At 75.7% G+C, this 92,323-nt stretch carries 31 protein-coding genes; 20 read left to right on the top strand and 11 right to left on the bottom strand.

What is annotated here, in order from left to right:
- The 3 genes from ACFQ6N_RS12965 to ACFQ6N_RS12955 form a co-directional block, all read right to left on the bottom strand.
- The coding region (locus ACFQ6N_RS12965) for an ALF repeat-containing protein (protein WP_380648893.1) at positions 1-1,041 on the bottom strand (1,041 nt) is incomplete at its 3' end.
- 138 nt (positions 1,042-1,179) lie between these two features.
- Positions 1,180-3,243 (bottom strand): trypsin-like serine protease, encoded by a 2,064-nt coding sequence (locus ACFQ6N_RS12960; RefSeq protein ID WP_380648892.1) that lies wholly within the window; start codon positions 3,241-3,243, stop codon positions 1,180-1,182.
- Between the two features lie 411 nt (positions 3,244-3,654).
- Positions 3,655-4,566 (bottom strand): serine/threonine-protein kinase, encoded by a 912-nt coding sequence (locus ACFQ6N_RS12955; RefSeq protein ID WP_380648891.1) that lies wholly within the window; start codon positions 4,564-4,566, stop codon positions 3,655-3,657.
- 168 nt (positions 4,567-4,734) lie between these two features.
- Between ACFQ6N_RS12955 and ACFQ6N_RS12950 the strand changes: the two genes are divergently transcribed.
- The 3 genes from ACFQ6N_RS12950 (at position 4,735) to ACFQ6N_RS12940 (ending at position 7,254) form a co-directional block, all read left to right on the top strand.
- Complete coding sequence (locus ACFQ6N_RS12950) at positions 4,735-5,073, top strand: hypothetical protein (protein WP_380648890.1); 339 nt, start codon at positions 4,735-4,737, stop codon at positions 5,071-5,073.
- A gap of 64 nt (positions 5,074-5,137) precedes the next feature.
- Positions 5,138-5,812 (top strand): hypothetical protein, encoded by a 675-nt coding sequence (locus ACFQ6N_RS12945; protein WP_380648889.1) that lies wholly within the window; start codon positions 5,138-5,140, stop codon positions 5,810-5,812.
- Between the two features lie 74 nt (positions 5,813-5,886).
- On the top strand, positions 5,887-7,254 hold the full coding sequence (locus tag ACFQ6N_RS12940; RefSeq protein ID WP_380648888.1) for a tetratricopeptide repeat protein: 1,368 nt from the start codon (positions 5,887-5,889) through the stop codon (positions 7,252-7,254).
- On the opposite strand, the gene ACFQ6N_RS12935 is transcribed toward ACFQ6N_RS12940, so the two are convergent.
- On the bottom strand, positions 7,241-7,558 hold the full coding sequence (locus tag ACFQ6N_RS12935; RefSeq protein WP_380648887.1) for a hypothetical protein: 318 nt from the start codon (positions 7,556-7,558) through the stop codon (positions 7,241-7,243). The two genes, ACFQ6N_RS12940 and ACFQ6N_RS12935, sit on opposite strands and share 14 nt — an antisense overlap.
- Before the next feature lie 28 nt (positions 7,559-7,586).
- On the opposite strand from ACFQ6N_RS12935, the gene ACFQ6N_RS12930 reads away from it, so the two are divergent.
- From ACFQ6N_RS12930 to ACFQ6N_RS12885, 10 genes are all read left to right on the top strand, one after another.
- Complete coding sequence (locus ACFQ6N_RS12930) at positions 7,587-11,024, top strand: protein kinase (RefSeq protein ID WP_380648886.1); 3,438 nt, start codon at positions 7,587-7,589, stop codon at positions 11,022-11,024.
- Positions 11,025-11,414: 390 nt separating this feature from the next.
- The gene (locus ACFQ6N_RS12925) at positions 11,415-12,263 is read left to right on the top strand and encodes a hypothetical protein (protein WP_380648885.1); all 849 of its coding nucleotides are present in this window, start codon (positions 11,415-11,417) and stop codon (positions 12,261-12,263) included.
- Entirely contained in the window at positions 12,260-15,343 is a 3,084-nt protein-coding gene (locus tag ACFQ6N_RS12920; RefSeq protein WP_380648884.1) for an amino acid adenylation domain-containing protein, read from the top strand. Before ACFQ6N_RS12925 ends, ACFQ6N_RS12920 begins: the two co-directional genes overlap by 4 nt.
- A gap of 25 nt (positions 15,344-15,368) precedes the next feature.
- Positions 15,369-16,370, top strand: a complete 1,002-nt coding sequence (locus ACFQ6N_RS12915) for a methyltransferase (protein ID WP_380648883.1) — start codon at positions 15,369-15,371, stop codon at positions 16,368-16,370.
- Positions 16,370-19,678: an ACP S-malonyltransferase gene (gene fabD / locus ACFQ6N_RS12910; RefSeq protein ID WP_380648882.1), complete on the top strand. Its 3,309-nt coding sequence runs from the start codon at positions 16,370-16,372 to the stop codon at positions 19,676-19,678. Before ACFQ6N_RS12915 ends, fabD begins: the two co-directional genes overlap by 1 nt.
- A 57-nt stretch (positions 19,679-19,735) precedes the next feature.
- Positions 19,736-21,022, top strand: coding sequence for a cytochrome P450 (locus ACFQ6N_RS12905; protein ID WP_380648881.1), 1,287 nt, complete (start codon positions 19,736-19,738; stop codon positions 21,020-21,022).
- The gene (locus ACFQ6N_RS12900; RefSeq protein WP_380648880.1) at positions 21,022-22,221 is read left to right on the top strand and encodes a cytochrome P450; all 1,200 of its coding nucleotides are present in this window, start codon (positions 21,022-21,024) and stop codon (positions 22,219-22,221) included. Before ACFQ6N_RS12905 ends, ACFQ6N_RS12900 begins: the two co-directional genes overlap by 1 nt.
- Before the next feature lie 14 nt (positions 22,222-22,235).
- Positions 22,236-22,652, top strand: coding sequence for an aspartate 1-decarboxylase (panD, locus tag ACFQ6N_RS12895; protein ID WP_380648894.1), 417 nt, complete (start codon positions 22,236-22,238; stop codon positions 22,650-22,652).
- A gap of 31 nt (positions 22,653-22,683) precedes the next feature.
- Entirely contained in the window at positions 22,684-23,640 is a 957-nt protein-coding gene (locus tag ACFQ6N_RS12890; protein ID WP_380648879.1) for a methyltransferase domain-containing protein, read from the top strand.
- Between the two features lie 56 nt (positions 23,641-23,696).
- Entirely contained in the window at positions 23,697-25,031 is a 1,335-nt protein-coding gene (locus tag ACFQ6N_RS12885) for an acyltransferase domain-containing protein (protein WP_380648878.1), read from the top strand.
- An 84-nt stretch (positions 25,032-25,115) separates the two neighbouring features.
- On the opposite strand, the gene ACFQ6N_RS12880 is transcribed toward ACFQ6N_RS12885, so the two are convergent.
- The 6 genes from ACFQ6N_RS12880 to ACFQ6N_RS12855 form a co-directional block, all read right to left on the bottom strand.
- A complete protein-coding gene (locus ACFQ6N_RS12880) occupies positions 25,116-25,664 on the bottom strand; it encodes a DUF2087 domain-containing protein (RefSeq protein WP_380648877.1) in 549 nt (182 codons plus the stop codon).
- A gap of 70 nt (positions 25,665-25,734) precedes the next feature.
- Positions 25,735-26,067 carry a DUF6204 family protein gene (locus tag ACFQ6N_RS12875; RefSeq protein ID WP_380648876.1) on the bottom strand — a complete coding sequence of 111 codons (333 nt, stop codon included), beginning with the start codon at positions 26,065-26,067 and terminating at the stop codon, positions 25,735-25,737.
- A gap of 164 nt (positions 26,068-26,231) precedes the next feature.
- Positions 26,232-27,935, bottom strand: a complete 1,704-nt coding sequence (locus ACFQ6N_RS12870; RefSeq protein WP_380648875.1) for an MFS transporter — start codon at positions 27,933-27,935, stop codon at positions 26,232-26,234.
- On the bottom strand, positions 27,932-28,720 hold the full coding sequence (locus ACFQ6N_RS12865; RefSeq protein WP_380648874.1) for a TetR/AcrR family transcriptional regulator: 789 nt from the start codon (positions 28,718-28,720) through the stop codon (positions 27,932-27,934). Before ACFQ6N_RS12865 ends, ACFQ6N_RS12870 begins: the two co-directional genes overlap by 4 nt.
- Before the next feature lie 73 nt (positions 28,721-28,793).
- Positions 28,794-29,189: a DUF3037 domain-containing protein gene (locus ACFQ6N_RS12860; RefSeq protein ID WP_380648873.1), complete on the bottom strand. Its 396-nt coding sequence runs from the start codon at positions 29,187-29,189 to the stop codon at positions 28,794-28,796.
- Entirely contained in the window at positions 29,186-29,944 is a 759-nt protein-coding gene (locus ACFQ6N_RS12855) for a HipA family kinase (RefSeq protein WP_380648872.1), read from the bottom strand. The genes ACFQ6N_RS12860 and ACFQ6N_RS12855 overlap by 4 nt, the downstream gene beginning before the upstream one ends.
- Before the next feature lie 771 nt (positions 29,945-30,715).
- Here ACFQ6N_RS12855 and ACFQ6N_RS12850 point away from each other — a divergent pair.
- The 6 genes from ACFQ6N_RS12850 to ACFQ6N_RS12825 are packed head-to-tail and all read left to right on the top strand — an operon-like array spanning position 30,716 to position 89,603.
- The gene (locus ACFQ6N_RS12850) at positions 30,716-36,724 is read left to right on the top strand and encodes a beta-ketoacyl synthase N-terminal-like domain-containing protein (protein WP_380648871.1); all 6,009 of its coding nucleotides are present in this window, start codon (positions 30,716-30,718) and stop codon (positions 36,722-36,724) included.
- A gap of 53 nt (positions 36,725-36,777) precedes the next feature.
- Positions 36,778-49,122: an SDR family NAD(P)-dependent oxidoreductase gene (locus ACFQ6N_RS12845; RefSeq protein ID WP_380648869.1), complete on the top strand. Its 12,345-nt coding sequence runs from the start codon at positions 36,778-36,780 to the stop codon at positions 49,120-49,122.
- Positions 49,119-53,804 (top strand): amino acid adenylation domain-containing protein, encoded by a 4,686-nt coding sequence (locus tag ACFQ6N_RS12840; protein WP_380648868.1) that lies wholly within the window; start codon positions 49,119-49,121, stop codon positions 53,802-53,804. The genes ACFQ6N_RS12845 and ACFQ6N_RS12840 overlap by 4 nt, the downstream gene beginning before the upstream one ends.
- Positions 53,804-73,276, top strand: a complete 19,473-nt coding sequence (locus ACFQ6N_RS12835; RefSeq protein WP_380648867.1) for an SDR family NAD(P)-dependent oxidoreductase — start codon at positions 53,804-53,806, stop codon at positions 73,274-73,276. The genes ACFQ6N_RS12840 and ACFQ6N_RS12835 overlap by 1 nt, the downstream gene beginning before the upstream one ends.
- Positions 73,273-80,232, top strand: coding sequence for an SDR family NAD(P)-dependent oxidoreductase (locus ACFQ6N_RS12830; RefSeq protein ID WP_380648865.1), 6,960 nt, complete (start codon positions 73,273-73,275; stop codon positions 80,230-80,232). The genes ACFQ6N_RS12835 and ACFQ6N_RS12830 overlap by 4 nt, the downstream gene beginning before the upstream one ends.
- Complete coding sequence (locus ACFQ6N_RS12825; protein WP_380648864.1) at positions 80,229-89,603, top strand: SDR family NAD(P)-dependent oxidoreductase; 9,375 nt, start codon at positions 80,229-80,231, stop codon at positions 89,601-89,603. Before ACFQ6N_RS12830 ends, ACFQ6N_RS12825 begins: the two co-directional genes overlap by 4 nt.
- A gap of 114 nt (positions 89,604-89,717) precedes the next feature.
- Here ACFQ6N_RS12825 and ACFQ6N_RS12820 read toward each other — a convergent pair whose 3' ends face one another.
- Positions 89,718-90,419: a CPBP family intramembrane glutamic endopeptidase gene (locus ACFQ6N_RS12820; RefSeq protein ID WP_380648863.1), complete on the bottom strand. Its 702-nt coding sequence runs from the start codon at positions 90,417-90,419 to the stop codon at positions 89,718-89,720.
- A gap of 251 nt (positions 90,420-90,670) precedes the next feature.
- Here ACFQ6N_RS12820 and ACFQ6N_RS12815 point away from each other — a divergent pair, with 251 nt between their 5' ends.
- A complete protein-coding gene (locus tag ACFQ6N_RS12815; RefSeq protein WP_380648862.1) occupies positions 90,671-92,011 on the top strand; it encodes a GH1 family beta-glucosidase in 1,341 nt (446 codons plus the stop codon).
- Positions 92,012-92,323 lie beyond the last annotated feature (312 nt).

Genomic DNA, 92,323 nt, shown 5'->3' with positions numbered 1-92,323 from the left:
GGCCTGGGCCGCGCCGGAGGCGGCGCCGGCGGCCGCGGTGGCGGCGGAGGCCGCGATGCGTGCCGCGTTGTTGGCCGCCCGGGCGGCGGAGATGGCGGCCCTGGCGGCGTCGGCGGCCCGCCGGGTGGCCTCGGCCGCGCGGTTCGCCGCGTTGGCGGCCTTGACGGCGTCGTTCTGGGCGGCGGCGGTCTCGGCCGCGGCGGTGGCCGCGGCCTCCTTGGCCAGGCGGGCGGCGCTGATCGCACGCTCGGAGGCGTCCTTGGCCGCTTCGGTTTCCTGCTTCGCCAGTGCCCCGGCCGTCTTGGCCTGGGCGGCGAGTTGTTCGATGCTCGCGTGTTCCTGGTCCCGTGCGCGGGCGATGTGCTGACCGACGTCGAGGAACTCGCGGATGTCGTCGATGGAGCCGCTGAGCGCGAGCGACGCGGCCTGCTGGGTGGCCGGTCCGCCGACGGCTTCGAGCTGGGCGACCCGGATCCGGTCGTCGGCGTCCTGCTGGGCGTACCGGTCCTGTGTCAGGAAGCGGCGCAGGTCGTCGACCGTGCCGTTGAGCGCGGTGTTGCCGGCGGTCTGGACGCCTCTGCCGCCGGCCTCGACGAGTTGGGCGGCACGGACCCGCTGGTCCTGTTCGAGGGGCGCCTTCCAGCCGTCCTTGAGGAAGGTGTGGAGGTCCTGGGGGGTGCCCGCGAGTGCCTTCTCGGTGGCCTGCCGTACGCCACGCCCGCTGATGGTGATGAGTTGCAGCGCGGTCAGCCGGTCGTCGCTCGCTTCGGCGGTGGCACGGTCGGCGGTGAGGAACGCGCGGACCTGGGCGTCGGTGCCGGTCAGGGCGGCTTCGGCGGAGGCCCGGACGGAGGGGCCGCCGGACTGCCAGGACGTCAGCACCTGGGCGCGCTCGGTCGGCGGCGGTACCGGGTTGCCGTCAGCCGCGCCCGGCGGTGCCGTGACGAGTGAGGTGATCAGGAACGCCGGGACGAGGAACTGGCAGGCGGCCCGGATTCTGGGCAGGACCGCCCGTGAGGAACGCTTTTCGTGTAATGGCATGGCCTTTTTTCCTGTGACGGGTGTGCGGATGGCGTGTCATGTCAGCGGCCCGGGTTCCCGGGGTCCGCGTCCGTGCGGGGTGCGAGGGGCCGGCCGTTCCTGGTCGGCCGGCCCCTCGGGAGGAGGGCGTGCCCTGTCTCAGGCGGTGACGGTGATGGGGGCGGTGATGGTGATGGCCGTGGCACCGGAGGCGCCGCCGGGGACCTCGGTCCACGGCGTCCACGTACCGGCGTTGTAGTCGGCGTCGCGGGTGTAGACCTTGGAGTCCTCGTTGACGGCGACGAGGTGGAGGACGTTGCCCTCGGCGACGCTGGAGATGGCCTTCAGGCGGTTGTCGCTGACCTTCTGCCACTGCGGGTCCCAGCGGCCGAGGTCGTAGTGGCCGTAGGTGGTGAACAGGTCGCCGAGGCCGCCGATGATCTGGAGGTCGACGGTGTAGCCGCGGGCGGCGGCGGTGATGCCCTTGACGCCGACGGCGCCGCCGGGGATCTCGGCCCACGGGGTCCAGGTGCCGTCGGGCAGGTTGTCGCGGGTGTAGACCCTGCTGGTGGTGCCGACCGAGTACAGGTGGACCACGTTGTCCGGGGTGGTCGTGCTGCTGAGGTACGTGGCCGTGTTGTCGCCGGTCCTCACCCAGCCCCGCCAGCGGCCGGTGCCGTAGTCGCCGAAGTTGTCGTACACCGCGTCGTCCGAGCCGATGATCTGGAGGCTGACGGTGTTGCCGCGGGCGGTGGCGGTGATGCCCTTGACACCGCCGGCGCCGCCGGGCACCTCGGTCCACGGGGTCCACGTGCCGCCGGCCTTGCCGTCCCGGGTGTAGACCTTGCCGTCGGACCCGGTCACGAAGACGTGCACGGTGTCGCCGACCGAGACGCTGTCCACACCGGTCAGCGCACCGCTGGGGATCTGCGACCAGGAGTTGAGCCAGCCGCCCGCCGTGGAGTCGGAGGCGTTGTCCCACAGCGCGCCGATGTAGTTGACGAGCTGCGCGTGCACGCCGGGCTTGACCTCGGCCGTCCGGCTGCGGACCTGCTTGACCCAGAGGCCGATGTCGTCGACGCGGGTGGCGCCGGCGCCGGTGCGGGTCTCGGCGGCGGGGGTGCCCAGGCAGCCGCCCTGCCAGGAGCGGGTGGCGACGGCGGCCAGCTCGGTCCTGCCGGCGGTGTCGCGCAGCAGCGGTGCTCCGGCGTCGCCCTGGCACAGCGGGGCCTGGCCGGTGGCGGGCGCGGTGTCGATGCCGGTCGGGTTGACGGCGCCGGTGGTGTGGGTGCTGGTGTGGAGCCTGGTGGGCACCCAGTCGGTGGCGGTGCGGCCGTAGCCGGGTATGCGCAGGTTCTGGCCCGCGACGGGTGCGGTGGTGGCGACCGTGGCCGGGGTCACGCCGTCGACGGGGGTCGCGAGGCGGGCCATGACGAGGTCGCGATCGGGGCGCGGGACTATCGCGACGACGTCGGAGACCGTGCCGGTGCCGGTGTTGGCGAGGTCGGTGCGGCCGACGGTGACGGTGGTCCTGTCCTTGGGGGCGCCGGCGGTGACGGTGGACAGGTCGTCGGGGGTGTCGGTGAAGCATCCGGCCGCTGTCAGTACCCAGTAGCGGTCGACGAGTGCGCCGGTGCAGGCCCGCTTGGTGTCGCCGACGGTGACCTTGGCGGTGAACGCCAGCGCGGGGTCGGTGGGTTGCGGGGCGGTCGGGGTGGTGCCGGTGCCGGTGACGCGCAGTTCGAGGAGGGTGGCGGGGTCTCCGGCGGGGGAGGCCTCGCCGAAGCCCTTGGCGGTGTTCCTGGGGACGTCGATGGTCTGGGACTGGTTCTTGGTGGAGAGGCTGGCCTTGACGTCGCGGTCGAAGGTCTGGACCCGGTAGGCGTCGGGGATGTTGACGGCGAGGTAGCCGGTACCGGTGGGGGCGGTGAAGCAGAGCCAGTTGTCGTGGAGGGTGATGCTGCGGGCCCACACCTTGATCTGGCTGGGTCCGGCGCAGTCGGTGACGGTGATGCCGCCGTCGCCCCGGACCACGGTCGCCCCGGTGTCGGCGAGGACCTGCGCGGCGTTGGGGTAACCGAAGCTCTCCACAACGGACTTGGGTGTGTCGGCCGGCGCGCTGCCGGTGGCCGCGGCGGTCGGCGCCGTCAGGCCGGTGACGGATGTCAGGACCACGGTGGCGGCCACGGCGGCGATGCCGCCCGTGCGTGAGTGGTTTCTCATGTCGCTTCCTCGGACAGTGGGATCGGTCGGTCGGGGGCGGTCGGTCGGGGTCGGTCCGCCGTGGGCAGGGCGCCCGCGCGCGTGCGCGCCCGCCGGGGTTCGGTGACGAAGAGGGCACCGAGGGTGACCATCGGTGCCCGTCGTCGGCTGGATGAGGGCATGGGCTTCTTTCGGCGGGCGACCGGACTTCACCGGTCGGTCGCCATGGAACGGCGGCCGGACCGGCCGCTTCGCGGGTCGGTCCGGCCGCCACGGGCCGTGCGGGAGTCAGGGCGGAGATCCGGGGGAGTCGTTCCGGATCTCCCCGCCGGGGTGCCCACTCCGCTTGGAAGCCAAGGTAGTTCAGGCGTCTTGTGGAGAACTTGGCTCAGAGTTGACGGTTCTTGGGTTTCCGTCTCCTGTCCCGGGGGGTCACCAGGCTTCGAGGGCCGTCCGGAAGGCGGCGGCCGTGGGGAAGTGGATGCGCGGGTCGTCGATCAGTGCCTCGTCCACGATCCGGGCGAGTCGTGGCGGCACCGTGGGCATGCGTGCGGCGAGGGGGACGGCGGCGGTGTTCCAGACGGTCAGCCACGGGTCGTGGCCCGCTGCGAAGTCCCTGGGCGTGCGGCCGCTCAGCATGAAGTAGAGGGAGGCCGCCGCTGCCCACACGTCCACGTCGGGTTTGGCGTACTTGAAGTTGACCACCTGCTGGCGGGGCATGAACGCGGGCGTGCCGTTCGACGAGCCGGTGTGCGTCACCCCGCTCGCCCCGGCCAGCTCGTAGGGCTTGGCCAGGCCGAAGTCGGCGATCTTGACGACCGGCGCGGCGGCGCTGCCGGTCAGGAGGAGGTTCTGCGGCTTGACGTCCCGGTGCACCACCCCCCGGACCGCGATCCGTCCGCCGTCGCCGTCCGGGACGGCCAGGGGTGCCGAGTGCGCGTACTGGAGGCCGCCGAGCACGGCCAGGGTCATCGCGACGGCCGCCTCCGGGTCCATCGGCCCGTCGCGCCGCACGAGTTGGTCCAGGCTGCCGAGTGCGCACAGCTCCATCAGCAGGAAGTACCGTCCGTGCACGTAGCCGGACGTGTGGGCACGGACCACGTGGGGGTGTACGAGGGCCTCCGCCGTGCGGAGTTCGCGCAGTACTCGCGCGTCGGCGGCCGGCGTTCCCGGCGCCGTCCCCGTGTCCGGACCCGTGTCCGGGCCCGGTCGCAGGAACTTCACGGCGTAGCGCTCGGCGCTGACCCGGTCGACGGCGAGGTGGACCGTTCCCGTTCCGCCCCGGCCCAGCCGGTCACCGATCGCCCACCGGCCGAAGTCGAGCGAGTGATGCGCGTCGTCCATCGGCGCTCCCCGTGTTCCGTATCCTGACGATACGTCAAGCCCATGATCCCCGATGTCCCGTAGCGTAGGGCGCGGGCCGGTCCGGCCGAGCCGTTCACCGGACAGGACGTGCCGGGCGGTGCGAGGCTGGACCCCGACCCGACGGCCGGCGAGAGGGAGGAGACAAGCATGTCCCAGGATCGATCGGCAGACCCGTTCAGTACCTTCCTCAACTCGACGGGCCGACAGGTCTCGGCAGGTCAGCAGCACATATCGGTGGGCGGCGGGGTATCGGACGCGTCCACCGACGCGGTACCGCCCGTCGCGGTGCGGGTGCTCGTCGAACTGCTCCGCAGGCCGCGCACGCCGCTGGCCGAACTGCGGGTCACCACCGGGCTCACCACGCTGGAGATCGCCGAGGTCGTGTCGATGCTGCTCCGGCTGGGGCTGGTCGAGGCCCGCCGGGACGGTGGCGACGACGAGGTGGAGCTGACGCCCAGGGGCAGGGCGCTGCTCGACTCACGGTGAACCGGTCCCCGGCGGACCGGCCGGGGGCGAAGGCGGAGCAGCGGCGAGACGAGGGGGGCGGAGGGTGCTGGAGTACTGTGCGGCGGGCGGGCTGGGAGGGCTCGTGGGGTCGGCGGAGCTGGCGTCGCGCTACCGCGACCGGCCCTCGGCCCTCCTCGGTGTCACGAGCGCGTGGGTCTACGTCCTCCTGAACGCGGTGGCGAGCGGTGTGGTCCTGTGGCTCGTGCACGTCTTCGACTGGAGGTTCGGGGCCGGCTCCGCCGAGCAGGTCGCGGCGCTGCAGGTGGTCGTCGCCGGGGTCGCGGCCCTGGCGCTGTTCCGCAGTTCGCTGTTCACGGTCCGGGTCGGTGACCAGGAGGTCGGTGTCGGCCCCAACCTCATCCTGACGATGCTGCTGGGGGTGGCCGACCGTGGCGTGGACAGGATGCGGGCCAAGGACCGCTCCCAGCAGGTCACCCGGATCATGCGCGGGGTGACGTTCGTCGAGGCGAGGATCGCCCTGCCGGCCTTCTGCCTGGCGCTGCTGCAGAACCTGCCGGACCAGGAGCAGCACGGGCTGGCCGTGGCCGTGGAGGCGCTGGCCGGCGCCGAGATGACGGATACCCAGAAGTCGTACGCACTCGGCCTGTTGCTGATCAACGTCGTCGGCCCCGAGGTGCTGCAGAGCGCGGTGACCGCCCTGGGCAGGGAGATCAGACGGGCCGCCGATCCCCCGGACGGCACCGGTCACGGGGTGTGAGGGAGGGCCGCCTGTCGTCCGGCGGATCGCAAGGCCGGTGAGCGGGGACCCGGAGACGGCGGAGGAGGAGGACCGTGGGGCTGTTCAAGCGCGGGAAGAAGCAGAAGCAGGGGAAGAAGCAGGAGCAGGCGACGGAGCAGGAGCCCGGGACGGAGCAGCGGAACGACGTGCCGGTACGCCTGGCCGGTGCGTCGCTGGAGGAGACGTTGCGCCAGGCGCCGGTCGGGATCGCGCACGACCAGGCGGAGCGGGCACGGGAGTCCGGTGACGGGCCAGGGGAGGCCCGGGCGCTCGTGTGGGAGGCCCGTGCGCTGCTGGAGGCCGGCCGGGCCGCCGAGGCGCTCACCACCGCGCAGCGGGCCTGCGAAGTCGCCCGCCGTACCGGTGATCCGAGCGTGCGGGCCCGGGCCTTCCTCGTCCTGGGGCAGGCGTCCGCCCGGAACGAGCGGACCCACGACGCCGTCCGCGCGACCGGGACGGCGCTGGAACTGTTCCGCCGTGTCGGGGACCGCGAGCGGGAGGGGGAGGCGCTCGGCAACCTGTCCGTGCACCTCATGGCCGCGGACCGGTACCGGGAGGCGGCCGACCGGGCCCAGGAAGGGCTGGTCCTCGTCGGGCACGATCCGGATCAGCGGTGTGTCGCCATGGCCAACCTGGGCACGGCACTGCTCGGCGCGCGGCGGCACGCCGATGCGGTGCCGGTCCTGCGGGAGGCCGCCGGGGCGTGGCGGCAGCTCCTCGACACCCATCCCGACGCGGACCGCGACGTCCTCCTGTCAGCCGAGGCCACGTCTCTCCAGCGCCTCGGCACCTGCCTCGGCGAACTGGAGCGCTTCGACGAAGCCGTCGCCGCATGGCAGCAGGCCGCGGCGCTCTTCGAGGAGTGCGGCAAGTACCGCGACAAGGCCCGGAACATGTTCGACATCGGTGCCGCCCGGCTGAGCCGGAGCCGCTACGACGAGGCCGCGGACGCCTTCCGGGCGGCCGGCTCGGAGTACGGGGACCAGGACGACCGGCCGGCGGAGCTCGCCGCGCTGCTGAACCTCGGGTACGCCCTCTCGTGCGCCGGCCGCCATCCGGAGTCCGTCGACGCCGCTCGCCGCGCCGTGGAGTCGGCGCGCCTCCTGGGCGATCGGGCCGGCGAGGCGAGGGCGCGGCTCGACGTCGGCAAGGGGTGCGCCATGATCCCCGGGCAGTCCGGGGAGGCGGCCGTCTGCCTGGAGCAGGCGCTGGTGCTCCACCGGGCGCTGGGCGATCTGTCGGGAGAGGCGATGGCCACCTACCTTCTCGGCGCCGTACTCACCGACATGGACCGGGCCGAGGAGGGGGTGGGCCACTCGGAGCGCGCCGCACGGCTCTTCCGTACGTCGGGGAAATCCGACCTTGAGGCCGGTGCCCTGCGCAACCTCGGGATCGGCCGCGCGAAGCTCAACCGCCGTTGACGCCGTGGCGGCGCAGGAAGCGTTCCTCGAAGCCCGTGATGTAGACGGACGGTGTGACGGCGGAGGTGGAGTGTTCCAGTTCGCCGTCGTCGCCGACATAGAAGATCGCCCGGTCGATGCGGATCTCGCCGGGACGGCCCGGCGAGTACACCATCCAGCCGACGTCGAACCGCTGGGCCCGCAGAGTGGAGAGCTGGTAGCCGGTGGTGTCGAACCCGTTGCGGCGGATGTGACGGCGTACCAGGTCGATGGCCTCCTGCTCGGGCAGGCGGGCGAGCGGAGCGGGGTCCTGGGGATCGTGCACTGTCCACCCCTCGTTGTGGAGCGATGAGATGAGCGTGTCCGGTTCGCACGGCCCGCCCGGGAGCGGGCCGCAATGGCGCGTCGGCGAGGTCGTGGACGGCCGCTACCACGTTACAAGCGTGCTCGGCCGCGGCGGCATGGGGGAGGTCTACCTGGTCCGGCACCTCGAATGGGGGACCGACCTCGCGGTGAAGTGCCCGCAGGCGCGGCTGTTCCGGGAGCAGCGGCAGCGCGAGCTGTTCGTCGCCGAGGCGCAGACCTGGGTCTCGCTGGGCCTGCACCCCCATGTCTGCGGGTGCCACTACGTCCAGGAGATCGACGGGGTGCTGCGGGTCTTCGCCGAGTACGTGCCGGGCGGCTCCCTGCACGACCTGATCGACGGGGGCGGCCTCTACCGGGGTGCCCCCGCCGAGGTGACCCTGCGGGTGCTGGACCTCGCGGTCCAGGCGGCGCGCGGCCTGGCGCACGCCCATCGGCGCGGGGTCGCCCATCTCGACGTCAAGCCCGCGAACATCCTGATCGAACGGGACGGGACGGCGAAGATCACCGACTTCGGCCTCGCCCGCGCGAGGGCCGCCCTGGAGGCGCCCGACCCGGGTGCCCCGGGGCGGCCCGGCGCGCAGGGGACGCGCGGCGCGCAGGGGCCGCCCGGCGACCAGGGAGCGCAGTTCACCAACCCGGGGGTGATGACGCGGGGCTACGCCTCGCCGGAGCAGTCGGGCCGGCGCCGTGTCGGTCAGCCCAGTGACGTCTACAGCCTCGCGGTGACGGTGCTGGAGATGTTCCTGCGCGGCCGGACGTGGATGCTGGGCGACGCGGCCCCGGCGGCGCTCGCCGAAGGCCGTGCGGGCGTGCCGGAGGACGTCGCGGCGCTGCTGGAGCACTGTTTCGCCGATGACCCTGGGGCGCGGCCGACGATGGAGGAAGCGGCCTCGGGGCTCGTCGCGATCTACCGGGCGCACTCCGGGAGCCCGTACCCCCGTCCGGAGCCGACACCCGCGAGCCTGCTCGCCGACGAGCTCAACAACCGCGCCCTCTCGCTGCTCGACCTCGGTCGGCAGGCGGAGGCGGACGCGGCCTTCACCCGGGCGCTCGCGGTCGACCCCCGGCACCTGGAGGCCGGCTTCAACCGGAGCGTCCAGCGCTGGCGGCGCGGCGAGATCACCGACCTCGCCGTCCTCGGAGCCGTCGAAGCGGCCCGGTCCGGAGGCGACGACCCGGGGCGCGCCGACTATCTGCTGGCCGGGGTGCACCTGGAGCGCGGCGACCTCGCCTCGGCGACCGCGCTGCTCGGGCGGACCGCCGCCGAACTGCCCGACGCCGCACGGATGCTGCGGGACCTGCCGGATCCCGACCACGCGCCGCCGGCGCCCCGGCTCGACGCACAGTTCTCCAGACTGCCGGCCCGGCTCAGCCCCGACGGGCGCCGGGTGTTGACGGGCAGCGCGGAGGGCGGGCTGCGCCTGTGGGACCTGCCCGGAGCGCGGCTCCTCGCGCGTCTCGTCGCCCCCGACGCCGGGCCGGCGCACAGCGTCGACCTCGGTGCGGACGGGCGCTTCGCCCTGAGCGCCCACGACGGCGTGCTCCGCTACTGGGACCTCGGCCGGCGGCGGTGCGTGGGCACCGTCGCGTCGAACGCGGAGGAACCACGGCTGGCCCTCGACGACAGGGTCGCGGCGTGGGCGCTGCCCGGCGGGGCGATCCGGTTCTGGGACCCGGCCGGGGGCACGCTCTCCGACACCGACGAGGGCCACGCCGAGGGCGCGGACCGCCTGGAGCCGGGCCCCGGCGGCCGGGTGGCGCTCAGCGGCGGGTGGGAGCCCGGGGGTGCGGCGGTGCGGCTGTGGGACCTCGGGACGCGCAGGTGCCTGAGGGTCTTCGCGGAGGGCGACGCGTCGGTGACCGCGCTGCGGTTCGGCCCGGCCGGCCGGCTGGTGGCGGTCGCGCGTTCCGACGCGACGATCGAACTGTGGGACCCCAGGCGGCCCGCCCGGATCCGGGTCCTGCGCAGGGCGGTCGGGGCCCACCTGGCCTTCGACCCGACCGGGCGCTTCCTGCTGTCGGGGGACGAGGCCGACACGGTCCAGCTGTGGGAGGTCGAGAGCGGCCGGCTGCTGCGGACGTTCGACGACGTCGCGCAGGTACTCAGCGGACTGCATCCCACGGCCGGCGCCCGTACGATCCGTGCGGTGACCTCCCGGCGGCGGCAGGAGATGCACGTCACCGTGCTGAGGCCGGGTCTCGGCTACCGGAGCCGGTCGGCCCTCAGCCGTCCGCGCGGCCAACAGGAGCTCACCGAGCTCCGGTCGAGGGTCCGGACGCTGGTCGGGGACGCCCGTCGTGCCGTGGAGTCGGGGGCGTACGGCGCGGCTCTGGAACTGCTCGAAGCGGCGCGCGCCGTCCCGGGGCACCTCCGCGACCCTGAGGTCCTCGACGCCTGGCGCGCGCTCGGCCGGCACACCGGCCGGACCGGGGTGCGCGGGGGCTGGCAGGCGCGGGCCATGACCGGCCATCGGGCGGCGGTCCACTCGGTGGACCTGTCTGCCGACGGCCGGTTCGCGGTCTCCGGCGACCGGGACGGCACGGTCCGGCTGTGGGACACCGCCACCGGCAGGTGCGTCCGGCGCTTCGACGCCCATTCGCCGCACCTGGTCGGCGCGGTGCGCTTCAGCCCGGACGGTTCCACGGTGGCGACCTCCGCGCGCGGCGCGGTGCGACTGTGGCGCACGGACCCGGACTTGGAGCCGGACTCGGACACAGGCACGGACCCAAACCCGGACCCGGACCCGGGCGCGCCGCTGCGCACGCTGCCGGCCTTCGGGCTGCACGACCTGGTGCCCCTCGACTTCACCCCCGACGGCAGGCGGATCCTGGTCGGCGGAGGAGACGGCACGCTCCGGGTGTGGGACCTGGCATCGGGGGAGCCCGTCGCCGACCTGGCCGGCCACCGGGGGGCGGTACTCGATGTGCGCGTCGCCGCCGACGGCCGCCGCGCGGTGTCGGCCGGCGCCGACCGGACCGTGCGGATCTGGGACCTCGACCGGGGCGTGTGCGCGGACGTGTTCGCCGGCCACGGCGGGGCGGTCTGCTCGGTCGCCCTCGGCCCGGACGGCCGCACGGCGGTCTCCCACGCGGGCCCCTTCAAGGGCGAGATCCAGGCATGGGCCCTGGCCTCCCCGTCGGGGGCACGGAGGTACGCCGAGCCCCCGGACGGCACGATCGGTGTCCGGTTCCTCGGCGACGGCCGGTTCGCCCTCTCGGCGGCCGGTACGGGCTCGCTGACGGTCTGGGACACGGCGGAGGGCACCCGGGTCCGGGCGGTCCGGGCCGGGCCGTCCGCGTCGGCCACGGCGTTCGCGGTCAGCGCGGACGGCGACTTCGCGCTGACCGGCGGGGGTGACGTCGTCCGGCTCTGGCACCTCGACTGGGAGCTTCGGGACGGGGAGCCCCGGGACGGGCTTTCGTGACACGCCCCGGCCCGCGGCGTGCCAGGAAGACTTTCGGACAGTTCTCGGTGGCGTGATGCCGCCCCGTGTGGGCTGTCAGGGCAGTGTCAGGGGTGGTGATCCACCGGGCTTTCCGCCGATTCCCGGGAATGTGCATGCATTATCGGCCGGGGAATGTTTGGCGCTCCGACCCACTGGGTAAAGGCGATCTCACCGCGCCTGTCCGAAAGCTTCCCCCCTGGCCAAAAACCGCGCCAGGCGCATCGCGATCAGCTGTGATTGGGCTTGATCGATTGATGTGGACAGGCTGATCAGGTGGGATCTAGTATCCGGGGTGGCCCGGGCCGGTGAGGTCCCGTCAGGACCGTGAAAATTCCCGGCAACCCATTGTTGACAATCGGGGGAGTCAATATGCCCAATCCTGCCGTGTGGAACGTCGTCTTCGATGCCGGAAGTGACGCCGATATCGTGCTCGCCGCCGATTTCCCGGTGACCGGCCGCAACGAGGGCGGGTTCGCCGAGCTGGCACCCGGTCTGAATCCGGACTACTCGCTCTGGCAGACGATCGCGCCGGTCCGCGCCCCCGAGGTGGGCGCCTCGCCGGACGAGTACCTGGAGGCCTGGCTCTCCGAGGTCGAGGCGTCCGGCCGTACGGTCCGGGGCGTCATGGGCTACTGCGCGGGCTCGGTGTTCGCCGGCGCCCTGGCCGAGAAGGTCGCCGAGCGCCAGTCCGTCGCCCCCGAGGTGATCGTGTTCGACCCCGAGCTGGTCGACGTGCCCACCGCCCACCTCCAGTTCGGGCGGGTGGTCGGCAACATGACGAGCATCCTGACGCCCGAGGAGATCACCAGCCTGTCCGGGACGGCGGAACTGCTCGCCGCCAAGCCCGGCATCGAGCCGGCCGAGTTCGCGGCCGAGCTGTACTCGGTGTTCAAGCCGCTCGGCACGACGGCCCTGCTGCGGGCCGGGCTGGCCGAGGACTACGCCGACGAACTGGTCGCCATGGTCGGCTCGTTCATGGCCTACCTCTGCGCCGCCGCCGGCCTGGACCCGCGGCCGGGCTGGGCGCGCGCCACGGTGGTCACCTCCGCGAGCGAGCGCAGCGGCCTGAACCGGATGCGCACCACGCCGGGCGTGGCACCCATCGTCATCGCGGACGAGCGCCGCTTCGAGGTCGAGCACCGCGACCTCCTGCGCACCCCCGCCGTCGCCGAGACCGTGGCCGGCCTGCTGACCGCCCGCCCGGAGGGCGGCGCGTGAGCCCCGAGATACCGGGCGGGGCCGTTCGCGCGTCCCGCAAGGAGACCACCCTCTGGCTGCTCGACGAGCTCGTCCCGGGCAGCGGCGCCAACAACCTGTCGCTCGGCTTACGGGTGCACGGCCGCCTCGACGCCGCCGCCGCGGCGAAGGCGGGCCGGCTCCTGCTGGAGCGCTTCGAGGTGCTGCGGACGGTCTTCCACCGCAAGGACGCCGAGCTCACCAAGTCCGTCCCCGCCTCGTTGGCCGTGGACCTGGAGGAGGCCGACCTCGGCGAGGGCGACGAACTCGCCGCCCTGACCGCCTTCGTCGCCCGCCCCTTCCTCGCGGACGGCAGCCCGCTCGTGCGGGCCCTGCTGCTGCACGGCCCGGACCACGACGTGTACTGCCTGGCCCTGCACCACGCCGTGTCGGACGTCCAGTCCACGGCGATCCTGCGGGCCGAGTTCGTCACGCTGTACGAGGCGGTGCTCGCCGGCGGGCACCCCGAGCCCGTCGAGGTTCCCGCCTGGCACGAGCCGGAGCCGACGGAGAAGAGCCGCCGGTACTGGGCCGAGAGCATGGCCGGGTTCCGCGCCTCCGGGCTGGAGCTGTGGTGCGAGCGCGCCGAGCAGCCGGTCACCACGCTGCGGGGCGACGAGGTCACCCACGAACTGTCGCCCGAGGCCCACGCGGTGGTGCGCCGCCTGCAGCGCGAGCTGCGGGCCCCGGAGTCGGTGGTCCTGCTCACCGCCTACGCCGTGCTCCTGGCCACCCACGGCGCCGGACCGGACCTGACCATCGGGTCGCCGGTGAACTCCCGCACCCGGGAGGCGATGAACGCGGTCGGCTACCACAGCAACCTCGTCACGCTGCGCCTGCTGCTCGACCGGGAGGCCGGGTTCCGCGACCTCGTCGCACTGGCCCGTCGCACCTTCCTGGAGGCGATGGCCCACCAGGACGTGTCCGCCGACGAATTGCTCGACGTCGTCGAGCGGGACGGTTCCGGCTGGCGTAATGTCTTGTTCAAGCATGTTTTCAACTACGTTCCCTACGTGGAGGACCAGCGTGCCTTCACGATTGCCGGAACCGAGGCCGAACTCGTCGTCGTCGAGAACGGTTTCAGTCAGTTCGACCTCGAATTCTTCGTCTCCTCCAACAAGGACAAGGCCACCGTCCGCGCGGCGTTCTACACCGGTGTGCTGGATCGCTCCGACGTCGAACTGATGGTCAGCCGCTATGACGCGCTGCTGGTCGCGGTGGGCGCCGAACCGGACGCGCCGATCGCCTCGCTGCCGACCTGGTCGGCGCGGGACCACGCGGTCATCGACGCCGCCAACGCGACCGACCGCGCCGTCGAACCGCCGTCGGTGCTCGCGGGCTTCGCCCGGCGCGCCGCCGCCGAGCCGAAGGCCCTGGCGGTCCGGGACGGCGACAGCGCGGTGACGTACGGGGCGCTGTGGTCGGCCGCCGTCGACACGGCCGCCCGGCTGACGGAGGCCGGCGTGCGGCGCGGGGACGTCGTCGCCCTGCTGCTGCCGCGCGGCGCGGCCCTCGCGGCCGCGGTGTTCGGCACCTGGCTCGCGGGCGCGGCCTACCTGCCGCTCGACCCGAACCACCCCCAGGAGCGGCTGGCCCACCAGCTCGACGACGCCGGTGCCCGCACCGTGATCGTCGGCGCCGGCATCACCGCGCCGGCCGGCCCCCGGGCGGTGGCCGCGCCCGACTGCGCCACCGCCCCCCAGGTCCCGGTCGACCCGGCCGCCGTGGCCGTCGGACCCGAGGACCTGGCCTACCTGATCTACACCTCCGGCTCGACCGGCCGGCCCAAGGGCATCCCGATCCCGCACCGCAGCCTGGTCAACCACATCGTCGACTACGCCGAACGGTTCGGCGTGGCCGGCTCCCCCCGGCCGACCGGCTGGCTGAGCACCTACAGCTTCGACACCTCCTCGCTCGAACTGATGATGCCGCTGCTGCACGGCGGCCACACCGTGGTGCTCCCCGACGAGGCGCGCACCGACGGCGCCCTGCTGGCGGCGGCCGTCACCGCCCACGACATCGGCTTCCTGCAAGCCACCCCGACCACCTGGCGGCTGGTCGTCCGGGAGGCCGCCGACCTGACGGCCGGCCGGACCATCCTGACCGGCGGCGAGCCGCTGCCCGCCGAGCTGGCCGACACGCTGCTCGCGGCCGGCGCCGACCTCTGGAACGTCTACGGGCCGACCGAGAGCACGATCTGGGCGACGGCCGGCCGGATGACCGCCGACCGCACCGGCCGGGTCGACGTCGGCGCGCCGATCGCCAACACCCGGGTCTTCATCGCCGACCCGCACGGCCGGCCGCTGCCGATCGGCCTGCGCGGCGAACTCTGCGTGGCCGGGACCGGCGTCGCCGAGGGCTACCACCGGCGGCCCGAGCTGACCGGCGAGCGCTTCGGCGAGAACGCCGAGTACGGCCGCTTCCACCGCTCCGGCGACGTCGCCTGCTGGCGGCCGGACGGCCGGATCGACCTGTACGGCCGGACCGACCGCCAGGTCAAGCTGCGCGGCAACCGCGTGGAGCTGGCCGAGGTGGAGGCCGTGCTGGTCGGCCACCCCGACGTCGAGGCGGCCGCCGTGGTCGTCGTCGGCGACCCCGGGGCGGACGGCTCGCTGGCCGCGTTCGTCCGGGTGCCGCACCGGCCCGAGGCCGTCGACGAGCTCTGGGACCACGCGCACAAGCTGCTCCCGCGCTCGGTGATCCCGCACCGGTTCGTCGCCGTCGACGCGTTCCCGCGCACCGGCAGCGACAAGGTCGACTACCTGACCCTCGCCGCCCTCGCGGCCAAGGAGCAGGCCCAGGGCCCGGCCGCCGCCGCCGGCCCCGCCACCGCGGCGGACGACGAGCTGACCGCGACGATCACCGGCCTCTTCGCCGAACTGCTGGAACGCCAGGACCTCCACGCCGGAGCGAACTTCTTCGCCAACGGCGGCCACTCGCTGCTGGCGGTCGTGCTCGCCCAGCGGATCCGGGACCTCACCGGCGTCCGGCTCGCCCTGACCGACATGTTCGAGAACCCGACCCCCTCCGCGCTGGTCGACCGGCTGCGCCGGACCGCCTGACCGGATTTCGAAGGAGCCACACCCCATGGAGATCCTCAAGCTGGCCGTCAGCGGCTGGTTCGCCCGCGCGCTGGCCGTCGCCGCCCGGCTGGAGATAGCGGACATCCTCGACGGCGGGTCGATGACCTCCGCCGAGCTGGCCAAGCGCACCGAGACCGACCCCGACGTGCTGTACCGCCTGCTCCAGATGCTCACCGTTCCGGGCATCCTGGAGCGGGACGGCGAGAAGTTCAGGCTCGGCGAGGAGTGGGCGTCGCTGCGCGCCGACCACCCGTTCACCCAGCGCCACTTCGCGATCCTCTCCGCCGAGCTGTACGACGACGCCTTCGGCGGCCTGATGCACACCGTCAAGACCGGCCGCTCCGGCTTCGAGAAGGTGTTCGGGGAGTCGCTGTACGGGTACCTGGAGACCCACCCCGAGACCGCCGAGCTGTTCGACCAGGGCATGGTGGACCTGGCCGCGCCGGTCGCCCACTGCCTGGTCCAGCAGCACGACTTCGCCGGCCTCTCGACCGTCGTCGACGTCGGCGGCGGCAGCGGCGGCCTGCTCCCCGGCATCCTCGCGGCCAACCCCGGGCTCAAGGGCGTCGTCGCCGACCGGGCCAGCGTCTGCAGCCGCGGCACGGCCGCCCTCGGCCGGGTCCGCGACCAGGAGGTGCTCGACCGGATCAGCTACGTGCCGAGCGACTTCTTCGCCTCCGTCCCCGCCGGGGCCGACCGCTACCTGCTGAAGAACGTGCTGCACGACTGGACCTACGACAACTGCGTGCGCATCCTGCGGACCATCGCCACCGCGATGGCCGAGAGCCCGGCCGGCGCGCGGCTGCTCGTGCTGGAGCCGCTGGTGGAGAACGACATCGACGGCTGGCGCGCGATGTTCCAGGCGGTGGCGTGCGACGAGGGCACCCTCGGCCTGGACGAGCCGGCGATGCGCCGGGCCCTGGAGGAGGGCGGCTTCACCGTCGAGTCGGTGACCCAGCTGCCCACCGGCCACAAGGTCCTCGAAGCCGCCCCGCGCGCTTCCTGATGCTCACGCCGGTCTTCCTGTTCGCGGGTCAGGGCTCCCAGTACCACGGCATGGGCAAGTGGCTCTACGGGGCCGACGCCGTGTTCCGGGACACCCTCGACTCGCTGGACGCCGTCGTCCGCGACACCCGGGGCGACTCCGTGGTCGCCGCCATCCACGGCGGCGGCCACGGGCCCGAACGGCCGATGACCCGGCTGTCGTTGACCCAGCCGGCCATCTTCATGGTCGAGTACGCCCTGGCGCGGATGCTGCGCTCGTACGGCTTCGAGCCCGGGGCGGTGCTCGGCGCCAGCCTGGGCGAGGTGGCGGCGGCCGCGGTGGCCGGCGTCCTCGACCCCGAGGAGTGCCTGGCCTCCCTGCTGCGGCAGGTCGAGCTCTTCGAGGCCGAGTGCCCCCGCGGGGGAATGCTCGCGGTGCTCGCCGACGTCGGCCTCGCCCGGCGGGACCCGGCCCTCGCCGGGACGCACGTGGCCGCGGTGAACTCGCCGGAGAACTTCGTCCTCGCCGGGACGGCCGCCGAACTCGACCGCGTCGAGCGCCACTTGCAGGCCTCCGGCACGCTCTGCCAGCGGCTGCCCGTCCTCTACCCCTTCCACTCGCCGCTCATCGACCCGATGGAGGGCGCCTTCAAGGACCTGGTCGGCTCGCTGACCACCAGTCCCGCGACGACGCCGCTGATCTCCGGCACCACCGGGACGGCCGTGCAGATGCTCGACCCGAGCCACCTGTGGCGGGTCCTGCGCGACCCGTTCGACCTGACGAAGGCGCTCGACCCGCTGCTGGCCCGCGACGACCTGCTCTTCCTGGACCTCGGGCCGTCCGGGTCGATGGCCAACCTGGTGCGCGCGGCCCTGCCGAAGGGCAGCACGTCCCGGGTCATGGCGCTGCTCTCCCCGTACGCCCGCGAGGAGGCGCTCTACCGGGCCGTGCTCGACGCGCGCCCGACCCTCGCCGCCCCCACACCACGAACCGAGGTGACACCCGTGACCGCTCCGACGGCAGTGACCGCCAGACCCGCCGTCGATCCGAGGACGCTCGACGTCTGGGTCTTCCCCGGGCAGGGAGCGCAGGCCAAGGGCATGGGCCGGGAGGTGTTCGACCGGTTCCCCGACCTGGTGGCCCGCGCCGACGCCGTGCTCGGCTACTCCGTCCGCGAACTGTGCCTGGAGGACCCGGGCCGCAACCTGCGCGACACCCGCTACACCCAGCCCGCGCTGTACGTCGTCAACGCGCTCACCTGGCTGGCGGCCGTCCAGGAGGGCGGCCGGCTGCCCGACTACGTCCTCGGCCACAGCCTCGGCGAGTTCGTCGCCCTGTTCGCCGCCGGGGTCTACGACTTCGAGACCGGGCTGCGGCTGGTCGCCGAGCGCGGCCGGCTGATGGGCGAGGTGACCGGCGGCACCATGGCCGCGGTCTCCGGCGTCGACGCCGGGCTCGTCCGGCAGGTGCTCCGGGACCACGCCCTCGACGAACTCGACCTCGCCAACGACAACGCGCCCACCCAGACGGTGATCGCCGGACCGGTGGAGGCCGTCAACCGGGCGCTGCCGCTGCTGAAGGAGGCGGGCGCCCGCTGCGCGCCCCTCAACGTCAGCGCGCCGTTCCACAGCCGCTACATGGCGCGGGCCGCCGAGGAGTTCGGGCGGCTGCTCGACGCCACCGACTTCGCCGCGCCCAAGATCCCGGTGATCGGCAACGTCGAGGCCAGGCCCTACCGGGCGGGCGAGGTGGCCGACACGCTCCGCCGGCAGATCGTCTCGCCGGTCCGCTGGACGGACAGCGTCCGGCTGCTGATGGGGCTGGGCGAGTTCACCGTGCGGGAGCTCGGCCCCGGGAAGGTGCTGACGAAGCTCGTCGACCGCATCCGGGCCGAGGCCACCCCGCTCCCGGCCGCCGAGCTCCCCGGCGCGCAGCCCCCGGCCGCCCTGGCGCCGGCCGCCCAGCCCGCAGCCGTCCAGTCCCCGGCCGCCCAGCCCGCAGCCGCCCGGCTCCCGGCCGTCCGGCACCCCGGGGACCTGGGGTCGGAGGCCTTCCGCCGCGACTACGGCGTCCGCCTCGCCTACGCGGCGGGCGGGATGCGCCTCGGCATCGGCTCGGTGGAGCTGGTCGCCCGGATGGCGAAGGCGGGCCTGCTCTCCTTCTTCGGCGCCGCCGGACTCCCCGCGGCCGAGGTGGGCACGGCGGTGGCCCGGATCCGGGCCACCGCCCCGGCCGGCGCGCCGTTCGGCGTCAACGTCACGCACGACCCGTTCGACCCGGGAGCGGAGGACGAGCTGGTCGACGTGCTGATCCGGCACGACGTCCGGTTCGTCGAGGCCGCGACGCACGTCGAGGTGACGCCCGCCCTGGTGCGGCACCGCCTCACCGGCGCCCGGGTGCTGCCCGACGGCACCGTCCACGTGCCCCGCAAGCTGCTGGCCAAGGTGACCCGCCCGGACGCGGCACGGCTGTTCCTCTCGCCGCCGCCCGCCGCGCTCGCCCGGCAGCTGGTGGCCGAGGGACTGCTCACCGCGGAGGAGGCGGCGGCCGGCGAGCGCGTCGCGCTGGCGGACGACGTCTGCGCGGTCGGCGACGCCGGCGACCACTCGGACCTGGCCGCCCTGTGGGCGCTGCTGCCCTCGCTGCGCCGGCTGCGCTCGGAGCTCGGGGGAGTCGCACAGGCGGTGCGGATCGGGGCCGGCGGCGGCATCGGCGCACCGGAGTCGGTGGCGGCGGCCTTCGTCCTCGGCGCCGACTTCGTCCTCACCGGCTCGGTCAACCTGTGCACGGCCGAGAGCGGGATCAGCCCGGCGGCCAAGGACCTGCTGCAGCAGGCCGACGTGCACGACACGGCGTTCGCGCCGTACGGCGGCCTGTTCGAACTCGGGGGCCGCGCGCGGGTGTTCCGCCGCGGCGTGCTGTTCCACGCCAGGGCGACCAAGCTCTACGACCTGTGGCGCAACCACGACTCCTGGGACGCCGTCCCCGCCGCGGTGCGCGCCAAGGTGGAGCGCGACTACCTCGGCGCCCCGTTCGACGAGGTGTACGCCCGGCTCGGCCGCGCCGCCGAACCCGGGACCGACCCCAAGCGCCGGATGGCGCTGGTCTTCCGCTGGTACTGCGCGCAGGCGAGCGCCTGGGCCATCGAGGGCGCGCCGGACCGGGTCGCCGACTACCAGATCCCCTGCGGCCCGGCCCTGGGCGCGTGCAACCGCTGGCTGGCGCACACTCCGCTGCGCGACTGGCGGGACCGCCACGCCGACGAACTGGCCGACCGCCTGATGGTCGAGGCCGCCGCCGTCGGCACCGGCGCCGACCAGGCCGCCTGACCCGTCGCGCCGCCCCGGCCCGACTGAACCATGTGAACGAGGAGCGAGGCTGACCCCATGACCGACACCGCCGTGCCCGAGCACCCGCACGACGCCGGCGAGACCGCCGGGACGCGCTGCCCCTACCCGCTCGACAGCGAGTTCGACCTGTCCGACCCGGCGTTCATCACCGACCCCGAGGCGGGCGAGCGCTGGCTCTCGGCCCCCCGGCCGGTCTGCCGCGGCAAGTTCGCCGACGGCAGCGACATCTGGGTGGTCACCGGCTTCCAGGACGTCAAGAACGTCCTGGGGGAGCCGACCTTCCGCAGCCGCCCGCCGGGCGACTCGCACCGGGAGAGCATGCTCAGCCGGGGCGTCCCCGAGGACATCGTCGACATGTTCGACTCGACGCTGCTGACCATGGACGGCGCCGACCACATGCGGGTGCGCCGGCTCGTCACCCGGGCGCTGTCCGCGCGCCGGATGCAGGCGCTGTCCCCGGCGATCACCCGCGTGGCCGAGGGCCTGCTGGACGACCTCGCGGCCACGCCCGAGCCCGACCTGATCGCGCACTACGCCCACCCGCTGGCCATCATCGTCATCTGCGAACTGCTCGGCGTGGACGAGGAGTACCGCGAGCAGTGGCGGGAGTGGAGCGAGACGCTGGCCCAGGCCCTGCGCCCCAACCCCGAGCAGTTCGCCCCGGCCGTGCGCGGCATGGCCGCGGTGACACGGAAGCTGATCGACGCCCGCCGGGCCGAGCCCAGGGACGACCTGATCTCCGAGCTCGTCGAGGCGCAGGAGGACGACAGCGAGCGGCTCAACGACGACGAGCTGGTGGCGCTGGCCATGGTCCTGGTGCAGGCCGGCCACGAGACCGTGCGCAACCTGATCGCGCTCGGCGCCCTCACCCTCCTCCAGCACCCCGACCAGCTGCGGCTGCTGAAGGAGAACCCCGCCATCGGCGACCGCGCGGTGGCCGAACTGGTGCGCCACACCGCGCCGGTGAAGCACACCTTCCGCCGCTTCGCCACCGAGCCGGTGACGATCGGCGAGGTGACGGTGCAGCCCGGCGAGGCCGTCCAGGTGGTGCTGGCGGCCGCGAACCGCGACCCGGAGGAGTTCGCGGACCCGGCGCGGCTGGACCTCACCCGCGAGCACAACCCGCACCTGGGCTTCGGCCGCGGCGCCCACTACTGCCTGGGGGGCAGCCTCGCCCTGATCGAGGGTGAGATCGCCCTGACCAGCCTGTTCAACCGGTTCCCCGACCTGCGGCCGGCCGTCGACCCGGCGGAGATCGCGCCGCGCTACCTGCTCGCCATGCAACGGTTCCCGGTGCTCCTGTCACCGGAGGAAGAGAAGTGATGAGCGACGCCATCCCCACCGTCGACGGCCTGCCGATGCGCCGAGGCCGTTGTCCCTTCGACCCGGCCGAGGGGCTCGCGGAGCTGCGCGCCGAGCACCCCGTCGCCCGGATGGTGTTCCCGGACGGGCACACCGGCTGGCTGGTCACCGGCTACGACGAGGTCCGCCGACTGCTGACGGAGCGCCGGATGAGCTCGCGCGGGGACCTCCTGCGCACGCCCATCCCGCTGCCGATGGCCGGGGCCCGGATGGAGATCCCCGCGGGCATGTTCACCGCCCTGGACCCGCCGGAGCACACCCGCTACCGGCGCCAGGTCGCCTCGTGGTTCTCGGCCCGTCGCACCCAGACGATGGAACCGTGGATGACCGAGCTGGTGGAGAGCCGCCTCGACGCGATGATCGCCCGAGGCGGGCCGGTCGACCTGGTCGAGGCGTTCGCCGAGCCGGTGGCCTCCGCCGCGATCTGCGAACTGCTCGGCGTGCCGGTCGACCAGCGCGAGGAGTTCGGCAAGGCCGTCCAGGCGCTGTTCACCGTGCACTCCAGCGCCGAGGAGGCGATCGCGGGCTGGCAGGGCATCGGCGCCCAGCTGGTGCGGCTGATCCAGACGAAGCGCGCCGAGCCGGCCGACGACCTGATCGGCACGCTCGTCGCCGGGGGCGACCTCACCGACGAGGAACTCGCCACGATCGGCAGCGTGCTGCTCGTCGCCGGCTACGACACCAGCCTCAACATGATCGGCCTGGGGACCTTCGCGCTGCTGGAGAACCCGGAGCAGTACGCCGCGCTGGCCGCGGACCGGTCGCTGGCCCCGAAGGCCGTCGAGGAACTGCTGCGCTACCTGAACATCGTCCACGGCGGCTCCATCCGCGCGGCCGGCGAGGACCTGGAGTTCGACGGCCACCGGATGGCCGCCGGCGACGCGGTCTCGCTGTCGCTCGGCGCGGCCAACCGCGACCCCGCGCTCTGCGCCGACCCGGACCGGCTCGACATCACCCGGGAGCCGGTGCCGCACCTGGCCTTCGGGTACGGCATCCACCAGTGCGTCGGGCAGCAGCTGGCCCGGCTGGAGCTGCGGGTCGCCTTCGAACGCCTGGCAGCGCGACTGCCGGAACTGCGCCTCGCCGTCCCGGCCGAGGAGATCCGCACCCGCGCCGAGATGATCATCTACGGTGTCCACGAGCTGCCGGTGACCTGGTGAACGGGGAGACCATGCTGTTCCGCGAAATGCTCAAGTCCAAGATCCACCGCGCGACGGTGCGCCAGGCGGACCTGCACTACGTCGGCTCGATCACCATCGACGCCACCCTGATGAAGGCCGCGAACCTCTGGCCCGGCGAGAAGGTCGACGTCGTCGACGTCGACAACGGCGCCCGCCTGAGCACCTACGTCATCGAGGGCGAGGCCGACAGCGGGATCATCGGCATCAACGGTGCCGCCGCCCGGCTCATCAGCCCCGGCGACACGGTCATCATCATCGCCTACGCCTCCATGAGCGAGGAGCACGCCCGCTCCTACGAGCCCAGCGTCGTCTTCGTCGACCAGGACAACCGGCCCCTCGCGACCGGCAGTGACCCGGCCGACGTGCCCGAGGGCTTCGGCCTGGTCCGCGGCGACAGCGTCAGCGCGTGACCGCCCCCAACACGTCTCCCGGAGACCGCACATGACCGCCACTCCCGAGATCATGACCGCCTTCACCAGCGGCCTCAAGGACATCAACCTCGACGAGGCCGGCGCCCCCCGGCCGGGCCAGAAGGCCGCCGGCATGAAGTCGGCCAGCGCCACCATCTACGACATGGCCGCCACCCTCTCCGGCGGGGGCGACCTGTGGAACTGGGGCATGTACGACGCCCGGCTCGTCGAGGAGATCCGGGCCCTGGTGCCCGGGTTCGGCGAGTGGACCGACGGGTTCAGCGAGCAGCTGTACTTCCTCGCCCTGCGCGACCTCCCGGGCGGGCTCGACGAGCTCGCCGGCCGGGACGTCCTGGAGGTCGGCTGCGGCATGGGGGAGGGCCTGAACTTCCTGTCCAGGATCGTCCCCGAGGCCCGGATGACCGGTCTCGACCTGTCGCCCCGGGCGATCGCCCGCGGCACCGCGACCCTCGCCCGGGGCAGCGCCCTGCGGTTCGTCCACGGCGACGCCGAGGACCTGCCGTTCGAGGACGCCTCGGTGGACGTGCTCGTCAACATCGAGAGCTCGCACACCTACCCCGACCTCGGCAAGTTCCTGCGCGAGGCCGCGCGGGTGCTGCGCCCGGGCGGACACCTCAGCCACATCGACGTGTTCACCCGCCAGCGCTACGCGGCCATGGGCAAGACGGCCGCGGAGATCGACGAGCTGGAGTGGACCACCGACCACGACATCTCCGCCGAGGTCCGGGCGGCGGTGCGGCGGCGGATGGCCCAGGGCAGCCACTTCCGCAAGAAGCTGGAGCGCCAGCGGCTCAACCCGCTGATGCGCCAGATCGTGGCGCACAGCCAGATCCTGATGTTCGGCGGGATGTTCGCCGGCTACCAGCCCAACTCCACGATCCGCGCGCTCAGCCGGATCGGCGTGGTGCCGTGGATGAGCGGCCTGCCGATGGAGAGCTACCGCCACCAGGTCGCCGTCCGCCGATGACACCCGGCGGGGCGCCGGCTCCCGGCGCCCCGCCGGCCGGAGCGAGAGAGGGAGACGTGAACGCACGACTGTTCGCCGTCGCCGCCGACACCGAGGACGGGCTCCGGGCGGCGCTGCTCGCCCACCGGGACCGGGTCCGGGCCGGGCGCGACCTGCCCCCGCTGGCCCACTACTGCCGGGACGCCGCGGCCGGCCCGGAAGGCCCGTACCGGGCCGCCTTCGCCGTGGAGTCGTACGAGGAACTCTCCTCGCAGCTGGAGGAGTCGATCGCGGCGGCCGCCGGGAGCACCTTCCCGGCGGCCGCCGTCCGGCCTCCCGGGCTGGTGTTCGTCTTCGCCGGCCAGGGCGCCCAGTGGCACGGCATGGGGCGTGAACTGCTCGCCACCGAACCGGTGTTCCGGGAGGCCCTGCACCGCTGCGACCGGGAGGTCCGCGAGTTCGCCGGGTTCTCCGTGGTGGAGCAGCTCGGCCTGGAGGACGCCACCGGGTCCAGGATGGGCGAGATCGACGTCCTTCAGCCGACCATGGTGTCCCTGCAGATCGCCCTGGTGGCGCTGTGGCGCAGCTGGGGCGTGGTGCCGGACGCGGTGGTCGGCCACAGCATGGGGGAGATCGCCGCCGCGCACACCGCCGGCGCGCTGTCCCTGCGGGACGCCCTGACGATCGCCTGCCGGCGCAGCGCGCTGCTGTGCCGGATCGTGGGCAAGGGGGCGCTCGCCATCACCGAGCTCCCGCCCGCCGAGGCCCAGGCGGTGGCCGCGGCCAGCGGCGGCCGGATCAGCGTCGCCGGGGAGAACAGCCCCCGCTCGACGGTGCTGGCCGGTGACGCGGACTCGCTCGCCGCACTGGTCGAGGACCTGGAGCGGCGGGACGTCTACTGCCGGGTGATCAAGGGCACGGTCGCCTCGCACAGCCACTACGTCGACGAGCTGCGGGAGGACCTCCGGGCGGCCCTGGGCTCGCTGCGGCCGGGCCCGACCCGGGTGCCGATGTACTCGACGGTGACGGCCGAGCCGGTGCCGGGGACGGAACTCGGCGCGGCCTACTGGATGCGCAACCTGCGGGAGCCGGTTCGGCTCGCCGCCGCGGTGGACCGCCTGCACGAGGCCGGCCACGAGGTGTTCGTCGAGGTCAGCGCCCACCCGGTGCTGCTCAGTCCGATCCGGCAGACGCTGGAGCACGGCGAGCGGACCGGCCGGCTGCTGCCCTCGGGGCGTCGGCGGGTCGAGCGCCGCTCGGTGCTCGACGCGCTGGGCGCGCTGTACTGCGCCGGGTTCCGGGTGGACCTGGCGGCGCTGCACCCCTCCCGCGCCGCGGCACCGGGGCTGACTCCGTACCAGGAGGCCGTGCTGGACGCGGTGCGCCGGCCGAGGGTGGCCGTCGGGGTCTGAGAGCGAAACCCAGGACAAGGGTCCTGGGCACGAGGAGGAGGCGGAAGGCCCCGCAGTTCCGGGTGCGGGGCCTTCCGCCGGTCTTCAGCCGGCGCTGCCCACCGGGGCGGCGAGCCGGTAGCGTCCGGACTCCCTGGCCAGGAGTCCGTCGTCGACGAGGGCGCGCCGCAGCGAGACGGCGTCCAGCACGCCGCCCTCGCACCACGGCTGCAGGCGGTCGGTCACCGTCCGCTCGTCGTAGTCGTCGTCGGCGGCGAAGGTGGCGGCGGCGATGTGACCGAGCACCGCGCGACGGGCGTCGGCGTCCTGCTCCGGCACGTTCACCAGGACCCCGCCGCGGATGTGGCCGCGCAGTTGCGGGTCGGGCTGGTCGGCCGCCGCCTCGTCCGCGACGCGCCGGGCGGCGGTCTCCGCGGCCGCGGCGAGGGAGCCCTCGTCCAGGGCCAGCGAGCCGCGCCCCTGGGCGAGCAGTCCGCTGCGGACGAGCCGCCCGATGGCCGGGGCGGCCTGCGGTGCGCTGAGTCCCGAGAGGGAGAGGATCTCCGAGGAGGTCGTCGCGCCGAGGGCGAGCGCCGAGAAGACCCGGCGCAGCACCGGATCGCCCAGGTCGATGGCGAGTTGTTCGGGTGTCATGGGAGGGAACGCATCCTTTCTGAGGCCGGCCCGGCCCGTGCGCGCGGCACGGGCCGGTTCCGTCAGGGGCTCAGCGGCCCTTTCGCTTGACCTTGATCTTGGACAGGTCGGTGGAGACCGACCGGAGGTCGCGGTACGAGCCCCCGAGCTTGTGGATGGCGGCCGCGGCCAGTTCCTCGGCCTGGCCCAGGACGAGGTCCTCGGTGTCCTGGTCGCCCGCCGGGATGAGGACCCGGAAGGTGAAGGTGAGCAGGGCCGGCTCGTACGTGACGGTGCCCTCCTCGGTGAACCGGGCCTTGAACAGGTCGTGCTCGCCGGCCTGGGCGACCAGGGACGCACGCTGTTCGTCGGTGAGCTCGGCGAACTTGCCGTGGGTGATGACCTGGTAGGTCGTACCGCTCATAACTGTGCTTCTCCAGGTGTGGATTCGGTCGTCGGCCCGCGTTCCGCGGGCGCGTGCGGTGGAGTTGACCGCACGTCAGTCGACGACAGGGCAGCAGGTCAGCCTAGCAGCCGGGGGCGAACACCCCTTCGGGCGCCGAGGTCCGGCCGGGGCTCAGCCGAGGCTCACTGCTTCTCCGGCCGGTGCGTCCGGTGCGGCAGGAGGAACAGCAGGCCGGTGACGAGCACCAGGCCGCCGGCCACCCAGTACAGCGCCTCGCTGTAGGTGGTGATGAAGGTCTTGGAGCGGATCTCGCCGAGGGTGCTGCCGACCGTCTTGGCGTCGGCCGTCCTGGCGTCGGCGGCGGAGTCCTGGCCGGCGGCCGGGGCGTTCGCGAGCAGCGTGGTGCAGCTCTCCGGCGTCTTGGTCAGGTCGGGCTGGCCGAGCGCGTCGGTCGCGCAGGTGCGGATCGCCCCGGCCTGGGCCGGTGCCACCGCGGCGGTCGGGATGACCTTGTCGGCCTGCGGGCCCGCGTTGCTCGCCAGGGCGGAGAAGAAGATGCCGCCGATGATCGCCACGCCGAGGGCCGCGCCGAGCTGGCCGGTCGCGTTGATGATGCCGGAGGCCGCGCCGGCCTCCTGCGGCTTGACCTCGCGCAGGATCAGACCGGTCAGCGGGGCCATCAGCAGGCCCATGCCGGAGCCGAGCAGGAGCATGGACGGGGCGGCGTGCCAGGAGGTGATGCCGGTTCCGGCGTGGTTGGCGACCCAGGCGTAGGAGGCGACGCCGAGCATCATCAGCACGGCGCCCGCCACCAGGGTGTACCGCCCGTACCGGGGGTACAGCGTGCGCACCGCGATCGTGCCGACGATCGGGACCCCGAGCGAGAAGGGGATCGCGGTCAGACCGGTGTGCAGCGCCGACCAGCCCAGGCCGGCCTGGAGGTAGAGCGTCCAGCTGAGGAAGAAGCCCGCCGGGACGGCGCTGAAGAGCATCTGCGCCGCGACGCCGGCGCCGAACGCGCGGACCTGGAACAGGGAGAGGATCACCAGCGGGGACCCGTCCTTGCGGGTCTTGTACCGCTCGTAGAAGACGAAGCCCACGATGACGGGCGCGGCGCCGAACAGGCAGGTGATGCTCCAGGCGGGCCAGTCGAGTTCACGGCCGAGCATGAGCGGCAGCATCAGCAGGAGCAGGCCGACGATCGCGAGCAGCATGCCGATCAGGTCCAGCCGCATCGCGTGCGGGGACTTGGACTCCTTCATCCACTTCGCGGCCCCGACCAGGGCGGCGGCGCCGACCGGCAGGTTGACCACGAAGATGCTCCGCCAGCCGAGGTCGAACAGGTTCCAGTCGACCAGGGCGCCGCCGAGGATCGGGGCGGCGACGATGGCCAGGCCGATCATGCCCGCGTACAGGCTGACGACGCGGCCGATCTCCCGGGGGTCGAAGGTCACGTGGACGATCGCCAGGACCTGCGGGACCATGATCGCGGCGGCCATGCCCTGGAGGATGCGGGAGATGACCAGCATCTCGGAGTTCTGCGCGGCCGCGCACAGGGCGGAGGCCACGACGAACCCGGCGACACCGGTCATGAACATCCGCTTGCGGCCGAAGATGTCGCCGAGCCTGCCGCCGGTGATCAGGATGGCCGCGAAGGACAGCGTGTAGCCGGCGGTGATCGCCTGGATGACGACGGCCGACGCGCCGAGGTCGCCCTGGATGGTCGGGATCGCCACGGTGACGATGTTGACGTCCAGCAGGTCCATGAAGGTGGCGACCAGCAGGACGCCCAGCGCCAGCCACCGCTTCGGGTCCGGCGCGGGGGCGTCGGGGGCGATAGGCGGCCCGGCGGTCGGCTGCTCCGCCTGCCCTGCCTTGCTGCTCATGGGTTGTTCTCCGGCTTCTCGATCGATGGCGTCCGGCCCTTGTCGGCGGGACGCCCGGGGGACGGGCGGGAGGTTTCCTCGACGGGTGCGGGGTTGCGGGTGAGCGCACCCCACGAGCGCATCAGCAGCTCGATGGCGTTCGCGACGGTGTCGATGTCGCTGTCCTCGGGGCAGAGCGCGCGCTGGATGGACAGGCCGTCGCCCAGCGAGTACACGACGAGGGCGAGGAACTCGACCGGGGCCGGGGGGGCCACCGAGCGGGCGGCGAAGCCCTGCTCCAGCGCCTGGGCGAGCGCGGCGCGCGAGCGCCGTTCGCGGTCCGCGAGCAGCGGCAGCAGCTTCGGGTCGCGCAGGCCGTAGAGCCAGAGCTCGGTGCGCAGGGCGAGCCAGCTGGCGAGGGTCTCGTCACGCTGGCGGTACCAGGACCGCAGGTTCTCCATCAGGCTGTCGAACGACCCGGCGTCGCGGCTGATCTCCTGCATCTCCTCCAGCTCGCGCTGGGTGCGCTGCTCCAGCAGCGCCAGGACGAGCTCGTGCTTGCCCTCGAAGTTGCCGTAGAACGCGCCGCGGGTGTAGCCGGCGCGCTCGACGATCTGCTCGACCGAGGTGCCGTTGACGCCGTGCTCGGCGAAGAGCTCGGCCGCGGCCTGCAGCAGCTGCTCGCGGGTGAGTTCCCGGCTCTGCTGCCGGGTGAGCCGCTTGGTGATGGTGATCGCCTCCTGATGCGCCGTCGGATACGAGACTGTATCCCAATACAGGCCTGTATCTGAAATGGGTTTCCGCACGAAGAAGGGCTGCCGCCGGCTCCGGGGGGAGGCGGCGGCAGCCCGAGGACGGCCGGTGGGACGAATCCCGAGGTCAGTGCACGTAGCGGCGCATCAGCCGGTCCAGTTCGGCGGCCGGGTCGGCGGTGATGCCGCAGTGGACCGGACTGGGCTGGACGATCGCGCTGCGCGGCGCGGTGAGCCAGCCGAAGCGGGTCCGGGCCGGGCCGGCGGCGGCGGGGCCGGCGGTCCGGTCGCCGCTGCAGATCGCGCGGATCGCGTCGAGCGCGGCCGCGACGCCCTGGACGTCCACCCCGGGGTCGAGGGCGCGCAGCCGCGCCTCGTCCAGGTGGATCGCGGCGCCGAGGAAGTCGGCCTCCCGGCTGTACAGCAGCGCGCCGACGTTGATCCGCTCGCCGCGGTCGACGCGGGGGACGGCGTACAGCAGCGCGTAGTCGAAACCGATGGACGGGCTCGTCACCGTGGTCACACCGACCACCAGCCGCGCGAGCCGGAGCAGCGGGCCAGCAGGTAGTCGCAGTAGCGCTCCCGCAGCACGTCGGCCTCCAGGCCGTTCGCCGAGTTCATGCCCAGGAGGAAGTGGTCGGGCACCAGCGCGACGACCTCCTCCAGGGTCTCCTGGGTCACCAGGGCCGCCAGTTCGGCGTCCAGGTCCCGGAGCCTCGCGTCGGACAGCTCGGCCACCGGCTCGCTCAGGACGTGCGTGTCCATCGGGTACTTGCGCTCGGCCCAGGCGTCCACGGCCGGCCACGAGTGCTGGAAGACCAGGGCGGCGCCGTGGTCGATCGCCCACAGCTCCCGGTGCCAGATCAGCAGGTTGGGATTGGACCAGGTGCGGTCCACGTTGGCCGTGAGCGCGTCCAGCCAGTAGATCCTGGCGGCCTCCTCGGCCGGCGGCTGCCACTTGATGCCGTCGTAGTTGATCGAACCGGGCAGGAAGTCCATGCCCAGGTTCTGGCCGGTGCTCGCGACCAGCAGGTCCTGGACCTCCTGGTCCGGCTCGCGGCGGGCCAGTTCGGGGTCGATGTCCAGGAGCACCAGCTCGGGGACCCGGATGCCCAGGCGCCGGCCGAGCTCGCCGCAGACGACCTCCGAGACGAGGGCCGCGCTGCCCTGCCCGGCGCCCTTGAACTTGACCACGTAGATGCCGTCGTTGTCGGCCTCGACGATGCCGGGGAGTGAACCGCCCTCGCGCAGAGCGGTCACATACTGCGTGCCTTTCACGTTCCGTAACATGCTGGGCACCCTACTCGGGGCGGCGGTGTGCTCCCAAGTTCTGGCCGAATCCGTGTTGTCGGCCCGGGAGTTCCGGGAGTTCGCGGATATCGGTGACGGATCTGCCGGCCGTTCGCCCGGTGAATTCCGGATGCGGCATTCATGGCCGGATTGTCGCCCCCGTCGATGATTTCCGGCCGATCTCCGGAAGTGCCCCGGCGGGCCCCCTCGCCGGCGGCGGTCGGACCCCCCGATCCGGCCGTCGCCGAGAGCGGCCGCAGCGGCACGCCGAGTGACGGTCCGCAGCTGGTGGAGCATCAGAACGCCCTGGTGGGAGCCGTGATGGAGAAAGATCGCCGTGATCGGAATGAAATCCGCCGCCACGGGGAAGGCCTTGTCCGGCTCATACGTCGAACGGGTGTCCGCTCGGCGTGGAGTACGGACGGACGGCCGACGGCTCGTGTCGTGAACGAACTGACACCCCTTGCGGGGCGTGGACATGATCGTTCATGATGATCGACGTCGGGGGGCGTGACCACAGGGACGTGGGAGGCGCATCAGGGCCTCTTCAGCCACCGACTGTTCTTCTTCGGCGGGCTCCATGAATCGTGCGCGGGCGGCTTGCCGTGCACTGCGGAGCCCGCGCGACGACACATCAGGGACGGGGGATGTGGTGATCCGGCGCTGCCGAGTGGTGTCATGCGCATGTCCGAAAACAGGGGTCGGCCGTACGGTGCCGAACCCCCTCCTGCTGCCCTCCCCGTCCACCGGGAGGCCGGCGTGCTGAGCCGGCCGGTCGTCCTGGGACTGCCCTCGCTGTCCGTCGGCGGACTGTCGGAGAACTGGCTGCTGCGCGAGGCCGGCGACCTCCACTGGGAGCTGATCGGCAACCACTTCGGCTGCAAGGTCGCCGACCTGACGGACGGCGACGGCACCAGGCTGTTACCCGCCTTCGTCCGCGTCCGGCTCACCGCCGCCGACTCCCTGCGGTTCTTCTCCGAGCACGACCCCGGGCAGCTCGACGGCACGCTCACCAGGCTGGACGACCAGGCCTTCGTCAGCGACGTCCGGTTCGCCACCGCGACCTCGCACGTCGAGGCCCGGCTGCTCACCGCCTTCGTCCGCAGGGGCACCGGCAACTGGCTCTCGCCCGGCGCCCCGCGCAACCCGGGCCGGGCGCCGGTGGGCCGGCCGACCGCCGAACACCTCGAGTTCCAGGCCGAATTCCGCACCAGGAGCGGGCTCGGCACCGGTGACGGCCCCGGCCTGTTCCAGGACACCTACGAGCTCAACCCGTTCGCCGACGTCAACGCGGCCGGCCTGCTCTACTTCGCCTCCTACCCGCACATCAACGACCGGGGCGAGCGCAAGTACCTGCAGTCGCTCGCACCGGGAGGGGAGTGGGCCGTCGAGGCCTGCACCCTCAGCCGGGACATCCTCTACCTGGGCAACTGCGGCCTGGAGGACTCGGTGCGCTACCGGCTGGACGACTGCCGCTTCGAGTCGGACCACCGCGCGGTGCTCACCTCGACCCTGCTGCGGGAACGCGACGGCCGGCCGCTGGCCCGGATCCGCACCGTCAAGCGCCTCGTCCACCCCGGCGTCTTCGCCGCCCTCTGGGGCGGCGGGGCGGCCCGGGCCCAGGCCGCCGCGCCGGCCCCGGCCGCGGCCCCGGCGCCCGCCCGCCCCGTCCCCGCCACACCCCCCGCCACCGTCCCCGACGGCCTGGAGGCCGGCCTCCTGCCGCTGCTGGAGGACGTGCTCGCCCGGCCCGCCGGCTCGCTGACCGCCGAGGACGACCTGCGCCCGTTCGGGCTGGACAGCCTGGCGCTGTCGGAGCTCGCCGCCCGGGCCGAGGAGGAGCTCGGGCTCGAACTCGACCCCAGCACCATGTTCCAGGCGTTCACGGCCGCCGCCATGGCCCGCGTACTGCGCGGCGAGCGCCCGGCGGCCGCGCCCGGCCCGGTGGCCGCCGCCCCCCGCGACCCGGCGGCGCCGATCGCCGTGGTCGGCATGGCCGGCCGGTTCCCCGGCGCGGAGAGCGTCACCGAGCTGTGGGACCTGCTCGGCCGGGACACCGACGCCGTCCGCGACATCCCGGCCGACCGCTGGGACACCGCCGCCCACCCCGACGTGGTCGGCAAGGCGGCCCTGCTCGACGACATCCGCCGCTTCGACCACGAGTTCTTCGGCATCAGCCCGCGCGAGGCGGCCCTGATGGACCCCCAGCAGCGACTGCTCCTGGAGGTCGCCTGGGCCACCGCCGAGGACGCCGGCTGGGACCCGACCGCGCTGGCCGGCACCCGTACCGGCGTCTACGCGGGCGTCTGCCACTCGGACTACGCCGCCGTCCTCGCCGCGCACGCCGGCCGCGACGAACCGCACCTGAGCGTCGCCGTGTCGCCGTCCCTGGTGGCCAACCGCGTCTCGTACGCCCTCGGACTGCGCGGCCCCAGCGTCGCCGTGGACACCCTCTGCTCCTCCTCCCTGGTCGCCGTCGCCCAGGCCGTCGCCGCGCTTCGCTCCGGCGAGTGCGACCAGGCCTTCGTCGGCGGCGTCAACGTGCTGTGCGACCCGGCCCGGCAGAACGCCTACCAGCGCACCGGCGTGCTCAGCCCGCGCGGCCGCTGCCACACCTTCGACGACGACGCGGACGGCTACGTCCGGGGCGAGGGCGTGGGCGCCCTGCTGCTCAAGCCGCTGGACCGGGCCCTGGCCGACGGGGACCGCGTGCACGCCGTGATCCGCGGCGTGGCCGTCAACCACGGCGGGCAGGCCCAGTCCTTCACCGCGCCCAACCCGGAGGCGCAGGCCGACCTGCTGGTCGCCGCCCACACCGAGGCGGGCGTCGATCCGGCGACCGTCGGCTACCTGGAGGCGCACGGCACCGGCACCCGCCTCGGCGACCCGATCGAGGTCTCCGGGATGGTCGCCGCGTTCGAGCGCCTCTACGCCACCTGGGGGCACCCGCGCCCGGAGCGGCCGCACTGCGGCGTCGGCTCGCTCAAGACCAACATCGGCCACCTGGAGGGCGCCGCCGGGATCGCGGGCATGATCAAGGTGATCCTGGCCATGCGTCACCGCACGATCCCGGCCACCCGCAACATCACCCGGCCGAACCGGATGATCAAGGTCGAGGGCTCCCCGCTGCGCCTCCAGCGGGAGCGCGGCCCCTGGGAGGCGCCCACCGGCGGCGGCCCCCGCCGGGCCGGCGTCAGCTCCTTCGGCATGGGCGGCACCAACGCCCACGTCGTTCTGGAGGAGGCGCCCGCGGCGGCGGCCGACCGGCCGCTCGACGGCCCGGTGGTCGTCCCCGTCTCGGCCCGCACCCCGCAGGCGCTGCGCGCCGCCGTGGCCGCGCTGCTCGCCGTGGTGCGCTCACCGGACGCCCCGCCGCTCGCCTCCATCGCCCGGACCATGCGCACCGGACGGGCGGCCCTGGCGCACCGCGTCACCGTGGAGGCCGCCGACCTCGCCGGCCTCGCCGAGGGCCTCGCCACCGTCCTCGACCGCGAGCCCGCCGAGGAGCGGGAGTCGGCCGAGGAGCGGGAGCCGGCCACCCCGGACGCCCCGCCGGTGTCGCTGCCGACCTACCCGTTCAGCCGTGACCGGCACTGGGCCGGGCCCACGGCCGGCGCCGAGTTCCTCACCACCACCTGGGAGGACGCGCCCGCCCCGCCGACCGCCCCGGCCGGCCGGTTCCTCGCGGTGACCACCGACCGGGACCTCGCCCGCCGGGTGCTCGGCGAGCAGGCCGTCGTGCACGTCCCGGGAGAGCCGCCGGCCGACCCGGCGGGCCTGGCCGGGATCGTCGACCTGGTCGACTGGACCGAGCCCGGCACCCGGGTGACCGAACGGATCGAGCTGCTCCAGCAGGTGCTCGCCGCCAACCCCCGGGCCGGACTGCGCTGCGTCCACGTCAGCGGCGCCGAGCGGTCCGTCCTCGCCGGGTTCTACCGGGCCCTGTCCGGCGAGTTCCCGACCGTCCACGCGCGCACCGTTCGGGTGGACGGCGGAGCCGACGACCTCGCCGTCGCCGTCGCCACCGAGACGGCGGCCGTCGACCGGGAGACCGAACTGCGCCACACCGGCGGCCGGCGCCGCCGCCCGGTGGCCGGGTTCGCCCCGGCCGCCACCGGAACCGACCCGCTCACCGGTCTGGACCGCGGCGCGACGGTGATCACCGGCGGCCTCGGCGGCATCGGCCTGCGCCTCGCGGCGCACCTGGCCGACCGCGGCGCCCGCCACCTCGTCCTGCTCGGCCGCTCCCGGATGCCCGCCCGCAACCAGTGGGCCGTCCTCCTCGCGGCCCCGTCCACCGACCCGGTGCTGCGCGCCCGGCTCACCGCGCTGACCGCACTGGTCGAGCGCGGGGTGACCCTCACCGTGCGCACCGACGCGCTGGACGACACGGCCCGGCTGCGCCGGCTGTTCGGCCAGGTCAGGAAGCAGTCCGGGGACATCGTCGCCGCCTTCCACTGCGCCGGTGTGATGGACCGTCCGACCTCCTTCCTGGCGCGCGGCGCCGAGGAGATCGCCCGGGTGCTGCGGCCCAAGACCGAGGGGCTGCGGGTGCTCCGGTCGGCCTTCGGCGGGCAGCCGCCGAAGCTGCTGGTGCTGTTCTCCTCGGTGGCGGCGGCCTCGCCGCGCCTGGCCGCGGGCTACCTGGACTACGCGGCGGCCAACACCGCGCTCGACGACATCGCCGAGGCCGAGGCCGAGACCGGGGCCGACGGGTCCGGCTGTGTGGTGCGCTCGCTGCGCTGGCCGCTGTGGCGCGAGGTCGGGATGGGGGTCGACCGCGACAGCGCCAGTGCCGCGCTCGGCGTCCCCGACCTGGACGGGACGGACGCGCTGCGGCTGCTCGACCTCGCCCTGCGGGTGCCCGGCCGGCCGGTGCTGCTGCCGTGCCTCGTGGAGCGCTCGTCGGTCGCCACCCAGGAGCTGTACCAGGCGCCGCGGCCGGCCGCGCTGCCGCAGCCGGCGCCCGCGCCGGCCGCCACGGCGGACCCGGTGCTGATCCCGGCGGGCCCGTTGGCCGCCCCTGCGGACCCGGCCGCCGCGCCGGACCTCGGCTGGCTGTACGCCGTCGTGGCCCGGACGACCAGGGTCGACCCCGCGCTGCTGGGGCCCGAGACGACGCTCGGCGACGTCGGCGTGGACTCGCTGCTGATGGCCGAACTGGTGCGGGCGCTCGAAGCCGAGCTCGGCGACGTGGTCGACCCGAGCCTGCTGCAGGAGCACCCGACCCTCGGCGGGCTCGCCGCCGCCCTCGGCGGCCCCGCCGTACCGTCCGTACCCGCCGCACCGTCCGTACCCACGGCGGTGCCCCCGGCGCCGGCCGCCCTGACCCCGGCCCCGGCCACGTTCACGGCCCCGGCCGCCACCGTGCCCGGCGGCCGGCCGACGCCCGTCGCCGTGATCGGCATGGCCTGCCGCCTGCCCGGCGCGAGCGACCCGGAGCAGCTCTGGCAGGCCCTGCTGGCCGGCCGCGACCTCGTCACCGACGTCCCGGCCGATCGCTGGGACACCGCCGCGCTCTACCACCCCGACGGCGGCCACGGCCGCAGCCAGAGCAAGTGGGGCGGGTTCCTCGACGATGCCGCGCTGTTCGACCCCGACTTCTTCGGCTTCGACGACGAGACCGCACGGCACCTGGACCCGCTGGTGCGCAAGACCCTGGAGGTCTCGGTCGAGGCCGTCCGGGACGCCGGGTACACCGACGCCGAGCTGCGCGGGCGTCCGGTCGGGGTGTTCGTGGGCGCCCGCACCGGCAACCACCGGCTGCACCTCCAGGCGCCGAAGCGCGAGTACATCGTCGGCGTGAACCAGAACTTCATCGCCGCGCACGTCTCGCACTTCCTCGACCTCACCGGCCCCAACCTCGTGGTCGACAGCGCCTGTTCGTCCTCGCTGCTGAGCATCCACCTGGCGGCCCAGAGCCTCGCCTCGGGCGAGTCCTCGATGGCCCTGGCCGGCGGTGCGGACCTGCTCTTCGATGAGGAGCCGTACCTCATGCTCAGCGCCGGCAAGGCGCTGTCGCCCAGCGGCCGCTGCCGCACCTTCGACGAGGCCGCGGACGGGCTGGTGCCCGGCGAGGGCGCCGGGATGGTGCTGCTGAAGCGGCTGGACGACGCGCTGCGCGACGGCGACCGGGTGCTCGCGGTGCTCGAATCGTCGGGCGTCAACAACGACGGCCGGACGATGGGGTACACCACACCCAATGGCCGCGCCCAGCGCGCCCTGGTCTCCGAGGTGCTGACCCGGGGCGGGATCGACGCCCGGACGATCGGGTACGTCGAGGCCCACGGCACCGGCACGATGATCGGCGACCCGATCGAGCTCCAGGCGCTGACCGCCGTCCACCGCGCCCACACCCAGGACCGCGGCTACTGCGGGATCGGCAGCGTCAAGAGCTCGATGGGCCACCTGCTCAGCGCCGCCGGCGTCGCCGGGTTCATCAAGGCGGTGCAGATCCTGCGGCACGGCACGCTCGTCCCCACCCTGCACTGCCACCGCCCGAACCCGCGCTTCGCCTTCGCCGAGTCGCCGTTCTTCCCGGTGACGCAGGTCGCGGAGCTGCCCGCCGGCAGCCGGGTCGCGGTGAGCGCCTTCGGCTTCGGCGGGACCAACGCCCACGCCGTCCTCGGCGCCGGCACGCCCGGGGAGCCCGGACGCCGCCCGCTGCCGCCCCCCGCCTACCGGCGGCGCCGCTTCTGGCACCGGCCCGCCGTCGTGCCCGCCCCGGCCCCGCGCAGGTCGGCCCGGCTCGACCTGACCCTCACGTAACCCGGCGCGCCCGCCCCCAGCCCGCCGAGCCGCCCATCACCAGGAGAGAACACGTGGACCGACGGTCCGTACGCTGTGCCTTAGACCTGAACAGGGACAACCCGATCGTCGACGACCACCGTGTGCACGGGGTGCGCACCCTGCCGGGCGTCACCTTCCTCGACATCGTCCAACGGATGCTCGCGGCAAGCGACTTCCCGCTGGAGCGCACCGGCCTGAGCGACGTGCTGTTCGTCGAGCCCGTGGTGACCACCGAGGCCTTCGACCGGCAGCTGACCGTCGAGGCCGAGCCCGACGGCGAGGTCTACCGGGTGACGGCGACCAGCCGGCGCACCCACGACGGCAGCCCGGTCGACGACACGGTGACCACCCACCTGCGGGCGACCCTGCGCACCGACCTGCCGCCGCTCACCGGCGCGCCCGACCCGGCGCCGGCCGGCGCCGCGCGCGACGTCGCCGAGGTGTACGCGACCGGGCGTTCGGCGGGCATCGAACACCGGGCGTTCATGCGGGTCACCGGCACCCTGCGGGCCTCGGCCGACCGGGTCTGGTCCGAGCTCGCCCTGGGCGAGGAAGCGCGCGCCACGGCCGAGGACTTCCTGCTCCACCCCGCGCTGCTCGACGGCGCCACCATGCAGGCGTACGCGCTCGCCTTCGCGGGTGAGGACGCCGACGGGCGCCCGCTGATCCCCCTGCACATCGGCGGGTTCCGCGCGGTCCGGCCGCTCGGCGAGGCCTGCACGGTGAACCTGCGGTTCACCCGGGTGGCGGCCGGCGCCGACGTGGTGAAGGCCGACATCGACCTGTTCGACGCTTCCGGCGCGCCCGCCGCCCGGTTCACCGGCCTCACCTTCAAGCGGATCCGCTCCACGGCGTCGATCACCCGGCTCACCACGGCGGGCACCGAGACCACGGCGGGCGCGGAGCCGGACGCCGCCGCGCCGCAGGCCCACGCCGTCCAGCCGGCGCCGCCGGTCCCGCCGGTCCCGCCGGTCCCGCCGGTCCCGTCCGGCCCGACGGCCGCCGACGACGGGCCGGGCGACCTCCGGGCGGAGGTCGCCGGGCTGGTCCGCGACGCCGTCGGGGACCCCGGCCTGGTGGTCGACGGCGACCTCGGCTTCTACGACCTCGGGCTGGACTCGACCCACCTGCTCTCGCTGGTCCGCGCCTTCGAGGAGCGGTGGGACATCGCCCTCTACCCGACGCTGCTGTTCGAGTACCCCACGGTCGACGCGGTCGCCGCCCACCTGCTCGGCCTGGTGCCCGCCGACCGGCGCGCCCCGGCGGCCCCCGAGGCGGCCGAGCCGCGGCCCGACACCCCCGCCCGCACGCACTGCCTGACCGGTGTCTGGCAGCCGGCGCCCCGCCCGGCCGCACCGGAGCCGGCGGGCCCGCTGCTGGTGATCGGCGACCTCGCGGTGCGCCCCGGGCAGACCACCGTCCGGCGCGGCGAGGCCTTCCGCCGCCTGGGGCCCGACACGTACGAGCTCCGCGCCGACGACGCCGGCGACCTCCGCAAGCTCCTGGCCGAACTCGGCACCGCCCCCGCCGGGGTGCTGCACCTGGCCGCGCCCGCCGCCGACCTCCCCGAGGCCGTCGAGGCGGCCTGCCGTGAGGTCCTCGCCCTGGCGCAGGTGCTCGCGCCGCACCCCGCGCCCGTCGTGCACGCCGGGCCGGCCACGGTCGCGGCCGCGGTGGCCGGGCTGGCCCGGACGGTCCGGCTGGAGAAGCCCGCGCTCACCGTGACCGCCGTCGAGTGCGACGGCGGCTTCGACCCGCGGGCCCTGCTCGCGGAGTTCGGCGACCGGGACGAGACGTGGGTGCGGCACACCCCGGGGCGCCGCGAGGTGCGCCGCTACCGGGAGGCGCGGCCCGATGCCGGGCAGCGGATCCGGCCCGGCGGCGTCTACCTGGTCACCGGCGGCGCGGGCGGCCTCGGCCGCGAGCTCGCCGCCCTGCTGGCCGAGCGCGGCGCCACGGCCGTGCTGGCCGGGCGGACGCCCCCGGCGGAGCCGACCGCGGGCCGGTTCGTCCGGGCCGACGTGACGGTGCCCGCCGAGGTGACGGCCCTGGTCGCCGACGTCCTCGACCGGCACGGCCGGCTGGACGGCGTCGTGCACGCGGCCGGGGTGCTGCGGGACGGCCTGCTGCCCGGCAAGACCGCCGCCGACCTGTCCGCGGTGCTGTCCCCCAAGGTGCGCGGCACGGTGCTGCTGCACCGGGCGACCCGCGACCTGGGCCTCGACTTCTTCGCGGTGTTCTCCTCGGTGACGGGCGTCTCCGGGAACGTCGGCCAGGCCGACTACGCCGCCGCCAACGCCTTCCTGGACGCCTACGCCCGCGAGCACGGCCTCGTCTCCTTCGCCTGGCCGCTGTGGGCCGAGGGCGGGATGCGCACGGACGACGCGACGCGGGCGCTGTTCCGCCGGCAGGGGCAGGTCCCGCTGCCGACGGCGGAGGGCCTGGCCGTGTTCGAGCGGGCGCTGTCGCTCACCGGTGCCGAACTGGTGGTGCTGCACGGCGATCCGGAGCGCGCCCGCGAGGCCCTGGCGCTGGCCCCCGTCACCGCCGCCGCCGTCACGGTGACCGAGCCGGCCTGGACCGGTGAGGGCACGCCCGACCCCGTCGGGGACATCGCGGTGATCGGCGTCGCCGGCCGCTACCCCATGGCCGGGGACCTCGACCGGTTCTGGACCAACCTGCGGACCGGCCGCGACTGCGTCACCGAGATCCCCGAGGGCCGCTGGGACGCGGCCGGCTTCTACGACCCGCAGCGCGCCCCCGGGCGCTCGACCAGCAAGTGGGGCGGATTCCTCGACGGCATCGACGAGTTCGACCCCGGCTTCTTCCGGATCACGCCGCGCGAGGCCGAGGGCATGGACCCGCAGGAGCGGCTGTTCCTGCAGGCCTCCTGGCACGCCCTGGAGGACGCCGGCCTCACCCGTGCCGACGTCGCCGGGCGCCCGGTGGGCGTCTTCGCCGGGGTGATGTTCACCCAGTACCAGATGCTCGGCCTGGGCGCGGAGGACCGGCTGCCGGTCCTGCCGACGTCCTTCGCCTCGGCCGTCGCCAACCGGGTCTCCTCCTTCCTCGACCTGCGCGGCCCCAGCCTCGCCCTCGACACCATGTGCTCCTCGTCCCTGACAGCGCTGCACCTGGCGTGCGAGAGCCTGCGCAGCGGCGACAGCGAACTGGCGCTCGCCGGCGGCGTGAACACGATCGTCCACCCGTACAAGTACCTGCACCTGAGCCAGGTCGGCTTCGTCTCCTCCGACGGCCGCTGCCGCGCCTTCGGCGAGGGCGGCGACGGGTACGTGCCCGGCGAGGGCGTCGGCGTCGTCGTGCTCAAGCCGCTGGCCCGGGCACTGGAGGACGGCGACCGGGTGCTCGGCGTGATCAAGGGCAGCGCCGTCAACCACGGCGGGCGGGCGGGCGGCTTCTTCGTGCCCAACCCGGCCGCCCAGGCCGACGTGGTGCGCCGGGCGCTGGAGCGGGCGGACGTCGACCCGGCCTCGATCGGCTACGTCGAGGCGCACGGCACCGGGACCGCGCTCGGCGACCCGATCGAGGTCTCGGCCCTGAACCGGGTCTTCGGCGGGACGCCGACCCGGATCGGGTCCGTGAAGTCGTCGATCGGCCACCTGGAGTCCGCGGCCGGGATCGCCGGCCTGACCAAGATCCTGCTCCAGCTGCGCCACCGCACCCTCGCACCGTCCCTGCACGCCGACCCGGCGAACCCCGCGATCGACTGGGACGACGCCGGGCTGCGGGTGCAGCGCCGGGCCGAGCCGTGGCCGGCCGGGGTCGGCACCCCGCGCCGGGCCGGGCTGAGCGCCTTCGGCGCGGGCGGGGCCAACGCCCACGTCGTCGTCGAGGAGTTCCCGGAGACGCCCGGCGCGGACACCGGCCCCTCCGGGCCGCAGGCCGTCCTGCTCTCCGCCCGCACCGAGGAGGCGCTGCGCGAACTGGCGCTGCGCTACACCGAGCTGCCGGCCGCCGACCGGACCGCCGAAGTGGCGGAACTGGCCGGGCTGGCGGGCGCCGACCCGGACACCCCCCTCGACGAACTCGGCCTGGACGCGGAGGACCTGCGCCGCCTGGCGCTGGCGCTCGGCGAGCGCTTCCCCGGCCGGTCCCCGCACGTCGACGCCCGCTCCACGCCGGCCGACCTCGCCGCGGCCGTGCCGCAGGCCGCCGGATCGGGCGTCCTGCTGGCGGACCTCGCCTACACCACCCAGATCGGCCGGGAGGCCATGGCCGAGCGGCTCGCCGTGGTCGTCTCCGGGACGGAGGAACTGCGCTCCGCGCTGCAGGCGTTCCTGACCGGCCCGGTGCCGGCCGGCTGCTACCGGGGTACCGTCACCGGGCCGGGCGGCGCGACCGCCCCAGGCTCCACCGCCCCGCACTCCACCGCCCCGGGCTCCGTCGACCCGCACTCCGTCGACCCGCACGAGCTGGCCCGGGCCTGGGCGGCCGGCGCCGCCCCCGACTGGCGGGCGCTGCACCGGGACCGCAAGCCGCGCAAGGTCCAGCTGCCCAGCTACCCGTTCGCCCGGGTCCGCTGCTGGGTCGACAACGTGCCGGGCGCCCCGGTGCCCACGACCCTCCCCGCGCCGGTGCCTACGGCCCTCCCCGCGCCGCTGCCCACGACCGCCCCCGCGCCGGTCCCGGCGGACGTCCTCGCCGACGTCCCGATGGACCTCCCGGTCTGGGAGCCCTGCCCGGCCCCGGCCGCCCGTCCGGCCCCCGACGGCCCGGTCGTGGTGCTGCACGCCCCCTCGCGGGCCGCCCTGGCCGCCGAGCTGGCGAGCCGTCACGAAGGCGCTGTCACAGTCGAGTTGGGCGAACCGGTGGCGGTCAGGCCGCGCCTGGTCTACGTCCTGACCGGCGCGACGGACCCCGCCCCGGCGGAGGCCGACCGGGTCGCCCGGGCCGAGGCCTCCGGCGTCCGGGCCCTGGCCCGGTACGCCCGGGAGTGGTCCCGGATCCCGGAGCTCGACTGGGTGGTCGTCACCGCCGGTGCCGCTGCCGCCCCCGGGCGCGGCGTCACCGACCCGTACACCGCCGGGGTCGTCGGCTTCGCCCGGGTGCTGGAGAACGAGCACCGCGGCTGGTCCGTCGCGACCGTCGACCTCGACCCGGCCCACCCGTCCGCCGCCCTGGTGGCGCCGGCCCCCCGGGGCACCCGGCTCGCCTACACCGGCACGGTCCGCCACACCCAGGTGCTGCGCCCGGCCCCGGCCGGCGACGGCGCGGTCCCGCTGCGGCGCGGCGGCCGGTACCTGGTCGTCGGCGGCGCGCAGGGCATCGGCCTGGCGCTCGCCCGCCGCCTCGTCGCGGAGTGGGACGCGCAGGTCGTGCTCGTCGGCCGCAGCGAACGGCCGGCCGCCGGACTCGGGGACGGCATCCGCTACATCCGGGCCGACGCGACCGACGGCCGCCGGGTGGCCGCCCTCCTCGACGAGGCGGGGCCGGTGCACGGCGTCCTGCACGCCGCCCTGGTCCGCCGCGACCGGCTGACCCGTGACCTCTCGGACACCGACCTCGCCGAGAGCCTGGCCGCCAAGTCCGGCGTCGCGGCCGTCCTGGTCGACGCCCTGCGCGGACGGCACCTCGACTTCCTGGTGTTCTTCTCCTCCGCGCAGTCCTTCCTGGGCGATCCCGGCCTGGCCAACTACGCGGCCGGCTCGACCTTCCTTGACGCTTACGCCCACGCCCTCGACGCCCGCCTGCCCTACCCGGTGCGGGCCGTCGACTGGGGCTACTGGGGCACCGTCGGAGCGGTGGCCGACGACACCCACCGCGACCGCCTGACCGCCGCCGGCTTCGCGTCCATCGAGCCCGGGCCCGGCTTCGCCGCGCTCGCCCGGGCCCTCGGACAGCCGGCGCCCCAGATCGTCGTGGTACCCGGCAGCGCGGCCCTGCGCGATCGGATGGGAGCAGCGAGAACGGAGACGACGCAGATGGTGCCCACCGGCCGGCCACTGACCGCCGACGACCGCCGGGTGGTGGACGACTTCCACGCCCTCGACCGCCGCATGACGACGATCGCCTGCGGGGCCCTGCTGGCCCTGCTCGACGAGCTCGGCGCGTGGCACGGCCCCGACCCGGACGCCGACGAGGTGGCCCGCCGGGTGGGCGTCGTCCCCCGGTACGACCGGCTGCTGCGCACCCTGCTGGCGATGCTCGCCGAGGAGGGCCTGGTCGGCGTCCGCGACGGGCGCCACCGGCCCGCCCCGGACGCCCTGGCCGAGGCCCGGTCCGGCGGACACCAGCGGCGGCTGGCGGACCTCGCCGCCGCGCACCCCGAGCACGCGGTCTTCGTCCGGCTGCTCGCGCACTGCCTGGACCACTACGGCGACCTGCTGCGCGGCGCGCTGCTCGCCACCGAGCTGCTGTTCCCCGCGTCCGGCACCTCGCTCATGGAGGGCGTCTACCGGGGCAACCCGATCAGCGACCTCTACAACGACCTGCTGACGGACCGCCTGATGGCGCACGTCGAGCGGCGGGCGGCCGAGCTGCCGGCCGGCGAGAGCGTCCGCGTCCTGGAGGTCGGCTCCGGAACCGGCGGCACCTCCGCGGGCCTGCTCCGGGCGCTCGACCGCTACGGCGACCGGGTGGAGTACTGGTACACCGACCTGTCGGTCACCTTCCTCGCGCACGGCCGCCGGGAGTTCGGCGAACGCCACCCGTTCACCCGGTTCAAGCGCCTCGACCTGGACACCGACCCCGTCTCCCAGGGGTTCCCCGCGGGCGGCTTCGACCTCGTGGTCGGCGCGAACGTCCTGCACGCCACCTCGGACCTGGGCCGCGCCGTCGGCCACCTGCGCTCGGTGCTGCGCGCCGGGGGGGAGCTGCTGCTCAACGAACTGACGACGGTCACCCTGTGCGGGACCGTCACCTACGGCCTGTTCGACGGCTGGTGGACGCACCACGACACCGCGCTGCGCCTGCCCGGCTCGCCGCTGCTGGACGTGCCGGGCTGGACGGAACTGCTCACCGGGGCCGGGTTCGGCCCGGTGGACGCGCTGCCGGGCTCCGCGCAGACCGGCCGCAACTTCCAGCACGTCGTCGTCGCCACGGCGGCCCCCGTCGCCGCCGACGCGCCGGCCGTCTCCGCTGTCGCCGCCGACGCGCCGGCCGCCACCGCCGCTCCCTCGGCCGACCGCGACCCCGCGGCCGCGTTCACCGAGGAGCTGCTGGCGCTCACCTCGGACGCCTCGGGCATCGTGCGCGAGGAGCTCGACCTCGACCGGGCGCTCGGGGACTACGGCTTCGACTCCGTCAGCTACAGCCTGCTCGCCACCCGGCTGAACGACGGGTTCGGCTTCGACGTGAGCCCCGCGCTGTTCTACGAGACGGCCACCCTGCGCGCGCTGGCCGACCGTCTGGTCCGCGACCACGCGCAGGCGCTGCGCGACCGGTACGCCGTACCGGCTCCCACGCCGGCCCCCGTGCCCGCCCCCGTTCAGCCCCGGGTAGCTGCGGCCGAGCGGCGGCCGGAGCCGGCCCCCGCCCCTCGGGACACCGCCGTCCGGCCCGCCGGCACCGACCCGATCGCGATCATCGGACTGTCCGCCCGGATGCCCGGCAGCCGGGACCTGGACGACTTCTGGCGCCACCTCGCGGCCGGTGACGACCTCATCGGCGAGGCGCCCGCCGACCGCTGGGACTGGCGCACCCTCCCGGAGGGCGTCCACGCCAAGCGCGGCGGCTTCGTCCACGACGTCGACATGTTCGACCCGCTGTTCTTCGGCATCTCGCCGCACGAGGCCGCGGGCATGGACCCGCAGCAGCGCCTCGTGCTGCAGGGGGTGTGGACGGCACTGGAGGACGCCGGCCTGGCCCCCGGCGCGCTCGCCGGCTCCGACGTCGGCCTGTTCATCGGCGCCGGATCGAGCGACTACGACGAGATCCGGCGGGCCGCCGGCCACCCGGTCGACGCCCACGCCGCCACCGCCACCACCCACTCCATCCTGGTCAACCGGGTCTCCTACCTGCTCGACCTGCACGGGCCGAGCGAGCCCGTCAACACCGGCTGCTCCAGCTCCCTGGTCGCGATCCACCGGGCCGCCGAGGCGATCCGGGCGGGGGAGTGCGACATCGCGGTGGCCGGCGGCATCAACCTCATCCTGTCGCCGGACAACCACGTCTTGCTGAGCGGCACCGGCATGCTCAGCCCCACCGGACGGTGCCGCTCCTTCGACGCGGAGGCCGACGGCTTCGTCCGCAGCGAGGGCTTCGGCCTGGTCGTGCTGACCACCGCCGACCGCGCCCGCCGGCACAGCGTCCGGGCCTGGCTGCGGGGCACCGCCGTCAACCACGGCGGGCGGGCCCGCTCGCTGACCGCGCCCAACCCGGCCGCCCAGGCGGCGATGATCGTCCGGGCGCACGAGCGCGCGGACGTCGACCCGACCACGATCGGCTACCTGGAGACCCACGGCACCGGCACCGAACTCGGCGACCCGGTCGAGATCAACGGCCTGCGGCTGGCCTTCGACGAGCTGCGCCGCCGGCGCGGCCTTCCCCAGCCGGCCGAACCGCACTGCGGCCTGGGGGCGGTGAAGGCCAACGCCGGCCACCTGGAGTCCGCCGCCGGCGCCGCCGGGGTGATCAAGGTGCTGCTGGCGATGGAGCACGGCGTGCTGCCGCCGGTGGCCGGCCTCACCGAGCCCAACCCGCACCTGCGGCTCGACGGGAGCCCGTTCCACCTGGTGCGGTCGGCCACGGCCTGGCCGCGCCCGGCCGGCCACCCGCGCCGCGCGGGCGTCAGCTCGTTCGGCTACGGCGGGGTCAACGCCCACGTCGTGCTGGAGGAGGCGCGGCCGGCCCCGGCCCCGGAGCGTCCGGCCGGCCCCTGGGTCTTCCCGCTGTCGGCGCGCACACCGGAGGCGCTGCGCCGCTACGCCGCCGCCCTGCGCGACGGCCTGGACCGGGTACCGGACCTGGCGGACGCGGCCCACACGCTGCAGCACGGCCGCGACGTGATGGCCGAACGGCTGGCCGTCACCGCCGCCGACCGCCCCACCCTGGCCGCCGCGCTCGCCGCCGCGGCCGGGGGAGCGGACCACCCGGCACTGGCCCGGCCCGGCGGCACCGCCGCGGCCGACCGCTGGGTCGCCGGCGAGCAGGTGCGGTGGCCGGACGGCGGCGTGCTGGTGGCGCTGCCCACCTACCCGTTCGAGCGCCGGCGGTGCTGGGTCGGCGACCACGACCCGGTGCCCGGGGCGGGAGCCCACCCGCTCGCGCCGCAGGCGGAATTCGAAGCGCCGAGCCCGGTGCTCGGCCGACAGGAGGTTCAGGTGGCAGTGGTCGCGGGCACGGAAGACTCCCTCGCGGGCGCCGGTGCCCCGGCGGCCGGAGCGGACCGGCAGCACGGCACGGACCGGCAGTACGGCACGGCCGCGGCCGATGGCGCGCGGCTGGCCGTCGTGGCGGGCGAACTGCTGGCGCTGGTCCAGGAGGTGGCCGGGGTCCGGCCGGGCGAGCTCGCCCCGGACGAGCAGCTCAGCCGCTACGGCTTCGACTCGATCATGTACACCAGGCTCGGCCACCAGGTGAACACCCGCTGGGACCTCGACGTGACCCCGGCGTCGTTCTTCGGGGTCGCCACCGTCGACGACCTGGTCGCCAAGATCCTCCGCGACCACGGCCCCGCGCTCCTCACCCGGCACCCCGTCGGACCCGTGGTCCCGCCCGTGGCGGCGCCCGTGGCCGCCTTCATGGCGCCGCCGGTCGCGGTGCCCGCCGCCACCGCCGTCGCCGAGCCGGGCGCCGTAGCCGCGCCCGCCGTCGGAGCGCCTGCCGCCGTAACCGCGCCCGCAGTCGTCGCGCCCGCCGCCGCCCCCGTCGTCACCGCAGCGAGCGCCCCGGCGCCGGCCGCTGCCGCGCTCGACGGCGTCGCGATCGTCGGCATGGCCGGGCTGCTGCCGGAGTCCGACGACCTGGACGAGTTCTGGGAGCACCTGGTAGCGGGCGACGACCTGGTCCGCGAGATCCCGGCGGACCGCTGGGACTGGCGCCGCATCCACGGCGAGCCCGAGCCGGGCCTGTTCCGCACCAACGTCCGGTGGGGCGGGTTCCTGCGCCGGGTCGACCTGTTCGACCCGCAGTTCTTCGGCATCTCGCCGACCGAGGCCGTCGCGATGGACCCGCAGCACCGGCTCGTCCTGGAAGCCACCTGGAGCGCGATCGAGAACGCGGGCATCCGGCCGTCCGCCCTGTCCGGCACGGACACCGGCGTCTTCATCGGCAGCAGCACCTACGACTACTTCGAGCTGCAGCACGCCCTCGGCGTCCCGCTCGACGGCTACAACTCGGTCGGGCGGGCCCACGCGATCCTGTCCAACCGGGTGTCCTACCTGCTGAACCTCCGAGGGCCCAGCGAGCCCATCGACACCGCCTGCTCCTCCTCGCTGCTCGCCGTCCACAAGGCGGCCGAGGCGATCCGGCAGGGCGAGTGCGAGGTCGCGCTGGCCGGCGGCGTCAACGTCATGGTCTCGCCGACGCTGTTCGTCGACATGGCCCAGGCCGAGATGCTGAGCCCGGACGGCCGCTGCCGCACCTTCGACGCGCGGGCCAACGGCATCGTCCGGGCCGAGGGCGTCGGCATGGTGGTGCTCAAGCGCCTCGACGCGGCGGTGCGCGACGGCGACGTCATCCACGGCGTCCTGCGCGGCAGCGCCGTCAACCACGGCGGCCGCACCAACTCGCTGACCGCGCCCAACCCGGACGCGCAGGCCGCCTGCGTGGTCGCCGCCCACCGCCGGGCCGGACTGGACCCCCGGACGGTCACCTACGTGGAGGCGCACGGCACCGGCACCGAACTCGGCGACCCGGTCGAGATCGAGGGCCTGAAGACGGCCTTCGCCCAGCTGTACGCCGACCACGGCGCCGAACTCGCCGAACCGCACGTCGCCCTGGGAGCGGTGAAGACCAGCACCGGCCACCTGGAAGCGGCCGCCGGCGTCACCGGCCTCATCAAGGTGCTGCTCGCGCTGCGTCACCGCGAGCTCCCGGGCAACCCGCAGCTCGACACCGTCAACCCGTACCTGCGGCTGGAGAACAGCCCGCTGCGACTGCTGCGCGGGACCGAGCCCTGGCGGCCGGTCCGCACCCCCGCCGGGGCCGAGGCCCCGCTGCGCGCCGGGGTGAGCGCCTTCGGGCTGGGCGGGGTCAACGTCCACGCGGTGGTCGAGGAGTACCGCGAGGCACCGGCCGCCGGGCCCGCCGGCGACCAGCTGTTCGTCCTGTCGGCGCGGGACGCCGATCGGCTGCGCGACTACGCCGGGATCCTGGCCCGCTGGGCCCGGCGCCACGAGGACGTGGACCCGGCCGCGCTCGCCCACACCCTGCAGAGCGGGCGGGAGGAGTACGCCGAGCGCCTCGCCGTCGTCGCCGACTCGCCGTCGTCGCTCGCGGCGGGCCTGGAGGCCTGGCTGGCCGACGGCGCCGGACACCGGGTGTTCACCGGAAGCGGCCGGGACGCGACCACCGCGCTCCTGCTGGAGGGCACGGAGGGGCTCGACTACCTGCGGGCCGTCGTGGACGCGGGCCGGCTGGACAAGGTGGCGCGGCTGTGGACCGGCGGCGCCCCGATCGACTGGGCGCAGCTGTGGCGGGGGGCGGCACCCCGGCGGGTGCCCGCGCCGACCTACCCGTTCGCCCGGGAGAGCTACTGGCTCACCCCCGGCGACCGGTTCGACCAGGTGCAGGCCGCGGAGTCTGGGCTGATCCCGGCCGAGGCTGCCGCCGTCGCGCCGGCCGGGCCCGAGGCGGCTTCTGCTCCGGCGGCCCCGGTTCCGGCCCCGGCTCCCGTTCCGGCTCCTGCTCCCGTTCCGGTTCCGGCTCCCGCGCCCGCTGCGGCGCCCGCACCCGTACCCGCTGCACCCGCTCCGGCGTCCGTGCCCGTCGCGGCCCCCGCGGCCGAGCCGGTCCGGGCCGACGGGGACCCGGAGACCGTCATCCGCGAGCACGTGCGCGCCCTGCTGGCCGCGCACCTGGGCATGCGGGTCGAACGGCTCGCCGTGGACCTGGCGCTGTCCGACGCCGGGGTGGACTCGCTGGGCCTGCGCCGACTGGGCCGGCGCCTGGGCGCCGACTACGGCGTGAACGTCCCGACCCGGATGTTCTCCGTGCGGCAGACCGTCACGTCGGCGGCGCACGCGGTGTTCGAGGCCTACGGGCCGCTGCCGACGCCGGAGCCGGCGCCGGGAGACCGCGCACCGGCACCCGCGCCCGTACCCGCACCGGTGTCCGCACCCGCACCCGCGCCCGCACCGGCGTCCGTATCCGCACCGCCGGCGGACGGCATCGCCGCCCTGCTGGCCGGCCTGCGCGACGGCAGCCTCGCCGTCGACGACGCGCTGGCCGCGCTGAAGGAAGGGGCGGGCCGATGAGCACCGCACTGCGCGAACTGCTGGCGGCGGTCGCCGCCGGAAAGGTGTCCGAGGACGTGGCCGGGCCGCTGCTGCGCGGCCTGATGGAGCCCGCCCCGGCCGCCCCGCCCACCGCGACGGCCGCCGCCCCGGCGCCCGTCCCGGCTCCGGCCCCCGCCCGGGTGCCGGCCGACCCCGGCCCGCACCCGCTCACCCGGGGTCAGGCCGCGCTGTGGGCCATCCACGAGAGCCGCCCGGACGCCACCTCCTACAACCTCCCGCTCGGCCTCTGGCTCGGCGAGCACGTCGACCCGGACCGGCTCGCCCAGGCGCTGACCGCCGCCGTGGAACGCAACCCCGACCTGCGCATCGCCGTCCGGCTGGGCGCCGACGGCCCGGTGCAGGAGTTCGCCGACCGCCCGGTCGAGGTGCCCCGGCTGGACCTCGGCCATGTGACCGACGGCGAGTTCACCGCCCGCGTGAACGCCCTGGTCCGGCAGCCGTTCGACCTGGCGGACGACCCGCTGCACCGGGCCTGGATGATCACCGCGCCGCGCGGCGAGACCCTGTTGCTGCTCGTCTTCCACCACCTGATCACCGACGGCGTCTCCAGCCACCTGCTGCTGCGCGACATCGTCGCCTGCCACGACGCGCTGGCCGCCGGCCGCCCGCTGCCGCCCGTCGAGCCGTCCACGCCGTACGCCGAGTTCGCGCGGTGGCAGCGGGACATGCTGGCCGGGCCGCAGGCCGAGGAGTACCGGCGGTGGTGGCTGGACCGGCTGAGCGGCGCCTCGACCACGCCCGTGCTCCAGGCGGTCGTCGACCGCCACCGGGTGGGCGCCGCCTCGCACACCAGCGGCGCGATGGTGCAGCTCCGGCTGCCGGAGGCCACCTGGAGCGCCGTCCGGGGCGCCGCCCGCGCGGCCGGCGTGACCACGTTCGGCGTGGTCTTCGGCGCCTTCGCCGCGCTGCTGCAGCGGCACTCCGGCCACCGCGACATCAGCGTGATGGTGCCGACCGACGGCCGGCCCGAGCACCGCTTCGACCGCACCATCGGCTACCTGATCAACCCGGTCGTCCTGCGGGTGGACTGCGACCCGCAGCTGAGCTTCACCGAGCTGGCCAACGCCGTCCAGGACGGGATGATCGAGGCCGAGGACTACGGCGGCTACCCGTTCGCCTCGGTCGTCGACGACCTGCGCCGCGGCCCGGACGGCGGAGCGGCCTTCGGCATCGGCTTCTACCTCCAGCAGGGCGTCGGCGGCGACCAGGACATGGAGGCCGGGCAGACCGTCTTCCGGGACGCCCTCGACCTCACCCAGGAGGGCGAGAACGACCTCGTCGTCGAGGTGGTCGTCCGGGGCAACGAGGCCCTCGTGTACGTCAAGTACGACACCGAGCTGTTCGACCGCCCCACCGTGGAGCGGCTGGCCGAGCACTACCGGGAGCTGCTCGAAGCCGTGGCGGCCGAGCCGGCCCGGCGGATCGCCGACCTCGACCTCGCCACCGCCGCCGAGCGGCGGACCCTGGAGCGGGTCAACGCCACCGCCGCCGAGCGGCCGCGCGACGTCAGCGCGGCCCAGCTGGTGCTCGCCCAGGCCGCGCGGCACCCGGAGCGCACCGCCGTGGTGGACTCCGACGGCGCGCTGACCTACGGCGAACTCGCCGACCGGGTACGCGCGCTCACCGGCGTCCTGCGCGCCCGGGGGGTGCGGCCGGGCGCCCTGGTCGGCGTGCTGACGGACCGCCGCGCCGCACTGATCGTCGCGCTGCTCGCCGTCCAGGCCGCGGGCGCCGCGTACGTCCCGCTGGACCCGGACTTCCCGGCCGCCAGGCTCGCCCACATCGCCACCGACGCCGGGCTGGCCGCCGTCGTCCTCGACCCGGCCCTGGCCGACCGGCTGCCCGAGGCGGCCCCGGGCGTCCGGATCCCCGTCGACGACCCGGGCACCGCCGGGCCGGCCGAACCGGTCGCCCGCCGTGACGCCGACCTCGCCTACGTGCTCTACACCTCCGGGTCGACCGGACAGCCCAAGGGCGTCGAGGTCAGCCACGGCAACCTGGTCAACCTGCTGACCGCGACGGCCGACCGGCCGGGCTGCGCCGAGGACGACGTGCTGCTCGCCGTCACCACCGCCGGCTTCGACATCGCCGGCCTGGAGCTGCTGCTGCCGCTCACCCGGGGCGCCGCCGTGCGCCTCGCACCCGCGGACGTCGTCCGGGACGGGCTGGCGCTGGCCGAGCTGCTCGACGGCTCGGGTGCGACGCTCGTCCAGGCCACCCCGGCGACCTGGCAGATGCTGCTGCACGCCGGCTGGACCGGCCGGGTGCCCCGGCTGCTCTGCGGCGGGGAGCCGCTGACCGCCGGTCTCGCCGCCCAACTGCTCGACCGCTGCGACGAGTTGTGGAACATGTACGGCCCGACCGAGACGACCATCTGGTCGTCCGCGGCGCGGGTTCGCCGTAACCGGCCGGTCACCGTCGGCACCCCGATCGCCAACACCACCTTCCGGGTGGCCGGCCCGGACGGCGCCCCGGTGCCGTTCGGCGCCGTCGGGGAGCTGCTGATCGGCGGCCAGGGCGTCGCCCGGGGCTACCGCAACCGGCCCGAGCTGACCGCCGAGCGGTTCCCGCGCGACCGGGTGAGCGGCGAGCGGCTCTACCGGACCGGCGACCTGGCGCGCTGGTCGGCCACCGGGGATCTGGTGCTGCTCGGCCGGGCCGACCGGCAGGTGAAGCTGCGCGGCCACCGCATCGAACTCGGCGAGGTCGAGGCCGCCGTCCGGCGGCACGGCGGCGCCGGGGACGTCCGGGTCGTCGTGCGCGAGGACCTCCCGGGGACCCCGCAGCTGGTCGCGTTCGTGACGGCCGCCCCCGACGTGGCGGCCGCGGCCGTCCGACAGGCCGCCGAGCTGCTGCCCGAGTACATGGTCCCGGCCCGGACGGTCGCGCTGACCCGCTTCCCGCTGACCCCCAACGCGAAGGTCGACGCCGGCCCGCTGGCAGGCCTCCCGATGGCCGAACTGCTGAGCCGGTTCGGGCACCCGCAGGAGCGGCCCGCGCCCGTCGCGGCGCGGCCCGCCGCGTCCGCCCCGGCGCGGCCGGCCCCGCCCGCCGGCGACCTCCTGACCCGGCTGCGCGAGGCGACCGCGGGCGTCGCGGGGCTGCCCGCCGAGGAGGTCCCGGTCGACCGGCCGCTGGGCGAGGCGGGCTTCGACTCCGTCGGCTTCACCCGGCTGGCCGTGGTCCTGCGGGAGCGGCTCGGCGTCACCGTGCGGCCCACCGTGTTCTACGCCCACCCGGACCTGGTCTCGCTCGCGGCCCATCTGACGCAGGCCCACCCCGAGGCGCTCGCCCCGGTCGCCCGGGCGTCCGCGTCCGCGACCCCGGTCGCCGGGCCGCCCGCGCCCGCCGCCGGCTACCCGCCGGTCGCGATCATCGGGGTCGGCGCCCGGCTGCCCTCCTCCGCGAGCCTGGAGGAGTTCTGGGGCCACCTCGCGGCCGGCCGCGACCTGACCCGCCCGTACCCGCTGGAGCGGGGCTTCTCCGCCCGGCTGTTCCCGGAGGGCTACCGCGGCTCCTACATCGACGACGTGGACGCGTTCGACCCGTCGCTGTTCCGCATCTCGCCCCGCGAGGCGGCCCAGATGGATCCGCAGCACCGGCTGCTGCTGCACACCGCGCACGAGGCCCTGCTGGACTCCGGGCACCTGCCCGCCGAGCTGGCCGGCAGCAGCACCGGCGTCTTCGTCGGGCTCAGCGGCGCGGACTACCTCAGCCTGCTCGGCCCCGGCTCCCAGGAGATGGGCGACCACTTCCTGATCGGCAACGTCGCCTCCATCGCGGCCAACCGCATCTCGTACGTCTACGATCTGAGCGGCCCGAGCGCGGTGTTCGACACCGCCTGCTCCAGCTCGCTCGTCGCGATCCACCGGGCGGCCCGCGCGCTGCAGTACGGCGACTGCGACCTGGCCCTGGCCGGCGGGGCGAACCTGCTGCTGTCGCCGTACGGCTTCGCCGGACTGCGCCGCGCCGGGATGCTCAGCCCCGACGGCCGCTGCAAGACCTTCGACGAGCGGGCGGACGGCTACGGGCGCGGCGAGGGCGTGGTCCTGCTGGCGCTCAAGCTGCTCGACCGCGCGCTCGCGGACGGCGACCCGGTGCACGGCGTCCTGATCGGCTCGGCCGAGAACCACGGCGGGCACACCCACTCGCTGACGGTGCCCAATCCGCAGGCGCAGCGCGAGGTCGTGCTGGCCGCGCACCGCGCGGCCGGGGTCGCGCCGGACACGATCGGCTACATCGAGGCGCACGGCACCGGGACACCGCTCGGCGACCCGATCGAGGTCGACGCGCTCAAGGAGGCGTTCACGCTCCTCTACGAGGACTGGGGGCTCCCGGTCGTCCCGGGCCGGACCGGCGTCGGATCGGTCAAGACCAACATCGGCCACCTGGAGGCCTCGGCGGGAGTCGCGGGCGTGGTGAAGGTCCTGCTGGCGATGCGTCACCGCACGCTCCCCGGCCTGGTGGACCTCCGGACGCCCAACCCGATGCTCGACTTCGCGGACAGCCCGCTGCGGATCCAGTCCGCGGAGCAGGCGTGGGAAACACCCGACGGCGTGCCGGCCCGTGCCGGCGTCAGCTCGTTCGGCATGGGAGGCAGCAACGTGCACGTGGTACTGGAAGAGGCGGGGGAACGTTGATGGGTGGCACCACCGAGGACCGGACGGCTCGGCTGATCGTGCTGTCGGCCGACGGCCGCGAGCAGCTCGACCGCTACCGGGCCGAGCTGGCGGCCTGGCTGGACGCCCACCCGGCCGCCTCCCTGGACCGGATCGCGTACACCCTGGGGACCGGCCGCGAGCAGCTGCGCGAGCGGCTCGCCGTGGTCGCCACCGGGGTCGCCGAACTGGTGGCCCGGCTGCGCGACGGCGAGGGCGTGCACACCGGGACGGCCGCGCCCGGCGCCGCCGACACCACGGTGACCGCTGACGACCCGGCCGAGGCGGCCCGGCGCTGGACCGCCGGCGGCACGCTGGAGTGGCCCCGCCCGGCGGGCCGCCGGCCGGCCCGGCTCTCGCTGCCGCAGCCGCCCCGGGCGACCCGCGGCTTCTGGATCGACGCGCCCGCGGCCCTGGCCGGGGCCGACCCCGAACGGCTGCTGACCGGCGCCGAGTTCTACCTGCGCGACCATGCCCTGGGCACGGTCCGGATCCTGCCCGCCGTCGCGGCGCTGGAGTTCGCGGTGGATGCCGCCGCGAAGCGCGGGCACGGCCGGGCCACCGGCATCGTGAACGTGCTGTGGGCCCGCCCCGTGCTGGTCCGGGACGAGCCGGTGCGGGTGCGCCTGCACCTGGAGCCGGCCGCCGACGGCGGCGTCGCCTACGAGCTGCGGCGGGTCGACGGCACGGCCGACGGCGTGCTCTGCTCGACCGGCACCCTGCGCTTCGACGCGGCCCCGCCGGCGCCCCGCGTCGACCTGGACGCCGTCCGCGCCCGCCTGCCCAGGAGCGCCACGGCCGAGGACTGCTACGCGGTGTTCGCCGCGCTCGGCGGCGGCTACGGGCCGAGCCTCCAGGGACTGGAGTCGGTGCGGCACACGCCGGGCGAGGCGCTGGCCCGGGTGGCCGTCCCGGCGGCCGCCGACGAGCCGTTCGACCGGTTCGCCCTGCACCCCTCGCTGCTGGACGCGATGCTCCAGGCCTGTCTGTGGACCGACCCGGACCCGTCCGCCCCCCGGGCCCGCGAACTGCCCTTCGCCCTGGACGGCGTCGACATCTTCGGCCCGCTGCCCGAGCGGGGCCACGTGCACGCCGTCGCGACCCCGGCCGGCCACGACGTGACGCTCGCCGACGACGAGGGCCGGGTGGCCGTGCGGCTGCGCGCCGTCGTCACCCGGGCGCTGGACTCCGTCCCGGCGCCGGACGGCCCGGCCGCCCATCTGCTCGTCCAGACGTGGCGGGACGCCCCCGCCGCCCCCGCCGCCGCAGCCCCTGGCACCGACGGCACCCGGCAGCCCCGGGTGCGGCTGGTCGGCGAGGGCGAACTGCCCGGCGCCGAGCGGACCACCGAGGACGCCGTCCTCGACGGTGACGGGGACCTGCTCGTCGTCCGCACCACGGAGGGCGACCCGCTGCCCGGACTGCTGCGGCTGTTCCGCGCCTGGGCGGCGCGGCCGGCCGGACGCCCGATCCGGGTGCTCCAGGTCCTGCGGCCGACCGGCGGCGCCGCCGACGCGCGGGTGCACGCCCTGGACGGCTTCGCCCGCGCGCTCGCCAACGAGCACCCGGAGTTCCGCGTCGCGGCCGTCGAGGCGGACGACCTCGCCGCCGCCGTCGCGGTCGAGGCCGCCGCCGCGCACGAGTTCCGCGTCCGGTACACCGGCGGGCGCCGGCAGGTGCCGCGCTGGGAGCCGGTCACCCCGGCCGCCGCCCCGCTCGCCCCGAGCGGCACCGTGCTGGTGACCGGCGGCGCGGGCGCCCTGGGCCGCCACCTCGTCGCCCACCTGGGCGGGAGCGCGCGCTACGTGCTGACCGGCCGCTCGGCGCGGGCCGACCTGGCCGCTCTGCGCGCCGCCGGGCTCGACGTCCACTACCTGCCGGCCGACCTGGGCGCCCCCGGTGCGGCGGCCGAGCTCGTCGAGCGGGTGCACGCGGCCTTCGGGCCGATCCACGGCGTCCTGCACCTCGCCGGGACCACCCGGGACGCGCTGCTCGTCCGCAAGTCCGACGAGCAGTTCGCGGACGTGCTCGGGCCCAAGGTCGCCGGCACCCTCGAACTCGACCGGGCCACGGCGGGCGACCCGCTGGAGTTCTTCGTCTGCTTCTCCTCGATGTCCGGTGCCGCGGGCAGCCCCGGGCAGACCGACTACGCCTACGCCAACCGCTTCCTGGACGCGTTCGCGGCCTGGCGCCGGGCGAGCGGCCGGCCCGGGCGCAGCCTGTCCGTGCTGTGGTCGCTCTGGGCCGACGGCGGGATCCGCGTCGACGCCGACGGGGCCACCGCGGCCCGGATGGCCCGTCAGGTGGGGCTGGTGGCGATGCCGACCGCCGCCGCGCTGGCGGCGTTCGACCGCGCGCTGGGCCACGACGGGGACCACGTCATGGTCGCGCACGGGCATCTCGCACGCCTGCGGGAGGTCCTCGACGCACCGGCCCCGGCCCTGCCGTCCGTGGCCTCCGAGCCTTCCGCGGCTTCTGCGGCTTCCGCGGCTTCCGCGACGGACGGGGTTTCCGCGACGGACGGGGAGTCGCCGGAGGTGACCGGTGCCGTCGAGGAGTTCCTGCGCGGGGTGCTGGCCGAGGTGTTCGACTTCCCGCCGGAGGAGATCGACACCGACACCGCGTTCGAGCACTTCGGTATCGACTCGCTGCTGATCATGGACCTGACCCGGCGGCTGGAGGAGGACTTCGGGTCGCTGCCGAAGACCCTGTTCTTCGAGTACCAGAACCTGGGCGCGCTCACGGGCTGGTTCACCGGGCAGTTCGGCGACCGGTTCGCCGCGCAGGCGGCGGAGCCCGCGCCCGAGGCCGTGCCCGAGGTCGTTCCCGTGTCTGCGCCCGCCCCCGCCCCCGCCGCCGCCATGGCCGCGCCGCCGGCCCCAGCCGCCCCCGCCGGCCCGATGCCCATCGCGATCGTCGGCATCGCCGCGCGGTTCGCCGAGTCGGACACCCCGGAGGAGTTCTGGGCCAACCTGCGGGCCGGCCGGGACCTGGTCACCGAGATCCCCGAGGACCGCTGGGACTGGCGCGACTACGACCAGGCCACCCCCGCCGACCAGGCCGCCCGGTACAGCCGGTGGGGCAGCTTCCTGCGCGGCATCGACCGCTTCGACCCGCTGTTCTTCGGCATCTCGCCGCGCGAGGCCGAGATCGTCGACCCGCAGGACCGGCTGTTCCTGCAGACCGCCTGGCACGCCATGGAGAACGCCGGCCGCACCCGTGAGGACCTGCGCGCCCGCCGCGTCGGCGTCTACGTGGGCGCGATGTACGGGCTCTACCAGCTGCACGAGGCCGAGGACGGCAGGATCGGCGCGTCCTCGCACGCCTCGATCGCCAACCGCGTCTCGTACACCCTGGGCCTGACCGGCCCGAGCCTCGGCGTGGACACCATGTGCTCGTCCTCGCTCACGGCCATCCACCTGGCCGTGCGGGACCTGCGCGCCGGTGACACCGACTTCGCCCTCGCCGGCGGCGTCAACCTCCATGTGCACCCGTACAAGTACCGCTTCCTGGGCCAGGGCGGCTTCACGTCCAGCGACGGCCGGTGCCGCAGCTTCGGCGCCGACGGCGACGGCTACGTGCCCGGCGAGGGCGTGGGCGCCGTGCTGCTGCGCCCGCTCGCGGACGCCGTCCGGGACGGCGACCACATCCACGGCGTCATCCTGGGCTCCAGCATCAACCACGGCGGCCGGACCAACGGCTTCACCGTGCCCAACCCCGTCCTCCAGGGGCGGCTGGTCAGCGAGGCACTGGCCGAGGCGGGTGTCGACCCCGCCTCGCTCGGCTACCTGGAGGCCCACGGCACCGGCACCGCCCTCGGCGACCCGGTGGAGATCCGCGGTCTCGCCCTGGCCCTGGGCGACTCGGGCCGGGAGCCGGGCAGCCTGCCGATCGGCTCGGTGAAGTCCAACATCGGGCACCTGGAGTCCGCCTCCGGCATGGCCGGGCTCTCCAAGGTGCTGTTGCAGATGGAGCACGGCGAACTGGTGCCCTCGCTCCACGCCGACCCGTCGAACCCGAACATCGACTTCGGCTCGACCCCGCTGCGGGTGCAGCGCGAGCTCGCCCCCTGGCCCCGGCAGGGCGGCCTGCCCCGCCGGGCGGGCATCAGCTCCTTCGGCGCGGGCGGCGCCAACGCCCACCTCGTCGTCGAGGAGTACGTCGCCGACCGCTCGGCCGGACAGTCGTCGGCCGGGCAGTCGTCGGTCGGGCAGTCGTCGGCCGCGCAGGCGGGCCCCTGGCTGTTCCCGCTGTCGGCCCGGGCGCCGGAGCGCCTGCCCGTGCTGGCCGCACAGCTGGCGGACGCCGTGGAGCGGGGGCGGTACGGCCTCGCGGACGTGGCGTTCACCCTGCAGACCGGGCGCGAGGAGTGGGCGGACCGGCTGGTCGTGCTCGCCTCGACCGCCGAGGAGCTGGTGGCCCGGCTGCGCGGGAGCGACCCGTCCGGCGTCTGGACCGGCAGCGCGCGCGGCCGTGCCTCGGCCCGTGCCGCGGCGCCCGCGGGCGACGACCCCGCCGAGCTCGCCGCGGCCTGGGCCGCCGGCGCCAGGACCACCTGGCCCCGGGGCGAGGGGCGGCGGGTGCCGCTGCCCGGCTACCCGTTCGAGGAGCTGCGCTGCTGGCTGACCGACACCATCTGGTCGCCGCCCGCCCGCGCCGAGGCGCCCGCCCGCGCGGCGCTGCCGGGCCCCGTCCACCCGCTGCTGGACGGGGTCGACCCGGCCGACAGCCTCGACGGTCTGACCCACCGGGCCGTCTTCGGCCCCGAGCACCCGCTCATCGACGGGCACCGCGTCGGCGAGGTCCGGCTGCTGCCCGGCGCGGCCGTCCTGGAGATGGCCCGCGCGGCCGCCGAGGCGGCCGGGCTCGCGCAGCCCGTCCGGCTCGACGGCGTCCGGTGGCTGCGGCCGTTCACGGTGGCCGGCGCCGAGCGCACCGCCCGGCTCCGGCTGCGCCGGGGCCGCGCCGGTCTGGAGTTCGAACTCCTCGACGACCGCGACGAGTTGCTCGCGGAGGGGCGGCTCTCCGAGCTGTCCGAGCCGCGCCCCGGGGCCGTCCCGGTCGAGGCCCTGAAGGCCCGGCTGACCCGGCGCCACCAGGGCGCGGACCTCTACGCCGACCTCGCGGCCGCAGGGCTGGTCTACGGCCCCGCCCTGCGCGCCGTCGAGTGGATCGCGTCGGGCGAGGGCGAGGCGCTGGTGCGCCTGCGGGTCCCCGAGGCGGCCGCCCGGTTCGCCGGCTGCGCCCTGCACCCGTCCGTGGTGGACGGCGCCCTGCACGCGTTCGCCGTCCTGCGCGACCGCACGGCCGGCCCCGCCATGGTGCCCTTCGCCCTCGCGGCCGCCGAGGTGTTCGCGCCGGTGGCGGAGCTGGGGTACGCACACGTGCGGGCCGTCGGCACCGACCGCTACGAGCTGACCCTGACCGACGAGGCCGGAGAGGTCCGGGTCCGGCTGCGCGACCTGTCGCTGCGGCCCGCCGGGGGCGCCGCGCCGTCGGCCGCCGCGCCGCGGACCACCCCGCGGGCCACCCCCGAGCCCGGGAGGGATGCCGCACCCGTGTCGGCCGATGAGCTGATGTTCGTCCCGCGCTGGGCGCCCGTGCCCCAGCCGGACCAGGCCCCCGCCGGGGGCACCACCTGGCTGGTCCGCGGCCCGGAGCACACCGCGCTCGCCGCGGCGCTGCGGGCGGGCCTGGCCGGCACGGTCGTCGAACTCGACCCCCGAGAGGTCCCGGACGCGACCGGCCGGCCCGACCACGTCGTCCTGCTCGCCCCCGCCGGCGGGCCCACCGACGACGTCGACGCGCTCGAAACCGCCCAGGACCGGGGCGTCCTGACGCTCTTCCGGCTCGCCAAGGTGCTGCAGCGGCTCGGCTCGCCGACCCGGGTCACCGTCGTCACCCAGGACGCGCTCACCACCGGCGACGAGCCGGTCCGCGACCCGTACGCGGCGAGCCTGCACGGGCTCGCCCTGTCGCTGGCCCAGGAGCACCCGCGCTGGCGGGTGGCCGTCGTCGACCGCTCGTCCGCCGACGCGCCCGGCGCCGACCTGCTCAGGGTGCCCGCCGGCGGCCCGTACGCGCTGCGCGGCGGCGTGTTCCACCGCCGCCGCCTCGTCGCCGCCGCGCCCACGCCCCCGCAGGAGCGGATCCGCCGCGACGGCGTCTACCTGGTCCTCGGCGGCGCCGGGGGCATCGGACTCGAACTGGCCGACTGGCTCGTCCGGCACCACCGGGCGAAGGTCGTGCTGCTCGGCCGCAGCGAGCTGGACGCCGCCCGCCGCGCCCGGCTGCGGGCCATCGACCCCGGCGGCGAGCTGGTCTCCTACGAGCGCGCCGACGCGACCGACCCCCGGGCCCTGTGCGAGGCGGTCGCCCGCACCCGCGCCCGGCACGGCGCCCTGCACGGCGTCTTCCACGCGACGATCGTGCTGCGCGACCAGACCGTCGCCACCATGACGGAGGACACCTTCCGGTCCGTCCTCGCCGCCAAGACCCGCACCTCGGTCGCCCTGCACGCGGCGCTCGGCGACGCGCCCGACCTGGACTTCGTCCTGTTCTTCTCCTCGGCGGTCGCGCTCTCCGGCAGCGCCGGGCAGGGCAACTACGCGGCCGGCTCGACCTTCGAGGACGCCTTCGCCCACCACCTCGACGGCGTCCTGCGGGCGCGGGTCGCCGTCATCAACTGGGGCTACTGGGGCACGGTCGGCATCGTCGCGGACGAGCGCAACCGGGCCCGCCTGGCAGCCACCGGAATCCACTCGATCACCCCGGAGGAGGGGATGGCGGCCGTGCACAGCGTGCTGGGACGCCCGGACCGACAGGTCGTCGTCGTCAAGGCCGACGCCTCCACGCTGGCCGCGGTCGGCGTCGAGCAGGAGCCCGCAGCGCCGCAGGCCCCGGCCGACGACGTCTCGCTGGTGCCGTCGCTCGCGACGCTCGCGCCCGTCGCGCGGCTGCTCACCGAGGACGACGACGCCCAGCTGGGCGAGGCCATGCTCGGCTGGCTGTGGACCCTGTTCCGCCAGGAGGCCGTCTTCCTGACCGACACCGAGCGGTGGAGCCCCGAGGCGCTCGTCGAGCGGCTGGGCGTCGTGCCCGCGCACGGCCGGCTCTTCGCCGAACTGCTGCGCCAGCTCACCGAGGCCGGCTTCCTGCGCGACAGCGGCGGGCGGCTCGCCCCCACCGGCCGCCCGGTGGCCGCCGACCCGGAGGGCGACCTGGTCGAGCTGTGCGAGCGCAAGGCGGCGCTGAACCGCTTCGACCGGCTGCTCAGGCCCTGCATGCACAGCCTCTTCGGCGTCATGCGCGGCACCGTCCGGGCGACCGACGTGATGTTCCCGGGCGGTTCCACCGCGCTCGTCGAGGGCGCCTACCGGGGCAGCCCGGTCGTCGACCGGGCCAACGAGCTGGTGGTCGGCGCCGTCCGGGACCACCTGGACGGGCACCGAGGCCCGCTGACGATCGTCGAGATCGGGGCCGGCACCGGCGGCACCACCGCCAGTGTCCTGCCCGCGCTGGCCGCCTCCGGCGCCGACGTGAGCTACGTCTACACCGACATCTCCCGCGCCTTCCTCCAGCACGGCAGGAAGCGCTTCGGCGCCGAGCACCCGTACGTGCGCTTCGAGCAGCTCGACATCTCCGGCGACCCGGTCGCACAGGGCTTCCTGCCCGGCAGCGCCGACCTGGTCGTGGCCGCCAACGTCCTGCACGCCACGTCCGACCTGCTCGCCACCCTGCGCGCCGTGAACCGGCTGCTCAAGCCCGGCGGCCGCCTGGTGCTCAACGAGGCCAGCAGCAACGTCGTGACCGCGACCCTCACCTTCGGGCTGCTGGACGGCTGGTGGCTCCACCGGGACGCCGAACTGCGGCTGCCCGGATCGCCGCTGCTCTCCGCCCCCGGCTGGCGCCGGGCCCTCGCGCTCGCCGGCTTCGCCCGCAGCCGGGCCCTGCCCGCCGACGAGGGGCTGAGCCAGCACGTGGTGGTCGCCGAGACGCCGGTGGACGGCGCGGCCTCCACCGCCCGACCGGCGGCCGCTGCCGCCCCCGCCATCGTGACCGCGACCGCGACCGCCGGTCCGGACACCCCCGCCGACGGGGACGCCGACGCGCTGACCGAGGCGGCCCGGGAGTACGTCAAGGACGCCTTCGTCGAGATCCTCCAGGTCCCGCGCGAACGGCTCTGGCTCGACGAGACCTACGAGAACTTCGGCGTCGACTCGCTCACCGTGCCCCGCATCGCCGACCTGCTGGCCGAGCGGACCGGCGAACTGCCCGCGACCCTGCTGTTCGAGTACCCGACCATCCGCGAGGTCGCCGACTACCTGGTGGAGCGGCACCCCGCCGCCGTCCGCGCGCTGCTCCCCGAGCGGCCCGCCCCCGTCGTCGCCGCCCCCGCCGCTACCCCGGTCGCCGCCCCCGTCGCCGCCGCCCCCGTCGCGGTGGCGGAGCCCCGGCCGCAGGCCGCGCCGCGCCCGGAGGCGGACCACCGCATCGCGATCATCGGCGTCGCCGGCCGCTACCCGCTCGCCGATGACACCGAGGCGTACTGGGCGAACCTGCGGGCCGGCCGCGACTGCGTGCGCGAGGTGCCGCCGGAGCGCTGGGACCACCGCACGGTGACCGCCGCCGACGGCCGGCCGGTCAGCCGCTGGGGCGGCTTCCTCGACGGCATCGACGAGTTCGACCCGCGCTTCTTCCAGATGTCCCTGCGCGAGGCCGAGCTGACCGACCCGCAGGAGCGGCTGTTCCTGCAGACCTCCTGGCACGCCCTGGAGGACGCCGGCTACCCGCGCACCCGCCTGCGCGGCAGCCGGGTGGGCGTCTACGTGGGCGTCATGTACGGCCACTACCAGTTGTTCGAGGACGAGCGGGGCCTCGCGGGCGGCATGGGGTACTCCTCCATCGCCAACCGGGTCTCCTACGTCCTCGACCTGCACGGCCCCAGCCTGGCCGTCGACACCATGTGCTCGTCCTCGCTGACCGCCATCCACCTCGCCTGCGAGGCCCTGGCGGCCGGGAAGGCGGACTACGCGCTCGCCGGCGGCGTCAACCTCGCCCCGCACCCGCGCAAGTACCGCCAGCTCGCGGTCGGCGGCTTCACCGGCGACAGCGGCCGGTGCCGCAGCTTCGCCGCCGACGGCGACGGCATGGTGCCCGGTGAGGGCGTCGGCGCCGTCCTGCTCAAGCCGCTCGCGGCGGCGGAGCGCGACGGCGACCGGATCCTCGGCGTCATCCTGGCCGGCGCCGTCAACCACGGCGGCAAGACCGGCGGGTTCGCCGTGCCCAGCCCGGGCGCCCAGGCCGAGGTCGTCGCCGAGGCGCTGCGCGAGGCCGGTGTCGAACCGGGCAGCGTCTCCTACGTGGAGGCGCACGGCACCGGGACGGCGCTCGGCGACCCGGCCGAGGTGGCCGGGCTCGTCCGCGCCTTCGGCGACCTGCCGGCCGGCTCGATCGCCCTCGGCTCGGTGAAGTCCTCCGTCGGGCACCTGGAGTCGGCGGCGGGCATCGCCGCGCTCACCAAGGTCCTGCTGCAGATGCGGGCCCGCGAACTGGCGCCCTCCCTGCACGCGGACGAACTCAACCCGGCCGTCGACTGGAGCCGGGTGCCGTTCCGGGTCCAGCGCGACCTCGCGCCGTGGACCGGCCCCGGGCCGCTGCGCGCGGGCATCAGCGCCTTCGGCGCGGGCGGCTCCAACGCCCACCTCGTGGTCGAGGAGTACCGGCGGGACGAACCGGCCGCCACCCCGGCCGGACCGGCCGTCTTCCCGCTCTCGGCCCGCGACGAGGAGGGCCTGCGCCGGGTCGCCGAACGGACGCTGGCCTGGCTGCGCGCCGCGCGCCCGGCCGTCGACGTGGCGGACCTCGCGGCCGCGGCGGGCGTGCCCGTCACGGCGGTGGACGAGCCGCTCGACGAGCTCGGCCTGGACCCGGCCACCATCGTGCGGCTGATCGGACGCGCCGACGCGGTGCGCCCGGGGGCCGTGCACGGCGGCACGACCCTGCGCGAGCTGGCCGCCCCGGCGGCCGGCACCGGAGCCGGCGTCGACCTCGGCCGGCTGGCGTACACCCTCCAGGTCGGGCGAGAGGCCCAGGCGCACCGCTTCGCCGTCGTCGCCGACTCGGCGCGGGCGCTCGCGGACGCGCTGGCCGGCTTCCTCGCCGGGCGTCCGGTCGGGTACACCGGCGTCGCGACCGCCGAACCCGGCGCCGCCACCGTGCCGCCCCCGGCCGACGCCGAGGGCACCGCGCGCCGCTGGGCCGCCGGCGAGGCGTTCGACTGGGCGGGCGCCCACCCGGGCCCGGTCCGGCCGCTGTCCCTGCCGGGGTACCCGTTCGCGCGGACCCGCTGCTGGATCGACGCGGTCGCCCCCGCCGCCCCGGCTTCCGCCGCTGCGGCGGCCCCGGCGGGCGCCGCCCCGGCCGCCCGGTCGGCCGAACCGGACGGCGCCCGGGTGCTGGCCGCGCTGCTGGACCTGCTGGGCTCCGTCAGCGGCTACCCGGTGGCCGACCTCGACCCGGCCGGCTCCTTCCACGACCACGGCCTGGACTCGCTCAGCCTGGTCCGGCTGGCCGGCGAGGTCTCGGAGGCCTTCACGGTGCCGGTCGGCCCGGACCAGCTGCTGGCCACCCCCACCCCGAAGGAGCTCGCCGCCTGGCTGGTGCGCGAGTACCCGGACGCCCTCCCCGGCGCGGACCGGCCCGCCCCGGCCGAGACCGCCACCGCCGCCACGGCCGAGATCCAGGCCGCGGCCGCCCCGGCCGAGGACGACCCGGTGGTGATCGTGGGCATGGCCGGCACCCTGCCCGGGTCCGCCGACCTGGACGAGTTCTGGGCCAACCTGCAGCACGGCGGCGACCTCTTCGAGGACGTGCCCGCCGACCGCTGGGACGCCCGCGCCCACCACGGCGACCCGGCGCTGCGCCCCGACCTGACCCGGATCACCCGGGCCGGGTTCATGCCGGACATCGACCGGTTCGACCCGCTGTTCTTCGGCATCTCCCCGCGCGAGGCCCGCTGGATGGACCCCCGCCAGCGCCTGCTGCTGCGCACCGTGTGGACGGCCCTGGAGGACGCCGGCATCGACCCGACGGACCTCGCCGGCACCGACACCGGCCTGTTCGTCGGCGTCGGTTCCTCCGAGTACGCCGAGCTGATCCAGCGCTCCGGCACCCCCACCGACGCCTACTCGTCGACCGGCCTGACCCCGTCCATGCTGGCCAACCGGGTCTCGTACCACCTCGACCTGCGCGGCCCCAGCGAGCCCGTCGACACCGCCTGCTCCAGCTCGCTGGTCGCCCTGCACCGTGCGGCCGAGGCCCTGTACCTCGGGCACTGCGACACCGTCGTCGCGGGCGGCGTCAGCCTGATGCTGTCGCCGGTGACCTTCGCCTCCCTCGAACGGGCCGGGATGCTCAGCCCGGACGGCGTCGGCCGGGCCTTCGACGAGGACGCCGCCGGCTACGTGCGCGGCGAGGGCGTGGGCGCCGTCGTGCTCAAGCGGCTCAGCCGGGCCCGCGCCGACGGCAACCCCGTCCTCGCGGTGCTGCGCGGCACCGCCGTCAACCACGGCGGACGGTCCAACTCCCTGACGGCGCCCAACCCGCGCGCCCAGGCCGAGGTCATCGTCAAGGCGCACCGCGCCGCCGGGGTCGACCCGGCGACGATCGGCTACATCGAGACGCACGGCACCGGGACGGTCATCGGCGACCCCGCCGAGACCAACGGGCTGCGCCAGGCCTTCGCGGAGCTCTACCGCGACTGGGGCCACCCGGCGCCCGAGGCGCCGCACTGCGCCCTCGGCGCGCTGAAGAACACCATCGGGCACCTCGAACCGGCCGCCGGCATCGCCGCCGTCCTGCGCGTGCTGCTGTCGATGCGGCACGGCCGGATCACCGGCGACCCGCACGGGCAGCGGCCCAACCCGCACCTGGCGCTCGCCGGGACCCCGTTCGAGGTCGCCTCGGCGGGCCGGGAGTGGCTGCCATCGGCCCCCGGCGTGCCGCGCCGCGCGGGCGTGAGCTCGTTCGGCTACGGCGGGGTCAACGCCCACGTCGTCCTGGAGGAGTACCGCGCCGACGACGAGCCGGCCGGCACCACCGCCCCGGTCGTCTTCGCCCTCTCCGCACGCGACCGGGACCGGCTGCACGCCCACGCCCGGGCGTTCCTGGACAAGCCGGACAGCTGGACGCCCGACCTCGCCGCGACCGCGCACACCCTCCAGAGCGGCCGCGCCGCGCACGCCGAACGCCTGGCGTTCGTCACCGGCTCGGCCGAGCACGCGCTCGCCACCCTGCGGCGCTTCCTCGCCGGGGACACCGCCGGCCTGCACCTCGGCCGGGTCGAGCGGGGCGCCGACCCCGAGCGGTTCGACGGGCCCGGCGACGAGGAGGCCGCCGCCGCCTGGGTGCGCGGCGCGACCGTCGACTGGTCCGCCCGGCGGACCGGGACACCGGCGCTGCGCTCCCTGCCCGGCTACCCCTTCGCCGCCGAACGGCACTGGTTCACCGACGGCACCCCGGCGCCGGCCGCCGAACCGGCGCCCGCGAGCGAACCGGTGCCCGCGGCCGAACCGGCCGCCGCGGCCCGACCGGCGCCGCCGGTCAGCCTGTTCGCGGCGCAGTGGACGGCCGAACCCGTCCCCGCGGCCGTGCCGCGCACCGACCGGGTGCTGGTCTTCGGCGACCTCCCGGTCCCCGGCGCCGTCCACGTCCTGGCCGGCACCGCGTACGCCGAGGACGGCGACACCGTCACGATCCGGCCCGCCGAGCCCGAGGACTACACCCGGCTGCTCGCCGTCGCGGCCGACCGCGTCGTGCACCAGTGGCCGCTGCTCGCACCGGACCGCGCCGACCTCGGCACCGAGTCGGTGTTCCTGCTCGCCCGCGCGCTGATGGCCTCCCGCGCCCCGGCGCGGCTCCAGGTCCTGGTGCCCGAGGGCGCCATGGCGGAGGCGTGGGGCGGCTTCGAGGCCTCGCTGCGGGCCGCCCTGCCCGGCACGGCCGTCGGCGTGGTCCGGGTGGCCGGCCCGGTCGACGAGGCCGCGCTGCTCGCCGAGGTCGCGGCCGAGCGGCTCTCCGGGGCCGCCGTCCGCCTCTCGGCGACCGGCCGGACGGTCCGGACCCTGACGGAGATCGCCGCGCGGCCCGCGCAGCCGTCCCCGCTGCGCCCGGGCGGCGTCCACCTGGTGACCGGCGGCGCCGGCGGGCTCGGGCTGCTGCTCGCCCGGACCCTGCTGGCGCGCGGGGCCAAGGTGGCCCTCACCGGCCGGTCGCCCGAGGCGGACCGGGCCGAGGAGCTCGCCGGGCTGCGCGCGCTCGGCGAGGTGCGGTACTTCCGGGCCGCGGTGGAGGACCGGGCCGCCATGGCGGCGGTCGTCACCGCCGTCAAGGAGCAGTGGGGCGCGCTGGACGGCGTGTTCCACCTGGCCGCCACGGCCTCCCGCACACCGCTGCCCGGCAAGGACGTCGCGGAGTTCCGCACGCACCTGCGGGCGCGCCTCGACGGCACCAGGGTGCTCGACGAGGTGACCGCGGGCGAGCCGTTGGACGTCTTCGTGCTCTACTCCTCGCTCGCCGGCCAGCTCGGTGACTACGGCCTGGTCGACTACGCGGTCGGCGCCCGCTTCCTGGACGGCTTCGCCGAGGAGCGCGAGGCGCTGCGCACGGCGGGCGGCCGCAGCGGGCACACCGTCGCGATCGACTGGCCGATGTGGCGCGACGGCGGCATGCACGTGGACGCGGAGGACGAGAGCCGCTACCTCGCCGCCACCGGGTTCCGCTACCTGGAGGCCGACGAGGGCGAGCGGCTGCTCGACCTGGTGCTGCGCCTCGGCCGGCCCCAGGTGGCCGTGCTGCCGGGGGAGCCGGAGCGGATGCGCGAGCAGGTCGCCGCGACGCGGACCCGCGAGGCCGCGCGCCCGGCCGCTCCCGTGGCTCCGGCGGTTCCGGCGGCCCGGCCGTCGGGCGCCGGCACCGGGGGTGAACTCGCGGACCAGCTCCGGGAGATGATCGCGGAGAACCTGGGCCTGGCGCCGTCGGCGCTCGACCCGCAGGCCGGCTTCGGCGAGTACGGGCTGGACTCCTTCGGCCTCCAGACGCTGTCCGCCGCGCTGGAGGAGCGCTACGGCGTGACGGTGCCGACCACGACGCTGTTCGGTGCGAACACGATCGGCAAGCTCGCCCGCCACCTCGCCGAGGAGTACCCGGCGCTGCTGCGCCCCCGGCCCGCCGCCCCCGTGGCGGCCCCGGCCCTGGTGGCAGCTCCGGCGGCGGCTCAGGCCCCGGCGGCGCTCACGGCCCCCGTGGCGCGGGAGGCGGCCCGGCCCGAGGACGACGCGATCGCCGTCATCGGCATGGCCGGGCGGTTCCCGGGCTCGGCCGACCCGGACGCGTTCTGGCAGCACCTCGCGGACGGCCGGGACCTCGTGACCGAGACCCCCGCCGACCGCTGGGACTGGCGGGAGGTGTCCCGGCGGTACGGCGGCACCGCCCGGTGGGGCGGCTTCCTCGACGACGTCGACCGCTTCGACCCGCTGTTCTTCAAGATCTCGCCGGCCGAGGCCGAGGTGATCGACCCCCAGCACCGGCTGTTCCTCGAACACACCTGGGCGGCGCTGGAGGACGCCGGCTGCCGGGCCGACCGGCTCGCCGGACGCCGGGTGTGCGTCTTCGCGGGCGTGCAGTTCAACGACTACGAGGCGATGGTGCAGGGCGGCGGGCAGCTCAACGCCCACTCCGGCACCGGGCTGGCGCGCACGATGCTGGCCAACCGCATCTCGTACCTGCTGGACCTGCGCGGCCCGAGCGAGAGCATCGACACCGCCTGCTCCAGCTCGCTGGTGGCCCTGCACCGCGCCGTCCGCGCCCTGCGGTCCGGGGAGAGCGAGCTGGCCATCGCCGGCGGGGTGAGCCTGGTGCTCTCGCCGCAGACCGTGGTCGCGGGCAACCAGCTCGGCGTGCTCTCGCCGGACGGCCGCTGCAAGGCGCTGGACGCGGCGGCCGACGGCTACGTCAAGGGGGAGGGCGTGGGCGTGCTGGTGCTCAAGCCGCTCGCCCGCGCGCTCGCCGACGGCGACCGGGTGCACGCCGTCATCCGGGGGAGCGCCGTCAACCACGGCGGACACGCCTCCTCGCTGACCGCGCCCAACCCGCTGGCCCAGGCCGACGTGCTGGTCGACGCCTACCGCGACGCCGGCGTGCCGATCGAGTCGGTGTCCTACGTCGAACTGCACGGCACCGGCACCCCGCTCGGCGACCCGGTGGAGATCGACGGCCTGACCCGGGCCCACCGCGCGCTCGCCGGCGGCCCGGCCACCGCCTGCGGCATCGGGACGGTGAAGAGCAACATCGGCCACCTGGAGCCCGCCGCCGGCATCGCCGGGGTGATCAAGGTGGTCCTGGCGATGCGGCACCGGACCCTGCCGCCGACCCTCCACCTGCGCACGCTCAACCCGCTGATCGAGCTCGACGGCACGCCGTTCGAGCCGGTCGCCGCCGCGACCCCGTGGGAACCGGCGGACGCCACCGGAGCGGCGCTGCCGCTGCGCGCCGGGGTCAGCTCCTTCGGCTTCGGCGGCGTCAACGCGCACGTCGTCCTGGAGGAGCCGCCGGCCCCGGCGACCGCCGCCGCGACCGGGCCCGCGCCGGAGCAGGAGGTGTTCCTGCTCTCCGCCCGGACCGAGGAGGCGCTGCGCCGGTACGCGGCCGCGACCCTCGCACGCCTCGACGGCACGCACCTCGACGGCACGCCCGAGGGCGAGCGGCCGTCGCTCGCCTCGCTCGCCTTCACCTCCCAGGTCGGGCGGGTGCCGATGGCGGTGCGGCTCGCCGTGGTCGCCGGCTCGACGGCGCAGCTGCGGGAGCGGCTGGCCGCCTTCCTCGACGGCGGCTCCGCGCGCGGCACCGCCGACGGCGACCACGCCTGGCTCGCCGAGCCGGAGGGCGCGAGCTACCTGGCGCGGCTGGTCCGCGAGGGCCGGCTCGACCGGATCGCCCGGCTCTGGCAGGACGGCGCCGACATCGACTGGAGCGCGCTGCGCGCCGACCGGCCGCCGCTGGTGTCCCTGCCGACCTACCCGTTCGCCCGCGAGCGGCACTGGCTGGCGGTCGGCACCGCCCCCGAGCCGGAGCGGCGGCCGGACGCGCCGTCCTCGCTGCTGCTGGTGAAGGACTGGGAGGCCGCGCCGCTGCCCGCGGCCGAACTGCCGGCCGGGATCGTGGCGCTGGTGAGCGCCGAGACCGAGCCGCTGGCCCGGGCCGCGTTCGGCCCGGCGGCCGAGCTGGTCCGACTGGACGGTGACGACGAGGCCGCCGGCGCGAAGCTCGCGGCGGCACTCGGCCGGGTCGGGGCCGTCGTCGACCTGGTCGACGTGTCCGCGCTGCCCACCGCCGTGGTGGAGGCCGACTGGGCCCGGATCGCGCTGGTGCGCGAACTGGTCGCGGCCCACCGGGCCGGAGGGTTCGCCTACCTCCACCTGACGCACGGCCTGACGACGTTCCGCGCCGAGCGGCCGACCCTGCGGGGCGCGGCGCTCGCCGGACTCGTCCGGATGCTCACCGCCGAGTACCGGGGGATCCTCGCCCGCACCCTCGACACCGACTCCCTGGAGCCGGCCGAGCTGCGGGCGGCGGTCGCGGCCGAACTCGGCGCGACCGACCCGGTGACCGAGGTCTGCGTACGCGGCGGAGTGCGGCACACACCGGTGCTGCGCGAGGCCGTCGAGGCCGTCGAGGCCGGGCCGGGGGCGGACTGGTCCGCCGACCTGGCCGGACGGACGGTGGTGATCACCGGCGGGACCGGGGCCCTCGGCCGGCTGGTGGCGGCCCGACTGCTCGACCGGGGCGCCGACCGGCTCCTCCTGCTCGGCCGCACCGCGCTGCCCGACCGGGCCGCCTGGCCGGCCCTGCTGGCCGACCCGGCCACCGACCCCGCCCTGGCGGCCCGTCTGCGAGACCTCGCGGCGCTCGACCGCCCGGGCGTCCGGGTGCTGGTCGAGAGCGCCCCGCCGGAGCGGATCGCCGAGGTGATCGACCGTGCCCGGCGCGAGCTGGGCCCGATCGCCGGGATCGTGCACTGCGCCGGCCTCGGGGTGATGACCGACCCGGCCTTCATCGGCAAGCGGATCGCCGACGTCAGCCGGGTGCTCGAACCCAAGACGACAGGACTCCAGGGCCTCCTGGACGCCTGCGCGCAGGACCCGCTGCGGTTCGTCGTGCTGTACTCGTCCGTCGCCGGCCAGGTGCCCGCGCTGGCGGTCGGCATGAGCGACTACGCGCTGGCCAACTCCGCGCTGGACCGCTTCGCCGAGTACCGGGCGGCGACGGGCGGGCCGCTCGTGCGTTCCGTCCAGTGGCCGAGCTGGCGGTCGGCGGGCATGCCGGAGGTCGACACCGCGGCCTACCGGGGCCTGGGCCTGCGGGCCGTCGAACCGGAGGCCGGGCTCGACCTGCTGGACCGGGCGATGGCCGCGGCCGAGCCGGTCGTGCTGCCCTGCGTGGTGGACGGCGGGCGGTTCGACGCCCGTGCGCTGCTCGCGGTGCCGGCGCCCGGCCGGCCGAAGGCCGAGCGGGGCGGGAACGCCGCCCCGGCCGCCCCTGCCGTGCCGGCCGCCCCGACCGCACCGGCCGGGGAGGCCCTGGTCCGGCGGTTGACCGAGGTGATCGCGGCGACGCTGCGGCTGGACCCCGCGCAGGTGGGGCCGGACGCCGACTTCGCCGACCTCGGGGTGGACTCGATCATGGTGGCCCAGATCCTGGCCGCCCTGGAACGGGAGCTCGGCGTGGTCGCCGAGCCGTCGGCGGTGCTGGAGAACCCGACCGTGGCACTGCTCGCGGCGGCGCTGCGGGACCAGGTCCCGGCGCTCCCCGCCGCCGAGGCGCCCGCACCCGCGCCGGTGCCCGCGCCGATGCCCGCTGAGCCCGCGCCGGTGACCGCACCGGAACCGGCGTCCGCCGAGGTGCCCGTACGGGCCGAGGCGGCCGCCTCCGCCGAGGTGTCCGGGCCCGCCCGGACGGCGGCCTCGCGGGACGGCATCGCCGTCATCGGGATCGCCGCCCACTTCCCCGGCGCGCCCGACCACGCCGCGTTCTGGCGCAACCTGGCGTCCGGAACGGACTCGGTGACCGAGGTCCCGGCGTCCCGCTGGGACCGGGAGCGGTTCTGGCGGCCCGTCCAGGAGCCCGGGACCACCATCAGCAAGTGGGGCGGCTTCCTGGAGGACATCGAGCGGTTCGACCCCGAGTACTTCCGGCTGGACCCGGCGGGCGCCGCGCACGTCGACCCGCTGGTCCGCCAGATCCTGGAGACCGGCGCGGAGTGCCTGGCGGACGCCGGGCTCACCGCCGCCGACGTCGGCGGCCGGCGGGTGGGCGTCTTCGCGGGCGCCCGGGCGGCCAACTTCGGCGCGCACCACAGCACCGGGGGACCGCAGGCGATCAGCGGGCTGGCGCAGAACTTCATCGCCGCCCAGCTGTCCCACTTCCTCGACCTGCGCGGGCCGTCCGTGGTGATCGACTCGGCCTGCTCCTCGGCGCTGGTCGCGGTGCACCTGGCGGCGCAGAGCCTGCGCACCGGGGAGTCGGACCTGGCGTTCGCGGGCGGTGCGGACATCCTCCTCGACGAGGTGCCGTTCGTCGGCATGAGCGAGGCCGGCGCGCTGTCGCCGACCGGCCGCTGCCACACCTTCGACGAGCGGGCCGACGGCATCGTCCTCGGCGAGGGCGCGGGCATGCTGCTGCTCAAGCGCCAGGCCGACGCGGTACGGGACGGCGACCGGATCTACGCCGTGATCGAGGGCGGGGCCGTCAACAACGACGGCCGCACCATGGGCATCACCACGCCGAACCCCCGCGCGCAGCGGGCGGTGATCGAGGCGGCGCTCGCGGACGCGGGCGTCCGGCCGACCCAGATCGGCTACGTGGAGGCACACGGCACCGGCACGATGATCGGCGACCCGATGGAGCTGAAGGCGCTCACCGAGGCCTTCCGCGGCGCCACCGACGAGATCGGCTTCTGCGGTGTCGGCAGCGTGAAGACCAACATCGGCCACACCCTGAGCGCGGCCGGCATCGCCGGACTGATCAAGGTGGTGCTCTCCGTCCACCACGCGCAGCTGCCGCCCACGCTGCACTGCGCGACGCTCAACCGGCGCTTCCGGTTCGACGAGTCGCCGCTGTTCCCGGTCCGGGAGCTGCGGCCGTTCGAGGGCCGCGAGGGCGTCCGCCGGGCCGCCGTCAGCTCGTTCGGGTTCGGCGGCACCAACGCGCACCTGGTGGTGCGCCAGGCCCCGGCCGGCCACGTCCCGTCCCAGACCCCGCTGGACCCGCCCCGCTACCAGCGGCGGTGGTTCTGGTTCGACCGGCCGGCCCAGCCGCCGGTCCCCGCGTCCGGGCCCGTGCGGCCGGCGCCGTTCTTCGAGCTCCAGATCCAGTCCGTGCCGGGAGGCAAGCAATGAACGCGTTGGACGGCCTGACCTGCACCGTGGTGGTGCGCGGGACCGACCCGGTGCTGCGCGACCACCGGGTGCACGGCACCCGCATCCTGCCCGGCGTGTCGTTCCTCGACATGATCTACCGCGTCCTGCTGGCACGCGGGGTCGACACCGAGCGGGTGGAACTGCGCCGGATCCTGTTCCGCAACCCCGTGGCGGCCGGACCGGACTTCGACACCGAGGTGACGATCCGGTTCACCGCCGACGGCGGCGGCTACCAGGTGTCGGCCACCGGCACCCGGCGGCCGTCGGGCGAGGTCGAGCCGCTGTTCGAGTGCCGGCTCCTGCTTGACCTGCCGTTCCCCGTGGAGTCGGTGGACCCGGCCGGTCTGCGCACGCGGGCCGCCCGCACCGTCGACATGGCGGAGCTGTACGCGACCGTGCGGCGCACCGGAATCGAGCACGGCGACTTCATGCGGGCCCGCGGCACGCTGCACGTCGGGGACGGCGAACTGCTGGCGGACCTCGCGCTGAGCCCGCAGGCCGCGGACTACGCCGAGTACTTCCACCTGCACCCGGCCGCGCTGGACTCCTCGACACTGCTGCCGACGGCGTTCGCCACCGGGGACGTGGGCGGTGGGGCGCGGCCGTACATCCCGATGCTGATCGAGTCGTTCCGCGCCCGCGGTCCGCTCGGGACGCGCAACCTGGTGGTCGCGGCCCCGCCGCGCCCGGCCGGTGCGGACGGCGACCTGACCACCTGCGACCTGAGCTTCCACGACGAGCACGGGCAACTGCGGCTCTGGCTGCGGGGCCTGACCTCCAAGCGGGTCCGGGACGAGGCCGCCATCACCCGGCTGGAGGGCGCCGCGCCGGCCCGGGAGTCGGGCGAGGCCGCCGTCGTCCGGCCGGAGGCCGCCGCGCCCGCCCGGGAGTCGGGCGAGGCCGTCGTGCGCCGGCTGCTCGCCGACCGCCTCGACCGGGCGGACTTCGACGAGGAGGCGGGCTTCTACGAGCTGGGCCTGGACTCCTCGGGCCTGCTGGGCATCGCCGCGGACCTGGAGGGCGCGTTCGGCCGGGACTTCTCGCCGACGCTGCTGTTCGAGCACAACACCTTCGCGGCCCTGGCCGAGCACCTGCGGGAGTTCCAGCCGGTGGCGGGCGCCGTCGCGGCCCCGGCGGCTCCGGCCGTACCCGCCGCTCCGGTCGCTCCGGCGGTTCCCGCCGCCCCGGTCGAGGACGTGCCCGCCGAGGTGGTCTGGTTCGCGCCGCACTGGCGGGCCGAGCCGCTGCCCGCGGCCGCGCCGCCGGCCGCCGTGCTGACCGTCGACGCGGCCACCGCCCACGACTGGCCGGCCCTGCTCGCCGGCTCCGCCGCCTCGGACGTGCTCTGGATCCCCGCCGATCCGCAGGACGTCGCGGCCGAGGCGGTCGCCCTGACCGGCTTCGCCGCGGCCCTGCTGCGCGCCCGCCGGGGCCCGGTCCGCCTCGCCCTCCACCTCGCCGACGACGCGCCGGTCGAGGCCGTCGTGGCCCTGTTCCGGACCCTGCGCCGGGAGCAGCCGGACGTCCGGGCGGGCGTGGTGCGCTCCCCGCACACCGCCGACGCGCTGGCCGAACTCGCGGCGGGCGTCCCGGACCCGGACGTCCGCTACACCCGGGGGCGGCGCGAGGTCCGGGACGTCCGGCCGGTGCCGGCCCCGGAACACCCCGCGCGGCTGCGCGACCGGGGCGTCTACCTGATCACCGGCGGCCTCGGCGGGGCCGGCCTGGCCCTGGCCCGCCACCTGGCCCGGACCGTCCGGGCCCGCCTGGTGCTCTGCGGGCGCACCGCCGCCGACCCGTCGGTGGGCGCCGAGCTGACCGCCCTCGGGGCGGAGGTCGCCGTCGCGGCGGCGGACGTCACCCGCGCCGAGGACGTGCGCCGGGTCGTCGACCTGGCGGTGTCCCGGTTCGGCGCGCTGCACGGCGTGGTCCACGCCGCCGGCGTGCTGCGCGACGGGCTGATCGCGGGCAAGGCCGCCGAGGACGTCCGCGCGGTGCTCGCGCCCAAGGTCGACGGCGCCCGCCACCTGTACGAGGCGACCCGGCACCTCGGGCTGGACTTCCTGGCGCTCTTCTCCTCCACGGCGGGGGCGTGGGGCAACCCCGGCCAGGCCGACTACGCCTGCGCCAACGCCTTCCTGGACGGCTTCGCGGAGGGCAAGCCGGGCGTGGTCTCGGTCGGCTGGCCGGCCTGGGCCGAGGGCGGGATGCCGCTGGACACCGCCGGGCTGCGGCGGATGGGCCTGCGGGCGATGGACACCCCGACCGCCGTGGACATCCTGACGCGGGCGATCGGCAGCGGCCGCCCGCACCTGGTCGCCCTCGTCGGGTCGGCGGCCCGGATCACCGGCGAGTTCGGGCCCGTGGCGGAGACGGCCCCCGAGCCGGCGCCCGAGCCCGCACCGGTCCGTCAGGCCGCGCCCGCGCCCCTCGCTGAGCGGACCGCCGTCCCGGACGTCCGGGATGTTCCGGACGTCCGCGACGACGACGCGATCGCCGTCGTCGGGATCAGCGGGCGCTACCCGATGGCCCGCGACCTGGACGAGTTCTGGGCGAACCTGCGCACCGGCCGCGACTGCATCACCGAGGTGCCCGCAGAGCGCTGGGACCACCGGGCGATCCACAGCGACACCAAGGGCGTGTTCGGCCGCTCGTACGGCCGCTGGGGCGGCTTCGTCGACGGCATCGACGAGTTCGACGCCGCGTTCTTCCACATCGCGCCGAACGAGGCCGCCGTCCTGGACCCGCAGGAGCGGCTGTTCCTCCAGGAGGCGTGGCACGCCTTCGAGGAGGCCGGCCACGCCCCCTCGGCCTGGCGGGGCCGGGACGTCGGGGTGTTCGCCGGGGTGATGTACAACCAGTACCAGCTGCACGGGGTCCGGGAGGAGCCCGGCGTGGTGCCGTCCTCGTTCAGCGCCTCGATCGCCAACCGGGTCTCGTACTTCCTCGACCTGCGCGGGCCGAGCATCGCCCTCGACACCATGTGCTCCTCGTCCCTGACGGCGATCCACCTCGCCGTCGAGGCGATCCGGCGGGGCGACTGCGAGGCGGCGCTGGCCGGCGGCGTCAACCTGCACGTCCACCCCAACAAGTACCTGCTGCTGAGCCAGTCGTCGTTCCTCTCCACCGACGGCCGCTGCCGGGCCTTCGGCGAGGGCGGGGACGGCTACGTGCCCGGCGAGGGGGTCGGCGTGGTGCTGCTGCGCCCGCTGCGCGACGCGCTGCGCGACGGCGACCACGTGCACGCCGTCATCCGGGGCACGACCCTCAACCACGGCGGCCGTACCGGCGGCTTCTCGGTGCCCAACCCGGCCTCCCAGGCCGCGCTGGTCGTCCGGTCGCTGACCGGCTCCGGCGTGGACCCGGACGCCATCGGCTACCTGGAGGCGCACGGCACCGGCACCAGCCTCGGCGACCCGATCGAACTCGACGCCCTGGAGCGGGCGTTCGACGAGGTCGGCGCCGGTCGCGGCCCCTGGCCGATCGGCTCGGTCAAGTCGAACATCGGCCACCTGGAGTCGGCCGCCGGCATTGCCGCCGTCAGCAAGGTCGTGCTCCAGTTCCGGCACGGGCAGCTCGTGCCCTCCCTGCACGCGGATCCGCTCAACCCCGCCGTGGACTGGGCCGGTTCGCGCTTCCGCGTGCAGCGCGCCACCGAGCCGTGGGCCGCGCCGGAGGGCGGGCCGCGCACGGCGGCGATCAGCTCCTTCGGCGCGGGCGGCGCCAACGCCCACCTGGTGCTGACCGAGCACCCCGCCGAGGCGGTGGCACCGGCGCCGGCCGAACCCCGGCTGTTCGTGCTCTCCGCCAAGGACGCCACCCGGCTGGACGCCGTGGTCGAGGCCCTGCTCGCGCACCTGGAGCGGACGGCCCACGGGGACGCGGCCCCGGCGCTGGAGGCGATCCTCACCGAGGTGGTGGGCTTCCGGGCCGACCCGCGCGAACCGCTGGCCGAACTCGGCCTGGACTACCCGCGCCTGGCCGAACTGGCGCACCGCGTCGAGACGGCCTTCGGCGTCCGCCCGCTCATCGACGGGGGCACCACCCCCGCCGACCTGGCGGCCCGGCTCGCCACGCACGTCCCGGCCGTGGACGCCGAGGCGCTCGCCTACACCCTCTGGGCCGGCCGCGACCACCTGGACGAGCGGCTCGCCGTCGTCGCCACCACCACCGCCGAGCTCGCCGAGGCCCTGCGCGCCGGGACCGGCTACCGAGGCCGCCGTCGGCGCGGCGCGGCGCCCGCCGAGGCCGGCGACCCGCACACCCTGGCCCGCGCCTGGGTCGGGGGCGCCGAGACCACCCTCGCCCCGCCCGCGCGCCCGCGCCGGCTGTCGCTGCCCGGCTACCCGTTCGCCCGCGAGCGCCACTGGGTCGAGACCGGCCGGGTGGGCGCCCGCCCGCAGGCCGAGGGGGTCGAGCTGATCGAACTGGCCGACGGGGACGTGCTCACCGCGCGGACCTCCCCGGCGGGAGCGCCCTGGCTGGCCGACCACACCGTGGACGGCACCGCCATCGTCCCCGGCGCCTTCCTCGTCGACCTGGTCCTGCACGCCGGGGCCCGGCTCGGCTGCCCCCGGATCGCCGAACTGGTGATCCAGGCCCCGCTGCTGTTCGACGACGCCGACCTGCGGGTCACCGTCCGGCCCCCCGGCGCGGACGGCCGGCGCGAGTTCGAGCTGCACGCCCGCCCGGCGGGCGGCGCCTGGACCCGGCACGCGACCGGCGCCCTCGACCCCGCCCCCGCCGACACCCCGAGCACGCCGGCGCTGCCCGGCGACGCCGAGGAGATCGACGTCACCCGGCTGTACGAGGGCCTGACCGGGTACGGCCCGGCCTTCCGGGGGCTGCGCCGTGCCTGGCGCGCCGACGGGGCCGTGTACGCCGACGTGGAGGTGCCCGGCGGCGACGCCGGGCCCTACGCCCTGCACCCGGTCCTGCTCGACTCCGCCCTGCACGCGGTGGCGCTCACCGGCGTCCTCGACGGCGACCGCCCGCGCCTGCCCTTCGCCTGGACGGGCGTCCGGGTGCACGCCCCCGCCGCGACGGCCGCCCGGGCCAGGGTCGCCCACCTGACCCCCGACACCGTCGAGGTCCGGCTCACCGACCCCGCCGGGCGCCCGGTCGCGACCGTCGAGTCGGTCGTCCTGCGCGCGGCCGGAGCCCCGGCCGACCCGCTGTACCGGGTCGAGTGGGTCCCGGCGGACCCGCCCCGCCCGGAGCGGGCCGCCCGCTACGCGGTGGTCGGCCCCGACCCGGCCGGCGCCGCGGCCGCCCTGGCGGCGTCCGGCGCCGAGGTCGTCCGCGCGGCGGAGCTGTCCGCGCTGGCGGACGTGCCGCCGGTGGTCGTGCTGCCCGTCGCCTCGGACGGCCCGGGCGCCGCCGCCGCCCACACGCTGACCCGGCGGGTGCTCGACCTGGTCCAGGAGTGGCTGGCGGCGGAGCGGTTCGCCGCCGCCCGGCTCGTCCTGCTCACCACCGCGCCCGATCCGGCCACCGCCGCCGCCTGGGGCCTGGTGCGCTCCGCGCAGTCCGAGCACCCCGGCCGGTTCACCCTGGTCGAGGCCGACGGCCTCGCCGACCTGGCCGCCGCCCTGGGCTCCGACGAGCCGCAGCTGTCCCTGCGGGACGGCGAGGTCCGCGCGGCCCGCCTGGTCCGGATGCCCGCCGGGACGGCCGAACCCGCCCCGCGCGGCCACGGCACCGTCCTGGTCACCGGCGCCGGCGGCGCCCTGGCCGGCCCGGTCGTCCGCCACCTGGTCGAGCGGCACGGGGTCCGGGACCTCCTGCTGGTCAGCCGCAGCGGCCGGGCCCCGGAGGGCCTGGCCGGCCTCGACGCCCGCGTCGAGACCGCCGCCTGCGACGTCGCCGACCGCGCCGCGCTCGCCGCGCTGCTGGCCGGACGGACGGTCACCACCGCGATCCACGCCGCGGGCGTGCTCGACGACGGGGTGGTCACCGCCCTCGACGGCGAACGCCTCGACGCGGTGCTGCGCCCGAAGGCCGACGGCGCCGGCCACCTGCACGAGCTGCTGCCCGACGCCGACCTGGTGCTGTTCTCCTCGGTCGCCGGCGTCCTCGGCGGCCCCGGCCAGGGCAACTACGCCGCGGCCAACGCCTACCTCGACGCCCTCGCCCGGCACCGGGTCGCGGGCGGCGGCCGCGCCGTCTCGGTGGCCTGGGGCCCCTGGGCGACGGACGAGGGCATGACCGCCGACCGCGCCCGGCTCTCCCGCGCCGGCATCGAGCTGCTGCCGGCGGACGCCGCGCTGCGGATGCTCGACGCCGCCCTGGCCGGAACCGAGCCGGAGGTGACCGCGATCCGGCTCACCCCCGGCCGCGCCGCCGCCGTCCCGCACCTGCTGCGCGCGCTCGTCCCGCCCGCGCCGGCCGCGGCCGACCCCGCCCTCGCGGGGCTCGCCGCGCTCGACCCGGACGAACGGCGCACCCGCCTGTCGGCCGTCGTGCGCGGCCAGGCCGCCGCGGTGCTCGGCTACGCCGACGCCGGCGCGATCGAGTCCGACCGCTCCTTCCAGGAGCTCGGCTTCGACTCGCTGAGCTCGGTCGAGTTCCGCAACCGGCTCGGCGCCGCGCTCGGCCTGGTCCTGGAGGCCACCCTCGTGTTCGACCACCCCACCCCGGCCGACCTGGTCGCCCACCTCGACGAGCGGCTCGCCGGCGCCGACCACGCGGGCGACCTGCCGTCCCTGTTCGCGGCCTTCGACCGGCTGGCCGCCGAGCTCGCCGCCGCCGCCACCGACGACCTCGCCCGCGACCGGGTCGCCGACCGCGTCCGCGGCCTGCTCGACGAGCTGACGCCGACCGCCGCGCCGGGAACGCTCGACCCCTTCGAGACCGCGACCGACGACGAGGTCTTCGCCCTGATCGACGCTGAACTCGGCAGCCCGCTGCCGGGACTGGAGGACCGTACCCGATGACCACCGACGACAAGCTGCGCGAGTACCTGCGGCGGGTCACCGCGGAACTCCAGTCGACCAAGCGCCGGCTTCGCGACCTCCAGGACCGCTCCGCCGAGCCGATCGCGATCGTCGGCATGGCCTGCCGCTACCCCGGCGGCGTCGCCTCGCCCGACGACCTGTGGGACCTGGTCGCCGAGAGCCGGGACGGCATCAGCCGCTTCCCCGCCAACCGCGGCTGGGACCTCGACGCGCTCTACCACCCCGACCCGGACCACCCCGGCACCACCACCGTCCTCCAGGGCGGCTTCCTGCACGACGCCGCCGAGTTCGACGCCGGGTTCTTCGGCATCTCGCCCAAGGAGGCCCACTACACCGACCCGCAGCAGCGGATGATCCTCCAGGCCTCCTGGGAGGCCGTGGAACGGGCCGGCCTCGACCCGACCGCCCTGCGGGAGAGCCGCACCGGCGTCTACACCGGCGTGATGCACCACGACTACCCGGGCGCCCAGGGCGCGGGCAGCGTCGTCTCCGGGCGGGTCGCCTACCAGCTCGGCCTGCGCGGCCCCGCCGTCACCGTGGACACCGCCTGCTCCTCCTCGCTGGTCGCCCTGCACCTGGCCGTCAAGGCCCTGCGGCGCGGCGAGTGCGACATGGCGCTGGTGGGCGGCGCGACGGTGCTGGCGACCCCGGCCGCCTTCGTCGAGTTCAGCCGCCAGCGCGGACTGGCCCCCGACGGCCGCTGCAAGCCGTTCGCCGCCGCCGCCGACGGCACCGCGTGGTCCGAGGGCGTCGGCGTCCTCGTGGTCGAGCGGCTGTCGGTGGCGCTCGCGGCCGGCCGTCCGGTCCTCGCGGTGGTGCGCGGCACCGCCGTCAACCAGGACGGCGCCAGCAACGGCCTCACCGCGCCCAACGGCCCCGCCCAGCAGCGGGTCATCCGCGAGGCCCTGGTCGACGCGGGCCTCACCCCCGCCCAGGTCGACGTCGTCGAGGCGCACGGCACCGGCACCCCGCTGGGCGACCCGGTGGAGGCCCAGGCCGTCATCGCCGCCTACGGCAAGGAGCGCCCCGAGCCGCTGCGACTGGGCTCGATCAAGTCCAACCTCGGGCACACCCAGGCCGCGGCCGGCGTCGCCGGGATCATCAAGATGGTCATGGCCATGCGTCACGGCATGCTGCCCAGGACCCTGCACCTGGACGAGCCCACCCCGTACGTCGACTGGTCGGCGGGCGCCGTGGAACTGCTCGCCGAGGACACGCCCTGGCCGGCCGGAGCCGAACCCCGGCGGGCCGCCGTCTCCTCGTTCGGCGTCAGCGGCACCAACGCCCACGTGATCCTGGAGGAGCCGCCCGCGGCGGCCGACCGGGACGAACCCGCCGAACCCGCCGAGCCGGTGTCCGGGTCCGCTACCGCCCCCGCCCCCGCCCCCGGCGCCGCGTCCGGGCCGTGGATCTGGCCGCTGTCCGGCCGGTCCGCCGCCGGGCTGCGCGCCCAGGCCGAGGCCCTGACCGGCCACCTGGCCGGGCGGCCCGCCCTGCGACCGGGCGACATCGCCCTCTCCCTGGCCACCACCCGGGCCGCGCACGAGCACCGCGCCGTCGTCCGCGGCGCCGACCGCGCGGAACTGACGGCGGGCCTGGCCGAACTCGCGGCCGGCCGCCCCTCGCCGACCGTGGTCGAGGGCACCGTCGGCCCGGCCGGCGGGGTGGCCTTCCTCTTCCCCGGCCAGGGCTCGCAGTGGCGCGACATGGCGGTGGAACTGCTCGACACCAACGAGGTGTTCCGGGCCCGGATCGCCGAGTGCGCGGCCGCGCTCGCCCCGCACACCGACTTCGACCTGGAGGCCGTGCTGCGCGGCGAGGGGGACCTCGAACGGGTCGACGTCGTCCAGCCCGCCCTGTTCGCCGTGATGGTCGCCCTCGCCGACGTCTGGCGCTCGCTGGGCATCCGGCCCACCGCCGTGGTCGGCCACAGCCAGGGCGAGATCGCCGCGGCCTGCGTGGCCGGCGCGCTCACCGTGGCCGACGCCGCCCGGGTGGTCGCCCTGCGCAGCCGGGCCCTGCTGGCGCTCTCCGGCGGCGGCGGGATGATGTCCGTCGCCCTGCCCGCCGACCAGGTCCGCGAGCGGCTCGGCCGCTGGGACGGCCGGCTGGCCGTCGCCGCCGTCAACGGCACCTCCTCGGCCGTCGTCTCCGGTGACGTCGACGCGCTGGACGAACTCCTCGCCGCCTGCGAGGCCGAGGAGGTGCGGGCCCGCCGCGTCGACGTCGACTACGCCTCGCACTGCTTCCACGTCGAGGCCGTCCGCGACGAGGTCCTGAAGGCGCTCGCGCCGGTGCGCCCGCGCGCCCCCGAGGTGCCGTTCTTCTCCTCCGTCGAAGGCCGGTGGATCGACGGCGACGACGCCTTCGACGCCGACTACTGGTACCGCAACCTGCGCGAGACGGTCCGCTTCGACGAGGCCGTCACCGCGCTCGTCCGGCGCGGCTGCACCACCCTGCTCGAAGTCAGCCCGCACCCGGTGGTCGCCACCGGGGCGCAGGAGACCGTCGAGGCGCTCGACGCCGACGTCGCCGTCGTGCACACGCTGCGCCGCGACGAGGGCGGCCAGGCCCAACTGCTCACCGCGCTCGCCCAGTTGCACGTCAGGGGCGTACGGCCGGACTGGTCGGCGGTGACACCCGGCGCCCGCCGCGTCGAGCTCCCCACCACCGCCTTCGTCACCGAGCCGTACTGGCGCGCCGACGACGACCCGGCCGCCCTGGGCCTGGACCTCGTCGACCACCCCGTCCTGCGCGCCCGCGTCGGCGACGAGGAGACCGTCCTCACCGGCCGGCTCTCCCTGACCGCCCTGCCCTGGCTCGCCGACCACGTCGTCGACGGACTGGTGATGCTGCCGGGCGCGGCCATCGCCGAACTGGCCGCCCGGGCCGGCGACGAGGTGGGCTGCGCGGTCGTCGACCAGCTCACCCTGCTCACCCCGGTCGTCCTGCCCGAGGACACCGAGGTGCGGGTCCGGCTCGACATCGCGGCGCCCGCCGAGGACGGCTCCCGCGCCCTGACCCTGCACACCCGCACCGGCGGCACCGGCCACTGGACCACCCACGCCACCGCCGTCCTGCTGCCCGCCGCCGCCGAACCGGCGCCCGCACCGGCCGCCTGGCCGCCGGCCGGCGCCGAACCGCTCGACGTGGAGGAGCTCTACGCGCGGCTGCGCGGCGCCGGACTGCCGTACGGCCCGACCTTCCGCGGCGTACGGGCCCTGTGGCGCGGCCGCGACGGCGCCATGTTCGCCGAGGTCGTGCTGCCCGGCATCGAGCCGGACGGCTTCGTCCTGCACCCCGCGCTGCTCGACGCCTGCCTGCACCCGGTGGCGCTCGGCGGCTTCCTCACCGGGCCGCACGACCGGCCCTCGCTGCCCTTCGAATGGTCGGGCGTGCGGGTGCACGCGAGCGGCGCCGACACCGTCCGGGTGGCCGTCACCGCCGCCGGCCCCGACGCCGTCCGGATCGAACTGACCGACCCGTCGGGCGCGCCGGTCGCCTCCGTGGACACCCTCGTGCTGCGCCCGCTGCCCGAGGGCGCCCTGGTCCGGGCGGACAACCGCGACCTGCTCTGCCCCCGCTGGGTGGCGCGCGCCCTGCCCGGCGGCGCCGCCGTCGACTACGTGGTGCCCGACCCGGACCTCGCCGCGCTGCTGAAGCGCCGGCCCGCCACGGACGCCGCGCCGTTCGTCCTCGTCCCGGCGCCGACCGGCGACCCGGCCGACGCGGCGGCGCGCGCGCTCGCGACGGTGCAGGAATGGCTCGCGGACGAGGGGGCCCGGGCCGCGACCCTCGTCGTGGTCACCCGCCGGGTCGGCGAGGACGTCGCCGAGGCCGCCGTGGCCGGCCTGGTGCGCTCCGCCCAGGTCGAACACCCCGACCGCTTCCTGCTGCTCGACCTGGCCGACGACTCCGACGCGACGCTCGCCGCGATACCCGCCGCGCTGGCCGCCGGCGAGCCGCAGATCGCGCTGGCCGACGGCGCCGCCACGGTGCTCCGGCTGGAGCGCGCCGCACCGGGCGCGGGGCCGGGTGCCGGTTCGGCCGGCGGCTCGGCGGCGGACCCGGGTGACGACCCGGGCGACGACCCGGACGCCGGGCCCGACAGGGTCCTGATCACCGGGGCCTTCGGCACCCTCGGACAGCTCGTCGCCCGCCACCTGGTCGACACCCACGGCGTGCGCGACCTGGTGCTCGTCGGCCGGCGCGGAGCACAGACCCCCGGCGCGGCCGAACTCGCCGACGAGCTGACCGCCGCCGGCGCGACGGTCGAGACGGCCGCCTGCGACGTCGGCGACCGCGCCGCGCTGGCCCGGCTGGTCGACGGCGCCGGCTTCACCGTCGTCGTCCACGCCGCGGGCGTCCTGGACGACGTCCTGGTCACCGAACTGACGCCGGAGCGCCTCACCCGCGTGCTGGCGCCCAAGCTCGACGCGGCCCGGCACCTGCACGCCCTCCTGCCCGACGCGCGGCTGGTGTTCTTCTCCTCGGCGGCCGGCCTGCTCGGTGGCTTCGGACAGGCCAACTACGCGGCGGCCAACGCCGGACTCGACGCCCTGACCCGGCTGCGCCACGCCCAGGGCCTGCCCGGCGTCTCGCTCGCCTGGGGCCTGTGGGAGGCCGACAGCACCATGACCGAGGGCGTCGACCGCGACGGCTTCGGCCGCTCCGGCTTCCTCGCGCTGTCCGACCGCGCCGGCCTCGCCGCCCTGGACGCCGCCCTCGCCTCGGACGAGCCCGTGCTCGCACCCATGCGGATCGACCCGGCCGCCCTGCGCGCCGTGGGCGACGGGGTACCCGCCGCGCTGCGCGCCCTCGTCGGGGCCCCCGCCCGCCGCACCGCCGCCGGCGGCGGTGCGGCCGTCGACCCCGAACTGGGCCGCCGCCTCGCCGGCAAGGCCCCGGCCGACCGGCAGCGGGTCCTGCTCGACCTGGTGGCCGGACACGCCGCCGCCGTCCTCGGACACAGCTCGCCCGACCTCGTCGACCCCGACCGGGCCTTCAAGGACGTCGGCTTCGGCTCGGTCAGCGCCGTCGAACTGCGCAACCGCCTCTCCGTCGCCACCGGCCTGCGGCTGCCCGCGACCGTGGTCTTCAGCCACCCCAGCCCGGCCGCCCTGGCCCGCCACCTGGACGACCTGCTCGCCGGCGCGCAGACCGTCCAGCCGGCCGCCCCCTCCGCGCAGGCCGACCAGGACGACCCCGTCGTCCTCGTCGGCATCGGCTGCCGGCTCCCCGGCGGCGTCCGCACCCCGGACGACCTCTGGGAACTGCTGCGCGCCGAACGCGACGGCATCGGGCCCTTCCCCGAGGACCGCGGCTGGCCGCTCGACCGGCTCGACGGCCCCGACCCGGTCAGCACCACCCGCTACGGCGGCTTCATGGCCGGCGCGACCGCCTTCGACGCGGCCTTCTTCGGCGTGTCGCCGCGCGAGGCCGTCGCGATGGACCCGCAGCAGCGCCTCCTGCTGGAGACCGTCTGGGAGGCCTGCGAGGACGCCGGGGTCGACCCCGCCACGCTGCGCGGCACCCGCACCGGCGTGTTCGTCGGCTCCATGTACCAGGACTACGGCCGCCTCCTGGACGGCGCGGCCGAGGGCTTCCTCGCCCCCGGCGTCGGCGGCGGCGTGCTGTCCGGCCGGGTCGCCTACACGTACGGCCTGGAAGGCCCGACCGTCACCGTCGACACCGCCTGCTCGTCGTCCCTGGTGGCCCTGCACCTCGCCGCCCAGTCCGTCCGGGCGGGGGAGTGCGACCTCGCGCTGGCCGGCGGCGTCACCGTGCTGTCGACCCCGATGGTGTTCGTCGAGTTCAGCCACCAGCGCGGCCTGGCCGCCGACGGCCGGTGCAAGCCGTTCGCCGCCGCCGCCGACGGCACCGCGCTCGGCGAAGGCGTCGGCATGGTGCTCGTCGAGCGCCTCTCCCGGGCCCGCGCCCACGGCCACGAGGTGCTCGCCGTGCTGCGCGCCAGCGCGGTCAACTCCGACGGCGCCAGCAACGGCCTCACCGCTCCCAACGGCCGCGCCCAGGAACAGGTGATGCGGGCGGCCCTCGCCGCCGGCGGCCTGCGCCCCGCCGACGTGGACGCCGTCGAGGCACACGGCACCGGCACGGTGCTCGGCGACCCGATCGAGGCCCAGGCGGTGCTGGCGGTCTACGGCCAGGACCGCCCGGAGCCGCTCTGGCTCGGCTCGCTCAAGTCCAACCTCGGGCACGTACAGGCGGCGTCCGGCATCGCCGGCGTCATCAAGGCCGTCCTGTCCATCCGGAACGGGCTGCTGCCGCGCAGCCTGCACCTCGACGAGCCGTCGCCGCACGTCGACTGGAACTCCGGGAACGTCGCCCTGCTCAGCTCGGCCCAGGCCTGGCCCGAGCGTCCGGGCCCCCGCCGGATGGGTGTGTCCTCGTTCGGGATCAGCGGGACCAACGTCCACATGGTGATCGAACAGGCGCCCCCGGCGGACACCGCCGAGCCGACCGGGCCCGACCTGGACGGTGTGCCGTGGCTGCTGTCGGCGCGCTCCGAGGCGGCCCTGTCCGCCCAGGCCACCCGCCTGCTGGCGGCCGACACCACCGACCTGCCCGCCGTCGCCCGCGCCCTCGCCACCACCCGGTCCGCCCAGCGGTACCGGGCGGCGGTCACCGGCACCGACGAGACCGCCCTCCGGACGGCCCTGACCGCCCTGGCGGCCGGCCGGACCGACCCGGGCCTGCGGCGCGCCACCGCCGGACGGCCCCGGCTCGCCCTGCTCTTCACCGGGCAGGGCAGCCAACTCCCGGGCATGGGACGGGAACTGTACGAGACCTTCCCGGCGTACGCGCGGGCCTTCGACGAGGTCTGCGGGCACTTCGACCTGGGTGGCCCGCTGCGCGAGGCGGTGTTCGGCTCGTCCGGGGTGGCGGCGCCCGGCGAGGAGGGCTCCGCTCAGGAAGGGCAGCTCGACCGTACCGAGTACACCCAGGCCGGGCTGTTCGCCCTCCAGGTGGCCCAGGCCCGGCTGCTCGCCTCCTGGGGCGTGACGCCCGACTTCCTGATCGGCCACTCCGTCGGCGAACTCTCCGCCGCCTGCGTGTCCGGCCTGATCCCGCTCGACCGGGCGGCCGCCCTGGTGACCGCCCGGGGCCGGGTGCTCGGCGCCCTCCCGCCGGGCGGAGCGATGGTGTCGGTCCGCGCGTCCGAGGACGAGGTGCTCGCCCTGCTCGACGGCCGCGAGGACCAGGTGGCGATCGCGGCCGTCAACGGACCGGCGGCCGTGGTCCTCTCCGGGGACGACGAGGCCGTGACGGCGCTCGCCGCCGACCTCGCGGTCCGGGGGCACCGCACCCGCCGCCTCAACGTGGGCATCGCCTTCCACTCACCGCTCGTCGAACCGGCGCTCGCCGAGTTCCGCGAGACCGCCGAGGCGGTGCGCTTCGGGACGGCCCTGATCCCCGTCGTCTCCACCGTCCGCACCGACGCGCCCATGGACACCGCCGACTACTGGGTGGACCAGCTGCGCGGATCGGTCCGCTTCGCCGACGCCGTCCACCGTGCCCACCAGGACGGGGCCACCGCGTTCCTGGAAGCCGGCCCCGACGCGGTGCTCGCCCCGGCCGCCGCGGCCTGCCTGCCCGACCTCCCCACCCGGCCCGTCGCCCTGCTGCGCCGGGACCGCACCGACGTCCGCGCGGCCACCGAGGCGCTGGCGGCCCTGCACACGTCCGGGGTCACGGTGGACTGGGCGGCCGTCCACGAGGGCCGGCCGCTGCGCCGGGTGCCGCTGCCGCGGTACGCGTTCCGCAGCCGGCACTACTGGCCGACGGTCACGGTGCCCGCTCCCTTCGCGCCCGCGGCCACGGCGTCCGCTCCGGCGGACACCGCGCCCGTGCCTCCGGCGGCTGCCGTGCCCGTGCCCCCGGCGCACACCGCCCCCGCTCCTCCGGCGGACAGCACCCTCGCCCCGCTCTGGTCCGCGTTGGAGAACGACGACCTCGCCGCGGCACTGGGCCTGCTCGACCTGAGGGGGGACGAGACACCCGCCCAGATCCTCGCGGCGCTCGGCCGGCTGCGCTCCGGCGCCCCGCTCCCGGCCGTGCAGACGGCCCGGTGGCGGCGCGTCCCGGACGGACCCGCCCCGACCCTCGACCAGGACGTGCTGCTCCTGGCCCCGCCCGGCGGCGACGACGACCTGGCCGACGCGCTCGCCGGGGCCCTGGCCCGGCACGGCGCACGCGTCCGGACGACCGGCGACGAACGGCCCGACCTCGTCGTCGCGCTGCCCGGCGCCGAACCGCCCGCCGCACCCGGCGTCCCGCGCTGGACCCTCGGCACCGACGGCACCGGCCTGGCCGTCCTCGCCGGCGACCACGCGGTGATCCTCCCGTCGGTGGTCGACGCCCGGGCCCGGGCCCGGCTCTGCGCGGTGATCGCCGAGGGCCACCCCGAGGCCCGGATCGACGCGGACGGGGTGTCCGTCCGCGACTACGAGACGGTGGAACCGGCCGACCGCTGGCGCCCGGCAGGCGACGTCCTGCTCTCCGGCCTCCCGGACGGGCTCACCGAAGCGGTGGCCGACGCCGTACGGCGTACCGGCGCCCGCTGCCTGGTCGCCGGGGACAGCCCCTGCCCGCCCGGCGCCGTCCGGCTCGCCGAGGCGGAGGGCGCGGTCGCGCTCACGGCGGCGATCGTCGGGGCCGGGGCCGAAGCCGGGCTCTCAGAGCAGGACGGGACGGTACCGCTGGTCGCCGTCGTGTCGGTGGGGGAGCGGGTGGCGGAGCCGCCGACCGCGATCCTCGCCCTGGGCCGCACCGCGGTCGCGGTGGCGGTCGCTCCGGGACTGGACCCGAGGACGGCGGCAGCCGGACTGCTCCGGGCACTGGCCACGGGCGAGCCGGCGCTCCGCCTCGTCGACGCGGACGCACCCGCCGCGGCCTCCGAACCGGTCGTCGCCGCCGTACCCACGCCCGTACCCGTACCCGTGGCCGCGCCCGCCGCCGAACCGACTGCCGTCGACTCGGCCCCCGAGCCCGAGCCCGAGCCCGACCTTGACCCCGCGCCCGGCCCCAACCGGGAGGCCGAACTCTGGCTGGCCCTGGCCGCGTTGCCGCGCGACCAGTGGCAGGACGCCGTCCTGAGCGGTGTCCGAGGACTGGTCGCCGCCGTCCTGGGGCACGAGTCCGCCGACGAGGTGGGCGTCGAGGACGAGTTCTTCGACCTCGGCCTCACCTCCGTCACGGCGATCGAACTGCGCGACCACCTCGTCGCCCTGACCGGCCTCGACTGGGCCGCCGACGTGCTCTACGAGAACCCGACACCCCAGATCCTCGCGGACCAGGTCATCGACCGCCTGGCCACCGCGATGGACTGACCCGACGGCCCCCCCGCCCGACCGCCCCACCGCTCGCCCTGCCGCTCTGCCCCCGCCCCGGGGCCAGACCGGCAGGGCGAGCGGCGTTCGTTTCCTCCATCTCGCGCTGCCGCGTCAGGCACCCGCGACCGGTTCGTTCCACCCGTGCCGGCGCAGCAGCGCCAGACCGAGCCCGAGGTCGACGACCATGCCCAGCGCCTGGAGCCAGTCGGGGGGCCCGCCGGGGACGTAGAGCTCCGTGTAGTCCCCGAGCGCGTGCACGAGGACCAGCGGCCAGACGCTGCCGATGACCAGGCGGGCCGCGCAGAGGCAGAAGCCGAACAGGCCCGCCTCCAGCATCTGCCACAGGGTGCCGGTCAGCGAACGCGCCCCGAAGAACAGGTAGTTGTCCAGGTGCACCGCCCCGAACAGAACCGCCGTCAGCGTGACGGCCCGCCAAGCCCCCAGCGGTCGCGCGACCTGCAACACCAGTGCACGGCTGGAGAGTTCCTCGCTGACCCCGATGGCGAGCACGAGCACGGCCCCGCCGACCAGCGTGGCCGTCCCGCCCGCGAACCCAGGCAGGACGGTGAGCCCCGCCACGACCACCAGCGGAAGCAGCACCGGCCATCGCGCCCATTCGCCCGGCCCGGTCACACCACCCGCCCGGAGCAGGCCCCACGCCTTCAGCAGCACCAGCACGGGCACACAGGCCACGAGGTTGACCACCGTCGGCCCCAACTGCGGGAACCACCCGGGCGCGAGAACCGGCAGCACCTTCGCCACCACGACCACCGTCGCCGGCCAGACCAGCGCGACCTCCACCGCACCAAGCACGGCATGCCGCCGCACATGGGTCCCCCACCCTGTCAACATGACGCGATCCTAGGACCCGCCCCGATCCCACGGAACACCAAGCGATCCGACAACTTCCCCCGCACTACTGACAGTTCGATCCCCGACCACAGGACACAATCAGCTACGGGCCATCTCACGTGCCTCGTCGGCCACTTCGGGAACGGGCCTGGTGTTTCGGCGCGATGTCACTAACATGAGTCCTCCTCGCATTTCTGTGTCAGGAGGCTGCCATGCCGGACCGCTTCGACCTGCCGGCGGATTTCCGCTGGGGTGCCGCCACCGCCGCGTACCAGATCGAGGGGGCGGTGGACGAGGACGGGCGCGGGCCCTCCGTCTGGGACACCTTCGCCGCCCGCCCCGGCACCGTCCGGGACGGCCACACCGGCGCGGTGGCCTGCGACCACTACCACCGGTACCCCGAGGACATCGCCCTGATGAAGGACCTCGGGCTGGACGGCTACCGCTTCTCCATCGCCTGGCCCCGCGTGCTCCCCACCGGCGCTGGCACCGTCAACCCCGCCGGACTCGCCTTCTACGACCGCCTCGTGGACGCGCTCCTCGAGGCCGGCATCACCCCGCTCCCCACCCTCTTCCACTGGGACCTCCCACAGGCCCTGGAGGACAACGGCGGCTGGCTCAACCGCGACACCGCGTACCGCTTCGCCGAGTACGCCACCGTCATGGCCGACCGCCTCGGCGACCGCGTCCCCACCTGGATCACCCTCAACGAGCCCTTCGTCCACACGGTGTTCGGCTACGCGCTGGGCACTCACGCCCCCGGCCGCACCCTGATGTTCGAAGCCCTCCCGGCCGCCCACCACCAACTCCTCGCCCACGGCCTGGCCACCTCGGTCCTGCACGAGCGCGGCCTGGAGGCGATGCTCTCCAACAACCTCACCCCGGTCGAGCCGGCCTCCCCCTCACCTGCCGATCTCGCCGCCGCCGCGGCCTACGACGCCCTCCACAACCGCCTGTTCACCGACCCCGTCCTCCTCGGCCGCTACCCCGACCTCACCGCCCTCGGCGTCCCCGACGACATCTTCGGCGCGGTCCGTCCCGGAGACCTCGACCTCATTCACACCCCCGGCCTGGACGGCCTCGGCCTCAACTTCTACAACCCCACCCGCGTCGCCGCCCCCACCGAACCCGGCCTCCCCTTCGACCTCGTCGACATCCCCGAGGCCCCCCACACCGCCTTCGGCTGGCCCGTCGTCCCCGAAGCCCTCACCCAACTCCTCCTCAACCTCCGCGAGTTGTACGGCAAGGCCCTCCCACCCGTCACCATCACCGAAAACGGCTGCTCCGTCACCGAGGACACCACCCCCGACCAGCCCCGCATCGACTTCATGGCCGCCCACCTCGACGCCCTCGCCGCCGCCATCGCCGAAGGCATCGACATCCGCGGCTACTACACCTGGTCCCTCCTCGACAACTTCGAATGGGCCGAGGGGTTCAATCAGCGTTTTGGTCTAGTCCACGTCGACTTCGAGACGCAGGTGCGCACGCCGAAGGCGTCGTACGCGTGGTACCGCGACCTGATCGCGGCCCATCAGGCCCGGCACCGACGCTGAGGCTGTGAGCCGTACAGGTACGGCCGGCTTGGGGGCGGGCCGCGCAGGCTCAGGGGTGTTGGACCGATATGCCGCGCGCGGAACTGAAACCGCCGCCACGGGTTCCGGCCACCGGGGCGAGGCGTGCCCGTCCGGCCCGGGGACAAGTCGTGCAGTCTCCAGCACGATCCCCATGCGTGCGGGACCATCTGCCCCTCGCGGGTCACGGCGACATGATGCTGTGGTTCCGTTGGCCACGGCCCGAGCCAGACCGTGGTAGTGATCTCCGCGGCCACGGCAGCCGGTCCCGGCAGCCCGTTGCGCACGACAGAG

It is taken from the genome of Kitasatospora sp. NPDC056446 (assembly GCF_042796115.1).
Classification (GTDB): domain Bacteria; phylum Actinomycetota; class Actinomycetes; order Streptomycetales; family Streptomycetaceae; genus Kitasatospora.
The sequence above is the reverse complement of the archived record's forward strand: the minus strand, read 5'-3'. Positions and strand labels throughout refer to the sequence as shown.

What these genes read in the sequence shown, in the direction of transcription:
- ACFQ6N_RS12960 (WP_380648892.1), bottom strand. Translation starts at nt 3,243, where the DNA reads ATGAGAAACCACTCACGCACGGGCGGCATCGCCGCCGTGGCCGCCACC.
- ACFQ6N_RS12955 (WP_380648891.1), bottom strand. Translation starts at nt 4,566, where the DNA reads ATGGACGACGCGCATCACTCGCTCGACTTCGGCCGGTGGGCGATCGGT.
- ACFQ6N_RS12950 (WP_380648890.1), top strand. Translation starts at nt 4,735, where the DNA reads ATGTCCCAGGATCGATCGGCAGACCCGTTCAGTACCTTCCTCAACTCG.
- ACFQ6N_RS12930 (WP_380648886.1), top strand. Translation starts at nt 7,587, where the DNA reads ATGAGCGTGTCCGGTTCGCACGGCCCGCCCGGGAGCGGGCCGCAATGG.
- ACFQ6N_RS12925 (WP_380648885.1), top strand. Translation starts at nt 11,415, where the DNA reads ATGCCCAATCCTGCCGTGTGGAACGTCGTCTTCGATGCCGGAAGTGAC.
- ACFQ6N_RS12915 (WP_380648883.1), top strand. Translation starts at nt 15,369, where the DNA reads ATGGAGATCCTCAAGCTGGCCGTCAGCGGCTGGTTCGCCCGCGCGCTG.
- fabD (WP_380648882.1), top strand. Translation starts at nt 16,370, where the DNA reads ATGCTCACGCCGGTCTTCCTGTTCGCGGGTCAGGGCTCCCAGTACCAC.
- ACFQ6N_RS12905 (WP_380648881.1), top strand. Translation starts at nt 19,736, where the DNA reads ATGACCGACACCGCCGTGCCCGAGCACCCGCACGACGCCGGCGAGACC.
- ACFQ6N_RS12900 (WP_380648880.1), top strand. Translation starts at nt 21,022, where the DNA reads ATGAGCGACGCCATCCCCACCGTCGACGGCCTGCCGATGCGCCGAGGC.
- ACFQ6N_RS12890 (WP_380648879.1), top strand. Translation starts at nt 22,684, where the DNA reads ATGACCGCCACTCCCGAGATCATGACCGCCTTCACCAGCGGCCTCAAG.
- ACFQ6N_RS12880 (WP_380648877.1), bottom strand. Translation starts at nt 25,664, where the DNA reads ATGACACCCGAACAACTCGCCATCGACCTGGGCGATCCGGTGCTGCGC.
- ACFQ6N_RS12875 (WP_380648876.1), bottom strand. Translation starts at nt 26,067, where the DNA reads ATGAGCGGTACGACCTACCAGGTCATCACCCACGGCAAGTTCGCCGAG.
- ACFQ6N_RS12870 (WP_380648875.1), bottom strand. Translation starts at nt 27,935, where the DNA reads ATGAGCAGCAAGGCAGGGCAGGCGGAGCAGCCGACCGCCGGGCCGCCT.
- ACFQ6N_RS12840 (WP_380648868.1), top strand. Translation starts at nt 49,119, where the DNA reads ATGAGCACCGCACTGCGCGAACTGCTGGCGGCGGTCGCCGCCGGAAAG.
- ACFQ6N_RS12835 (WP_380648867.1), top strand. Translation starts at nt 53,804, where the DNA reads ATGGGTGGCACCACCGAGGACCGGACGGCTCGGCTGATCGTGCTGTCG.
- ACFQ6N_RS12830 (WP_380648865.1), top strand. Translation starts at nt 73,273, where the DNA reads ATGAACGCGTTGGACGGCCTGACCTGCACCGTGGTGGTGCGCGGGACC.
- ACFQ6N_RS12825 (WP_380648864.1), top strand. Translation starts at nt 80,229, where the DNA reads ATGACCACCGACGACAAGCTGCGCGAGTACCTGCGGCGGGTCACCGCG.
- ACFQ6N_RS12815 (WP_380648862.1), top strand. Translation starts at nt 90,671, where the DNA reads ATGCCGGACCGCTTCGACCTGCCGGCGGATTTCCGCTGGGGTGCCGCC.